The sequence below is a fragment of the Kitasatospora sp. NPDC002040 genome (assembly GCF_040296785.1).
Taxonomy (GTDB): Bacteria; Actinomycetota; Actinomycetes; order Streptomycetales; family Streptomycetaceae; genus Kitasatospora.
In genome coordinates this window covers 1-102,358 of the sequence record NZ_JBEOXV010000019.1, presented here as the reverse complement: position 1 = coordinate 102,358, position 102,358 = coordinate 1, and the positions used below count along the sequence as shown (strand labels likewise).

Annotated in this window: 86 protein-coding genes; 69 read left to right on the top strand and 17 right to left on the bottom strand. The window is 72.4% G+C overall.

Going from position 1 to position 102,358, the window contains the following annotated elements; all coding sequences use genetic code 11:
- The first annotated feature begins 126 nt into the window (after positions 1-126).
- The 5 genes from ABT118_RS28775 to ABT118_RS28755 all read left to right on the top strand — a co-directional run bounded on the left by ABT118_RS28775 (position 127) and on the right by ABT118_RS28755 (position 5,596).
- Entirely contained in the window at positions 127-3,534 is a 3,408-nt protein-coding gene (locus ABT118_RS28775) for a toxin glutamine deamidase domain-containing protein (protein ID WP_350675133.1), read from the top strand.
- An 8-nt stretch (positions 3,535-3,542) separates the two neighbouring features.
- Positions 3,543-3,830 carry a hypothetical protein gene (locus tag ABT118_RS28770; protein WP_350675132.1) on the top strand — a complete coding sequence of 96 codons (288 nt, stop codon included), beginning with the start codon at positions 3,543-3,545 and terminating at the stop codon, positions 3,828-3,830.
- A gap of 26 nt (positions 3,831-3,856) precedes the next feature.
- Positions 3,857-4,447, top strand: a complete 591-nt coding sequence (locus ABT118_RS28765; RefSeq protein WP_350675131.1) for a pentapeptide repeat-containing protein — start codon at positions 3,857-3,859, stop codon at positions 4,445-4,447.
- Positions 4,448-4,598: 151 nt separating this feature from the next.
- Positions 4,599-5,105, top strand: a complete 507-nt coding sequence (locus ABT118_RS28760; protein WP_350675129.1) for a hypothetical protein — start codon at positions 4,599-4,601, stop codon at positions 5,103-5,105.
- A 44-nt stretch (positions 5,106-5,149) separates the two neighbouring features.
- Complete coding sequence (locus ABT118_RS28755; RefSeq protein ID WP_350675128.1) at positions 5,150-5,596, top strand: hypothetical protein; 447 nt, start codon at positions 5,150-5,152, stop codon at positions 5,594-5,596.
- Positions 5,597-5,780: 184 nt separating this feature from the next.
- On the opposite strand, the gene ABT118_RS28750 is transcribed toward ABT118_RS28755, so the two are convergent.
- Together ABT118_RS28750 and ABT118_RS28745 are read right to left on the bottom strand one after the other, a co-directional pair.
- Positions 5,781-6,509 (bottom strand): HAD family hydrolase, encoded by a 729-nt coding sequence (locus ABT118_RS28750; RefSeq protein WP_350675126.1) that lies wholly within the window; start codon positions 6,507-6,509, stop codon positions 5,781-5,783.
- Positions 6,510-6,634: 125 nt separating this feature from the next.
- Positions 6,635-7,654 (bottom strand): DUF2599 domain-containing protein, encoded by a 1,020-nt coding sequence (locus tag ABT118_RS28745; protein ID WP_350675125.1) that lies wholly within the window; start codon positions 7,652-7,654, stop codon positions 6,635-6,637.
- A gap of 347 nt (positions 7,655-8,001) precedes the next feature.
- Here ABT118_RS28745 and ABT118_RS28740 point away from each other — a divergent pair, with 347 nt between their 5' ends.
- Entirely contained in the window at positions 8,002-9,216 is a 1,215-nt protein-coding gene (locus ABT118_RS28740) for a glycoside hydrolase family 64 protein (protein WP_350675124.1), read from the top strand.
- Between the two features lie 68 nt (positions 9,217-9,284).
- On the opposite strand, the gene ABT118_RS28735 is transcribed toward ABT118_RS28740, so the two are convergent.
- Both ABT118_RS28735 and ABT118_RS28730 read right to left on the bottom strand, forming a co-directional pair.
- Entirely contained in the window at positions 9,285-9,641 is a 357-nt protein-coding gene (locus ABT118_RS28735; RefSeq protein WP_350675122.1) for a DUF488 domain-containing protein, read from the bottom strand.
- Positions 9,642-9,703: 62 nt separating this feature from the next.
- Positions 9,704-10,090 carry a VOC family protein gene (locus ABT118_RS28730; protein WP_350675121.1) on the bottom strand — a complete coding sequence of 129 codons (387 nt, stop codon included), beginning with the start codon at positions 10,088-10,090 and terminating at the stop codon, positions 9,704-9,706.
- 141 nt (positions 10,091-10,231) lie between these two features.
- Between ABT118_RS28730 and ABT118_RS28725 the strand changes: the two genes are divergently transcribed.
- From ABT118_RS28725 to ABT118_RS28715, 3 genes are all read left to right on the top strand, one after another.
- On the top strand, positions 10,232-12,961 hold the full coding sequence (locus tag ABT118_RS28725) for an alpha/beta fold hydrolase (RefSeq protein WP_350675119.1): 2,730 nt from the start codon (positions 10,232-10,234) through the stop codon (positions 12,959-12,961).
- Positions 12,958-13,812, top strand: a complete 855-nt coding sequence (locus ABT118_RS28720; protein WP_350675117.1) for an ABC transporter permease — start codon at positions 12,958-12,960, stop codon at positions 13,810-13,812. Before ABT118_RS28725 ends, ABT118_RS28720 begins: the two co-directional genes overlap by 4 nt.
- An 83-nt stretch (positions 13,813-13,895) precedes the next feature.
- Positions 13,896-14,273: a hypothetical protein gene (locus tag ABT118_RS28715; RefSeq protein ID WP_350675116.1), complete on the top strand. Its 378-nt coding sequence runs from the start codon at positions 13,896-13,898 to the stop codon at positions 14,271-14,273.
- A 48-nt stretch (positions 14,274-14,321) separates the two neighbouring features.
- Here ABT118_RS28715 and ABT118_RS28710 read toward each other — a convergent pair whose 3' ends face one another.
- Positions 14,322-15,974 (bottom strand): alkaline phosphatase D family protein, encoded by a 1,653-nt coding sequence (locus ABT118_RS28710; protein WP_350675114.1) that lies wholly within the window; start codon positions 15,972-15,974, stop codon positions 14,322-14,324.
- 163 nt (positions 15,975-16,137) lie between these two features.
- Between ABT118_RS28710 and ABT118_RS28705 the strand changes: the two genes are divergently transcribed.
- From ABT118_RS28705 to ABT118_RS28670, 8 genes are all read left to right on the top strand, one after another.
- A complete protein-coding gene (locus tag ABT118_RS28705) occupies positions 16,138-16,722 on the top strand; it encodes a dienelactone hydrolase family protein (protein WP_350675112.1) in 585 nt (194 codons plus the stop codon).
- Between the two features lie 274 nt (positions 16,723-16,996).
- On the top strand, positions 16,997-17,908 hold the full coding sequence (locus tag ABT118_RS28700) for a transporter substrate-binding domain-containing protein (RefSeq protein WP_350675110.1): 912 nt from the start codon (positions 16,997-16,999) through the stop codon (positions 17,906-17,908).
- 165 nt (positions 17,909-18,073) lie between these two features.
- Positions 18,074-18,976: an esterase/lipase family protein gene (locus tag ABT118_RS28695; protein WP_350675107.1), complete on the top strand. Its 903-nt coding sequence runs from the start codon at positions 18,074-18,076 to the stop codon at positions 18,974-18,976.
- Between the two features lie 86 nt (positions 18,977-19,062).
- Positions 19,063-19,884, top strand: coding sequence for an ABC transporter ATP-binding protein (locus ABT118_RS28690; protein WP_350675105.1), 822 nt, complete (start codon positions 19,063-19,065; stop codon positions 19,882-19,884).
- Positions 19,881-20,672, top strand: a complete 792-nt coding sequence (locus tag ABT118_RS28685) for an ABC transporter ATP-binding protein (RefSeq protein WP_350675103.1) — start codon at positions 19,881-19,883, stop codon at positions 20,670-20,672. Before ABT118_RS28690 ends, ABT118_RS28685 begins: the two co-directional genes overlap by 4 nt.
- Complete coding sequence (locus ABT118_RS28680) at positions 20,669-21,559, top strand: branched-chain amino acid ABC transporter permease (protein WP_350675100.1); 891 nt, start codon at positions 20,669-20,671, stop codon at positions 21,557-21,559. Before ABT118_RS28685 ends, ABT118_RS28680 begins: the two co-directional genes overlap by 4 nt.
- Positions 21,552-22,679 (top strand): branched-chain amino acid ABC transporter permease, encoded by a 1,128-nt coding sequence (locus ABT118_RS28675; protein ID WP_350675098.1) that lies wholly within the window; start codon positions 21,552-21,554, stop codon positions 22,677-22,679. Before ABT118_RS28680 ends, ABT118_RS28675 begins: the two co-directional genes overlap by 8 nt.
- Positions 22,676-23,923, top strand: a complete 1,248-nt coding sequence (locus tag ABT118_RS28670; protein ID WP_350675095.1) for an ABC transporter substrate-binding protein — start codon at positions 22,676-22,678, stop codon at positions 23,921-23,923. Before ABT118_RS28675 ends, ABT118_RS28670 begins: the two co-directional genes overlap by 4 nt.
- Positions 23,924-23,974: 51 nt before the next feature.
- On the opposite strand, the gene ABT118_RS28665 is transcribed toward ABT118_RS28670, so the two are convergent.
- Together ABT118_RS28665 and ABT118_RS28660 are read right to left on the bottom strand one after the other, a co-directional pair.
- The gene (locus ABT118_RS28665; RefSeq protein WP_350675093.1) at positions 23,975-25,315 is read right to left on the bottom strand and encodes a DUF2252 domain-containing protein; all 1,341 of its coding nucleotides are present in this window, start codon (positions 25,313-25,315) and stop codon (positions 23,975-23,977) included.
- A 110-nt stretch (positions 25,316-25,425) separates the two neighbouring features.
- Positions 25,426-26,427 carry an asparaginase gene (locus ABT118_RS28660; RefSeq protein ID WP_350675091.1) on the bottom strand — a complete coding sequence of 334 codons (1,002 nt, stop codon included), beginning with the start codon at positions 26,425-26,427 and terminating at the stop codon, positions 25,426-25,428.
- 172 nt (positions 26,428-26,599) lie between these two features.
- On the opposite strand from ABT118_RS28660, the gene ABT118_RS28655 reads away from it, so the two are divergent.
- Positions 26,600-27,055, top strand: coding sequence for an Lrp/AsnC family transcriptional regulator (locus tag ABT118_RS28655; RefSeq protein ID WP_350675089.1), 456 nt, complete (start codon positions 26,600-26,602; stop codon positions 27,053-27,055).
- A gap of 7 nt (positions 27,056-27,062) precedes the next feature.
- Here the strand turns inward: ABT118_RS28655 and ABT118_RS28650 are convergent, their stop codons facing one another.
- Complete coding sequence (locus tag ABT118_RS28650; protein ID WP_350675087.1) at positions 27,063-27,458, bottom strand: RidA family protein; 396 nt, start codon at positions 27,456-27,458, stop codon at positions 27,063-27,065.
- A 72-nt stretch (positions 27,459-27,530) separates the two neighbouring features.
- Here ABT118_RS28650 and ABT118_RS28645 point away from each other — a divergent pair, with 72 nt between their 5' ends.
- Entirely contained in the window at positions 27,531-28,448 is a 918-nt protein-coding gene (locus ABT118_RS28645; RefSeq protein ID WP_350675085.1) for a LysR family transcriptional regulator, read from the top strand.
- 7 nt (positions 28,449-28,455) lie between these two features.
- On the opposite strand, the gene ABT118_RS28640 is transcribed toward ABT118_RS28645, so the two are convergent.
- A complete protein-coding gene (locus ABT118_RS28640; protein ID WP_350675084.1) occupies positions 28,456-29,748 on the bottom strand; it encodes a DUF2079 domain-containing protein in 1,293 nt (430 codons plus the stop codon).
- A gap of 214 nt (positions 29,749-29,962) precedes the next feature.
- On the opposite strand from ABT118_RS28640, the gene ABT118_RS28635 reads away from it, so the two are divergent.
- From ABT118_RS28635 to ABT118_RS28620, 4 genes are all read left to right on the top strand, one after another.
- The gene (locus ABT118_RS28635; protein ID WP_350675082.1) at positions 29,963-30,640 is read left to right on the top strand and encodes a response regulator transcription factor; all 678 of its coding nucleotides are present in this window, start codon (positions 29,963-29,965) and stop codon (positions 30,638-30,640) included.
- Positions 30,633-32,096: a sensor histidine kinase gene (locus ABT118_RS28630; protein WP_350675081.1), complete on the top strand. Its 1,464-nt coding sequence runs from the start codon at positions 30,633-30,635 to the stop codon at positions 32,094-32,096. Before ABT118_RS28635 ends, ABT118_RS28630 begins: the two co-directional genes overlap by 8 nt.
- 100 nt (positions 32,097-32,196) lie before the next feature.
- On the top strand, positions 32,197-32,931 hold the full coding sequence (locus ABT118_RS28625; protein ID WP_350675080.1) for a peptidase inhibitor family I36 protein: 735 nt from the start codon (positions 32,197-32,199) through the stop codon (positions 32,929-32,931).
- Positions 32,928-34,334, top strand: coding sequence for a phosphodiester glycosidase family protein (locus ABT118_RS28620; RefSeq protein WP_350675078.1), 1,407 nt, complete (start codon positions 32,928-32,930; stop codon positions 34,332-34,334). The genes ABT118_RS28625 and ABT118_RS28620 overlap by 4 nt, the downstream gene beginning before the upstream one ends.
- A gap of 61 nt (positions 34,335-34,395) precedes the next feature.
- Here ABT118_RS28620 and dnaE read toward each other — a convergent pair whose 3' ends face one another.
- A complete protein-coding gene (gene dnaE, locus ABT118_RS28615; protein ID WP_350675077.1) occupies positions 34,396-37,953 on the bottom strand; it encodes a DNA polymerase III subunit alpha in 3,558 nt (1,185 codons plus the stop codon).
- Positions 37,954-38,015: 62 nt separating this feature from the next.
- Entirely contained in the window at positions 38,016-38,894 is an 879-nt protein-coding gene (locus ABT118_RS28610) for a LysR family transcriptional regulator (RefSeq protein WP_350675076.1), read from the bottom strand.
- A gap of 72 nt (positions 38,895-38,966) precedes the next feature.
- Here ABT118_RS28610 and ABT118_RS28605 point away from each other — a divergent pair, with 72 nt between their 5' ends.
- From ABT118_RS28605 to ABT118_RS28570, 8 genes are all read left to right on the top strand, one after another.
- On the top strand, positions 38,967-39,830 hold the full coding sequence (locus ABT118_RS28605) for a dihydrodipicolinate synthase family protein (RefSeq protein ID WP_350675075.1): 864 nt from the start codon (positions 38,967-38,969) through the stop codon (positions 39,828-39,830).
- Positions 39,831-40,051: 221 nt separating this feature from the next.
- Positions 40,052-41,080, top strand: a complete 1,029-nt coding sequence (locus ABT118_RS28600; RefSeq protein WP_350675073.1) for an aspartate-semialdehyde dehydrogenase — start codon at positions 40,052-40,054, stop codon at positions 41,078-41,080.
- 244 nt (positions 41,081-41,324) lie between these two features.
- Positions 41,325-42,356: an NYN domain-containing protein gene (locus ABT118_RS28595; protein WP_350675072.1), complete on the top strand. Its 1,032-nt coding sequence runs from the start codon at positions 41,325-41,327 to the stop codon at positions 42,354-42,356.
- Between the two features lie 157 nt (positions 42,357-42,513).
- A complete protein-coding gene (locus ABT118_RS28590; protein ID WP_350675138.1) occupies positions 42,514-43,440 on the top strand; it encodes an ABC transporter ATP-binding protein in 927 nt (308 codons plus the stop codon).
- Between the two features lie 31 nt (positions 43,441-43,471).
- A complete protein-coding gene (locus ABT118_RS28585; RefSeq protein ID WP_350675071.1) occupies positions 43,472-44,284 on the top strand; it encodes an ABC transporter permease in 813 nt (270 codons plus the stop codon).
- A 64-nt stretch (positions 44,285-44,348) separates the two neighbouring features.
- Entirely contained in the window at positions 44,349-45,014 is a 666-nt protein-coding gene (locus ABT118_RS28580) for a hypothetical protein (protein WP_350675069.1), read from the top strand.
- Between the two features lie 83 nt (positions 45,015-45,097).
- Positions 45,098-45,901: a HEAT repeat domain-containing protein gene (locus ABT118_RS28575; protein WP_350675068.1), complete on the top strand. Its 804-nt coding sequence runs from the start codon at positions 45,098-45,100 to the stop codon at positions 45,899-45,901.
- A gap of 224 nt (positions 45,902-46,125) precedes the next feature.
- Positions 46,126-47,757: a glycoside hydrolase family 18 protein gene (locus ABT118_RS28570; protein ID WP_350675066.1), complete on the top strand. Its 1,632-nt coding sequence runs from the start codon at positions 46,126-46,128 to the stop codon at positions 47,755-47,757.
- 45 nt (positions 47,758-47,802) lie between these two features.
- On the opposite strand, the gene ybaK is transcribed toward ABT118_RS28570, so the two are convergent.
- Genes ybaK through ABT118_RS28555 form a run of 3 tightly spaced genes read right to left on the bottom strand, consistent with a single transcriptional unit; the run spans position 47,803 to position 50,672 of the window.
- A complete protein-coding gene (gene ybaK, locus ABT118_RS28565; RefSeq protein ID WP_350675065.1) occupies positions 47,803-48,294 on the bottom strand; it encodes a Cys-tRNA(Pro) deacylase in 492 nt (163 codons plus the stop codon).
- Between the two features lie 15 nt (positions 48,295-48,309).
- Positions 48,310-49,038: an LON peptidase substrate-binding domain-containing protein gene (locus tag ABT118_RS28560; protein ID WP_350675063.1), complete on the bottom strand. Its 729-nt coding sequence runs from the start codon at positions 49,036-49,038 to the stop codon at positions 48,310-48,312.
- Between the two features lie 59 nt (positions 49,039-49,097).
- A complete protein-coding gene (locus tag ABT118_RS28555) occupies positions 49,098-50,672 on the bottom strand; it encodes an oxidoreductase (protein ID WP_350675062.1) in 1,575 nt (524 codons plus the stop codon).
- A gap of 95 nt (positions 50,673-50,767) precedes the next feature.
- On the opposite strand from ABT118_RS28555, the gene hisD reads away from it, so the two are divergent.
- Genes hisD through ABT118_RS28510 form a run of 9 tightly spaced genes read left to right on the top strand, consistent with a single transcriptional unit; the run spans position 50,768 to position 57,279 of the window.
- Positions 50,768-52,075: a histidinol dehydrogenase gene (hisD, locus tag ABT118_RS28550; RefSeq protein ID WP_350675060.1), complete on the top strand. Its 1,308-nt coding sequence runs from the start codon at positions 50,768-50,770 to the stop codon at positions 52,073-52,075.
- Positions 52,072-53,169 (top strand): histidinol-phosphate transaminase, encoded by a 1,098-nt coding sequence (locus tag ABT118_RS28545; protein WP_350675059.1) that lies wholly within the window; start codon positions 52,072-52,074, stop codon positions 53,167-53,169. The genes hisD and ABT118_RS28545 overlap by 4 nt, the downstream gene beginning before the upstream one ends.
- Positions 53,170-53,174: 5 nt before the next feature.
- The gene (hisB, locus tag ABT118_RS28540; RefSeq protein WP_350675057.1) at positions 53,175-53,768 is read left to right on the top strand and encodes an imidazoleglycerol-phosphate dehydratase HisB; all 594 of its coding nucleotides are present in this window, start codon (positions 53,175-53,177) and stop codon (positions 53,766-53,768) included.
- Positions 53,765-53,917: a CG2302 family histidine operon protein gene (locus ABT118_RS28535; protein ID WP_350675056.1), complete on the top strand. Its 153-nt coding sequence runs from the start codon at positions 53,765-53,767 to the stop codon at positions 53,915-53,917. The genes hisB and ABT118_RS28535 overlap by 4 nt, the downstream gene beginning before the upstream one ends.
- Before the next feature lie 13 nt (positions 53,918-53,930).
- A complete protein-coding gene (gene hisH, locus ABT118_RS28530) occupies positions 53,931-54,566 on the top strand; it encodes an imidazole glycerol phosphate synthase subunit HisH (RefSeq protein ID WP_350675054.1) in 636 nt (211 codons plus the stop codon).
- Between the two features lie 31 nt (positions 54,567-54,597).
- Positions 54,598-55,320 carry a bifunctional 1-(5-phosphoribosyl)-5-((5-phosphoribosylamino)methylideneamino)imidazole-4-carboxamide isomerase/phosphoribosylanthranilate isomerase PriA gene (gene priA, locus ABT118_RS28525; protein WP_350675052.1) on the top strand — a complete coding sequence of 241 codons (723 nt, stop codon included), beginning with the start codon at positions 54,598-54,600 and terminating at the stop codon, positions 55,318-55,320.
- Positions 55,317-55,748 carry a RidA family protein gene (locus ABT118_RS28520; protein ID WP_350675050.1) on the top strand — a complete coding sequence of 144 codons (432 nt, stop codon included), beginning with the start codon at positions 55,317-55,319 and terminating at the stop codon, positions 55,746-55,748. Before priA ends, ABT118_RS28520 begins: the two co-directional genes overlap by 4 nt.
- Positions 55,745-56,515 (top strand): imidazole glycerol phosphate synthase subunit HisF, encoded by a 771-nt coding sequence (gene hisF, locus ABT118_RS28515; protein ID WP_350675048.1) that lies wholly within the window; start codon positions 55,745-55,747, stop codon positions 56,513-56,515. The genes ABT118_RS28520 and hisF overlap by 4 nt, the downstream gene beginning before the upstream one ends.
- Positions 56,516-56,526: 11 nt before the next feature.
- Positions 56,527-57,279, top strand: a complete 753-nt coding sequence (locus tag ABT118_RS28510) for a nucleotidyltransferase domain-containing protein (RefSeq protein WP_350675046.1) — start codon at positions 56,527-56,529, stop codon at positions 57,277-57,279.
- Positions 57,280-57,301: 22 nt separating this feature from the next.
- On the opposite strand, the gene ABT118_RS28505 is transcribed toward ABT118_RS28510, so the two are convergent.
- Together ABT118_RS28505 and ABT118_RS28500 are read right to left on the bottom strand one after the other, a co-directional pair.
- Entirely contained in the window at positions 57,302-57,940 is a 639-nt protein-coding gene (locus tag ABT118_RS28505; protein ID WP_350675044.1) for a TIGR03085 family metal-binding protein, read from the bottom strand.
- 33 nt (positions 57,941-57,973) lie between these two features.
- On the bottom strand, positions 57,974-58,510 hold the full coding sequence (locus ABT118_RS28500; RefSeq protein WP_350675042.1) for a hypothetical protein: 537 nt from the start codon (positions 58,508-58,510) through the stop codon (positions 57,974-57,976).
- Between the two features lie 129 nt (positions 58,511-58,639).
- On the opposite strand from ABT118_RS28500, the gene ABT118_RS28495 reads away from it, so the two are divergent.
- The 27 genes from ABT118_RS28495 to ABT118_RS28370 all read left to right on the top strand — a co-directional run bounded on the left by ABT118_RS28495 (position 58,640) and on the right by ABT118_RS28370 (position 99,374).
- Complete coding sequence (locus ABT118_RS28495) at positions 58,640-59,113, top strand: hypothetical protein (protein WP_350675040.1); 474 nt, start codon at positions 58,640-58,642, stop codon at positions 59,111-59,113.
- A gap of 35 nt (positions 59,114-59,148) precedes the next feature.
- The gene (hisI, locus tag ABT118_RS28490) at positions 59,149-59,523 is read left to right on the top strand and encodes a phosphoribosyl-AMP cyclohydrolase (protein WP_350675038.1); all 375 of its coding nucleotides are present in this window, start codon (positions 59,149-59,151) and stop codon (positions 59,521-59,523) included.
- A gap of 45 nt (positions 59,524-59,568) precedes the next feature.
- Positions 59,569-61,080: an anthranilate synthase component I gene (locus tag ABT118_RS28485; protein ID WP_502884709.1), complete on the top strand. Its 1,512-nt coding sequence runs from the start codon at positions 59,569-59,571 to the stop codon at positions 61,078-61,080.
- A gap of 43 nt (positions 61,081-61,123) precedes the next feature.
- A complete protein-coding gene (locus tag ABT118_RS28480) occupies positions 61,124-61,735 on the top strand; it encodes a TIGR02234 family membrane protein (protein WP_350675034.1) in 612 nt (203 codons plus the stop codon).
- A gap of 111 nt (positions 61,736-61,846) precedes the next feature.
- Complete coding sequence (locus ABT118_RS28475; RefSeq protein WP_350675032.1) at positions 61,847-62,101, top strand: HGxxPAAW family protein; 255 nt, start codon at positions 61,847-61,849, stop codon at positions 62,099-62,101.
- A 129-nt stretch (positions 62,102-62,230) separates the two neighbouring features.
- Positions 62,231-62,680 (top strand): DUF2752 domain-containing protein, encoded by a 450-nt coding sequence (locus tag ABT118_RS28470; RefSeq protein WP_350675030.1) that lies wholly within the window; start codon positions 62,231-62,233, stop codon positions 62,678-62,680.
- A gap of 198 nt (positions 62,681-62,878) precedes the next feature.
- A complete protein-coding gene (gene trpC, locus ABT118_RS28465; RefSeq protein ID WP_350675028.1) occupies positions 62,879-63,691 on the top strand; it encodes an indole-3-glycerol phosphate synthase TrpC in 813 nt (270 codons plus the stop codon).
- A gap of 7 nt (positions 63,692-63,698) precedes the next feature.
- Positions 63,699-63,842, top strand: coding sequence for a tryptophan biosynthesis modulator TrpM (trpM, locus tag ABT118_RS32790; protein WP_369824173.1), 144 nt, complete (start codon positions 63,699-63,701; stop codon positions 63,840-63,842).
- Between the two features lie 55 nt (positions 63,843-63,897).
- On the top strand, positions 63,898-65,133 hold the full coding sequence (trpB, locus tag ABT118_RS28460; RefSeq protein ID WP_350675026.1) for a tryptophan synthase subunit beta: 1,236 nt from the start codon (positions 63,898-63,900) through the stop codon (positions 65,131-65,133).
- Between the two features lie 2 nt (positions 65,134-65,135).
- Positions 65,136-65,942, top strand: coding sequence for a tryptophan synthase subunit alpha (gene trpA, locus ABT118_RS28455; protein ID WP_350675025.1), 807 nt, complete (start codon positions 65,136-65,138; stop codon positions 65,940-65,942).
- Between the two features lie 171 nt (positions 65,943-66,113).
- Entirely contained in the window at positions 66,114-66,365 is a 252-nt protein-coding gene (locus ABT118_RS28450; protein WP_350675023.1) for a hypothetical protein, read from the top strand.
- Between the two features lie 145 nt (positions 66,366-66,510).
- Positions 66,511-67,026, top strand: a complete 516-nt coding sequence (locus ABT118_RS28445) for a MauE/DoxX family redox-associated membrane protein (protein WP_350675022.1) — start codon at positions 66,511-66,513, stop codon at positions 67,024-67,026.
- Positions 67,027-67,080: 54 nt separating this feature from the next.
- Positions 67,081-67,887 (top strand): DsbA family protein, encoded by an 807-nt coding sequence (locus tag ABT118_RS28440; protein WP_350675020.1) that lies wholly within the window; start codon positions 67,081-67,083, stop codon positions 67,885-67,887.
- A gap of 71 nt (positions 67,888-67,958) precedes the next feature.
- Positions 67,959-68,906, top strand: a complete 948-nt coding sequence (gene lgt, locus ABT118_RS28435; RefSeq protein ID WP_350675019.1) for a prolipoprotein diacylglyceryl transferase — start codon at positions 67,959-67,961, stop codon at positions 68,904-68,906.
- 212 nt (positions 68,907-69,118) lie between these two features.
- Complete coding sequence (locus tag ABT118_RS28430; protein WP_350675136.1) at positions 69,119-69,820, top strand: VIT1/CCC1 transporter family protein; 702 nt, start codon at positions 69,119-69,121, stop codon at positions 69,818-69,820.
- Between the two features lie 416 nt (positions 69,821-70,236).
- A complete protein-coding gene (gene gltB, locus ABT118_RS28425; protein WP_502884710.1) occupies positions 70,237-74,820 on the top strand; it encodes a glutamate synthase large subunit in 4,584 nt (1,527 codons plus the stop codon).
- Positions 74,813-76,273, top strand: coding sequence for a glutamate synthase subunit beta (locus tag ABT118_RS28420; RefSeq protein ID WP_350675018.1), 1,461 nt, complete (start codon positions 74,813-74,815; stop codon positions 76,271-76,273). The genes gltB and ABT118_RS28420 overlap by 8 nt, the downstream gene beginning before the upstream one ends.
- Positions 76,274-76,856: 583 nt before the next feature.
- Positions 76,857-77,111 carry an acyl carrier protein gene (locus ABT118_RS28415; RefSeq protein ID WP_350675016.1) on the top strand — a complete coding sequence of 85 codons (255 nt, stop codon included), beginning with the start codon at positions 76,857-76,859 and terminating at the stop codon, positions 77,109-77,111.
- Between the two features lie 55 nt (positions 77,112-77,166).
- Positions 77,167-77,946 (top strand): alpha/beta fold hydrolase, encoded by a 780-nt coding sequence (locus ABT118_RS28410; RefSeq protein ID WP_350675015.1) that lies wholly within the window; start codon positions 77,167-77,169, stop codon positions 77,944-77,946.
- Between the two features lie 89 nt (positions 77,947-78,035).
- Positions 78,036-84,788, top strand: coding sequence for an SDR family NAD(P)-dependent oxidoreductase (locus ABT118_RS28405; RefSeq protein WP_350675014.1), 6,753 nt, complete (start codon positions 78,036-78,038; stop codon positions 84,786-84,788).
- 84 nt (positions 84,789-84,872) lie between these two features.
- Positions 84,873-92,054 (top strand): beta-ketoacyl synthase N-terminal-like domain-containing protein, encoded by a 7,182-nt coding sequence (locus ABT118_RS28400; RefSeq protein WP_350675012.1) that lies wholly within the window; start codon positions 84,873-84,875, stop codon positions 92,052-92,054.
- Positions 92,055-92,088: 34 nt separating this feature from the next.
- A complete protein-coding gene (locus ABT118_RS28395) occupies positions 92,089-93,699 on the top strand; it encodes a PfaD family polyunsaturated fatty acid/polyketide biosynthesis protein (RefSeq protein WP_350675011.1) in 1,611 nt (536 codons plus the stop codon).
- On the top strand, positions 93,696-95,312 hold the full coding sequence (locus ABT118_RS28390; RefSeq protein WP_350675010.1) for an acyl-CoA dehydrogenase family protein: 1,617 nt from the start codon (positions 93,696-93,698) through the stop codon (positions 95,310-95,312). The genes ABT118_RS28395 and ABT118_RS28390 overlap by 4 nt, the downstream gene beginning before the upstream one ends.
- Before the next feature lie 31 nt (positions 95,313-95,343).
- Positions 95,344-97,131 carry an acyl-CoA dehydrogenase family protein gene (locus ABT118_RS28385; protein ID WP_350675009.1) on the top strand — a complete coding sequence of 596 codons (1,788 nt, stop codon included), beginning with the start codon at positions 95,344-95,346 and terminating at the stop codon, positions 97,129-97,131.
- On the top strand, positions 97,118-97,339 hold the full coding sequence (locus ABT118_RS28380) for a hypothetical protein (RefSeq protein ID WP_350675007.1): 222 nt from the start codon (positions 97,118-97,120) through the stop codon (positions 97,337-97,339). Before ABT118_RS28385 ends, ABT118_RS28380 begins: the two co-directional genes overlap by 14 nt.
- Positions 97,336-98,040, top strand: a complete 705-nt coding sequence (locus ABT118_RS28375) for a 4'-phosphopantetheinyl transferase family protein (protein WP_350675006.1) — start codon at positions 97,336-97,338, stop codon at positions 98,038-98,040. Before ABT118_RS28380 ends, ABT118_RS28375 begins: the two co-directional genes overlap by 4 nt.
- Positions 98,041-98,060: 20 nt before the next feature.
- On the top strand, positions 98,061-99,374 hold the full coding sequence (locus tag ABT118_RS28370; RefSeq protein WP_350675005.1) for an NAD(P)/FAD-dependent oxidoreductase: 1,314 nt from the start codon (positions 98,061-98,063) through the stop codon (positions 99,372-99,374).
- A 7-nt stretch (positions 99,375-99,381) separates the two neighbouring features.
- Here the strand turns inward: ABT118_RS28370 and ABT118_RS28365 are convergent, their stop codons facing one another.
- Positions 99,382-100,089, bottom strand: coding sequence for a MerR family transcriptional regulator (locus tag ABT118_RS28365; protein WP_350675003.1), 708 nt, complete (start codon positions 100,087-100,089; stop codon positions 99,382-99,384).
- 127 nt (positions 100,090-100,216) lie between these two features.
- On the opposite strand from ABT118_RS28365, the gene ABT118_RS28360 reads away from it, so the two are divergent.
- Together ABT118_RS28360 and ABT118_RS28355 are read left to right on the top strand one after the other, a co-directional pair.
- Positions 100,217-100,627 (top strand): DUF3291 domain-containing protein, encoded by a 411-nt coding sequence (locus tag ABT118_RS28360; protein WP_350675002.1) that lies wholly within the window; start codon positions 100,217-100,219, stop codon positions 100,625-100,627.
- A 118-nt stretch (positions 100,628-100,745) separates the two neighbouring features.
- Positions 100,746-102,191 carry an MFS transporter gene (locus ABT118_RS28355; protein WP_350674999.1) on the top strand — a complete coding sequence of 482 codons (1,446 nt, stop codon included), beginning with the start codon at positions 100,746-100,748 and terminating at the stop codon, positions 102,189-102,191.
- The last annotated feature ends 167 nt before the right edge of the window (positions 102,192-102,358 follow it).

Sequence of the window (102,358 nt, the reverse complement as noted above, 5' to 3'; positions counted from 1 at the left end):
GTTTCGGCTGTGCAGGCGATGATCAGTGATTTGATCGCGCAGACGGTGAATCAGGGTTTCGGTGCGCAGGACGGGTTCGATCTGGGGCGGACGGGTAAGGCGGGGGGTGATTCGTTCAAGGATGCGGTGAAGAACTCGGGTCAGACGTTCACGGAGGCGTTGCGGGACGGGGTGGGTTCGAAGGCGGGTGGTCACGCGCGCGGTGGGTTGGACAGTGCGGCGGGGCATGGCAACAGCGGTTCGGACTCGCCGGGCAGCAGCGGCGGGAACGACTCCGCCAACACTCCTTCCGGCAACTCGCCCTCGAACACCGGCAACACCCCGTCCGCCAACACCCCCTCCAGCAACACACCCTCCGGCAGTACGCCTTCGGGCAGTACGCCGTCCGGCAGCACGCCGTCGGGTAGTACGCCTTCTGGGAGCAGCCCGTCGGGGCACAGTCCCTCGTCGAGTACGTCGCCGGACAGCGCCCCGAGCCGTGACACGTCCGGTTCGAACGAGACGCCGCGCTCGACGCAGCAGCCGACGCCCAACACCAGCGAGCCGCGCAGCAACGCGCCGCTGGACCCGTTCGGTACCCGGGTCGGTTCCGACGCCAACACCCCGTCTCCGGAGAGTCGTTCGGCCCCGGACTCGCAGCAGTCCTCCCGCACCCCCGACAGCGACACCGGCACCCGGCCCACCGGCACCACCCCGGACAGCGGCCCCTCGCGCACACCGGATGGCGACACCGGCACGCGTCCGAGCGGGCAGACGCCGGACAGCGGCCCGTCACGTACTCCGGATGGCGACACGGGTACGCGTTCGTCCCACACTGCTCCCGAGTCGGGGCCGTCGCGTACGCCGGATGGTGACACGGGCACCCGGCCCACCGGGCAGACGCCGGACAGCGGTCCCGCGCGTACGCCGGATGGCGATTCGGGTACGCGGCCGTCCCACACTGCTCCGGAGTCGGGTCCGACTCGTGCGCCTGACGGTGACTCCGGTGCGCGTCCCAACCCGTCCTCCCCGGACGGTCCGTCGCGGACGCCCGACCACGACCCCGGCACCCGTCCGACGCCAGCCGAGAGCACCCCGCCGCCGCGTGGCGACGACAACCGCCCCGCCTACGGCCCGGTCCGCCCGACCGAACCGACACCCAGCCACACCCCCGCCCAGGCCGACATCCCCGCACCCCGGCACGAGAGCACCCCCGCCCAGACCCGCCCCGACGCCGCCCCCCAACCGGACCGCCCCACCCCGGCAGCGGCAGCACCGGACACGGCGCGGACCCCCGACCACACCCCCACCCCCGCCCCCGAGCCCGCCACCACACGCCCCGACCCGCGAACCGCCTTCGCCGACCCGGCCGGCACCACCACCCCAACCGGCGAAGGCAGTTCACCCAACCGCCCGGCCGGACTCAGCACCGCAGGCCTCGGCGCCACCGCCACCGCACCGGCACCCTCCAGCCCGGACCACCGCCCCACCCCTCAGCCGACCCCGGACACCACCCCCGGCACCCCCGGCCAGCCCGGCGCAACTCCCGGCGGCGTACCGGGCGGCGTACCGCACACGGGCGCGCCGACAGCCGCCAACCCCGGCACCCCGGGAACCAGCCGGCCCACCGCACCCACCACCCCGGCAGCGGGCCCGACCGTCCAGCCCCAGCGCCGCCCCGACCACGACGGGCCCACGCTCACCGCCCGCCCCGCCGCCGACCGAGGCCCCGCGGGCAACCGCCCCGACCCCCGCACCGCCTACGCCAACCCCACACCCCGCCCCGACATCCCCTCCCGCCTCGACCCGAACGCGTCGAACACCCCCCGCCCCACAACACCCCGCCCCGACACCACCCGCCCCGACCTCGGCTCCCGCCTGGACCCCAACGGCACCAACACACCGCGCCCGGACACCACCCGTCCCAACCTCGGCTCCCGCCTGGACCCCAACGGCGCGAACAGCAAGCCCGACGCGACCCGTCCGGACGGCACCCGTCCCGACCTCGGTTCGCGGCTGGACCCGAACGGCACCAACAACCCCCGCCCCGACACCGCCCGCCCGGACGGCACCACCCCCGACATCGGCTCGCGCCTGGACCCGGACGGCACCAACAACGCGCACCCCGACACCGCCCGCCCGGACAGCAACACCCCCGACATCGCCTCCCGCCTCGACCCCGACGGCCCGGACACCACCCACCCCGAGGCCAAGCCGGAGTCCCGCCGGCCTGCCGTCTCCGACCGTCCGCTCGACAGCCCGGGTGGCTACGTCGACCCCACTGATCACCACCAGAAGCGGGTTGACGACGAGTTCCCCCGGAACCCGGACGGCACGCACCAGCGGCATCCGGACCCGAACGAGGGCAACTGGGTCGCCGCAGTCAACGGCGACGACCCCAACGCCCCTGGGCGCAACAACAACTGCCCCGACACCGCACTTGCCATTGTCGACAACCTCAGCGGCAACCCCACCCCCGCTGCCGCGCGCACCCCCGACTACGACGCCGACGGAAACCCGTCCGACCGCGCCGACCGCAACGGCCGGGACCGGATCGAGAACACCCTCGGTGCCAAGTTCGATGACATGGGTGACGGCCCCGAGGCGTTCCGCCGCATCGAGGACACGCTCCGTCAGAACGGCCACGGCTCCCAGGCCGTCATCATCACCACCGACAACGACGGCCGCTCCCACGCCTGGAACGCCGTCAACCACAACGGCACGATCACCTACATCGACGGCCAGACCGGCCAGCGCAGCGACCAGCCCCTCCACAACGGCGACAACGGCGTCTTCGCCATCCCCCTCGACCCCGACCGGAACCCCACGGCACCGACTCATCACGCCGACCCCGACCACAACCCCGCCAACGACCGGCGTGCCCCCGAAGAGCTGGCCGGTGCCGATCCGGACGATGGATCGGACAAGAGCGAGACCGACGAGGACGACGGGAAGACCGACGAGGAGAGGGCGGCCGAGGAGCAGAAAGCGGAAGAAGAAAGAAAGGCTCGCGAGGCCGAGGTCAACCGTCGTGTCGCCGAGTTGGAGAGCCAGGGTCATGCGCCCGGCCGACACGTCAAACCGGATGAGGCGGCGCTACAGCAGCGTCTGGGCTCCACACTCACCAATGCGGACGGTACGCCGAAGACATATACGTCGGCGTCCGCGAACGCCGGGCACGTGAAGTCGACGGACTGGATCGACCCCATGACCGGGACCACCCAGGACGGCGACCACGGTGGGCCCCACAAGTGCGGCCCGTACGCGACCAAGTACAACGATGCCGCTGACCTCGTCGCGGTTGATGACTACTGTCGCGACTACATCACGGCGAACGGTGCTCCGCCTACCGGCCCGATTCCGATCGAGGATGTACTCGGAGCCGAGGGACACGAGAAGTTCGTCGGCTTCTACAAGGATCCGCAAGATCCGAGCAAGTATCTGCCCGTAGACTTCGAGGGTGGGACGATCACTGTCGTGTACCTTGACGACGGCAGCGGTGGATACGACCTGCTCACGTCCTATGCCAATCCGGCGCCAGGAAAGCATCCGTAAGGGGTGGGATGGAAATTTTCAACGGTTTCGCCAAGACCTATTTGAACTCCGAGATGGCTTTCGGCTATCTCCCCAGAGTGAGGTCGACGATTGCTTCTTCTGCCCCCGAATGGGGGGAGTCGATTCGCCGGGAGTTTGCGCAAGTCATTTCGGAGCGGCCGCTTTCCGTGGCACAGTACTGCGACATGACCTGGGTCGAGTTTGAAAGTGATGATGCTCTGTACGAGTACCTTGGGAAGGTCTTCGAATATCTCTTCGTCGGAGGCGATCAGGTCCCGCTGCCGCCCGACGAGTGAGAGCCTCTGAACTGCCGGCTGATCAGGTGGCAGCGCAAGCGATTGCGGAATGGGCGAAATCCGACCGCACGGCGGCATTGAGTGCGCCGGGAGCGGACCTGCGTGGTGCGGACTTCCGAGGAGCGGATTTCTCCGAGTCCTACCTTGCCGGTGCGACGATGTCCCGTGTCGGACTGGCGAACACAGAGTTCTACCGGGCCGAGCTGGAAGGTGCTGATCTGGAAGGCGCGGACCTGACGGATGCCGGCTTGGTGAAGGCCAATCTGGATGATGCCCGCCTGCGATCGGCCCGACTGGACCGGGCGGATCTGGTTGGCGCATCTCTGTACGGAGTGGATGCGACCGGGGCGAGTTTCCGCGATGCCCGGATTCTCGGTGCCTCGCTGCTCGGTACGGATCTCCGAGGAGCGGACCTCTCCGGGGCGGTGCTGCAGAAGAACTCGTTCAAGGTGCACGTGGATGAGAACACCGTGGTCCGTGGGCTGTCGGGATCAGTCTTCGGGCCGGTGACTCTCTGGAGCGGAGCGGAGTCGTCCGAGCTGGGCGGTGCCGCGCTCGAGGCGTGGATCGGCGAGCGTGGCGGCCAGGTAACGGTTCTTCAGCCCAAGCCGCGGTAGCGACGGACCGGGTCCGGGCCCTCGGGCTGTCGGCGGCCTCTCCCGGAGGTGCACCAGCGATGTCGTTGGCGTTGGACGAGGCGTCCTGAGGGATGAATGTACCGACGCTGTTGTTCAGAGGGTTGGAATCGTGACTGATATGAGTCCAGCTGTGAACATGCTGGATCGACTGTCGTCGATCGCCTGGAACGATGCTGTGACGGCCGAGAAGTGCGCCAATTCTCGATCGGCGCTCATGGCGGAATATTTGCGGAGAATGGCTCTTTGGGCTTCGGCCTATGAGATTGGCCGGCCTTGGCCTTTCATCGACCTGGTGGAGCACATTGATCCGTCGGTCCGGATCGGCAAGGATGTGCTGGACCGGATCGATGACCTGATCGAAGACCGTGCGATCGGCCCGAAGGTGGCACGCGTCTGCAGGAATGCAGTCAGGTGGGCAGAGCTTCGAGGTGCAGACACTGCGGCGCTGCCGGATATCGCTGATCCCTTCGAGCCGATCATTGTTCTCCTTGAGCGTGGTGGGCAGTTCTTCACCGAAGGCGGCATCGCTCTGCTCGGCTTTGGCGGAGTCCCTCTTGCAGGGGTGGCGGAGAATATTTCGCGCGGCCCGCTGGAGCGACTTGACTCGGATTGCCTCGACGAATTGGATGCAAGCTGACCATGATCATGGGTATCAGGTTCGCTCGCCGGTAACCTGCGTGTGTGGTTGAGACCTGGGATGAAGCGCAGCTGATCGCGGACGGCTTCGAGCGTATGTACGTCGAGCTGGAGTGGTACGACGGACCTCGCGTCGGGCTCACTGCCATCGACGGGAAACCCCACTACTTCGACGGCTACGGCCAGTACTTCGGTGACGAGGCCGACGAGTACCGAGTCTGGCCCGCGCGCGCGGCTGTCGTGGAGTGGGAACGCGAGCAGTGGGCGCTCTACGTCAGCTGGAACGAGCGCCATGGGGTGGGGACGGCTCAACCGGAGCACCCGGGTCATAGCGGGATCGACGCCCGCTATGACGAACTGGACGCGTTGCTGGCGCCGCACCGTCAGGTACCGGACGATGCTGCTCGGCTTATGGGCGAGCTTCGGCATTGCGGCACTGGCCACCAAGCCGAAGGGACAGGCTACTGGTTCCGGTGGCGTCCGAGGACGTGAAGTCGCCGTTGATCATTAGGACCTGTGCGGACAACCAGTGATCATGCAGCAGCCTCAGGCGACAGCGTAGGGCCGGCAACAGGCGTCCTGGGCGGCACACCGCCTCCGGCGAAGGGCCCTGTCGTCGGCCGGATGCTGAGGCGGTGTCAGAACTCGTGCAGGCCCAGACCCACGATCGAGGGCGTCACACGGCACGTTCTGGTGCGCGGAAGGGTTGAGGATCCGCAGCACGCGATGCCCATGTGGCGTCCCGGTTTCCACCGGGCAGATGCGCGCCGAATACGGAGGTGTCGAGATCCTTGAGGGACTCCAGTACCAGCGTGGCAATCGCAAAGCGGGGATCGTAGCGATCAGCGGCCTCGGGAACGGCGATGACCGTCATCTGGGCTGACGCGCCGGCGAGGACGCCGTTGAGCGAGTCCTCGAGCACGATGCATTCGTCGGGTGACGCGCCGAGGGCGGCGGCTGCGCGGAGATAGGCGCCCGGGTGGGGCTTGCCGTGTTCGTCGTCCTCGGCCGAGAACACGGCGTCGAAAGACTCGTCCAGGCCGGTGCTCGCGAGTGCATGCCGAATCACCGACTCCGGCGAGGACGACACGACAGCCATCGCCCTCGATGCGCGGGCGCAGGCCGCGACGGCGTGTTCGGCGCCGGGTTTCAGTGCCACTCCCGCCAGCCTGCGGCACACGGCGGCCACGATCTGCTGCTCGACCTCGGCGGGGTCGGCTTGAAGGGTGGCCCGATCGAACCAGTAGGTCACCATGTCCCGTTGCCGCAGCCCGCGGGTCGCCGCCTGCATCTCCGTGGTGAGGTGCAGGCCGAGCGGACCGAACACTTCACGCTTTGCCGCGTCCCAGATCGGCTCTGAGTCGATCAGCAGGCCGTCCAGGTCGAACAGGACGATCGGTTGCATCGGTTGGCTCTTTCGTTGGCGATCACGCGAGGACGATGACGATACCCATCAGCCACCGGTCGGCCGGCCGCTTCCACGCATCCCGGAACCGGCTCCGGTCCGGGTACAGCAGCGACAACGGCCGCTCAGGTCCAGTTGCACTGGTGGAAGAGGACGGTCACCGGGTCGAGGGCGTAGTCCCAGGAGACGTCCGGTCGCCAGGTTTCCAGGTCCCAGCTCTCGCCGGTCACGTGGCCTCCGCCGGGCTTGGAGACGGCGTAGCGGGAGTGGCAGGCGAGCTGCTTGTAGAGGGACGAGCCCTGGGATTTGCTGATGCCCTTGGGGTAGGGGACGGCGCTCCAGGCCTGGTCCCAGAGGGAGTTGTAGTCGGTGTCGGCGTCATCGAATCCCTGGTCGGTGGGATAGACGAAGATGTCGATGTCGCCGTTGCCGACGGCCTTCCAGACGTGGGTCTGCTTGACCCAGGGGACGTTGGTGGTGCCCTCGTAGCCCACGCATTCGCCGATGCAGGTGCCGTGGGGTTCGCCCCGGCCGGCGGACCAGAACAGGCTGAGGTGGCGGGCGGAGAAGGTCTGGCGGACGCCGTTGTAGTCGGGGTCGGCGAACTCGTCGCTGGTGGGGTAGCCGAACTCGCCGCCCTCCCAGCCGTACTCGCCCCAGAGGGCGCCGATGCTGCCCCAGACGGGGTGGGCGCCGTTCGAGAGGGTGGGGTGCCAGTAGACGCTGCCACCTTCGAACTGCTGGCGCTTGCCCCGGCCGTCCGGGTTGGTCAGCTCGTCGCCGGTGGGGAAGCCCAGCCCGCCGTTCTCCCAGCCGAGGGCGCCCCACTTGTCGCGGACGGCTCCCCAGACGGGGTGGGCGCCGGTGGCGGCGGTCCAGTAGATGGAGCCGCCGTCGAAGGTGTTGTACCGGCCGCGCCCGTTCGGCGTGCTCAGCTCGTCGGAGGTGGGGCAGCCCAGCGGACCGTTCCGGCCGTCCAGGGACTGGTACTTGGCGAGGATGTCGCCGACCACCCGGTAGTCGTGGTCGCAGGTCCTGTCGTCGGCAGCGGCCGGTCCGGACTGGACGGTCGCCAAGGCGAGGACGGCGGCGCAGGCGAGAGCTGCTGCCTTCGGGTAGCCGGCTGCGGTGGATCGGTTGTTCAACTGAGGTCCCCTGTGGCCTGTTTGGGTACGAAGCTCCGATGGTGCCCGGTCGGGTGCGCAAGCAGGTGGATGCGCGCCGGTGCCGGGGGTGAATGGCTGGAAGATGCTGTTGCCCGGGGCGGCACGGCAGTGGGGTGTCGAGGTCTCGCTGACGGTCGGTCAGGGCCAGTCGATGGTCGCCCTCTTGTCTGGACCATTGACATGTCCGGACGGCCGCAGCATGCTGAGAGCGCTCTCAGAGTGCGGCGTCACCAGCGCCGCCGGGCTGTCGCCCCCTCCTTCCGGCCCCCACGCCGGTCGCCTCGGCAGTCCGGTGGTACCCCCCACCACCTGGAGGAACGACCCCCATGGGCACGAGACGAGCACCCGCGCGCCGCGCGATCGGCACCGTGGCACTGGCCGCCGCCGTGACGGCGGCCGCCGGGATCACCCTGGCGCTCCCTGCGGAGCGGGCCGACGCGGCGGTCCCGACCACCATCCCGCTCACCTTCACCAACAGCTCGGGCCGCAGCGAACCGGTCTACATCTACAACCTCGGCACCCTGCTGAGCACCGGTCAGCAGGGCTGGGCGGACGCCAACGGCACGTTCCACGCCTGGCCGGGCGGCTCGAACCCGCCGGTGCCGGCGCCGGACGCGTCGATCGCCGGGCCCGGCAACGGCGGGACCAGCACCATCCGGATGCCGAAGTTCTCCGGCCGGATCTACTTCTCCTACGGGCAGAAGCTGGTCTTCAAGCTCACCACCGGCGGCCTGGTCCAGCCGGCGGTGCAGAACCCGAGCGACCCGAACCGCAACATCCTCTTCAACTGGTCCGAGTACACGCTCAACGACTCCGGGCTGTGGATCAACAGCACCCAGGTCGACATGTTCTCGGTGCCGTACGCGGTCGGCGTGAAGGCCGCCAACGGCAGTGTCACGAACACCGGCCACCTCAAGTCCGGTGGCTACCAAGGGTTCTACAACTCGCTGAAGGCGCAGCCGGGCGGCTGGGCGAACCTGATCCAGACCCGCTCCGACGGCACCGTGCTGCGGGCGCTCTCGCCGGGGCACGGCATCGAGTCCGGCGCGCTCCCGGCCACCGCGATGAACGACTACGTCAACCGGGTGTGGAGCAAGTACGCCACGTCCACACTGACCGTCACGCCGTTCGCCGACCAGCCCGGCACCAAGTACTTCGGGCGGGTCTCCGGCAACACCATGAACTTCACCAACGGTGCCGGGGCCGTGGTCACCAGCTTCCAGAAGCCCGACTCCGACAGCATTTTCGGCTGCTACAAGCTGCTGGACGCCCCCAACGACCTGGTCCGGGGCCCCATCTCCCGTACCCTGTGCGCCGGTTACAACCGCTCCACCCTGCTCACCAACCCGAACCAGCCCGACACCGGCGCGTCCGGCTTCTACCAGGACGCCGTCACCAACCAGTACGCGCGGAAGATCCACGCGCAGATGGCCGACGGCAACGCGTACGCCTTCGCCTTCGACGACGTGGGCCACCACGAGTCGCTGGTCCACGACGGCAGCCCGCAGCAGGCCTACATGACGCTCGACCCGCTGAACTGACCCGCTGAGCTGACACCCGTCGCCGTTCCCGTCCTGCGCGAGCTGCCGACCTCCGCCCCGGTGCGGGGTCAGTGGCCCAGGAGCTCGCGCAGGACGGCCGCGTGGCTGTGGGCGGGGTCCTTGGCGGCGGTGAGCAGGACGAGCGGGCCGGCGGCTGCGCGGTCGCGCAGGGCGGTGAGTTCGGCCTGGGCGTCTGGGGCCGAGAGCTCGGCCAGGTAGCGGTCGCGGAAGGCGGGGAAGTCGCCGCCCGCGTGGTACCAGCGGCGGAGTTCGGTGGAGGGGGTGAGGGCCTTGGGCCAGCCGTCGAGGGCCGCGAGCTCCTTGCTGAGGCCGCGGGGCCAGAGGCGGTCGACCAGGATGCGGGCGCCGTTCTCGGGGCCGTGCGGGTCGTAGACCCGGCCGAGGTGCACGGGAGGGGTGGGCACCCGCGCAGCGTAGCGGCCGGCCGGTGGCGGGACGGTGCGGCGCGCGGGTGCCCGGCGGTGCGTCAGGAGGCGGTGCGGGCCGCGCGCTCGGCGGCGCTGCGCTCGACGCAGAACTCGTTGCCCTCGATGTCCGCGAGGGTGGCCCAGCCGGAGCCGTCGGGGCGGCGGCGGTCGGCGACCAGGGTGGCGCCGAGCGCGAGCAGGCGCTCGACCTCCTCGTCCCGGGTGCGGTCGGTGGGCTGGAGGTCGAAGTGGATCCGGTTCTTGCCCGCCTTGCCCTCGGGGACGGCGATGAAGAGCAGGTCGAGGCCCTCGGCCTGGACCAGGGCCTCGGGGTCACCGGGCTTGTCGTCGTCGGCGAGCTTGCTGTCGAGGACCTCGGCCCAGAAGGAGCCGAGCCGGTAGGTGTCGGCGCAGTCGATGGTCACGTGATGTACAAGGGAAGCCATGGCGGACACTATGACGTCTCATCAGATGACCGTCCATGGATTTGAGGATCAGCTGATCAGGGTCTCAGCGGCTCGCCCCGCCTGCACGGGGGCGGGGCGCTTACAGGGTTCCTACCTCGGCGGCGGCTAGGGTCGGTGACCATGGGATTCGGTGGGGTGTGGCGCCGTTGGCGGCCGGGCCGGCGGCGGTTGGCGGCGGGGGTCGCGGCGGCCGTGGTGCTGGCGGCGGGCGGCGTGGCGGTCGCGGTCGGGGACGAGCAGGCGGCGGTGCGGCAGGAGGAGCAGCGGCTCTCGATGCCGGAGACGCCCGGGTCCACCGCGCAGGTCGAGATCGACACCTCCTTCTTCACCACGGGCGGCACGCCGCGCCCGGCGGTCCTGCTGGCGCACGGCTTCGGCGGCAGCAAGGACGGCGAGCGGGCCCAGGCGGAGCGGCTGGCCCGGCAGGGGTACGCCGTGCTGACCTGGTCGGCCCGGGGGTTCGGGACGTCCACCGGGAAGATCGGGCTGGATGCGCCGGACCGTGAGATCGCCGACGTGAAGCGGCTGGTGGACTGGCTGGCCGGGCGCCCCGAGGTGCAGCTGGACGCACCGGGCGACCCGCGGGTGGGCATCACCGGTGCCTCGTACGGCGGCGGGGCCGCGCTGCTCGGGGCCGCGTACGACCCCCGGATCGATGCCGTGTCGAGCCAGATCACCTGGTGGAACCTGAACGAGGCGCTGTTCCCCCAGGCGGTCGGTGGCGGGGACGGGGTGTTCAAGAAGCTGTGGGCCGGGATCTTCTTCACCACCGGTTCGGCCGGCGGCCTGACCGGGGGTCAGCCCGCCGAGGCGAAGCACGACGGCAAGCAGGACGGGAAGCAGGACGGCCCGGTCGGCTGCGGCCGGTTCTCGGACGAGCTGTGCGCGATGTACGACCGGGTCGCCACCACCGGGCGGTCGGATGCCGGGGCGGTCGCGCTGCTGGACCGGTCCAGCCCGTCCTCGGTGGCGGAGCGGATCAAGGTGCCGACGCTGGTGGTGCAGGGGCAGCAGGACTCGCTCTTCCCGCTCGACCAGGGGGACCGGATCGCCAAGGCGGTGGCCGCCAACGGCGCGCCGGTCTCGGTGGACTGGTTCGCGGGCGGGCACGACGGCGGGACCGAGGGCAGTGAGCGGGTGGAGGGCCGGATCACCGCCTGGTTCGACCACTACCTGAAGAAGCAGGACACCGACACCGGCCCGGCCTTCCGGGTCACCAGGACCGGCGGGCTGGACTCCACCGGCTTCCAGGCGGTGCTGCGCGGCGCGAGCGCCGACAGCTACCCGGGCCTGGGCGGCACCGGCACCCGGACGGTCGGGCTGACCGGCCGGGAGCAGAGCATCGCCAACCCGCCCGGCGGCGCTCCGCCGAACATCTCGGCCGTGCCGGGCGTCGGCGCGCTCAGCCAGCTCTCCTCGGTGGGGGCGGGACTGGCGATCGACTTCCCGGGCCAGTTCGCGAGCTTCGACTCCGCCCCGCTGGACTCGGTGCTGCACCTCACCGGTGCGCCGACCGTCCAGGTGCGGGTGCAGGCCGACCGGCCGGACGCGGTGCTGTTCGCGAAGCTGTACGACCTCGGTCCGGACGGCAAGCAGTCGCTGCCGCAGCAGCTCGCCGCCCCGCTGCGGGTCACCGGCGCGCAGGAGGGCCGCACGGTCAGTGTCCAACTGCCGGCCGTCGACCACGAGTTCGCGGCCGGGCACCGGCTCCGACTGGTGCTGGCTGCCAGCGACCTCGGGTACGCCTCGCCGGTCGAGCCCGCCACCTACCGGATCGCGGCGGCCGGTCCGCTGACGGTGCCGGTGGTGGACGGGCTGCGCACCGAGGCGGCGCCGCTGCCCGCCCGGGTCTGGGTGCTGCCGCTGATCGCGGTGGCCGCGGCGGTCCTGCTGCTGGTCCGGTTCCGTCGGTCGCGGACCGCCGAGTACGACCCGGAGCTGGCCGAAGTGCCGCTGTGGATCACGGGGTTGAGCAAGCGGTACCGCGGCTCCACCGACCGCTACGCGGTCCGCGAGCTGGGCTTCCGGGTGGAGCGCGGGCAGGTGCTCGGGCTGCTCGGGCCGAACGGGGCGGGCAAGACCACCACGCTGCGGATGCTGATGGGCCTGATCCGGCCCGACCAGGGCGAGATCCGGCTGTTCGGGCACGCGGTGCGCCCCGGCGCGCCGGTGCTGTCGCGGGTCGGGGCGTTCGTGGAGGGTGCGGGCTTCCTCCCGCACCTGACCGGCCGGGCCAACCTGCGGCTGTACTGGCAGGCCACCGGGCGCCCGGCCGAGGACGCGCACTTCGACGAGGCGCTGGCCATCGCCGACCTGGGCGAGGCGCTGGACCGCGCGGTCCGCACCTATTCGCAGGGCATGCGGCAGCGGCTGGCGATCGCCCAGGCGATGCTGGGCATGCCGGAGCTGCTGATCCTGGACGAGCCGACCAACGGGCTGGACCCGCCGCAGATCCGGGAGATGCGCGAGGTGATGATCCGGTACGCCGCGGCCGGCCGCACCGTCATCGTCTCCAGCCACCTGCTCTCCGAGGTCGAGCAGAGCTGCACCCACCTGGTGGTGATGGACCGGGGCCGCCTGGTCACCGCCGGCCCGGTGGCGACCATCATCGGCGCCGGCGAGGTCCTGCTGGTGACGACGCCGGCCACCGGGGTCGCCGAGAAGGTGGCCGAACTGCCGGGCGTGGGCTCGGCGGAGGCGGTCGAGCAGGGACTGCTGGTACGACTGGACGGGATGACGGCGAGTGAACTGGTGGCGGAGCTCGTGAGACTGGACGTTCCGGTGGAGGGCGTCGGGCCGCACCGCCGGCTGGAGGACGCGTTCCTGTCGCTGATCGGGGGTACGGCATGAGCACCGTGGTGGAGCAGGCCGAGGGCTACCGGCCGGGGCGGACACTGCCGCTGCGGGTGGAGGCGGTGCGCCAACTGCGGCGCCGCCGCACGCTGGTGATGGGCGGAGTGCTGGCGGCACTGCCGTTCATCGTGCTGGCGGCGTTCCAGATCGGCGGCAACTCACCGGGGCGGGAGGGCCGGACCAGCTTCATCGAGCTGGCCACCTTCTCCGGGCTCAACTTCTCGGTCACCCTGCTGTTCATGGGGACCGGCTTCCTGCTGGTGATCCCGGTCGCGGTGTTCTGCGGCGACACGGTGGCCTCGGAGGCGGGCTGGTCCTCGCTGCGCTACCTGCTGGCCGCGCCGGTGCCCCGGTCCCGGCTGCTGGCCCGGAAGCTGACGGTCGCGCTGGCCTTCTCGGCGGGCGCGGTGCTGCTGCTGCCACTGGTCGGTCTGGCGGTCGGCACGGCCGCGTACGGCTGGGGCGACCTGCGGCTGCCGACCGGGGTGAGCCTGCCTGCCGCCCAGGCCCTGCCCCGGCTGGGCATCGCGGTGGCCTTCGTCTTCCTGGCCGAACTGGTGGTCGCCGCGCTGGCGTTCTGGCTCTCCACGGTCACCGACGCCCCGCTCGGTGCGGTCGGCGGGGCGGTCTTCCTCTCCATCATCACCGGGGTGCTGGACGCGGTGACCGCGCTCGGCGGGCTGCGCGAGTGGCTGCCCGCGCACTGGCAGTACGCCTGGGCGGACGCGCTGCAGCCCCAACTGGAGTGGGGCGGGATGCTGCAGGGCGTCACGCTCTCGGTCAGCTACGCGCTGGTGCTGGTGGCGCTGGCCTTCCGGGGCTTCGCCCGCAAGGACATCGTCTCCTGACCGCGGGTCACCCCTGCAAGGTCTCTGCAAGGGCATGACAGCAGGATTCCCTCAGCTCGTCCCGCCGGTCGAAAGGGTCTCCTGTGCACAATCCCCGTAAGAAGCGCCTCGCCGCCGTCTCGGTGCTGACCGCCGCCCTCGCTTTCGCCGGCACCGGGCTCTCGGCCACTCCCGCGGCCTCGGCGGCCGCCTGCCAGAGCTACACGATCAGCACCAGCGGCGGCTACGTCTCCTACACCGAGTGCAACCACCTGGAGAGCACGCCGAGTTACACCACCGTCCAGGGCTACGTGAAGGACATGGACGCCGACGGCCAGTGCGCCTACGCCTACACCACGCTCCGCAACGGCGGCACCGTCGACGAGGCGAAGGCCTGCCCGAAGGGCACCAAGAAGAACTTCAGCTGGACCTACCGCGGCTACGCACCGGTGGAGGTGCAGGTCTACCTGCGGGAGGCCTGAGCGAGCGGCCGGCCCGTCCCCGCAGATCAGGGGACGGGCCGGCCCGGGTCAGCGGGGGGACCAGACGCGCTCGACCTGCTGGGTGCCGGACCTGGTCCGGTAGCCGCGGGTCCACTTGCTGGTGGCGTCCCGGCGGGTGCGGTCCGAGAGGACGTAGTAGTCCATCTGCACCTGCTCCGGCGTGACGTCCAGGACGCCGTAGCCGTGCGAGTCCAGGTCGACCCACTTGACGTGCCGGTTGGCGCCCTGGATCGCGGCGGCGGCCAGCAGCGAGACGGTCTGCGGGGCCACCTTGAGGATGTCGTCGATGTTGTCCGAGGTCACCGAGGTGACCACGAACTCGGTCGCCGCGCTGCCCGAGGCCGGGTAGGTGGCGGCCTCCGTGGGCACGTCGGCGGCCCAGGCGGAGTGGATGTCACCGGTCAGGAAGACGGTGTTGCGGATGCCGTGCGAGCTCAGGTGGCCGAGCAGTTCGCGGCGGTCGTGGGTGTAGCCGTCCCACTGGTCCGGGTTCACCGCCAGGCCCTCGCCGGGCAGGCCGAGCAGCTGGGCCAGCGGGCGGAGCAGGTAGCCCGGGAGCGAGAGGAAGGCCACCGGCGAGATCATCACCGAGTTGCCGACCAGCCGCCAGCCGGTGTCCGAGGCGGACAGCCCGGCCTTCAGCCAGTCGAGTTGGGCCCGGCCGGTGATGGTGCGGTCGGCCGAGTCGACCTCGCCGGTGCCCGCCTTCGCCTGCGCGCTCCGGAACGAGCGCAGGTCGAGCAGCGACAGATCGGCCAACTTGCCGTAGCGCAGCCGCCGGTAGGTGGTCCCGGCGATCGACGGCCGGACCGGCATCCACTCGAAGTAGGCCTGCTTGGCCGCCGCGACCCGGTCCGCCCAGGCGCCCTCGGTGCCCGGCGTGTGGTTCTCCGCACCGCCCGACCAGGCGTCGTTGGCCACCTCGTGGTCGTCCCAGATCGCGATCGTCGGCACGGTGGCGTGCAGCGCCTGGAGGTCCGGGTCGGTCTTGTAACGGCCGTGCCGGGTGCGGTAGTCGGCCAGGTTCAGGATCTCGTGCGCGGGCGCGTGCGGACGCACCACGGTGCCCCGGGCGGCGAACTGACCGGTGCCGTACTCGTAGATGTAGTCGCCGAGGAAGAGGAACGCGTCCAGGTCGCCGCGCGCGGCCAGGTGCCGGTACGCGGAGAAGTAGCCCGCCTCCCAGTTGGCGCAGGAGGCCACGCCGAGGCGCAGCCGGCCGAGCGCCGCGTCGGTGGCCGGGGTGGTGGCGGTGCGGCCGACGGGGGAGGAGGCGCCTCCGCTGGTGAAGCGGAACCAGTAGGTGGTGGCCGGGCGCAGGCCGCGGACGTCCACCTTGACCGTGTGGTCGGTGGCGGCGGTGGCGGCCACCGTGCCGGAGACGGCCACGGCGGCGAAGTTCCGGTCGGTCGCCACCTGCCAGGACACCTCGGCGTCGGGGCCCAGGCCGGAGCCGGGGACGGCGTCCGGGGCCGGGGTGAGGCGGGTCCAGATCACCACCCCGTCGGGCAGCGGGTCGCCGGAGGCGACCCCGTGCAGGAACTCCGGCGCGGCCGCGGCGGTGGCCGGTGCGGCAGCGGCGAAGGGGAGGGCGGCGGCACCGGCGGTGAGTGCGGCGGCCTGCAGGACCCGGCGGCGACGCGGCCGGGCGGAGGACAGGGCATCGGTGGGCTCAGTCACGTCCAGCAAGGCTACTGAACGGTAAGTAGTTGTCCAGAGTGCGGACTGACTGTTCGTCGGCTCTTCACCCCGCCGTCGCGGGCGCGCTCCGCACCGGAACGGGTGTCCGGGTGGGTGATGATGGTCGGGTACCCCGAACAGCTGACCCGAAGGAAGCACAGCCGTGGCCCAGATCGTCCTCTTCCACTCCGCGTACGGCCTGCGCCCGGCGGTGCACCAGGCCGCCGACCGACTGCGTGCGGCCGGCCATCAGGTGCACACCCCCGACCTGTACGACGGCCGGGTGTTCGACGACGTCGAGGCCGGGATGGCGTACAAGGAGGAGGTCGGCAGCGAGGAGCTGCTGCGCCGCGCGGTGACCGAGGTCGCCCCGCTGCTCGCCGACGGCGCCCGGCTGGTCTACGCGGGCTTCTCGCTCGGCGGTGCGCTGGCGCAGAACCTCGCGCTGGCGGACGAGAAGGCGCTCGGCCTGCTGCTCCTGCACGGCACCTCCGACATCCGCGAGGACGCCGCCACCGACATCCCGGTCCAGCTGCACGTGGCCGAGCCCGACGCGTTCGAGTCGGAGGATTGGCTGAACGCCTGGTACCTCAACCTGACGAAGGCCGGCGCCGACGTCGAGGTGCACCGCTACCGTGGCGCGGGCCACCTGTACACCGACCCGGAGCTGGCCGACTACGACGCCGAGGCGGCCGAGCGGACCTGGGCGGTCGCGCTGGACTTCCTGGGCGAGCTCTCGGCGGAGTGACGGCCGGGCGATGAGGGCGTACACGACCTGTTGAGTCGTCAGATATCGCTGTGGGAAGGCACAAGCCCCCCGTCCGGTCTGGCGTGAGCATGGTGGTTATAGTCTGATCGGCATTCCCGTACGCGGGAGTAGTCGGGCCCGAACCATCGGGCCCGACCGCTCCGCCGTGCGGAATTGGGATCTCACCGGAGCGGGGCCGGCGGGGTCCCGTCGGTGTGGGCTGCCGTCGTCAGGTCCGAACCCGTGCTGTGCGTCGATCACGGGAGAAGCGAACATGAGCCCCTTCAGCAGTCGCAGTTGCCAAGCCACGGCCGCCGCCGTGGTGGGTGCCCTGGTGCTCAGCGCCTGTGGGTCGGCCGGTGGCGGGGACGACCGGATGTCGCTGCACGACCGGCTGCCCCAGTCGATCCGCACCGCCGGGGTGATCACGGTGGGCGGCTCGTTCACCGCCGCCCCGGTGATCTTCAAGAACGGCCAGGGCCAGCCCGACGGCCTGGACGTCGACCTGGCCGCCGCGATGGAGAAGGAACTCGGCATCCGGCTGGAGTTCGTGGACGCCGGCCCGTTCGCGAACGTACTGCCCGGTGTGCTGGGGAAGAAGTTCGACATCGGGATGTCCGGGATCACCGACACCCGCGAGCGCCAGCTGGGCCTGGACAAGAACGACCAGCAGGTCAACGACGGCGTGGACTTCGTGGACTACTTCATGGCCGGTATCGGCATCGTGGTCCGGGAGGGGAACCCGAAGAAGGTCGCCACCATCGACGACTTCTGCGGCCGCTCCGTCACGGTCAAGAAGGGCACCACCCACTTCGACCTGGTGAGCCGGCAGCAGAAGGCCTGCGAGCACCTCGGCAAGTCGCTCAAGGTGCTGGAGACCGGCGCCGACCAGGAGGCGCTGGACAACGTCCGCAGCGGCGCGGCCGACGTCTACGTGACGGACTACCCGAAGGCCCAGCACAACGCCACCACGATCGACGAGGGGCGGACGTACGACCTGGCCGGCCCGCAGATCCAGTCCCGCCCCTTCGGCATAGCGGTCCGCAAGAGCGACCGCGAGCTGCGGGACGTGCTGGTGAAGGCGATGAACTCGCTGATCCGCAACGGCACCTACGACGAGCTGCTGGCGAAGCGCCAGCTCTCCGCCGGGGCGATCCAGAACTCGGTGGTGAACGGCACGCACTGAGTGCGGCCGGGGCCGCGTTGTGCACCGTGCACAGCGCGGCCCGGGGCGGGTTGGTGGCGGGCAACGGATGACCGCCGGGTACTGGGCGGGTCCGGCGGGCCGGTGCTGTGATGTGCGCCGGTCCGGAGCCGCCGGACCGAATCCCCCACCCCCCTGGAGGACTTCATGTCCATCCGCTCCCTGCTGCGGCGCTCCGGCCGCGCCGCCGCGGTCCTCGCGGCCGGACTGCTGGTCGTCGCGGGCTCCACCGTCCCCGCCGGTGCGGCCGACCAGTCCGCGATCACCGCAGCCCAGCAGCTCGCCGCCACCGCACTGCCCGGCGCCAACGACTTCTCCTGCAAGCCGAGTCCGGCCCACCCCCGGCCGGTCGTGCTGGTGCACGGGACCTTCGTCACCGCCACCCTGAACTGGATCGAACTGGCCCCGCTGCTCAAGGCCAAGGGCTACTGCGTCTTCGCCCCCACGTACGGACGCATGCCCGACGTGCCGCTGCTGGCCGCGATCGCCCCGGCCGCCGAATCGGCCGAGCAGCTGCGGGTGTTCGTCGACGGTGTGCTCGCCGCCACCGGCGCGGCCGAGGTCGACCTGGTCGGCCACTCGCAGGGCGGCCTGATGCCGCGCTACTACCTGAAGCACCTGGGCGGTGCCGCCAAGGTCGGCCGGTTCGTGGCCATTTCGCCGACCAGCCACGGCACCACGCTGTCCGGCATCGCCACCCTGCTCCAGGGCATCGAGGGCGCCCCCGAGGCGCTGCTGGAGAGCTGGTGCCCGGCCTGCCTGGACCAGACCGTCGGCTCGCCGTTCCTGGCCGCCACCAACGCGGGCGGGGACACCGTGCCCGGGGTCGAGTACACGGTGATCGCGACCCGGTACGACTTCGTCGCCACCCCGGTCGACTCCCAGTTCCTGAGCGGTCCGAACGTGCGCAACGTGCTGGTCCAGGACCTCTGCTGGGCCGACATCTCCCAACACGCCACCATGCAGGTCAACCCGGAGACGCTGCACGAGGTGGCCAATGTGCTCGACCCCGCGCACGCCACCCGCACCGGCTGCCGTCTGGTCCCCTGACCCACCCGCTCGCGTACGCCGACCGTCGACCGTACGGCCCGGCCGGTGCGCTGGCACCGGCCGGGCCGGCACCGAGGAGAACCCCTGTGAGTCCCCCGACTTCGAGCCCCCCGACCGATCGGGCCGGAACACTCCGGATCGACCGCCTCCAGGTCGCCTACGGCCGCGCCGTCCAGGCCCTGCGCGGTGTCTCGCTGGAAGTCCCGGCCGGGCGGATCACCGCCGTGCTCGGCTCCAACGGCGCGGGGAAGAGCACCCTGCTGCGGGCCGTCTCCGGCACGCTGGCCCTGCACCGGGGCGCCGTGGACGGCGGTGGCATCGCCCTCGACGGTATCCCGCTGACCGGCGACCCGGCCCGGGCGGTGGCCGCCGGAGTGGTCCAGGTACCGGAAGGAAGACGGGTCTTCGCCGACCTGACGGTGGAGGAGAACCTGCGCGCGGGCAGCCTCGGGCTCGGCCGGCGCAGCGCCGCCGAGCGGCGCGCGGCCCGGGACCGGGTCTACGAGCTGCTGCCGGTGCTGGCCGAACGCCGCCGCCAGGCCGCCGGGTTGATGTCCGGCGGCGAGCAGCAGATGCTCGCGATGGGCCGGGCCCTGATGGCCGAGCCCAGGGTGCTGCTGCTGGACGAGCCCTCGCTCGGGCTGGCCCCGATGATGGTGGAGCGGATCGCCGGGATCGTGCAGCGGATCAACGCCGCCGGCACCTCGGTGCTGCTGGTCGAGCAGAACGCGGCGGTCGCGCTGCGGATCGCCCACCTGGCCTCGGTGCTGGAGCACGGGGTGGTCCGACTGGCGGGCACCGCAGCGGAGTTGGCGGCCAGCGACGAGGTTCGCCGGCTGTACCTGGGCGGGAGCGAATCGGCCGCCGTCGGCACCCACCGGGCGAAGCTCGGCAGGTGGACCGGATGACCGCCGCCGTACCGGAGTTGAGGGTCGAGGGGGTCACCGTCCGGTTCGCCGGACTGACCGCGCTGGACCAGGTCTCGTTCACCGTGGCACCGGGCTCGATCCACGCGCTGATCGGCCCGAACGGGGCCGGCAAGTCCACCTGCTTCAACGTGCTCTCCGGCGTCTACCGGGCCACCGGAGGCGCGGTCCGCTACGACGGCCGGGAGTTGACCGCGCTCGCCCCGCACCGGATCGCCGGGCTCGGTGTGGCGCGGACCTTCCAGAACATCGTGCTCACGACCGGGACGGTGGCCGACAACCTGATGCTGGGGCGGCACGGCCTCGGCCGGGCCGGCTTCGCGAGCACCGCGCTGCGGCTGCCGAAGGCCGTCCGGGAGCAGCGGCGGCACCGCCGACGGGCGCACGAGATCGCCGACTTCCTCGGGATCGCGGAGCACTTCGACCGGCCGGTCGCACCGCTGTCGTACGGCGACCGCAAGCGGGTGGAGCTGGCCCGGGCGCTGTGCATGGAGCCCCGCCTGCTGCTGCTGGACGAGCCGGTGGCCGGGATGAACCCGACCGAGCGGCTGTCGATGGCCGCGATCATCGCCGCCGTCCGGGCCGAGCTGGGCATCTCGATCCTGATCGTCGAGCACGACATGGGGATGGTGATGCGGCTCGCGGACGCCGTGACCGTGCTGGACTTCGGCCGCCGGATCGCCGACGGCCCGCCCGAGCGGGTGCAGCAGGACCCCGAGGTGGTCCGGGCCTACCTCGGCCGGCAGGAAGAGCAGGAGGAGAGCGCATGACCAAGTTCGCCGAAACGGTGCTGAACGGCCTGGCCCTCGGCTCCGTGTACGCGCTGATCGCGCTCGGATTCGTGGTGGTCTTCAAGGCCTCGGGGGTGATGAACTTCGCCCACGGCTCGATCCTGCTGCTCGGCGGCTGGACGGTCGCGACCACCCATCAGGCGGTCGGCTTCCCGCTCGCGGTGCTGCTCGGCGCGCTCGCCGCCGGCGCGGCCGCCGGGCTGCTGCACACGCTGGCCGCCCGCGGACTGCGCGGCGCGGAGGCGCACGCGCTGACCATCCTCACCATCGGGGTCGACCTGCTGCTGGTGACCGCGCTCGACCAGCGGATCGGGGCCGACTTCCTGAGCACAGGCGACCCCTGGGGCGACGCGGTGACCAGGGTCGGGGGAGTGGCCGTCACGCACGCGCGACTGGCCGGGATCGTGGTCTCGGTGGTGCTGATCGGCGGGGTCTTCGCGCTGTTCCGCCGGTCGCGCTGGGGCCTGTCGATGCGGGCGGCCGCCGCTGACCAGGAGGCCGCGGTGCTGATGGGCATCCGGCTGCACCGGGTCAGGCTCGCCGCCTGGTGCCTGGCCGGGGCGCTGGCCGCGGTGGCGGCGGTCTTCCTGGCCGCCTTCCCGGCGCCGGGGCTGGACCGGACCACCGGTCAGATCGCGCTGGCCGCCTTCCCCGCCGCCATCCTCGGCGGCATGGACTCGGCGGTCGGGGCCCTCGCGGGCAGCCTGGTGATCGGCCTGAGCAGTGCGCTGGCCGCCGGGTACCAGGAGCAACTGAGCGGCCTGGGAACGGGGTTGGCGGAGGTCGCGCCGTACCTGGTGATGCTGCTGGTGCTGCTGGTCCGGCCGAACGGGCTGTTCGGATCGAAGGAGCTGTCCCGTGTCTGACCTCCTCAAGCGGGCCGTCGGCGGGCCGGGCGCGCTGCTGCTGCCGGGAGCGCTGGTGCTGCTGGCGCTGCCGTTCTACGCGACCGGGTTCTGGCTGCAGAGTGGACTGTTCGCGATGGCCGCCGTGATCGGCGCGGTCGGGCTGAGCCTGCTGACCGGCACCACCGGTCAACTCTCGCTCGGGCACGCCTTCTTCCTCGCCGTCGGCGCGTACGGCTACGTCTGGTTCTCCGGCCGCCCGGGCGGCACCGGCCCCGCCCGGCTGACCGGGCTGGGGCTGCCGCCGCTGCTCGCCTTCGTGCTGGCCGTCGCGCTGGCCGGGGCGGCGGGCGGGCTGCTGAGCCCGATCGCCGGCCGGCTGCGCGGGATGTACCTCGGGGTGGCGACCCTGGCGCTGGTCTTCATCGGCCAGCACGTGATGCTCAACGCCCATGCGGTGACCGGTGGTTACAACGGCCGCTCGGTGGCGCCGATGGAGCTGTTCGGCTTCGCGCTGGCGGACGGGTCGCCGTCGGGGCTGCTGGTGCTCGGGGTGCCGTTCGGTGGCCTGGAGCGGCTCTGGTACTTCGGCCTCGCCCTGGTGGCGATCGCCCTGCTGACGGCCCGGAACCTGCTCCGCGGCCGCCCCGGCCTGGCCCTCGGCGCGGTCCGGGACAGCGAGGTCGCGGCGGCCGTGATGGGCGTACCGGTGGCCCGCTACCGCTCGGCCGCCTTCGTGGTCTCCTGCCTGTACGCGGGGGCGGGCGGCGCACTGCTCGCGCTGGTGTTCCGGCGGGTGGTCCCGGAGACCTTCGGCCTGGTGCTCTCGATCGACTACCTCGCCATGATCGTGATCGGCGGCCTCGGCTCGGTCGGCGGCGCGGCGGCCGCAGCCGTCCTGGTCACCCTGCTGCCGCAGGTGCTCACCGGCTACGCCGACGACCTGCCGCTGCTCGCCCCGGCCGGCTCCGGATCGGCCGGCCCCACCCCCGGCGAGGCGGCCCGCTACCTGTACGGCGCCGCCATCGTGCTCGTCCTCACCCTCGCCCCGCAGGGGCTCGCCGGGCTGGCCCGGCGACGCCCCCGCCCGGCCCGCACGACGCTCACCACCCTCGACACCCCTCAGGAGCAGACCCCGTGAGAACCACTCGCCTGGCCGCCGCAGTCGCGGTACTCGCCCTCACCGCCACCGCCTGCTCCACCAAGGCTGGCCCGGCCGATGCCACCGTCGGCACGGACGGGGTGCGGACCGGCCCCGGCGTCACCGGCTCCACCATCACGCTGGCCGCCCTCACCGACCTGACCGGCCCGTACGCCTCGCTGGGAAAGAGCATCGTCAACGCCCAGCAGCTCTGGGCCGACCAGACCAACGCCGCCGGCGGCATCTGCGGGCGCAAGGTCAGGATCGTGGTGAAGGACCACGGCTACGACGTGCAGAAGGCCGTCGCCGCCTTCACCGAACTCCAGCCGGACACCGCCGTGCTGACCCAGGTGGTCGGCTCCCCGGTGGTCGCGGCGATCAGGCAGGAGCTGAACGACCGGCACCTGCTCGCGCTGCCGATGGCCTGGCCCTCCACCATGCTCGGCCAGCCGTACATCCAGGTGGTCGGCTCGACCTACGACGTCGACATGATCACCGGGGTCGACTACCTCACCCGGACGGCCGGGCTGGTGCCGGGCGACCGGATCGGGCACGTGTACTTCGAGGGCGAGTACGGCGAGAACGCGCTGGCCGGCTCCAAGTACGCGGCCGCACAGGGGAAGCTGACCCTGGTCGAGCAGCGGATCAAGCCGACCGACCAGGACCTGACCGCACAGGTCTCGGCCCTCAGGCAGGCCGGGGTGAAGGCCGTGCTGATCAGCGCGGGGCCGAAGCAGACCGCCGCGCTGGTCGGGGCGGCGGCCGGGCAGGGGCTGGCCGTGCCGGTGCTCAGCAGCGCCCCCGGCTTCGCCCCGCAGCTGCTCGACACCGCCGTCGGCCCGGCGCTGGAGCGGCAGTTGGCCGTGGTCAGCGCGATCCCGCCGGTGAGCGCGGAGCTGCCCGCGATGCGGGTGCTGGTGCAGGAGTACCAGGCCAAGTACCCCGGCGCCCCCGTCGACAGCGGGGTGGCGAGCGGCTGGTCGGCGATCCAGGTGGCGGCGGAGGCGCTCACCGCCGCGTGCGCGGCCAAGGACCTGACCCGGGAGGGGATCGCGGCGGCGCACCACCGGACCGCGGCCCTCAACATCCTCGGCGTCCCGATGGCCTTCTCCGACCTCGCCGAGGCCCCCACCCGGCAGGCGTACATCCTCAGGCCGGCCAAGGGCGCCACCGGCGGCCTCGCCGTGGCCGAACCGGCCCACCGGGCCCCGGCGGCGGCGGGGTACGCCTACCCGAAGGGCTGACCCGCCCGTCCGTACCGGTGCCGCCCGACCGGGCGGCACCGGTACGGCGGCTCAACCCAGGCCGGGGATACGGCCGTTGCGGAACAGGTCGACGAAGATCTGGTGGTCGCTGCGGGCCCGGTCGCCGTAGCTGTGGGCGAAGGTGACCAGCATCTCGGCGAAGTCGGCGGTGTCGTCGCCGATCGCGCGGTCGATCGCGTGCTCGGTGGAGAACGGCACCAGGCCGTGCCCGCTGGAGGACTCGTCGGCGGCGGCGTGCATCCCGGCGGTGGCCCGGCCGAGGTGGGTGACCACGGCGAGCAGGTCGGCGGGCTCGGTGAGGTCGGTCCAGTCCAGGTCGGCCGCGTAGGGGGAGACCTCGGCCACCAGCATCCCCTGCCCGCGCAGGGTGGTCCAGCCCAGCCACGGGTCGCTGTGCGCCTGGAGCGCGCGCTGGGAGATCACCGTCCGGTGGCCCTCGTGCTGGAAGTAGCCGCGGATCGCCGGATCGGTGACGTGGTGGGAGACCGCCGGGGTCTGACCCTGCTTCAGGTAGATGATGACGTCGTTCTCCAGGGCGTCGGTGTGGCCCTCCAGCAGCACGTTGTAGGAGGGCAGACCGGCGCTGCCGATGCCGATGCCCCGGCGGCCGACCACGTCCTTGACCCGGAGCGCCTCCGGCCGGGCCCGGGAGGTCGGCGGCAGGGTGGCCAGGTACGCCGCGAACGCGGCCAGCACCTCGTCCCGCAGACCCGGCTCCAGCGGGAGCGCCCCGCCGCCGGAGCGGAACCGGCGCTCGTACCCCTCGACCACGGTGTCGTGCTCCAGCAGCGCGACCCGGGTCTGCAGCCGGGCCCGGCGCAGCGTCTCCAGCAGCGGCCCCTCGGCGGTGTCCAGGGTGTACGCCTCGGCCGGCCCGCCCGCCGCGAGGGCGGCGATCCGGTCCCGGTAGGCGGTGGCGAAGGCGCGGACCAGCTCGGTGATGGTGGTGTCGGAGAGCGCCTTGGCGTAGCCGAGCAGCGCCAGACTGGCGGCCAGCCGCTGGACGTCCCAGGTGAAGGCGCCGACGTACGCCTCGTCGAAGTCGTTGACGTTGAAGACCAGCCGGCCCTCGGCGTTCAGGTAGGTGCCGAAGTTCTCCGCGTGCAGATCGCCGTGGATCCACACCCGGCTGGTCCGCTCGTCCAGGTACGGGGCGCCGTAGGCGGCGAACGGAGGGGTCGTCAGGTCGGCGTAGTACAGCCCGGCGGTGCCCCGGTAGAAGGCGAAGGCGGAGGCCGCCATCTTGCGGAACTTCACCCGGAACGCGGCCGGGTCCTCGGCCAGCAGCCGGCCGAAGGCCTGGTCGAAGACCCGCAGGATGGTCTCGGCCCGGTCGGGTTCGCGCTCGGCGGCGTTCTGCTGCTGCGGCATGCGGCTGTCCTCTGTGCTGCGTCATCGGTCCTGGAACGGATGACGCCACAGTATTCGGACGGGTTCCCGGCCCGCGGCCCGGGCAGCCGCTGCCCGGGGCGGACGGGGGCTCAGGCGTGGGTGAGGGCGCTGCTGCGCGCGGCCAGCGCGTGCCGCAGCAGCCCGGTGCGCTCCGCCGGGTCGGTCGCGCCGAGCAGGGCGGCCAGCACCGCGACCCGGGACTGGCCGGCCCGCAGCGTGCCGGTCGGCACCGCGCCGGCGGCGACCAGGTCGACCGCACCGCCGTGGGTGTAGATCTCGGTCACCGGCCCCGACTGGACCCGGGTGGTGAGGGCGACCAGCACGCCCCGGGCGGTGGCGGCGGCAACCGCCCGGACGAACTCCGGGGTGGCGTTGCCCGCGCCGGTGGCGACCAGCACGACGCCCCGGGCCCCGGCGGCGATGGCCGCCTCGAACAGGACCGGGTCGGCGTCGGAGTGGTGCATCACCATGTCGACCCGGGGCGGGACGGCGCCGGCGGCGGGGAGGGCGAGCGGGGTCGGCCGCTCGGGCTGACGCATGATCAGGGCGCGGCCGAAGCCGACGTCGCCGAGCCGGTCACCGGAGGGGTCGGCGAACGCGTTCGCCGCCACGGTCTGGGTCTTCACGGTGCCCCGGGCGGCGTGCACCTCGCCGTCGAAGACGACCAGGACGCCGAGGCCGCGGGCGGTGGCGGCGGTCAGCAGGGCGTCGTGCAGGTTGCCGGGGCCGTCGCCGTCGGCGGCGTCCAGCGGCAGCTGCGCGCCGGTGAGCACCACCGGGCGCTGGTCGCGGTGGTGCAGGTCGAGCAGGAAGGCCGACTCCTCCAGGGTGTCGGTGCCGTGGGTGACCACGATGCCGTCCACGCCCGGGTCCCGGAGCACCCGGTGCACGGTGTGCAGCAGTTCGAGCTGGTGCCGGCTGGTCAGCCGGGGGCTGTTCACGCTGAACAGGTCGACCACCTCGACGCTGACGCCCTCGGGGACGGCGGCGGTGGCCATCACCTCGCTGCCGTCGGCGTCGGCGGCGAAGCCCGAACCCTGCCAGCGGCTGGCTATGGTCCCACCGGTGCTGATCACGACGATCCGGGCCATGGGGCGCCTCCTGAAAGGGGAGCAGCCCGACACCGACTGTTTGCCGGGGCCGGGCTGCCTGTTGGTCTCCGCGGGTGGCGGAACGCTCACCAGCAAGAATAGGTGATTCGGCGAGCAATGCGATCGCGAATTCTTGCCCCCTTCGGCCCTGAACGCGCAATATGATCGGGTGATGGATCAGATCGACAGGGATATCTTGCGCGAGCTCCAGCGCGACGGGCGGCTGAGCAACCAGGAGCTGGCCCAGCGGGTCGGGCTGACGCCCTCGCCCTGCATGCGCCGGGTCCGCCAGCTGGAGCAGGACGGGGTGATCCAGGGGTACCGCGCCGTGATCGACCCCGAGGCGGTCGGCCGGAGCTTCGAGGTGCTGGTCTCGGTCGAGGTGCGCCGGGAGCGGGAGGCGGTCGAGGCGTTCGAGGCCGCCCTGCAGGAGATCCCCGACGTGATCGAGGCGTACCGCCTGTTCGGCAGCCCCGGCTGCCTGCTCCGGATCGCGGTCGAGGACCTGAAGGCGTACGAGCGGCTCTGGATCGAGCGGCTGACCACGCTGGCCGGGGTCACCGAGGTGAACTCGCAGATCATCATGAAGCGGGTGAAGGAGCCGGCCGGCCTGCCGGTCGACGGCTGACCCGCCGTCAGCGCCCGGCGTCGGCGCGCCGGGCGTCCACCTCGATCTCGATCCGCATCCGGGGGTCGGCCAGGCCGCACTCCAGCATGGTGGCCGCCGGGCGGACATCGCCGAAGGCGCGGCCCAGGGCGGGCCAGCACGGCGGGAAGTCCGCCCGGTCGGGCAGCAGGTACCTGACCCGGACCACGTCGGCGAACGAGCAGCCCGCCTCCGCCAGCGCCTCGGCGATGTTGCGCAGGCACTGCTCGGCCTGCTCCACCACGCCCTCGGCGATGGTCATGGTCCGGTAGTCGAAGCCGGTGGTGCCGGAGACGTGCACCCGGTCGCCGTCGACCACCGCCCGGGCGTAGCCGATCTCCTCCTCGAAGGTGGAGCCACTGAGGATCACGCGTCGTTCGGTCATGGGGCCGAAGCTAGGCAGGCTCCGCCGATATGTCCAATAGCCCGGAAGGGCTGCTGTGATACCTCTGGGGATATGGATCGCCCCGAGCTCGGACTCCAGCAACTGCACGCCTTCACCGTCCTGGCGGCGGAACTGCACTTCGGCCGCGCGGCCGAACGGCTCGGCATCGCCCAGCCGCCGCTCAGCCAGCAGATCCGCCGGCTGGAGACCAGGGTCGGGCACCCGCTGTTCACCCGGGGGCCCGGCGGGGTCGGTCTGACGCCGGCGGGCCAGGAGCTGCTGCCCGCCGCCCGGCGGGCGCTGGACGGGATCGCGGACGGGCTGGACGCGGCCCGGCGGACCGGCAGCGGCGAGGTCGGGCGGCTGCGGATCGGCTTCTCCGCCTCGCTCGCGCTGACCGTGCTGCCGGGTCTGCTGCGGGCCCACCGGGAGCAGTACCCCGGGGTGGAGCTGGAGCTCCGCGAGCTGACCACCGCGCCCCAGCTGGTCGCCCTGCGCGAGCAGGCGATCGACGTCGGGCTGCTGCGCGAACCCCCGGCCGGGGCGGACGCGCCGGGTCTGGCGACCGCGACCGTCCTGACCGAGGAGCTGGTCGCGGTGCTGCCCGCCGCGCATCCGCTCGCGGCCCGCCGGGCCGTCCCGGTGGCCGGGTTGGCGGACGACCCGTTCGTCCTGCTGCCCCGCGAGGCCGGGCCGACGGTGCACGAGCGGATCCTGCGGCTCTGCCGCGAGGAGGGCTTCGAACCCCGGCTCGGGCAGCGGGCGGTGGAGTGGCAGACGGTCGCCGCCCTGGTCGGGGCCGGTCTCGGCGTCTCGATCGCCCCGGCCGGCATCCGCCGGATCCGGATCGGCGGCGTCGCCTACCGCCGGCTCGAGGCGGGCCCCGCCCGCGCCGCACCCGGCACCGTGGTCGCGGCCGCCTGGCGGCGGGACGACCCCGGCCCGCTGGTGGCCCGCTTCCTCCGGCTGGCCGGCGTCCGACCGGAGTGACCCGCCGTCAGTTGCCCGTCCACTGGTAGACCGTGACACCGCCGCCGGTGGCCGCCACCCGGTAGCCGGCCCCCGGCAGGGCGGCCAGCAGGGCGAGCTGCTCGGACTGCGGCACCGGGAAGTCGCCGGGCCGGTCCTCGGCCGCCACCCAGCGGGCCTCGGGGCGCCAGCTCGGCCCGGTGGCGCCGGGGAAGGTCAGGTACGGGAAGAGCGAGACGGTGCAGCGGTCGGTGAGCTGCGGCGCCAGCCGGTTGGCGGCGGCCACGGTCGCGCCGTCGGGGATCACGGCGAGGGTCCGCCGGGCGTCCCGTACGGCGGTGCTCGGCCCGGCCGGGTCGGGCAGCGGTGCGAGTGCCAGGGCGAAGGCCAGGGCCAGTGCGGGCACCGCCGCGACCACCCGGCGGCGCCATCGCGGGACGGCGGTACCGGCCCGGAGCCGGTGCAGCCCGTCCACCAGGGCGAGGAAGAGCACCGGCATCAGCACCGCGTTGTAGTGCTGCCCCGCGCTCCAGTAGGTCGGGGCCGGGGTCCAGAACCGGCAGGCCAGCGGCAGCACCAGCAGCAGGGCGAGCGGCGAGCGCAGCGCCACGAACGCGGTCGGCGCCAGCAGCAGCGCCACCGTGCCCCACTTGGGCCAGGGCAGCAGCAGCCGGGTCAGCGGGTCGCCCTGCCAGCCGCCGTTCGAGCCGTAGGTCCAGACCCCGCCCGGGTTGAGCGCGGGCACCACGACCAGGACCGCCAGCAGGGTGCCGGCCACCGCCGCCAGTACGGCCGCGGCGCCCAACCGGCGGCGCCCCCGGCAGAAGACGTACACGCCGATCCCGGCCAGTATCAGCCCCTGGTCCTCCTTGACCAGCAGCAGCGGCAGCGCCCAGCAGACCGCCGCCCGGTACCGCCCGCGGGCCAGCGCCGCCACCGCGCAGGCGATCAACGGCACGGCCAGCGCCACCTCGTGGAAGTCGAACCGGGCCGCCCGGCACAGCCCCCAGGACAGCCCGTACGCCGACCCCACGGCCACCCCGCGCCACCGCCCCAGCCGCTCGACCGCCAGCCCGGTGACCGGTACGCAGGAGAGGGCGAACAGCAGCGCCTGGACCACCAGCAGCGTGGCCGCCGCCGGGACGAGCCGGTAGACCGGCGCCAACAGCACCAGCAGCGGGCTGAAATGATCCCCCAGCAGATTGAACCCGGCCCCCTTCAGGGTGGAGACCGGTGCCGTCAGCCCGGCGTAGGCCCGGACGCCCTGCTCGAAGATGCCCAGGTCGAACCCGCTGGTCTCCATCCGCCACTGCCGGGGCACGGAGAGCAGCAGATGAAATACGAAAACCGGGACGACGGGAATCCAGGAATGCCGGGGCGGTGCTTTGATCCATCGCTCGCTATTCACTTCGGCGACGCTAGGGAAATCGTGCTGAAGGAATTCTGAACGAAGCTGAAGATTTGTTCAGAAAGGACCTTCTTGCCATAACGGGCAGCGTGCTTTACATATCGCCGAACTGCTCTACGCTGGCCTGATGCGCCTGCTGATGGTGGAGGACGAGGAGCGGCTGGCACAGTCGCTCAGCCAGGGACTACGGGCCGAGGGCTATGCCGTCGACGTGGTCGGAGACGGTCTGACCGGGTTGGAAAGGGCCCGGGGCGGTGAGTATTCCGCCGTGGTGCTGGACCTGATGCTGCCCGGTCTGAATGGATTCCGGGTCTGCCAGGAGCTGCGCCGCGAGGAGAATTCGGTGCCGATTCTGATGCTCACCGCGAAGAGCGGCGAGTACGACGAGGCGGAGGCGCTCGACTGCGGCGCCGACGACTTCCTCAGCAAGCCCTTCTCGTACCTGGTGCTGACCGCCCGGCTGCGCGCACTGCTGCGCCGCGAGGCCACCGCCCGGCCGCTGGTGCTGACCCTGGCGGACCTGCGGATCGATCCGGCGGCCCGGCGCTGCACCGTCGGCGGGGTCGAACTGGTGCTGACCGCCAAGGAGTTCGGCGTGCTCCAGTGCCTGGCCCGCCGCCCCGGCCAGGCGGTGCCCAAGACCGACATCCTGGACGCGGTCTGGGACTCCGCCTTCCGGGGGGACGTCAACATCGTCGAGGTGTACGTCGCCGCGCTGCGCCGCAAGCTGGCCGCCGCGGGCGCGCACTGCTCGATCGAGACCCTGCGCGGCATCGGCTACCGACTGGCGGCCGGCGATGAGTGAGCGCCGCAGGTTCGCTTTCGGGGTCCGGGCCCGCGCGGCCCTGGCCTCGCTGGTCGCCGCCGCGATCGCCTTCGGGGTGGCCGCCGTCCTGGTCGGCGGGGCGGTCCAGGACAGCCTGCAACTGCACGCCATGGACCGGGCGTTCACCGCGTACGAGAACGTCTCGGTCAAGATCCCCGGTACCCCGGAGGAGGCGTACCAGAACGACCCCTACGTGGTGCTGGCCGAGGACGGGCGCTGGCTGCGCTCGTTCGGGCTGACGGACCCCCGGAGCAAGGGGCTCTCCTTCGGGCTGGACCCGGTCGGCCCCTACCTTCCACCGCCGGAGGGGGCCGACCCGTTCTTCCGGCCCGTCACCCTCGACTTCCCGTCCGACGCCGGGGCGGCCTTCGGTCTGCCCGAACCGACCGGCAACTCGCTGCAGTTCTACCGCGCCCGGACCGCCGACACCTTCACCAGTGCCCAGCTGCAGCAGTACTCCGGCATCGCCGGCCTGCCCGACCAGCAGCTCTCCGTCTACACCCTGGTCGACACCGCCCAGGCCGAGCGGACCAGCGCCACCGTGACCCGGCTGCTCGCCTGGTACGTCGCCCCCGGCGGCTCGATCTTCGTGGCCCTGATGGCCTGGCTGGTCACCGGCCTGGCGCTGCGCCCGGTGGAGGCGATCCGGCGGCAGATGGCGGTGATCGGCGACGGCGCCTTCGACCGGCGGGTGCCGGTGCCCAGGGCCCGGGACGGGATCGCCCGGCTGGCCGAGACCACCAACGTCACGCTCGGGCGGCTGGAGCGGGCCCTCGGCGAGCAGCGCCGGCTGGTCGCCGACGCCTCGCACGAGCTGCGCAGCCCGCTGGCCGCCCTGCGCAGTTCGCTCGAGGTCCCGCTGACCCACCCTCAGCAGGCCGACTGGCCCGCCGTGGTGGCCGGGGCGCTGACCGACACCGAGCGCCTGCAGCAGCTCGCCGACGACCTGCTGCTGCTGGCCGACACCGAGGAGGGTCGGGAGGCCGGGGGCACCGTCGCGCTGCACGACCTGGTCGCCGAGCAGCTGGCCGAACGGGCGGTCACCGACCCGGGGTTGACCTGCCACGGCGAACTGGCCGAGGCCACCGTCCCCGGCCGCGAGGTCCTGGTCGGCCGGCTGCTGCGCAACCTGCTGGACAACGCGGCCCGGCACGCGGCCGGCACGGTCACCGTGACCCTCCGCACCGCCGACGGCCGGGCCGAGCTCACCGTCGCCGACGACGGCCCCGGCATACCCGCCGCCGACCGCGAGCGCGTCTTCGACCGCTTCGTCCGCCTGGACACCGACCGGGCCCGCTCGGCCGGCGGCGCAGGCCTGGGCCTCGCCCTGGCCCGCACCATCGCCACCTCGCTCGGCGGCACCGTCGCGGCGGTCGAGCCCCCCGGCGGCCGGGGCGCCCACTTGGTGGTCCAGCTCCCGCTGGCGGGCCGGTAGTTCACGGGTCCGCCCCCCGCCAAGGGGGCGGATCTGATGATCGATAAGCTCTCGCAGCGCTCCGCCGGTGAACAGGCGGACGACTCATGGGGGGCTTTACGTGAAGAAACGAACTCTGGCATGGATCGTCGCGGGCATCTCGCTCGTGACGCTCCTGCTCTCCTCGCTGGCCGCCACCGGCGCCAGCGCGGCGGCCGACTGGAGCGGCAGCTGTGCCGCCGACCGCCTCTGCGTCTACATCGAAGCCAACGGCGCGGGGGCGGTCCACACCTCCGGCCCGGAGGCCCCGGTCCAGGTCTACCCGACCGGGTGGGACAACGAGGTCGACTCGGTGCACAACAACACCCAGTACTGGGCCTGCGTCTACGAGAACACCTACTACGGCGGCAAGGTCCAGGCGCTGCGCCCCGGTTACCGGGGCAACCTGGTCGAACTCACCGCCACGGACCTGAACGGCCAGGCCAGCTCGCACAAGCTGGCCAAGTCCAAGGCCGGCTGCTTCACCGGCTTCGAGCGCTGCGCGAACGGCGAGCTCTGCCTGTTCACCGAGCCGGGCGGCCGCGGTGAGATGACCGTCTCGCGGACGGACGACCCGGAGTACGGGGCGGACCGGAACAACCGGGTGGTCTCGGTCGCCAACTACACCGACAGGCACGCCTGCTTCTACCCGGAGAAGGACTACACGGGTACCTGGAACGACGACGGCAGGACCTACGGCAAGTTCGTGGTGCTCAGGTCGGACAGCACCGTGCTCCCGATGCCGTACACCAAGAGTTTCAGCTCGCACCGGCTGGTCCTCGGGACGAGCCTGTGCACCTCGGGGAGCGCGTCGTGAAGCACACCGCCAAGCGGGGCGCCGTCGCGCTCGCCGTCGCCGCCTCCGTCGTCGCCGTCCCGGTCTCCGCCCCGCAGGCGGTCGCCGCGCCGACCGGTCTGACCCTCGCCCTGCTGGAGTCCGGCGCGACCGTGAAGACGGTCGACCTCAGTGCCCCGGGCATCGTCCGCACCGCGTACGCGGGCGGCAGCCAGGGTCCGTGGATCGTCAACGTGGTGGTGATCGACCCGAACGAGGCGCCGCTCGCCCTCAAGGGTGCCTTCGGTACCGGGCTGGCCACCTCCGAGACCACCTCCGCGATGCACGACGGCGTGTCCGTCAACGCGCTCCGCCGGCCCCGGGTGGGGGTCAACGCGTCCTTCTTCGACGGCGCGATGAAGAACCCCGGGACGAACACCTTCGACGGGGACGTCGGCGGTGTCCTGGTCAGCGGCGGCAAGCTGCTCAGCGAGGCGGCCAAGGGCAAGGGCGCCAAGCCGGTCGGCTCCGCACTGGTGCTCCAGCACGGGCGGCTCTACATCACCGAGCTCAGCACCGCGCTGACGGTCAGGCCGAAGAACTCCGCTGTCCCGGCACGGCAGTTGGACGGCATCAACCGGGTGCCCGGACGCAACGCCCACTGCGAGGGCCGGGAGTCGGGCGAGACCATCGTGGACGGTACCTGCTTCGACCTGTCGGAGATCATCTCCTTCACCCCGGAGTACGGCGGGCCGACCCCGACCACGGCGTACACCGTCGAGGCCAACGACCCGGACAAGCCGGGCGGGAAGATCCAGGGGCCGATCAGCGCGGACGAGGGCATCGAGCTCGACCTCGACGCCGACAACGTGGTCACCGCCTGCTACGACTCGGCCCCGGCGGTCGGCAGCACGTGCGAGAAGTCCAACCGGGGCGGGCGCACCGTCCGGGCGGGCCACCGCATCCTCCAGGGCATCGGGGACGCGGCCGGCTGGCTCCGCACCAACGCGCCGAAGGGCACCGGGCTCGAACTCCCCGAGACGGTGACCGACACCCGCTTCGGCGACCAGCTCGCCCTCGACCCCTCGATGTACGTCAGCCCGGGCGGCGACCTGCTGCTGCGCAACGGCGCGGTCAGCTACACCCAGCCGGCCGGGACGCCCGCCGCCGAGCCCCGGACGGCGGTCGGCACCGACGGCTTCGGCCGCACCGTCCTGGTCACCGTCGACGGCAGGGACGCCGTCAGCAAGGGCGCCACCCTGCTCGAACTGGCCGTCCTGATGCAGGACCTGGGCGTCATCGACGCCCTCAACATGGACGGCGGCGGCTCCACCACCCTGGTGTGGCAGGGCCAGGTCGTCAACCACCCGTCCGACGGCGCCGAGGTGGAGCGCAAGGTCGCCGACACCGTCTACGCGGGCGTCGGCGGCTACCCGCTGCCGTAGTCGCAGGGCGCCAGGGCTTCAGGTCCGTGCGGCTGATCCGCCGTCACGGACCTGAAGCCGACTAGGCGTTGCTCCAGGCGGAGGGCCCTAGCAGGGTCTTCACCTCGGAGGCGAAGGCGCCGTTGTCCGGGTTGACCAGGAAGCCCAGCTCGTACAGGACGTTCTTGTCGCGGCCGGTGGTGAGCAGCCGGACCGGGACGTCACCGGGGTGCGAGCGCAGGGTGCCCTTGAACTCGGCGATCATCTCCGGGTTCACCCGGCCGGTCGCGACGGTGATCAGGATCGGCGGCTTGCCGCCGTGCTCGGCGGAGGAGATGTCCAGGCTGGTGATCTCCTGGCCGAAGATGCTGAGCGAGCCGTCGCGCTCGTTCAGCCGGCCGCGCACGGAGATCACGTTGTCCTCGACCATCTGGTCGGACATCAGGTTGTAGGCGGCCGGGAAGAACAGCACCTCGACCGAGCCGTCCCGGTCCGCCAGCGTGATGATGGCCCAGGCGTTGCCGGCCTTGTTGATCCGGCGGTCCACCGCGGTGACCAGGCCGGCCAGCCGGACCTCGCCCTCGGTGCGGCCGGAGCCGAGCAGTTCGGCGATCGAGACGTCGCGGTTGCGGGAGAGGATGTGCTCGGCGCCGTCCAGCGGGTGGCTGGAGACGTACAGGCCGAGCATCTCCCGCTCCAGGGACAGGAGTTGCTTGCGCGGCCACTCCCGGTCGGAGAGTTCGAAGTCCAGCCCGATGGTCGGCACGTCCTCGCCGTTGTCCATCGCGCCGAACAGGTCGTCCTGGCCGATCGCCTGCTGCTTCTTCACCCCGGTGACGGCGTCGATCGCGTTCTCGTGCACGGTGGTGAGCGAGAGCCGGGTGTGGCCGAGCGAGTCGAAGGCGCCGGCCTTGACCAGCGAGTCGACGGTGCGCTTGTTGCAGACCACCAGCTCGACCTTGTCCAGGAAGTCGGCGAAGGAGGAGTACTTCCCCTTCTCCTTCCGGGTCCGTACCAGCGAGTCGATCACGTTGGTGCCGACGTTGCGGACGGCCTTGAGGCCGAACCGGACGTCGGTGCCGACGGCGGTGAAGTCCTCCACCGACTCGTTCACGTCGGGGGAGAGGATCTTGATGCCCATCGACCGGCACTCGGCCAGGTAGACGGCCATCTTGTCCTTGTCGTCCGCGACCGAGGTCAGCAGGGCGGCCATGTACTCGGCGGGGTAGTTCGCCTTCAGGTAGGCGGTCTGGTAAGAGACCAGGCCGTACGCGGCCGAGTGCGATTTGTTGAAGGCGTAGCCGGCGAACGGGACCAGCACGTCCCAGACGGCCTGGATCGCCTCGTCGGAGTAGCCGCGCTCCTTGCAGCCCGCGTGGAAGGGGACGAACTCCTTCTCCAGTACTTCCTTCTTCTTCTTGCCCATCGCGCGGCGGAGCAGGTCGGCCTGTCCGAGGCTGTAGCCGGCCAGCACCTGCGCGGCTCGCTGCACCTGCTCCTGATAGACGATCAGGCCGTAGGTGGGGCCGAGCACCTCGGCGAGCGGGGCCTCCAGCTCGGGGTGGATCGGGATGATCTCCTGCTGGGCGTTCTTGCGCAGCGCGTAGTTGGTGTGCGAGTTCATGCCCATCGGGCCCGGCCGGTACAGCGCCGAGACGGCGGAGATGTCGGCGAACTCGGTCGGCTTCATCAGCTTCAGCAGCGCCCGCATGGGCCCGCCGTCGAGCTGGAACACACCCAGGGTGTCGCCCCGGGCCAGCAGTTGGTAGGTGGTCGGGTCGTCCAGCGCGATCTTCTCGATGTCGACGTCGATGCCGCGGTTGGACTTCACGATCTTGATGCAGTGGTCGATGATGCCCAGGTTGCGCAGACCCAGGAAGTCCATCTTGATCAGGCCCATGGCTTCGCACGACGGGTAGTCGAAGCCGGTGATGATCACGCCGTCCTTGTCCCGCTTGTGCAGCGGGATCAGTTCCAGCAGCGGGGTCGAGGAGAGGATCACCGCCGCCGCGTGCACACCGGTGCCGCGGATCAGGCCCTCGATGCCGAGGCCGGTGTCGATGATCTTCTTGACGTCCGGCTCGTTCGCGTAGAGCGAGCGGATCTCGGTGCCCTCGTTGTAGCGCGGGTGCTTGTCGTTGAACAGGTCGGCCAGCGGCACGCCCTTGCCCATCACGTCCGGCGGCATCGCCTTGGTGATCCGGTCGCCCATCGCGAACGGGTAGCCGAGGATGCGGTTGGCGTCCTTCACGGCCGCCTTGGCCTTGATGGTGCCGAAGGTGTTCACCTGGGCGGTGTACGCCTCGCCGTACTTGTCGGTGACGTAGCGCACCATCTGGTCGCGCTGGCGGTCGTCGAAGTCGATGTCGACGTCCGGGGGGTTGATGCGCTCGGGGTTCAGGAACCGCTCGAACAGCAGGTCGTGCTCCAGCGGGTCCAGCTCGGTGATCCGGGTCAGGTACGACACCATCGACCCGGCCGCAGAACCACGGCCCGGGCCGACCGGGATGCCGTTGTCGCGGGCGTACTGGCAGATGTCGGCGACCACGAGGAAGTACGCGTCGAAGCCCATCGGGGAGATGACGCCCATCTCCAGCTCGATCCGGTCCAGCACCTCCTGGCTCGGGTTGTCGCCGTAGCGGTGCTGCAGGCCGGCCTTGATCTTCTGCCGCAGGAACGACGCCTGGGTCTCACCCTCGGGGACGTCGAACTGCGGCATCCGGTCGGTGTAGTTGAAGACCTCGTCGTACGGCTCGATCCGGTCGGCGATCTCCAGCGTGTTGCGGCACGCCTCCGGCAGCTCGCTGAAGAGCGCCCGCATCTCCTCCGGCGTCTTGATGTAGTAGCCGCTGCCGTTGAACTTGAACCGGTTCGGGTCGTCCTTGTTCTTGCCCACGCCGACGCAGAGCAGGCTGTCGTGGGCGTCGGCCTGATCGGCCGTCACGTAGTGCGAGTCGTTGGTGGCCAGCAGCGGGATGTCCAGCTGCTTGGCCAGGCGCAGCAGCCCGTCCCGGACGTCCCGCTCGATGGACAGGTCGTGGTCCATCAGCTCCAGGAAGTAGTTCTCCCGGCCGAAGATCTGCTGGTACGCGTCGGCGGCCTTGACCGCCTCCTCGTACTGGCCCAGTCGCAGCCGGGTCTGCACCTCGCCGGACGGGCAGCCGGTGGTGGCGATGATCCCGGTGGAGTTCGCGGCGATCAGCTCGCGGTCCATCCGGGGCTTCATGTAGTAGCCCTCCATCGACGCGAGCGAGGAGAGCTTGAAGAGGTTCCGCAGCCCGGTGGCGTTCTGCGCCCACATGGTCATGTGGGTGTACCGGCCGCCGCCCGAGACGTCCTTGCCGCCCTCGCCGTCCGCGCTCACCTGCCGCTGGCCGCCGGGCGCCCAGAACACCGGCTTCTTCTCGAACCGCGAGCCCGGGGCCACGTACGCCTCGATGCCGATGATCGGCTTGACGCTGCCGATCTTCTTCGAGGTCTGGAAGAACTCGTACGCGCCGAACATGTTGCCGTGGTCGCTCATCGCGATCGCGGGCATGCCCTGCCGCTCCGCCTCCGCGAACAGCTTGCCGTTCTTCGCTGCTCCGTCCAGCATCGAGAACTCGGTGTGGACATGCAGGTGAACAAAGCTGTCGGCCACGGTGGGACGGCTCCTCATGGGTCGAAGGAAGGCTCCACCCTAGCCCCTGAACACGGGTCCGTTCAGCACCTCAGGTCACTCGGCAGCGCCGTGTGCAGAGCGGTCACGAAGGCCGCCACGGCCGGATGGCGGGCTGCTCCGGCGCGGTACGCGGTCCGGGTCCGGCGGGCCATCGGGAGCCTGCTGAGGGCCACTCCGGGGGGCGCGTCGGCCACTCCCAGCTGGGGGACGAGAGCCACTCCCTGGCCCGCCGCGACGAGCGCCAGAACGGTGCCGAAATCGTCGATCTGGTGCCGGATCCTGGGGGTGTAACCGGACGCCTGGCAGGCCCGGACGGCCATCGAGTGGCAGAGCGTCCCGTGCGGCGCCACGATCCACGCCGACTCCCGGTGGTCGGCGACCGTCCCGGGCGAGGGGGCGGCCAGGTACATCGCCTCGGTGAACAGCGACTCGGTCGCCAGGCCGGGCGCCGGTTCGGCCGGCACGAAGTCGTACTCGTGCACCAGCGCGACGTCCAGCTCCCCGGCCCGCAGCAGCGCCGACACCTCCGCCGGGTCCACCTCGGTCACCATCGGCTCCAGGCCCGGGTGCTCCCGGGCGAGCGCGGCCAGCGCCGCCGGGATGATCGCCCGGGCCGCCGAGGGGTAGGTGCCGATCCGCAGCGGGCCCGCCAACCCGCTCCGGGCGTCGGCCAGTTCGGCCCCGGCCAGCTCCAGGCGTTCCAGTACGGCCTCGGCGTGCCGGACCAGGTTCCGCCCGGCCGGGGTGAGCGCGACCCGGCGGCCGGTCCGCTCCAGCAGCGGCACCCCGGCCTCCCGCTCCAGCACCGAGAGCTGCTGCGAGACGGCGGACGGGCTGAAGGCGAGCGACTCGGCGACGGCGGCGATGGTGCCGCGGTGGGCGAGTTCACGGAGCAGCCGGAGGCGGCGGACGTCGAGCATCAGTACAGCTTACGAGAGTCGTCGGAAACGTGAACTGGACCTGCACGGTGCACGGGCGGCAGGCTCGGAGGCATGCAACTGGACGGAATCCACGTACCGCTGATCACCCCCTTCGCGGCGGACGGCACCCTCGCCGTCGACGCCCTGGCCGGGCTGGCCCGGCAGGCGCTGGCCGAGGGCGCGGCCGGACTGGTCGCGCTCGGCACCACCGCCGAGGTGGCCACCCTGGACGAGGCCGAGCGGCGCACCGTGGTCGAGGTCTGCGCCAAGGCCGCCGCCGAGTACGGCGCGGTCCTCACCGTCGGCGCGGGCGGCAACGACACCCGGCGCACGGTCGATGCCCTCGGCGGGCTGGCCGGGGTGGCGGACGCAGCGCTGGTCACCGTCCCCGCCTTCACCCGCCCCGGCGAGGCCGGGGCGCTGGCGCACTTCACTGAGCTGGCGGCACACAGCCCGGTGCCGCTGATCGTCTATCACATCCCGTACCGGACCGGTCAGGCGCTGGGCGCCACCGCGCTGCGCGCGATCGGCGCCCTGCCGAACGTCGCCGGGGTCAAGTACGCGGTCGGCGGGATCGACCAGGAGACCGTCGCCCTGATGGCCGACCTGCCGCCGGACTTCGCGGTGCTGGCCGGGGACGACCCCTTCCTCGCCCCGCTGCTCGCGCTCGGCGCGGCCGGCGGCATCCTCGCCTCGGCCCACCTGGCCACCGGCCGGTTCGTCGAGTTCGCCGCGGGCCGGGGCCCGCGCGGACTCGGCCACCAGCTCGCGCGGCTCTCGATCGCCTGCTTCGCCGAACCCAACCCGACCGTGATCAAGGGCGTGCTGCACGCCCAGGGCCGGATCCCCACCCCGGACGTCCGGCTGCCGCTGCTGCCCGCGGACCCCGGATCGGTGGCCGCCGCGGCGGCCGTACTCGCGGAACTGACGGCCTGACACCGCCGGGGCCGGTCGGATTCTTCCCTCCCGACCGGCCCGCCACCGGCGAATCGGGGGCGTCCGGCGGCCACCGCCGCCGGTTTTCCGCCCGGGGCCGCCGTCGGCCGGTCCAGCGGCCGTTCACCCACTGGAATGCCGTACCGCCCGTACCGTCCGACCAGGCATGATGGGCGGAGTGTGCGGAGTCTGATGGAGCACAACACAGGAGGAGTAACCCGATGAAGATCGGCATCGTGGGCGCCACCGGCCAGGTCGGTGGAGTGGTGCGCAGCATTCTGGCGGAGCGCGAGTTCCCCGTGACGGAGCTGCGGCTGTTCGCCTCGGCCCGGTCGGCCGGCAAGACCCTGCCCTGGGGGGACGGTGAGGTCACGGTCGAGGACGCGGAGACCGCCGACTACTCCGGCCTGGACATCGTGATCTTCTCCGCCGGCGGTTCGACCTCCAAGGCGCTGGCCCCCAAGGTCGCCGCCGCCGGTGCGGTCGTGATCGACAACTCCTCGGCCTGGCGCCGCGACCCCGAGGTCCCGCTGGTGGTCTCCGAGGTCAACCCGGAGGCGATCGCGAACCGCCCCAAGGGCATCATCGCCAACCCGAACTGCACCACCATGGCCGCCATGCCGGTGCTCCGTCCGCTGCACGACGAGGCCGGTCTGACCGCCTTGGTCGCCACCACCTACCAGGCCGTCTCCGGCTCCGGCCTGGCCGGCGTCGCCGAGCTGCACCGGCAGGCCTGCGAGCTGGCCGAGCAGTCCGACCAGCTGGCCTTCGACGGCGAGGCCGTCCAGGCCACCGAGCCGGGCGTGTACCAGCGCCCGATCGCCTTCAACGTGGTCCCGCTCGCGGGCAACCTGGTGGACGACGGCTCGTTCGAGACCGACGAGGAGCAGAAGCTCCGCAACGAGTCCCGCAAGATCCTGGACATCCCCGAGCTCAAGGTCTCCGGCACCTGCGTGCGCGTCCCGGTCTACTCCGGCCACTCGCTCCAGGTGAACGCCCGCTTCGCCAACCCGATCAGCGTCGAGCGCGCGTACGAGCTGCTCGCCAAGGCGCCGGGTGTGGAGCTGTCCGAGATCCCCACCCCGCTCCAGGCGGCCGGCAAGGACCCGTCCTTCGTCGGCCGGATCCGGGTGGACGAGACGGTGGAGAACGGCCTCGCGCTGTTCCTCTCCAACGACAACCTGCGCAAGGGCGCGGCGCTGAACGCCGTGCAGATCGCCGAGCTGGTCGCGGTCGAGCTCAAGGGCTGACACCGCACCCCCGCCACCTTCGCACCGGAGCGGTGCCACCAGTACTGACACCCGTCAGGACCGGCGGCACCGCTCCGGCCGTTCTGCCGCAGCCCGCGCCCGGGCGGAACGGTTCACCCGCCGACCGGGGGGTAAAGAGTGCCCACCGGCGGTGCACGCCCCGACCGCCGGGACGTCGGCGGCCGTGCGGGCCCCCACATCGTTTCTCCGCGCGGTGCGGCCCTCCGGAGGGAAGTGGTGTGGAGTGGACCGGTGCGTCGTCCTGGTGGACGCGGGGTACCTGCTGGGTGCGACGGCCAACCTGCTGGCGGGTGACCCCGTCCGGGCCCGGCTGACGGTGGATCACGCCGCGCTGGCCACCGCACTGGCCGAACGGGCCGAGGCGGAGACCGGTCTGCCGCTGCTGCGGATCTACTGGTTCGACGCCGCCCCCGACCGGCGCTCGCTGCCCGAGCACCGCCGGCTGCGCACCCTGCCCCGGGTCACCGTCCGGCTCGGCGCGCTCACCCGGGCCGAGGGGCGCTGGGTGCAGAAGGGCGTGGACGCCGCGATGCACGCCGAGCTCACCGAGCTGGCCCACAACCGGGCCTGCGCCGACCTGGTGCTGCTCAGCGGCGACGGCGACCTGCTGCCCGGCATGGTCTGCGCCAAGGAGCACGGCGTGGTGGTGCACCTGTGGGCGGTCCAGCCGGTGGACGGCGACTTCAACCAGTCCGAGGACCTGGTCGCCGAGGCCGACGAGCGCGGGGTGCTGGACCGGGCCTTCGTCGAGCGCTGGGCGCAGGTGCGCGAGAGCGTCCCGGCGGCCGTACCGCTGCGCGCCCCCGAGCTCCGGGTCGTCCCCACCCCGAGGGACCTGGCCACCCGCCCGGCCCCCACCGTGCCGCCCGCGCTGGTGCTGCGCTGGTCCTCCGCCCGGATCACCCCAGCGCCGCCCACCCTGGCCGAGGTCACCAGCCCCGAACAGCGCTGGGCCGACCGGGAGGAGGACAGCGCCGCCGTCCCCGGCGACGCCCAGCAGATCGGCGCCACCTTCGCCCGGCGCTGGCTGTCCCGGCTGCACGGCGGCACCGAACTGCTCCCGCTCTGGGCCGACCACCCGCGCATCCCGCACCGGCTGGACTCCGAACTGCTGCGCTACGCCGCCCGGTTCGGCCTGCTCGCGGCCAAGGACGACCAGATCGACGAACAGGACAGGTACGCCATCCGGGCCGGCTTCTGGCAGGCCTTCGCCGAGCGCGTCCCCCGCCCCGACCTGGCGGTGGCACAGGAATAGGGAGTCGAAACAACCCCCTTGTCCGGTTCCTCCGGACCAGCGCGTAGAGTCTTCGACCGTGAGCGACACCGACCGGCGGGCACCACGGCCCACGCCGCAGGGCGATCTCGGCGGTCCCGGCCACGACCCGGCCGGGCAGTGCTGCACCGTACGGGACCTGGCCAAGACCTACCGCAGCAAGGACGGCGAGATCCGGGCCAACGACGGCATCGCGCTGGACGTCCGGCGCGGCGAGGTGTTCGGCCTGCTCGGACCCAACGGCGCGGGCAAGTCCACCCTGGTGCGCCAGCTCACCGGCCTGCTCCGGCCGGACCGCGGCTCGATCGACATCCTCGGGCACGACGTCGTCCGGTACCCCGAGCGGGCCGCCCGGCTCCTCGGCTACCTGGGCCAGGAGTCGACCGCGCTGGACGAGCTGACCGTCGCGCTCGCCGCCGAGACCACCGGACGGCTGCGCGGGCTGACCCGCGCGCAGGCCCGGAGCGAGAGCGCCGACGTCCTCACCGAGCTCGGCCTGACCGCGATCGCCGGCCGCCCGCTGGCCAAGCTCTCCGGCGGACAGCGCCGGCTGGCCTGCTTCGCCGCCGTGCTGGTGGGGGAGCGGCCGCTGCTGGTGCTGGACGAGCCCACCAGCGGGATGGACCCGGTGGCCCGCCGCGCGGTCTGGGCCGCGCTGGACCGGCGCCGGGCCGAGCACGGCACCACGGTGCTGCTGGTGACCCACAACGTGATCGAGGCGGAGACCGTGCTGGACCGGGTCGCGGTGGTGGACGAGGGCCGGATCATCGCCTGCGACACGCCCGGCGGGCTCAAGGCCCTGGTCGACGGCGACGTCCGGCTCGACCTGGTCTGGCGCGACCAGGCCCCGCTCGACGTCCCCGCGGTGGCGGAGCTGGCCGCGAGGGCCGTCCGCTCCGGCCGCCGCTGGACCGTCCGCACCACCCCCGAGCAGGCCCGCGAACTGGTCGCCGCCGTCACCACCGGCCCCGCCTTCGCCGCCCTGGACGACTTCACCCTGGCCACCCCGAGCCTGGAGGACGCGTACCTCAAGCTCGGCGGCCGCCACGAGGGGCTGGCCAAGTGAGCCCCTGTCAGACCTCTGGAAGGCCGACCCGGTGACCGTGCTCGACGTGCCCCCGCCGCTCGCCGCAGCCGCCGCACCGGCCCCCGCCGCACTCGCCCCGGCCGCCCGGCTGCTGCCCTCGCTGGCCGCGGTCTACCGGGCCCAGCTGGCCCGGGCCAAGGTGGCCCGGATCCCGCTGCTGTTCGTGGCGACCTTCCAGTCGCTCGGCATCCTGCTGATGATGCGCGGCGTGGTCGACCCCGGCGACGTGTCGGCGGCCCGTTCGGTGGTGGCCGGCTCCAGCGTGCTGGTGGTCGCCTTCGTCGCGCTCAACCTGCTGGCCCAGTACTTCGGCCGGCTGCGGGCCACCGGCGGCCTGGACCACTACGCGACGCTGCCGGTCCGCCCGGCCGCCGTGGTGCTCGGCGCGGCCGCCGCGTACGCCTCCTTCACCGTGCCCGGCGCGCTGGTCACGGCCGGGGTCGGGGCCTGGATGTTCTCGCTCCCGTTCGGGCACCTCTGGGTGCTGCTCGCGGTGGTCCCGCTCGCCGGTGCGGCGCTGGCGGGGGTCGGTGCGGCCTGCGGGCTGCTGGCGCCCCGTCAGGAGATCGCCACCCTGCTCGGGCAGCTCGGCATGTCGGCGGCGCTGCTGCTCGGGGTCCTGCCGGTGGACCAGCTGCCCGGCTTCGTCCTGCTGCTGCGCGGGCTGCTGCCCTCGACCTACGGGGTCGAGGCCTTCGCGGAGAGCTTCGCCGCCGCACCCGACTGGGCGGCGGTTCTCGGCGACCTGGGGGTCTGCGGCGCGGTCGGCCTGGTCTCGCTCGCGATCGCCACCTGGGCCTACCGCCGGGCCGCCACCCGCTGACCCGCCGTCGCCCGGGCACCCCGCCGCCCGACCCTTCGGGGGCGACTCGTGAAACGATGGGCCGGTGACCGTACCGAACACTCCTGCGGATTCCGCCCCCGAGCCGCCCCAGGCCTCCGGCGGGCAGTACCCCGCGCAGCCGGACCCGTACCTGCCGCCGCCGATGCCCGTCCACGAGCGGCGTCCGCTCGCGCCCGAGCTGCGGATCGGGGCGCTGCTGACGCTGGCCGGGGTGGCGGTCGGCGCGGTGGTCGGAGCGCTCTGGCTCTGGCTCGCCCCCCGGGTGATGCTGGTGGCCGGCAGCGACGCGATCCGGTACGTCGACCCCGAGGGGGAGCAGCGGGCCGGTGCCGACGGCACCTTCGCCCTGCTCGGGCTCGGTGCCGGTGCGCTCTGCGCGCTGGCGGCCTTCCTGCTCACCCGCCGCCGGGGCGGCGGCATCGCCGTCGCGGGCGGCCTGGCGCTGGGCGGCCTGGCCGGCTCGCTGCTGGCCTGGAAGCTCGGCACCTGGCTCGGCCCCGGCGCCGACGTGATCGGCAACGCGAAGAAGGCCGGCCAGGGCGTCGAGTTCAGCGCGGCCATCGAACTCGGGGCGCACGGCGCCCTGCTGGTCTGGCCGATGACCGCCATGGTGCTCCTGCTCGCCCTCTCCGCCGCCTTCGGCAAGCGCGAACAGGACCCCCCGCCCTACTGGGCCGGCCCGCAGTGGCACCAGCCGCCGCAGGACTGACGCGGTAGCGCCGGCACTGGTCCGGGCGGGGGCGACGGAAAAGGCCAGGACCCGGACCGGGGCCGGGCGTTAGCATCCGCAGCATGGCAACCTTCGTACACCTCGCCCCGGCCGCCGCCGCCCAGCGGATCCGCCGGGCCGGACTCCGCGCGGACAGCTGGGGGCAGGGCGGGGCGCGCGGGGTGTACTGCTTTCCCGTGCTGCCCTCGTTCACGCTGACCCACCAGTGGCTGCGCGAGCTGGCGCGGCACGGCAACCGGGGCGGCGGGATGGTGGCGGTGCACCTGCGGCTGGACGACCACGAGCCGGTGCTGGCGGGGCACTACCGGGAGCGCGCGCAGCTGGCCCAGCGGAGCGTGACGGCGGCCGAGGCGGTGCGCCTGGTCCGGGAGTTGGACGATCCGCTGGGGTGGGAGGTGTTCGTGCCCCGGGCGGTGCCGGCCCGGGAGGTGCGGCGGGTGCGGACGGTGCCGCAGGGGGTGGGCTGGCGGTACGCCCCCGGTGTGCACGGCACCAAGCCGTGCGTCTGCTTCGGCTGCCGGGTGCGCGGCGGGTACGGCGGGCGGCGGCTGTGGGAGCGGTTGGCGCACCCGGACGACCGGCCGGGGCCGAAGGTGCCGGTGCTGCTGGAGCGGCTGGCGGCGGCCGGGGAGCCCGGCGACCCGGCCGAACTCGGCGAGCTGCTGCACTGGTTCGGCCGACGGCGGCGGGGCCCGGTCGAGGCGCTGGCCCGGCTGGCGGAGCACCCGCAGGCCGAGGTGCGGGAGGACCTGGTGTACGCGGTCGCGCGCTGGCGGACGCCCGGGGCGGCCGAGCTGCTGGAGCGGCTGGCCGGGGACGCGTCGGCGGAGGTGCGCGAGGCGGTGGAGGCGGTCCGCGGGGACTGACGGAGCCGACCGGGGGCCGGCGGGTGCTCAAGGGAGCCTTAAGCCGGCCGTAGCGGCAGGTCAAGCCACTCCTCGGCCAACTCGGCCGACCAGCACGGGAGATGGCAAAGCTTTCCCCTACCGGCGGCTTACCCATTGACGACTCGCATTGGTCTGGACCATCTTGTGGAGGCCGCGCGGCTGCCCATCCCCACACCCCCACCACCACCGAGGAGTACCCGCCCATGAGGCGCGTCGCCTTGCCCCTCGCAGCCGCCACCATCGCGGCTCTCACCGCCGTCCCGCTCTCCGCCGGAGGCGCTCACGCCGAGGCCGGCGTGACCGGCCTGACCGCGGCCTACGCGGTCACCTCCAACTGGCAGACCGGCTTCGAGGCCAGCTACACCGTCACCAACCGCACCAACGCCGCGGTCTCCACCTGGTCGCTCGCCTTCGACCTGCCCGCCGGCGAGACCGTCACCGGCGCCTGGAACGGCACCCTGACCTCCGTCCCCGTCACCGGCGGCCGCCGCTACACCGTCACCCCGCCGAGCTGGGCCGGTCCGCTCGCGCCCGGCGCCACCGCGGCCGTGGTCGGGTTCGGCGTCTCCAACGGCAGCGCGGCCCAGACCGCCCCCGCCAACTGCACCGTCAACGACAAGCCCTGTGCGGGCCTGCCCGCCGACACCGCCGCGCCGAGCGTGCCCGGTGGGCTCAAGGTCTCGGCCACCGGTCCCGGCAGTGTCTCGCTGTCCTGGAACGCCAGCACGGACGACCAGGGGGTGGCCGGCTACCACCTGCGCGAGGGCGGTGCGGTGGTGGCCACCGCCACGGCCACCGGCACCACGGTGACCGGCCTGCTCGCGGGCAGCGTCCACACCTTCGCCGTCTCGGCCTTCGACGCGACCGGGAACGAGTCGGCCGCCTCGGCCACCGTCTCGGGCACCGCCGGCAGCGGCACCGTCCCGGGCGCCTCGGCCCCGTACGTCGACCTGGGCGCGTACCCGACGCCGAGCCTGACCGCGCTGGCGGCGGCGAGCGGGCTCAAGCAGTTCTCGCTGGCCTTCCTGATCAACGGGAGCCAGCCCTGCACCGCGAGCTGGTTCGGCGCCTTCGACCCGGCCACCGGCTGGTACAAGCCGGAGATCGACGCCTTCCGGGCGGCGGGCGGCACCGTCCGGCCCTCCTTCGGCGGGGCCAACGGCACCGAACTCGCGCAGTCCTGCACCACCGTGGCCTCGCTGGCGGCGCAGTACCAGAAGGTGGTCGACGTCTACGGGCTGGACCACATCGACTTCGACATCGAGGGCACGGCCGTGGTCGAGAAGACCTCGGTGGACCGGCGCTCGGCGGCCGTCGCCCAGGTGCAGGCGGCACAGCGGGCCAAGGGCCGCGACCTCAAGGTCAGCCTGACCCTGCCGGTGCTGCCGACCGGTCTGACGGCGGACGGCGTCTACGTGCTGCAGTCCGCGAAGGCCGCGGGCCTGGCGGTCGACGTGGTGAACGCGATGTCGATGGACTTCGGCGACTGGGCCGCACCGAGCCCGAGCGGGAAGATGGGCGCGTACGTGATCCAGTCGGGGCAGGCCACCCAGGCCCAGGTCCGGCAGGTGTGGCCGGAGCTGACGGCGGCCCAGGCCTGGGCGAAGACCGGGCTGACCCCGATGCTGGGGCAGAACGACACCCCCTCGGAGGTGTTCGGGCTGACCGACGCCCAGCAGGTGGTGGCCTTCGCGCAGCAGAACCACCTGGGTGAGCTGGCGTTCTGGGAGATGACCCGGGACGCCAACGCGTGCACGGGTTCGCTGCCGAAGTGCACCAACGTGCCGCAGACGCCGTACCAGTTCTCGAAGCTGTTCGCGGCCTTCACCGGCTAGTACGCCCCTGGGCGCGTGGTCCCGGCGGGTGCGGCTGCGCGCTGCTCAGCGCCCGACCGGGGCCACCGTCGCCCCGGTCAGGGCGACCAGGTCGGCCGGGGCCAGTTCGACCTCCAGGCCGCGCCGGCCGGCCGAGACGTAGACGGTCGGGTGGTCGAGCGCGGTGGCGTCCACCACGGTGGGCAGCGGACGGCGCTGGCCGAGCGGGGAGATCCCGCCGAGCACGTAGCCGCTGCTGCGCTCGGCCGCCGCCGGGTCGGCCATCGCCGCTCGCTTGCCGCCGACCGCCCCGGCCAGCGCCTTGAGGTCGAGCCGGCCGGAGACCGGCACCACCCCGACCGTCAGCCGGCCGTCGACCTCGGCGACCAGGGTCTTGAACACCCGCTCCGCCGCGATCCCGAGCAGCTCCGCCGCCTCGCCGCCGTACGAGGCGGCGCCGGGGTCGTGCTGGTACGCGTGCACGGTGAACGCCACCCCGGCGGCCTCCAGGGCCACCGTCGCGGGGGTGCCGCCCGCCGAGCGCTGCTTCTTCGCCATCGTACTGACCCTCCGTCAGTTCGGGCTGAACGACTGCCGGGTGAGGTCCACCCCGGGCAGCGAGGGCAGGAAGGACAGCACCGCCGTCTCGCGCCGCAGCAGCTCCAGCTCGCTGGTCAGCCGCTGTGCGGTGTCGGGGCAGGCCAGCAGCGACTGCTTCACCGGGGTGGGCAGGATGGCGGCGGCCGCGACCAGGTAGGACAGCACCTGCGGGTCGTCCGGCAGCTCGTGCTGCCCGGCCAGACTGACCTCGCGGGCCCCGGCCAGCCGCTTCTGGTACGCCCGGAAGGCCCGCTCGACCCCGGCCGCCAGGGTGCCCGCGCCGTCGCCGGTCCGCTCCTCGATCGGCTCGGCCTCGCCGACCAGGTAGGGCCCGGTCACGTCGACCGAGCGGAGCCAGAACCGGGTGGTCCCGGTGACCAGCAACTCGTACTGCCCGTCCGGCTTCTCCTGCACCGAGGCGACGTCGGCGACGCAGCCGACGTGGTGCAGCGCCTCCAGCGGGTCGCCGGTCACCGTCCCGAGCCCGGCCAGCGGCCCGGCCGGCTCCTCGCTCTCCCGGACCGGCGCGACCTCGCGCCCGTCCTTGATCGCCAGCACGCCGAACCGGCGCGGCTCGTCCTCCGGCCCGGCCAGCAGGTCGGCCACCAGCCGGCGGTACCTCTCCTCGAAGACGTGCAGGGGCATCACCAGGCCCGGGTAAAGGACCGTGTTCAGAGGGAAGATCGGCAGCCGTTCAGTCACGGCGCACAGCGTAGTTCAGCCGCCGCCGTCCCGGCTCCGAATACCCGTCAGCCCGGCGGCTACCCCCGCTGGAGCATCCGGGTCGCGCCCGCGACCACGGTGGTGGCCAGCACCCAGCCGGAGAGGACCAGGACCGCGACCACGAACTGGCCGGTCCGGTCCGGGTTCCAGCCGTCCGGGCCGAGGTTGACCACCGGGAGGACCTTGCCGAGGGCGTACAGCGGGGCGTTCCAGGTGGGCCGCTCGTCCGCCTTCAGCGGCGGCGGCTCGTGCCCGGAGAAGTAGAGCGCGCCGACCGCCCAGGCCAGCACCAGCCAGAGCGCGGCCCGCCCGGGGCGGTAGCCGTAGCCGACCCCGGCGTCCTGGAGCAGCCCCCACAGCCGGCCGGGCGGGGGCAGGGTGGAGCGGCGGCGCCGGTGCTTGGCGTAGAGCACCTCGCGGGCGTCCTCGTCCCGGCCGTCCCGGCGCAGCGCGGCCGCCAACTGCTCGTACGGCTCCGGCTGGTACTCGCCGAGGGCGCTCTCCAGCCAGGCGACCCGCTGCTGGACGCTGAACGGCCGGTCGGGGCGGAGCGACTCATAGGTGAAGCCGGTCATCCGGACGTGGCCGTCCTTGGGCCAGCTGTCGGCGTTGTCCACCAGGTTGCCGATCCGGGCCCGGGAGAGCGAGACCTTGCCGGTCGGCGGGGTGTGGCAGGTGAAGCGGAGCTCCGGGGTCTGGACCCGGCGCAGCGAGAGCTCCTGGCCGTCCGCCAGGTGGAACTCGGCGTGGGTGATCAGCAGTGCGTTCTCGAACCGCCCGTCCACCAGCCGGACCCCGCCGTACGCGCGGAACGGGGTGCTGGGGGAGCCGGCCGGGATCGGGGCGCCGTAGCCGTCGCCGTAGATGGTGTGCGAGCCGGCCCAGCCGCCGTCCAGCGAGCCGCCGAGGTACATGGTGTTGCCGACCGAGATGTGCGCCAGGTTGAGGCAGTACCGGTCGGGGGCGGCCTTCAGCTGGGCGCCGCGGAGCGAGAACCGGCCACCGATCCGGCCGGAGCGCAGGCTCAGCTCGCCGTGCACGTCGACCCGCTCGGCCTCGAAGTCCTGCTGCACCGTCAGCCCGTCGGCGGCGAACGCCCGGCCGTACCGGTCGCTGCCGAGGGTGGCCTGATTGAGCAGCAGGTCGGTGCCGATCCTGGCGTCGGTGAGCCGGATGCCGAACGGGACGATGCACCGGGCCAGGTGCAGGTCGCCCTCGGTGGCCAGCCGGGAGGCCTCGATCCTGGGTATCCAGCAGCGGATCATCCGGAGCGTCCCGGCCTGGGCCTCGGAGATCAGGATCTTCCGCTCGAACCGGCAGTCGTGCAGCTCGACGTAGTGCGCGATCTGCGCCCCGGCCAGCCGCAGCGCCCCGGTGATGTAGGCACCGCTGAGCTTGAGCGAGGCGACCCGCCCGGGCGCCGGGTCGGGCCCGTTCAGCAGCAGGGTGGCCAGCACCTCGGCCCGGACGGACCGCTCGGCGGGCCACTCGGCCGGCCCGCTGACCCGGTCCACCTCGTCGTCCCAGCTGCGCAGGTCGCACAGCTCGCCCTGCCGGAACGCCTCCCAGAGCCCCTGTTCGACCGGTGTCCATTCCGCCGGCGGCTGTTGCACCGCTGCCTCCCCCAAGATCCCCGACTGTCTCGCCTTTCGTATCACGGACTGAAATGCGGGGCCTCGCGTTCCGGCCACTCCCTACACTGGGCGATGTGATCTCTCGAATTGACCTGCGCGGCTCGGTTGCCGACCTGCGCGACGTGCTGCCCCGTGCCGAGTTCGACGTGGAAGCCGCCCTGGAGAAGGTGCGGCCGATCTGCGAGGACGTACGCCATCGCGGGGTCGCGGCGCTGATCGAGGTCACCGAGCGCTTCGACGGCGTGACGCTGGAGCGCACCAGGGTCTCCGAGCAGGCGATCACCGCCGCGCTGGAGACGCTCGACCCGAAGGTGCGCGCCGCGCTGGAGGAGTCGATCCGCCGCGCCCGGCTGGTCCACCGCGAGCAGCGCCGGACCGACCACACCACCCAGGTGGTGCCCGGCGGCACGGTCGCCGAGCGCTGGGTGCCGGTGGACCGGGTCGGCCTGTACGTGCCCGGCGGCCTGGCGGTCTACCCGTCCTCCGTGGTGATGAACGTGGTGCCCGCGCAGGAGGCCGGCGTCCCCGGTATCGCGGTCAGCTCGCCGCCGCAGAAGGAGTTCGGCGGGTCCGTGCACCCGACGATCCTGGCGGCCTGCGCCCTGCTCGGCGTCACCGAGGTGTACGCCGTCGGCGGTGCCCAGGCGGTGGCGATGTTCGCGTACGGCACCGAGGAGTGCGCCCCGGTCAACCTGGTGACCGGCCCCGGCAACATCTACGTGGCCGCGGCCAAGCGCCTGCTCAAGGGCCGGATCGGCATCGACGCCGAGGCCGGTCCGACCGAGATCGCGGTGCTCGCCGACGACACCGCCTCCGCCCGTGAGGTGGCCGCCGACCTGATCAGCCAGGCCGAGCACGACCCGATGGCCGCCTCCGTGCTGGTCACCGACTCGGTCGCGCTGGCCGAGGCGGTCGAGGCCGAGCTGGTCGAGCAGGTCGCCCGGACCAAGCACCGCGAGCGGGTCACCGAGGCGCTGACCGGCAAGCAGTCCGGCATCGTGCTGGTGGACGACATCGAGCAGGGCCTGGCCGTGGTGAACGCCTACGCCGCCGAGCACCTGGAGATCCAGACCCGGGACGCCCGGGAGGTCGCCGCGAAGGTCCGCAACGCGGGCGCGATCTTCATCGGTGCGTACGCCCCGGTCTCGCTCGGCGACTACGCGGCCGGCTCCAACCACGTGCTGCCGACCGGGGGTTGTGCCTGCCACTCGTCCGGTCTCTCGGTGCAGTCCTTCCTCCGCGGCATCCACGTGGTGGAGTACACCCGGGAGGCGCTGGCCGACGTGGCCGCGCACGTGGTCAACCTGGCCAACGCCGAGGACCTGCCCGGTCACGGCGACGCGGTGAAGGCCCGCTTCGACTGGACGGTCCCCGGCGAATGAACATCGACGACCTGCCGATCCGGGACGAGCTCCGCGGCCAGTCCCCTTACGGCGCACCGCAGTTGGACGTACCCGTCCAGCTGAACACGAACGAGAACCCGTACCCGCTGCCGGAGCCGCTGGTGGCCCGGATCGCCGAGCGGGTGGCCGAGGCGGCGCGCCACCTCAACCGCTACCCGGACCGGGACGCGGTGGAGCTGCGCGAGGGCCTGGCCGCCTACCTGACCCGGACCACCGGCCACGCCGTCACACGGGGCCAGGTCTGGGCGGCGAACGGCTCCAACGAGATCCTCCAGCAGCTGCTGCAGACCTTCGGCGGCCCCGGCCGCAGCGCGATCGGCTTCGAGCCCTCGTACTCGATGCACGCGCTGATCTCCCGGGGCACCGGGACGGAGTGGATCTCCGGCCCGCGCAACGAGGACTACACGGTCGACCTGGACGCGGCCCGCGCCACCATCGCCGAGCGGAAGCCGAACGTGGTCTTCATCTGCTCGCCGAACAACCCGACCGGCACCGCCGTCGAGGCCGACACCGTGCTCGCGCTCTACGATGCCGCCCAGGCCGCCGGGCCCAGCCTGGTGATCGTGGACGAGGCGTACGTCGAGTTCTCGCACCGGCCCTCGCTGCTGCCGATGATCGAGGGCCGCCCCAACCTGGTGGTCTCGCGGACGATGTCCAAGGCCTTCGGCGCGGCCGGGCTGCGGCTCGGCTACCTGGCCGCCGACGCCGCCGTGGTGGACGCGGTCCAGCTGGTCCGGCTGCCGTACCACCTCTCGGCCGTCACCCAGGCGACCGCGCTGGCCTGCCTGGAGCACACCGACACCCTGCTCGGCTACGTCGACCGGCTGAAGGCCGAGCGCGACCGGCTGGTCACCGCACTGCGCGGGCTCGGGCTCGAAGTCACCGACTCCGACGCCAACTTCATCCAGTTCGGCCGGTTCGCCGACACCCACGCGGTGTGGCAGGCGATCCTCGACCAGGGCGTGCTGGTCCGCGACAACGGCGTCCCCGGCCAACTGCGCGTCACCGCCGGGACCCCGGCCGAGAACGACGCCTTCCTCGACGCCGTCCGTACAGTCACCAAGGAGCTTTGACCCTCATGTCCCGCATCGGCCGCGTTGAGCGCACCACCAAGGAGACCTCGGTCCTGGTCGAGATCAACCTCGACGGCACCGGCAAGACCGACATCTCCACGGGCGTCGGGTTCTACGACCACATGCTCGACCAGCTGGGCCGCCACGGTCTCTTCGACCTCACCGTCAAGACCGAGGGCGACCTGCACATCGACACCCACCACACCATCGAGGACACCGCCCTCGCGCTCGGCGCCGCCTTCCGGCAGGCGCTCGGCGACAAGGTCGGCATCTACCGCTTCGGCAACTGCACCGTGCCGCTGGACGAGTCGCTCGCCCAGGTCACCGTCGACCTCTCCGGCCGCCCGTACCTGGTGCACACCGAGCCGGAGAACATGGCGCCGATGATCGGCAGCTACGACACCACGATGACCCGGCACATCCTGGAGTCCTTCGTGGCCCAGGCCGCCGTCGCCCTGCACGTGCACGTACCGTACGGTCGGAACGCCCACCACATCGTGGAGTGCCAGTTCAAGGCGCTGGCCCGGGCACTCCGTTATGCCGCCGAGCGCGACCCGCGCGCGGCCGGCATCCTCCCCTCGACCAAGGGTGCGCTGTGAGCAACACCTCGACGCTGCTGATCATCGCCGGGCTCTTCCTGACCGGCGGCGTGTTCTCGTTCTGGAAGCAGAAGCAGTCCAAGGGCGTGATCGCGGTGCTCGCGATCGGCGCCGTGATGTGCCTCTCCGCCGGCCTGATGCGACTTTAAAGGAACTCCCCTGATGGCCAAGAACGTTGTCGTCCTCGACTACGGCTCGGGCAACCTCCGGTCGGCCCAGCGCGCGGTCGAGCGCACCGGCGCGAACGTCACCGTGTCCTCCGACTTCCAGACCGCGATGGACGCCGACGGCCTGCTGGTGCCGGGCGTCGGCGCCTTCGAGGCCTGCATGCGCGGCCTGAAGGCAGTGCGCGGCGAGCAGATCATCGGCCGCCGGCTGGCCGGCGGCCGCCCGGTGCTGGGCATCTGCGTCGGGATGCAGATCCTGTTCGAGCGGGGCGTCGAGCACGGCGTCGAGACCGCGGGCTGCGACGAGTGGCCCGGCACGGTCGAGCCGCTGGACGCCCCGATCGTGCCGCACATGGGCTGGAACACCGTCGACGTGCCCGAGGGCAGCCGGCTGTTCGCCGGCCTGGACCCGGAGACCCGGTTCTACTTCGTGCACTCCTACGGCGTGCGCCGCTGGGAGCTCGAGGTCACCAACCAGAACATCCGCTCCCCCCTGGTCAGTTGGGCCACCCACGGGCAGCCGTTCGTCGCCGCGGTGGAGAACGGCCCGCTCTGGGCCACCCAGTTCCACCCGGAGAAGTCCGGCGACGCGGGTGCCGCGCTGCTGACCAACTGGGTCAACACTCTCTGACAACTCCCTTCCACACCTGGAAAGTTGCACCATGAGCCGCCTCGAACTCCTGCCCGCCGTCGACATCCGCAACGGCCAGGCCGTCCGCCTGGTCAAGGGCGCCTCCGGCACCGAGACCTCCTTCGGCACCCCGCTCGCCGCCGCGCTGGCCTGGCAGAGCGCGGGCGCCGAGTGGCTGCATCTGGTGGACCTGGACGCCGCGTTCGGCACCGGCGACAACCGGGAGATCATCCGCGAGCTGAGCGAGCAGATGAACATCAAGGTCGAGCTCTCCGGCGGCATCCGGGACGACGCCTCGCTGGCCGCCGCCCTGGCCACCGGCTGCCGCCGGGTCAACCTGGGCACCGCCGCGCTGGAGCAGCCGGAGTGGGTCGCCAAGGTGATCGCCGAGCACGGCGACAAGATCGCGGTCGGCCTGGACGTGGTCGGCACCACCCTGCGCGGCCGGGGCTGGACCAGCGAGGGCGGCGACCTCTACGAGGTGCTGGCCCGGCTCGACTCCGAGGGCTGCGCCCGCTACGTGGTCACCGACGTCAACCGCGACGGCACCCTGACCGGCCCCAACCTGGAACTGCTGCGCAACGTCTGCGCCGCCACCGACAAGCCCGTGGTCGCCTCCGGCGGCGTCTCCTCGCTCGACGACCTGCGCGCCATCGCCACCCTCACGGGTGAAGGTGTCGAGGGGGCGATCGTGGGCAAGGCACTCTACGAGAGCAAGTTCACCCTCGAAGAGGCCCTGGAGGCCGTGTCATGACGGACCGTCGGATCGTACGCGGCAGGATCGCCGGATACTCCCCCTGGGAGGACGAGTTCGGCTACTCGCGCGCCGTGGCGGCCGGGGACCACGTCCACGTGGCCGGCACCACCGCGTGGGTGGACGGGCGGATCGAGCACGAGGGCGACCCGTACCAGCAGACCCTCGCCGCCTTCGGCGTCGGCCTGCAGGCCCTCGCCGCGTACGGTCTGACGGCCGCCGACGTGTACCGCACCAGGATGTACATCACCCACGTCCGGGACGCCGACGAGGTCGGCCGGGCCCACAGCGCGCTCTTCGACGACTCCCGGCCCGCCGCCACCATGGTCGTGGTGGAGGGCCTGATCGACTCCCGGATGATGGTCGAGATCGAGCTGGACGCCTACCGCGCCGGGCTCTCAAGTTCGTTGGAAGGCAAGCAACCGTGACCCTGGCCGTACGAGTCATCCCCTGCCTGGACGTGGACAACGGGCGGGTGGTCAAGGGCGTCAACTTCCAGAACCTGCGGGACGCGGGCGACCCGGTGGAGATGGCCAAGCTCTACGACGCCGAGGGCGCCGACGAGTTGACCTTCCTCGACATCACCGCCTCCTCCGGCGACCGGGAGACCACCTACGACGTGGTCCGCCGTACCGCCGAGCAGGTCTTCATCCCGCTCACCGTCGGCGGCGGCATCCGCGCCGTCGAGGACGTCGACAAGCTGCTCCGGGCCGGCGCCGACAAGGTCGGCGTCAACACCGCCGCGATCGCCCGGCCCGAGCTGATCCGCGAGATCGCGGCCCGCTTCGGCCGGCAGGTGCTGGTGCTCTCGGTCGACGCCCGCCGCTGCCCCGAGGGCACCGAGACCGCCTCCGGCTTCGAGGTCACCACCCACGGCGGCCGCCGGGGCACCGGCCTGGACGCGGTCGAATGGGCGGGCCGGGCCGCCGAGTTGGGCGCGGGCGAGATCCTGCTCAACTCGATGGACGCGGACGGCACCAAGGACGGCTACGACCTCGACCTGATCCGCGCCGTCCGCAGGACCGTCGCCGTCCCGGTGATCGCCTCCGGCGGCGCGGGCAAGCTCGCGGACTTCGCCCCGGCCGTCGACGCCGGTGCCGACGCCGTCCTGGCCGCCAGCGTGTTCCACTTCGGCGACCTCCGGATCGGCCAGGTCAAGGACGCGCTGCGCAGCACCGGCCACCCGGTCCGCTGACGCCCGGCCGGATGTTCACCCCGCAGGAACGGGACCGGGTCCGCGAGCAGCTGCTGCGCGCGGCCGAGGCCGACCCGGCGATCACCGCGGCCGCGATCACGGGCTCGCACGCGGTCGGCGCCGCCGACCGGTGGTCGGACATCGACCTGGCGTTCGCGGTCGACGGCGGGCTCGACGCGGCACTGGAGCGCTGGACGGAGCTGGTCCACCGGGACTTCTCCGCGCTGCACCACTGGGACCTCCGCTCCGGTGCGGCGGTCTACCGGGTGTTCCTGCTGCCGGGCCGGCTCGAAGTCGACCTCGCCTTCGTCCCGGCCGCCGAGTTCGGGCCGCACGGCCCGAGCTGGCGCACGGTCTTCGGCGAGGCGGGCCGTACCGCGCCGGCCGTACCGCCGACTCCGGACCACCTGACCGGTCTGGCCTGGCACCACGCCCTGCACGCGCGGGTCTGCATCGAACGGCAGCGGTGGTGGCAGGCGCACTACTGGATCGGCGCCGTCCGGGACCAGGTGATCGCACTGGCCTGCCTCCGGCTGGGCCACCCCGCCGACTACGCGAAGGGCGCCCACCTGCTGCCGGACGAGGTGACCGCCCCGCTGGCGGCGACGCTGGTCCGGTCGCTGGCGGAGCCCGAACTGCGGCGCGCGCTGACGGCCGTCAGCTCCGCCCTGGCCGCCGAGCTGCAGCTCACCGACCCGGCCCTGGCCGCCCGGCTCCAGCCGGTGCTCGAGCCGCACGGACCCGACCCCCGCTCCGACGGCTGAGCACCCCCGCGGGCGCGGCCGGTCACTCGAACGGCAGGACCACCCGCAGGGCCTCGACCGCGTCGGTCGGCCCGGTCACGGTGACCTCGGCCCGGGCGCCGCGCCCGAACGCGAACAGCACCAGCTCGCCCGGCTCTCCCGTCACCTCGACCGCGGCACCGGTCCGCCGGGAGACGGTGACCGCCCGGCCGTCCGGCCGCCGCAGCACCAGGCGGACCGGGGTCTTCCGGCCGGCCTCCATCCGGGCCAGCATCGGCAGCCGCCGCCAGAGCACCTCGGTCAGCGCGGCCCCGGGGGCCTCCGGCTGCCAGTCCTCCCCGGCCCGCCGGACGTCCTCCGCGTGCACGAAGTGCTCGATCACGTTGGCCGCCTCGTCCGCGCCGGGCAGCGCGAACGGCGACAGCACCGGCGGCCCGGTCCGGAACAGCCGCAGCAACTCCTCGTACGGGCGCGCCCGGTAGCCCTCCTGGACCCGGGCCGTCCACCCGGCCAGCGGCGTCAGCCGGATGCCCGCCGCTGCGTCCATCCGCCGCTCGCGCAGCACCAGGTGGGCGGCCAGGTCCCGGGTCGTCCACCCGGTGCAGAGGGTCGGCGCATCGGGGCCGGCCGCCCGCAGGAGCACGGTCAACCGCTGGCGTTCCGACTGGGCGAAGTTCGACATGCGCCCCACCCTACGGCTGCCGGGCGCGGCGAACTAGGACGGGCCGAGACCTTTCAGATGACCCGTCAGCCGCTTGCCGCCGGGGTGGTCGCTGATCGACATGATGCAGGTCGCGTCCCGCAGCCCGGCCTGGTAGTGCACCAGGCGCGGTCCGAGGTAGCGCGCGAAGTACGGTCCGCCGCCGCCCTGCAGGCGCTCCCAGTCCACCAGGTGCGGCTCGCAGAGCGTGGTCATCGCCTGCTGCAGCCCCAGTTCGTCGGTCAGCGCCTCCGGCAGCACGATGTTGGCGACCACCTCGCCGTCGTGCTCCGCCTCGCACGGCCGGGCCTCGGCGGGCGCGGTGATCCGGCTCAGCGGCTGGTAGTCCACGCAGGTCCCGGGCGGGAAGTACAGGTACGGCAGCACCTTCGGGCTCGGCGAGGGAGAAGGCGAGGGTGACGGCGGGGCACTGGTGGTCGGCGGCGGGGGCGCGGCCCGCCGCTGCTCCGGCTCCGGCCAGAGCAGCACCGCCGCGCCCGCCGCCAACAGAAGCAGGACCACCACCGTGGCCACCACCCGCCGCCGCCTCATCCCCGACCCCCTCGCTCCGAAGGGCCCATTCTGGCCGCCCGGGACCGTTCCGTCAGCCACTCGGCCCAGACCGTCCCCGGTATACCCTGGCGGTGGCACGGCCCTGAGCAGTCACTGGGGTCTTTGGTTATGCGAGTTGGGATCGTCGGGCACGAGGGACTCTCGGATCTGAGCGAGATGCTGGTCCGGGGCGAGCTGTGGCGACTGGTGACCACGTACGGCAGCTACGACCTGGTCGGGGTGACCTGTCTCGGGGCGGGCCCGGAGACCTGGTTCGCGGACTCGGTGCTGGAGCACGGCGGCAAGGTCGAGGTGATCGTGTCGGCGACCGCCGGGCGGGCCGGGGCCTTCGCCGGGCCCGGACGGCAGAGCAGGCAGCGGCTGATGAACGAGGCCAACGCGGTGCACCGGCTGGCCCCCGAGGAGGTCGGCGGCCTGGGCGACGACACCTGCCGGGCCCTGGTCGGGATGGTGGACGAACTGATCGCGGTCTGGGACGGGCGGCCCGAGGGCCACGCGGCCGAGGTGGTGGACGCGGCGCAGCGGGCGGGCCTGTACGTCATGGTGGTCTGGCCGGACGGCTGCGAGAGCCCCGAGGGGTGACCGGCCCGGCCGGTCTGAGCTGCCACAATGGGCCCATGTCGACCACTCCCGCCGCCCCCGGCAGCACCGCTCTCGCCCCCGACGTCGCCGCCCGGCTCAAGCGCACCGAGGACGGACTGCTCCCGGCGATCGCCCAGCAGTACGACACCGGCGAGGTGCTGATGCTCGGGTGGATGGACGACGAGGCGCTGCACCGCACCCTCACCACCGGCCGCTGCACGTACTGGAGCCGCAGCCGCCGCGAGTACTGGGTCAAGGGCGACACCTCCGGCCACTTCCAGCACGTCAAGGAGGTCGCGCTGGACTGCGACGGCGACACCCTGCTGGTCAAGGTGGACCAGGTCGGCGCCGCCTGCCACACCGGTGACCGGACCTGCTTCGACGCCGACGTGCTGCCGACCACCAGCTGACCCCTCCGCCCAGCCCCGCCCCAACTCATGAACGGTGCCCAGCAGATGGACCTCGAGGACTTCCGCAAGCTCGCCGTAGACACCCGGGTCATCCCGGTCACCCGCCGGCTCCTCGCGGACGGCCTCACCCCGATCGGCCTGTACCGCAGCCTGGCCGGCGAGCGCCCCGGCACCTTCCTGCTGGAGTCGGCCGAGCAGGGCAACTGGTCCCGGTACTCCTTCGTCGGCGTCCGCAGCGCGGCCACCCTGACCGCCGACCCGGACGGCAACGCCCACTGGCACGGCACCCCGCCGGTCGGCATCCCCACCACCGGCGACCCGCTGGAGGTGCTGCGCGCGGCGCTGGAGACCCTGCACACGCCCCGGCACACCGACGACGGCCTGCCGCCGCTCACCGGCGGCCTGGTCGGCTACCTCGGCTACGACGTGGTCCGCCGGCTGGAGAAGCTGCCGAACCTCACCCCGGACGACCTGAAGCTCCCCGAGCTGACCATGCTGCTGGCCACCGACCTCGCCGTGCTCGACCACGCCGACGGCTCGGTGGTGCTGATCGCCAACGCGGTCAACCACAACGACCTGGCCAGCGGCGTGGACGAGGCGTACGCGGACGCGGTGGCCCGGCTGGACCGGATGCAGGCCGACCTGGCCCGTCCGGTCGACCCGGGCCTGGCGACCTTCACCCCCACGGCGGTTGACGCCCGCTCACCGTTCGGCGGCGCCCCGTACCGGGCGGCGGTCGAGCAGGTGAAGGAGCGGATCCGGGCCGGCGAGGCGTTCCAGGTGGTGCCCTCGCAGCGGTTCGAGGCGCCCTGCGCGGCCAGCGCGCTGGACGTCTACCGGGTGCTGCGGACCACCAACCCCAGCCCGTACATGTACCTGTTCCGCTTCCCCGGCCCGGACGGCAGCGCCGAGGGCGGCTTCGACGTGGTCGGCTCCAGCCCGGAGGCGCTGGTCAAGGTGACGGACGGTCAGGCGATGCTGCACCCGATCGCCGGCACCCGGCACCGGGGCGCCACCCCGCACGAGGACGCCGAGTTGGCCGCCGAGCTGCTCGCCGACCCCAAGGAGCGGGCCGAGCACCTGATGCTGGTCGACCTGGGCCGGAACGACCTGGGCCGGGTCTGCGAGCCGGGCAGCGTCGAGGTGGTCGACTTCATGTCGATCGAGCGCTACAGCCACGTGATGCACATCGTCTCCACCGTCACCGGCCGGGTGGCGCCCGGCCGTTCGGCCTTCGACGTGCTCACCGCCTGCTTCCCGGCCGGCACCCTCTCGGGCGCCCCCAAGCCGCGCGCGATGCGGATCATCGAGGAGCTCGAGCCCACCCGCCGCGGCCTCTACGGCGGCTGCGTCGGCTACCTCGACTTCGCCGGCGACTCCGACACCGCGATCGCCATCCGCACCGCCCTGCTCCGCGACGGCACCGCCTACGTCCAGGCCGGCGCCGGCGTGGTCGCCGACTCCGACCCGCACTCCGAGGACGCCGAGTGCCGCAACAAGGCCGCCGCCGTCCTGCGCGCGGTCGCCACCGCGAACACGCTGCGCAGCTCGCGGTAGACCCCGACGGCCGCGTTCGCGTCCGGTCAGGGATAGTGGACGGGTGACCACGATTCCCGCACCCCGTACCGCCGAGCCCGAGCCGGGGCAGAGGACCAGCCGCCGCAGCCTCGGGGTGATGCTGCTGCTGACCGTGCTCGGGGCGGTGCTGGTGCTGACCGCGGTGAGCCGGGTGTGGGCCGAGGGGACGGCCGGGGGGCTGGCGGTCGAGGTGACCGGGAGCGCGGTGTCCGGGCTGCCCGGCGGGCTGGCACTGGTCGGGCTGGCCTCGGCGGTGGCGGTGTTCGCGGTGCGCGGGGCGGGCAAGGCGGTGGTCGGCGCACTGGTGGCACTGGCCGGGGCCGGGGCCGCGGTGGCAGCGGTGCTCGGGGCGACCGACCCGGCGGCGCTGAACGGCGAGGCGGCGAAGAAGCTGGCGCTGGTGAGCGCGCAGGCGGAGCAGGTGAGCCACACGGCCTGGCCGTGGGTGGCCGCGCTGGGCGGGCTGCTGCTGGCGCTGGCCGGGCTGCTGACGGTCCGGTACGGCCGCGGCTGGCCCGCGCTGGGCAGCCGGTACGAGGCACCGGCGCGCAAGGCCGCGCCGAAGGCGAAGCGCGGCGGCACCCCGGCCGAGCTGTGGCAGGCGCTGGACCGGGGCGAGGACCCCACCTCCTGAAACGGAGGCCCCCGCTTGGGGTCGGACGTCAGGGCCCGGCACAATGGAACAGTCAACCCACCGAGCGCCCGCTGCCCGGCTGGGCCCCGGAGAACCAAGGAGCACCATCAGATGTCGTCCGCAGCGCACGGCAACACTCCCGCCGCCTGGACCGGCTCGAGCATCGCCTTCATCGGCTTCACGATCAGCGGCGTCGCCATGATCATCGCCTGGATCTGGCTGTTCTGGGTGGGCCTGGCCGTGGTGGTCCTCGGTGGCGTCGTCGGCAAGGCGATGGCGATGGCGGGCATGGGCAAGCAGCCCAGCCCGCACTACTACACCCCCGAGGAGACGGCCGCCCGCCAGGCGGTCACGGCCGGGGTCTGACACCTCGCCGGAGAGCTTCGTCGGTACGGCAGGGAGCGGTGGGGCGCGTGCAGCGCCCGCCGCTCCCTGCTGCATGACACGCGCGCCCGCCTGAAGGGTGAGCCCCGCCGCCGGGGGCACAATCGGTGCGTGAACGCCGCCCCGCAGCCCGCCGTCCCGCCCGCGCGGTCCTCACCGCTGCGCCGCCTGGTCCGCCCGCTGGCCGCACTGGCGGCGGTCGGCCTGCCGACCCTCTACGTCGCCGCGGTGGACCCGAACACGCCCGGCCACTACCCGGTCTGCCCGGTGCTCTCGGCCACCGGCTGGTGGTGCCCCGGCTGCGGCGGCCTGCGGGCCGTGCACGCGCTGACCCACGGCGACCTGTCCGCAGCCGTGCACGACAACCTGCTGGTGGTGCTGCTGGCCGTGGTCGCCGCGGTGCTCTGGACCGGCTGGCTGTGGGCCGCGCTGACCGGGGCGAAGGCCACCGGGATCAGGTTCGGCGCGGCCCGGGCGGTGCTGCTGGTCCTGGTGCTCGGACTGTTCATGGTCCTGCGCAACCTCCCGGTCGGAGCCGGGCTGGCACCCCCCGTGGTCTGACCCTCCGGCGCATTCGCCGGTCCGCTCCGCGAGACGCGCGCCGGGCGGATGCGGTTCGCGCCCCCTGCGCCCGATACCATCGAGAGGCCGACGGAGTCTGATCAGCACCCGACCTGCACAGGTCGGGTCCGGTTCGTGCCCGCGGTGTTTCACCCGACCAGCTGGGCGAACGCCCAGCAGAACGATGGGGGCGCCCGCGTGAGTGTGCTCGACGAGATCATCGACGGGGTCCGCGAGGACCTCGCCGAGCGACAGGCCCGGGTCTCCCTGGACCAGCTCAAGGAGCTGGCCGCCAAGGCTCCCGACGCCAAGGACGGCGTTGCCGCGCTGCGTGGCGACGGCATCCGGGTGATCTGCGAGGTCAAGCGCTCCAGCCCGTCCAAGGGAGCCCTGGCGGCGATCGCCGACCCGGCCGCCCTGGCGCTCGACTACGCGGCCGGCGGTGCCGCCGCGATCAGCGTGCTGACCGAGCAGCGCCGCTTCGGCGGTTCGCTGGCCGACCTGGACGCCGTCCGGGCCGCGGTCGAGACCCCGGTCCTGCGCAAGGACTTCATCGTCACCGCCTACCAGCTCTGGGAGGCCCGCGCCCACGGCGCCGACCTCGCCCTGCTGATCGTGGCGGCCCTGGACCAGCCGGCCCTGGTCTCGCTCATCGAGCGGGCCGAGTCGATCGGGCTCACGCCCCTGGTCGAGGTGCACGACGAGGAGGAGATCGCCCGCGCGGTGGACGCCGGAGCGAAGATCATCGGTGTCAACGCCCGCAACCTCAAGACCCTTGAGGTGGACCGGAACACCTTCGGCAACGTGGTGGACGCCATCCCGGCGCACGTCGTCCGGGTGGCCGAGTCCGGTGTGCGCGGCCCGCACGACCTGATCGCGTACGCCAACCTGGGCGCGGACGCCGTCCTGGTGGGCGAGTCGCTGGTGACCGGCAAGGACCCGAAGGCGGCCGTGGCCGACCTGGTGGCCGCCGGTGCCCACCCGGCGCTGCGCAACAACGGACGGGGCTGACCTACCGATGAGCGCCCGTCTCGCCCCTGGCTGCCGCCCGCGCGGCTGCCGCGCGCCCGCGCGCCGGGTGCTGGGGCGGCGGGTGCGGTACGTGATCGGCTGCGAGCCCGGGCAGGTGCCGGGCCGCCGATGGCGCAGGACGAACGGCTGAGCACAGCCATGTCGTTTTCCTGACCGTCATTCACCGAATCACGAGGACTACAGTCATGTCCGAAAAGGACTACCTGCCAGGCACCCAGGTCCCCGATGCCCGGGGCTACTTCGGCGCGTACGGCGGCCGCTTCATCCCGGAGGCACTGGTCGCCGCGGTCGAGCAGGTCGCCGAGGAGTACGAGAAGGCCAAGGCCGACCCGGCCTTCGCGGCCGAGCTCGACGCGCTGCTCAAGGACTACACCGGGCGGCCGAGCCCGCTCACCGACGTGCACCGGTTCTCGGCCGAGGCCGGCGGGGCGCGGATCCTGCTCAAGCGCGAGGACCTGAACCACACCGGCTCGCACAAGATCAACAACGTGCTGGGCCAGGCGCTGCTGACCCGCCGGATGGGCAAGACCCGGATCATCGCCGAGACCGGCGCCGGCCAGCACGGCGTGGCCACCGCCACCGCCTGCGCGCTGTTCGGCTTCGACTGCACCATCTACATGGGCGAGGTCGACACCGAGCGGCAGGCGCTCAACGTGGCCCGGATGCGGATGCTCGGCGCCGAGGTCATCCCGGTCACCTCCGGCAGCCGCACCCTCAAGGACGCCATCAACGAGGCGTTCCGGGACTGGGTCGCCAACGTCGACTCCACCCACTACCTGTTCGGCACGGTCGCCGGGCCGCACCCGTTCCCGGCGATGGTTCGCGACTTCCACAAGGTGATCGGCATCGAGGCCCGCGAGCAGGTGCTGGAGCGCACCGGGAAGCTCCCGGACGCCGTGGTCGCCTGCGTCGGCGGCGGCTCCAACGCGATGGGCATCTTCCACCGGTTCATCCCGGACGCGGGCGTCCGGCTGATCGGCTGCGAGGCGGCCGGCGAGGGCGTCGAGACGCCGAAGCACGCGGCCACCCTGACCAAGGGCGACCCGGGCGTGCTGCACGGCTCGCGCACCTACGTGCTCCAGGACGAGGACGGCCAGACCATCGAGTCGCACTCGATCTCGGCCGGTCTGGACTACCCGGGCGTCGGCCCGGAGCACGCCTGGCTCAAGGACACCGGCCGGGCCGAGTACCGCCCGGTGACGGACGACGAGGCGATGCAGGCACTGCGGCTGCTGTCCCGTACCGAGGGCATCATCCCGGCGATCGAGAGCGCGCACGCGCTCGCGGGCGCGCTGGTGCTCGGCCGCGAGCTCGGCCCGGAGGCGACCATCCTGGTCTCGCTGTCGGGCCGCGGCGACAAGGACATGCACACCGCCGCGCAGTACTTCGGCCTGTACGACCAGAACAACGGGGGCAAGTGACCATGGCGTCCAAGCTGAGCGCGGCGCTCGCCGCTGCCAAGAACGAGAACCGCGCGGCCCTGATCGGCTACCTGCCGGCCGGCTTCCCGACCATCGACGGCGGCATCGCCGCGGTGCAGGCCCTGATCGAGGGCGGCTGCGACGTGGTCGAGGTCGGCCTGCCGCACTCCGACCCGGTGCTGGACGGTCCGACCATCCAGACCGCGGACGACATCGCGCTGCGCGGCGGGGTCCGGATCAAGGACGTGCTGCGGACCGTCGCCGAGGCGACCGCCGCGCACCCCGGCACCGCGGTGCTGGTGATGACGTACTGGAACCCGGTGGACCGCTACGGCGTCGCCCGGTTCGCCGCCGACCTGGCCGAGGCCGGGGGAGCGGGCGTGATCCTGCCGGACCTCCCGGTCGAGGAGTCCGAGGAGTGGCGCAAGGCGGCGGGCGAGCACGGGCTCGACACCGTCTTCGTGGTCGCCCCCAGCAGCAAGGACCCGCGCCTGGCCGAGGTCACCGCGGCGGGCTCCGGCTTCGTCTACGCGGCCGCCGTGATGGGCGTGACCGGCACCCGCGCCGCCGTCGGCAACATGGCCGAGGACCTGGTGGCCCGCACCCGGGCCACCACCGACCTCCCGGTCTGCGTCGGCCTCGGCGTCTCCAACGCCGACCAGGCCGCGACCGTCGCCGCCTTCGCGGACGGCGTCATCGTCGGCTCGGCCTTCGTCCAGCGGATCCTGGACGCGCCCGACGAGGCCGCCGGCCTGGCGGCGGTCCGCGGGCTCGCCGCCGAACTGGCGGAGGGCGTCCGCCGCCGATAGGGCACACGGCTCACCCGACAGGGGCCCGGGGAACGGCGGGGACGCCGTTCCCCGGGCCCCTGTTCTGCTGCACCGTCCGGGTGAAGTGTCGGGGGTTGACGCATCGGGGGCGTTGACGGGGCGTTGAGTGGGGGACGAGTTCGTGTGCCGCCGATCGAAGGAGTCCCCCAGGTGCCCTGCTTCCAGCGTGCCGTTCTGCTTCGGGCCGCTGCCGCCGCGCTGGTGCTCGGCGCGGCGCTGGGCGCGGAGTCGGGCCTCGGGCCGGTGCTGGCCAAGCGGGGGGTGGAGCGGGCCGAGCGGGACGCGTACGTGTGCAGCCAGGCGGCCCGGGTGGACTCGGTGGTGCGGGCCGGGCGTTCGCAGAGCGACGGGCGGCCGCCGCTCAGCCGGGTGGCGGGCGCGGCCCGCTGCGGGCAGCGCTGACGCAGGGCCAGATCGGACATCTGTCCCTATTTCATCACTCATTCGGCTTAATGCGCGAATGTGGAGTAACCGCCATTCATCCCCTACGGTTCATCAGGAAGCGTGAGTGACACCACGCCAGGGACGTACCGAGGGGGAGGACCCGATGGCCAGTCAGCAGACCGCCGAGCCGCGCACCGGCTCGGCACTGCGCCGCGCGGTGGACGGCTCGGCGGGCGAGTGGTTCGGGCTGGCGGCCCGGATCGGCCTGGCCGTGGTCTGGGCGTGGGCCGGGCTGGCCAAGGTGGGCGATCCCGCCGAGGCGGCGCAGGCCGTCCGGGCGTACGAGATCCTCCCGGAGTCCCTGGTCAAGCCGATCGGCTACGGGCTGCCGTTCCTCGAACTGGCCCTCGCCCTGCTGCTGTTGATCGGCCTCGGGACGCGGATCGTCGCGGTGGTCTCGGCCCTGCTGCTGCTCACCTTCATCGGCGGCATCAGCTCCGCCTGGGCCCGTGGCATCTCGATCGACTGCGGCTGCTTCGGCGGCGGCGGCGCGGTCGACTCCTCGCAGACCGAGTACCTGCAGGAGATCCTGCGCGACAGCGGCTTCCTGCTGCTGGCCGCGTGGCTGGTGTACCGGCCCAGGACCAAGCTCTCGGCCGACGCCTGGCTGAGCGCTTGACGGACCGACAGCTGCCACCGAACCCACCGGCCCCCACCTTGGACGTACCGAGCTATGAGTGAGAAGAACCGAGAAGGCAAGCGCACCGCCCGGGAGCGGATGCTGGAGGAGCGGGCCGCCGAGGAGGCCCGCTCGAAGCGGAACAAGAAGATGATCATCGGCGGCGTGGTGCTCGCGGTGATCGCGGCGGGCGTGATCACCGGCGTGGTGGTGCAGAACCAGCGCTCCAAGCCGGACACCCCGGTGGCCCACCCGGCCGGGACGATCGGCGACAAGAACCTGGTGATCCCGGACGGCCCGGCCAACGGCCCCTCGGTGCTGACCGTCTACGAGGACCCGCGCTGCCCGGCCTGCGGCATCTTCGAGCGTGAATTCGCCGCCACGGTCAACCAGTTGCAGGACCAGGGCAAGCTGTACGGGAACTACCACATCGTCTCGTTCATCGACCGCTCGCTCGGCGGCAAGGGCTCCAAGTACGGTGCGAACGCGCTGGGCTGCGCCCAGGACGCGGGCAAGTTCCGGGCGTACCACGACGTGCTCTACAAGAACCAGCCGGAGGAGACCAGCGACGCCTTCGGCAACAAGAGCACCCTGATCGACCTGGCCAAGCAGGTGCCCGGGCTGGACGGCCCGACCTTCGAGAGCTGCGTCAACGACAACAAGTACGCCGGCTGGGTGTCCGCCGTGCAGCAGGACTTCGACAAGTCCAGCTACAAGTCGACCCCGACCATCCTGCTGAACGGCACGCCGATCTACCCGAAGAACGGCGAGGAGCAGATCACCCCGGAGAACCTGGTGAAGTGGGTGGACGCCGCCAACGCGGGCAAGCCGCTCGGCACCGTCGCGACCCCGGCTCCGTAGCGAACGTTCGAAAGCTGTGACCCCGCGCGGTGCCGGAGTGCCGGGCGGGGTCCGGTAGCGTCGACCCTGCCATGGATCTCGCATACATTCCGAGCCCGTCGCGGGGGGTCCTCTATCTGGGGCCCGTCCCGCTTCGCGCCTACGCCTTCTGCATCATCATCGGTGTCGTCGTAGCCGTCTGGCTCGGCAGCAAGCGTTGGGTCGCCCGAGGTGGCGCCAAGCACACGGTGGGCGACATCGCCGTCTGGGCGGTGCCGTTCGGCCTGGTCGGCGGCCGCCTCTACCACGTGATCACCGATCACCAGCTGTACTTCGGTGCGGGCAGGCACCCGATCGACGCCCTCAAGATCTGGGAGGGCGGCCTCGGCATCTGGGGCGCGATCGCGCTCGGTGCGGTCGGCGCCTGGATCGGCGCCCGCCGCCGGGGCGTCCCGCTCCCCGCCTACGCCGACGCGATCGCCCCCGGCATCGCGCTGGCCCAGGCCTGCGGCCGCTGGGGCAACTGGTTCAACCAGGAGCTGTACGGCCGGGCCACCGACCTCCCCTGGGGCCTGGAGATCCACAAGACCGAGTCGGACGGCACGGTGGTGGACGGGGTCTTCCACCCGACCTTCCTGTACGAGTCGCTCTGGTGCGTCGGTGTCGCGCTGCTGGTGATCTGGGCCGACAAGCGGTTCACCCTCGGCCACGGCCGGGCGTTCGCGCTCTACGTCGCGGCGTACAGCGTGGGCCGGTTCTGGATCGAGGACCTGCGGATCGACGAGGCGCACCACGTGCTCGGGCTGCGCCTGAACGAGTGGACCGCGGTCCTCACCTTCCTGCTCGCGGTGGCCTACCTGGTGATCGTCGGGAAGAAGCGGCCCGGCCGGGAGGACCCGGACTCGATCGACCCGGCCGCCCATGTCGGCGAACTGACGCCGTCCGAGCCGGAGTCCGTCAGCGCGGGGACCGAGTCGTCCTCCGAGCCGTCGCCCGCGCCGTCCGACACCGCCGACAAGGAGCCGGGACAACCGTCCTGAGCTGCCCACTCCCAACTCCTCGGCCGCTTCGCACCCTCCGGTGCGGGGCGGCCGAAGTGCTGTTCGGACAGCCTTACTTTGCTGGAAACGCCCGGATCATCGGACTACCTTTCGAAGCGTCAGGAGTTTCCGCAGCACCGCGAGCGCACACCGAACAGGGGGCCGGCACCGTGACCGTGACCATCGCCGAGCCGATCGCCGAGGAGAACCCGATGCCTCGTATTCCGGCGGAGGGGCACCACCGTGACGTCAACGGCGGCTGGCTCCGGCCGGCGGTCTTCGGTGCGATGGACGGGCTGGTCTCCAACTTCGCGCTGATGACCGGCGTGGTCGGCGGTGCGGCCTCCACCAGTACGGTGATCATCACCGGCCTGGCCGGGCTGGCCGCCGGGGCCTGCTCGATGGCGGCCGGCGAGTACACTTCGGTGGCCTCCCAGCGGGAGCTGGTCGAGGCCGAGATCGAGGCCGAGCGGCTGGAGCTCCGCCGCAACCCGCAGGGCGAGCTGGCCGAGCTGGCCCAGCTGTACATATCCCGGGGGGTCGAGCCGGAGCTGGCGCACGAGGTGGCCAGGCAGCTCTCCACCGACCCGGACCAGACCCTGGAGATCCACACCAGGGAGGAGCTCGGCATCGACCCGCACGACCTGCCGTCGCCGATGGTCGCCGCGGTCTCCTCGTTCGGGTGCTTCGCCCTCGGCGCGCTGCTCCCGCTGCTGCCGTACCTGCTGGGGGCCGCCTCGCTGCTGCCCGCGCTGGTGCTCTCGCTGGCCGGGCTGTTCCTCTGCGGTGCGGTGGTGGCCCGGGTGACCGCACGGACCTGGTGGTACAGCGGGCTGCGGCAGTTGGTGCTGGGGTCGGCCGCGGCCGGAGTGACCTACCTGCTCGGAGCCCTGATCGGCGGCCAGGTCGGCTGACCGGGGGCGCATGGATATGACCTTGCCCACATGGATCACGGACCGGACCTGTACTGATCCCGTCGAACACCCGGCCCGGCCGCAGAATCTCATGTCGGGCTCGATGATCGGAGAAGGATTCGCAGGGCGGTCCTTCTCGCGATGTGGACAGGGCATTACGTCCCTGTTTCGCTCCCTCCGACAGGGGGCACACTGGTGGGAGCGTGCGGACGAGCGTTCGCCTCCCGCCAGCTCTGTTACTTGCCGGTAATAGCCCCTGACCTGGGCGCCTTGTCCGCCATTCGGACGCGATATTCCACTTCTCGGGATGTCCGGCATCATGTAACCTGCACGAAATCGCAGAGGGCCAACGTCGTCCCTATTGCACAAGCACCTTGCCAGAGACGACGACGGGAGAGCCGATGCTGTCTGCATCCATGCACTCCGCCAACGAGCCCGAGCAGGCCGCAGCCCGGCCCTACGCGCTCGTTCCGGATGCGCGACCCACTGCTCAGGGCCTGTACGACCCGCGTAACGAGCACGACGCCTGCGGCGTCGGTTTCGTCGCCACGCTGACCGGCATCGCCGACCACACCATCGTTGACCAGGCCCTCACGGTGCTGCGCAACCTGGAGCACCGGGGCGCCACCGGCGCCGAGCCGGACTCCGGCGACGGCGCGGGCATCCTGACCCAGGTCCCGGACGCCTTCCTGCGCACGAAGGTCTCCTTCGAGCTCCCGGCGGCCGGCTCCTACGCCGTCGGCATCGCCTTCCTGCCGGACGAGGACGCGGCCGACGCCGCGGCCGTCGCGCAGATCGAGGCGATCGCCGCCGAGGAGAACCTCACCGTCCTGGGCTGGCGCGACGTGCCGGTCACCCCGGACCTGCTCGGTGCCACCGCCCGCTCGGTCATGCCGCGCTTCCGCCAGGTCTTCGTGACCGGCGGCGAGCTGGCCGGCATCGCACTGGACCGGGCCGCCTTCGTCCTGCGCAAGCGTGCCGAGCGGGAGGCCGGGGTGTACTTCCCCTCGCTCTCCGCCCGCACCATCGTCTACAAGGGCATGCTGACCACCGGTCAGCTGGAGCCCTTCTTCCCCGACCTCTCGGACCGGCTGTACGCCTCCGCGATCGGTCTGGTGCACTCCCGCTTCTCCACCAACACCTTCCCGAGCTGGCCGCTCGCCCACCCGTACCGCTTCGTCGCGCACAACGGCGAGATCAACACGGTCAAGGGCAATCGGAACTGGATGACGGCGCGCGAGTCCCAGCTCGCCACCGACCTGATCCCGGGCGACCTGAGCCGGATCTTCCCGATCTGTACCCCGGACCACTCCGACTCGGCCTCGTTCGACGAGGTGCTGGAGCTGCTCCACCTGGGTGGCCGCTCGCTGCCGCACTCGGTGCTGATGATGATCCCGGAGGCGTGGGAGAACCACGCCACCATGGACCCGGCCCGCCGCGCGTTCTACCAGTACCACTCCAACCTGATGGAGCCGTGGGACGGCCCGGCCTGCGTGACCTTCACCGACGGCACCCAGATCGGTGCGGTGCTCGACCGCAACGGCCTGCGCCCGGCCCGGTACTGGGTCACCGAGGACGGTCTGGTGGTGCTCTCCTCCGAGGTCGGCGTGCTCGACATCGACCAGGAGAAGGTGGTCAAGAAGGGCCGCCTGCAGCCCGGCAAGATGTTCCTGATCGACACCGCCGAGGGGCGCATCGTCGAGGACGAGGAGCTCAAGGCCCAGCTGGCCGGCGAGCACCCGTACGAGGAGTGGGTCGCCGCCGGTCAGATCGAGCTCAGCGAGCTTCCCGAGCGCGAGCACATCCACCACACCCACGCCTCGGTGACGCGCCGTCAGCAGACCTTCGGCTACACCGAGGAGGAGCTGCGGGTCATCCTGGCCCCGATGGCGAAGTCCGGTGGTGAGGCGCTCGGCTCGATGGGCACCGACAGCCCGATCGCCGCGCTCTCCGAGAAGCCCCGGCTGCTCTTCGACTACTTCATCCAGCTGTTCGCGCAGGTCACCAACCCGCCGCTGGACGCGATCCGCGAGGAGCTCGTCACCTCGCTGCTGAGCAACCTCGGTCCGGAGGGCAACCTGCTCGCCGCCGAGGCCGCGCACTGCCGCTCGGTCGGCATCACCTTCCCGGTGATCGACAACGACGAGCTGGCCAAGCTGATCCACATCAACCAGGACGGCGACCAGCAGGGCCTGAAGGCCGTCACCCTGTCGGGCCTGTACAAGGTCTCCGGCGGCGGCGAGGCGCTGGCCGCCCGGCTGGCCGCGATCGCGGCCGAGACCGACGCGGCGATCGCCGACGGCGCCCGGATCGTCGTGCTGTCGGACCGCCACTCGGACGCCGAGCACGCCCCGATCCCCTCGCTGCTGCTCACCTCCGCGGTGCACCACCACCTGATCCGCACCAAGCAGCGCACCCAGGTGTCGCTGCTGGTCGAGGCCGGTGACGTCCGCGAGGTGCACCACGTCGCGCTGCTGATCGGCTACGGCGCCGGTGCGGTCAACCCGTACCTGGCGATGGAGTCGGTCGAGGACCTGGTCGAGCAGAACACCTTCCTGACCGGGATCGAGGCCGAGAAGGCCATCAAGAACCTGATCAAGGCGCTCGGCAAGGGCGTGCTGAAGGTGATGTCCAAGATGGGCATCTCCACCGTGGCCTCGTACCGCGGTGCCCAGGTGTTCGAGTCGATCGGCCTCTCCCAGGAGCTGGTGGACAGCTACTTCGCCGGCACCACCACCAAGCTCGGCGGCATCGGCCTGGCCGAGATCGCCAAGGAGGTGGCCGCGCGCCACGCCAAGGCGTACCCGGCCTCAGGCATCTCGGCCGCGCACCGCGCGCTGGACATCGGCGGCGAGTACCAGTGGCGCCGCGAGGGCGAGCCGCACCTGTTCGACCCGGACACGGTGTTCCGCCTGCAGCACTCCACCCGGGCGCGCCGCTACGACATCTTCAAGCAGTACACCGGTCGGGTGAACGAGCAGTCCGAGCGGCTGATGACGCTGCGCGGCCTGTTCAAGTTCGACGGCAAGGGCCGGACGCCGATCTCGATCGACGAGGTCGAGTCGGTCTCCGAGATCGTCAAGCGCTTCTCCACCGGCGCCATGTCGTACGGCTCCATCTCGATGGAGGCGCACGAGACGCTGGCCATCGCGATGAACCAGCTCGGCGGCAAGTCCAACACCGGTGAGGGTGGTGAGGACCCGGAGCGCCTGTACGACCCGGCCCGCCGCTCGGCGATCAAGCAGGTCGCCTCCGGCCGGTTCGGCGTCACCTCCGAGTACCTGGTGAACGCGGACGACATCCAGATCAAGATGGCCCAGGGCGCCAAGCCCGGTGAGGGCGGTCAGCTGCCCGGTCACAAGGTCTACCCGTGGGTCGCGAAGACCCGGCACTCCACCCCGGGTGTCGGCCTGATCTCGCCGCCGCCGCACCACGACATCTACTCGATCGAGGACCTGGCCCAGCTGATCCACGACCTCAAGAACGCCAACCCGGCGGCCCGCATCCACGTGAAGCTGGTCTCCGAGGTCGGCGTCGGTACGGTCGCGGCCGGTGTGTCCAAGGCGCACGCGGACGTGGTGCTGGTCTCCGGCCACGACGGCGGTACCGGTGCCTCGCCGCTCACCTCGCTCAAGCACGCGGGCGGTCCCTGGGAGCTCGGCCTGGCCGAGACCCAGCAGACCCTGCTGCTGAACGGCCTGCGGGACCGGATCGTGGTCCAGACGGACGGTCAGCTCAAGACCGGCCGCGACGTGGTCATCGCCGCCCTGCTGGGCGCCGAGGAGTTCGGCTTCGCCACCGCGCCGCTGGTGGTCTCCGGCTGCATCATGATGCGGGTCTGCCACCTGGACACCTGCCCGGTCGGCGTCGCCACCCAGAACCCGCTGCTGCGCGAGCGCTTCTCCGGCAAGCCGGAGTTCGTGGTGAACTTCTTCGAGTTCATCGCGGAGGAGGTCCGGGAGATCCTGGCCGAGCTGGGCTTCCGCACCATCGAGGAGGCGGTCGGCCACGCCGAGCTGATCGACGCCGCCGACGCGATCACGCACTGGAAGGCGGCCGGTCTCGACCTGGCCCCGCTGTTCCACGTGCCCGAGCTGCCCGAGGGCGCCGCGCTGCACAACACCACCACGCAGGACCACGCGCTGGACAAGGCGCTCGACAACCAGCTGATCGAGCTGGCCGAGGACGCGCTGGAGCGCGGCGACGCGGTCCGGATCCAGCTCCCGATCCGCAACGTCAACCGGACGGTCGGCACCATGCTCGGCCACGAGGTGACGAAGCGTTACCGGGGCGAGGGCCTGCCCGAGGGCACCATCGACATCACCTTCAACGGCTCGGCGGGCCAGTCGTTCGGCGCGTTCGTGCCGAAGGGCGTCACGCTGCGGCTGGAGGGCGATGCCAACGACTACGTCGGCAAGGGCCTGTCCGGCGGTGTGGTGATCGTCCGCCCGGCGCGCGACGCGGCCGCCATCGGCGCCGACGCGCAGAACCACGTGATCGCGGGCAACACCATCGGCTACGGCGCCACCTCGGGCCGGATCCACCTCCGGGGCAAGGCCGGCGAGCGTTTCGCGGTCCGCAACTCCGGTGCCACCCTGGTGGTCGAGGGCGTGGGCGACCACGGCCTGGAGTACATGACCGGCGGACGGGTCGTCATCCTCGGCGAGACCGGCCGCAACCTGGCCGCGGGCATGTCCGGCGGTATCGCGTACGTGCTGGACCTGCGTCCGGCCAACGTGAACGACGGCATGGTGGCCATCGAAGCCCCGACCAACGCCGACCGGGACTGGCTGCGCGAGACCGTGCAGCAGCACTACGAGGAGACCGGCTCCACCGTGGCCGCCGAGCTCCTGGCTGACTGGGCCGGCGGGGTCTCCCGCTTCTCCAAGATCATGCCGACCGACTACAAGGCTGTGCTCGCCGCCAAGGACGCCGCTGAGCGCGCCGGGCTCTCCGAGTCCGAGATCACTCGCAAGATGATGGAGGCGGCAAATGGCTGACCCCAAGGGCTTCCTGACCACGCCCAAGCAGCTGGCGGAGCGCCGTCCGGTGGACGTCCGGCTCCGTGACTGGAACGAGGTCTACGTCGAGCGCAGCCTCCTTCCGATCATCACCAAGCAGGCCGGCCGCTGCATGGACTGCGGCATCCCGTTCTGCCACAACGGCTGCCCGCTCGGGAACCTGATCCCCGAGTGGAACGACCTCGCCTTCCGGGACGACTGGACCGGCGCGATCGAGCGGCTGCACGCGACCAACAACTTCCCGGAGTTCACCGGGCGGCTGTGCCCGGCTCCGTGCGAGTCGGCGTGCGTGCTGGGCATCAACCAGGACGCGGTGACCATCAAGAACGTCGAGGTCACCATCATCGACAAGGCGTGGGACAACGGCGGGGTCACCCCGCAGATCCCCGAGCGCCTGTCCGGCAAGACCGTGGCCGTGGTCGGCTCGGGCCCGGCCGGTCTGGCCGTCGCCCAGCAGCTCACCCGGGCGGGTCACACCGTGGTGGTGTACGAGCGCGCGGACCGCATCGGCGGCCTGCTCCGCTACGGCATCCCCGAGTTCAAGATGGAGAAGCGCCACATCAACCGCCGGATCGAGCAGATGCGTGCGGAGGGTACCCGCTTCCGGACCGGCGTCAGCGTCGGCGAGGACATCACCGGGCAGCAGCTGCGCGAGCGCTTCGACGCCGTCGTGGTCGCCGCCGGTGCCACCACCGCGCGTGATCTCCCGGTCCCCGGGCGGGAGTTCAAGGGCATCCACCAGGCGATGGAGTACCTGCCGCTGGCCAACAAGGTCCAGGAGGGCGACTTCGTCGAGCCGCCCATCTCGGCCAAGGGCAAGCACGTGGTGGTGATCGGCGGCGGTGACACCGGCGCCGACTGCCTGGGCACCGCGCTCCGCCAGGGGGCCGCCTCGGTCACCCAGCTGGAGATCATGCCGCGGCCGAGCGACGACCGTCCGACCGGCCAGCCGTGGCCGACCATGCCGATGACCTACAAGGTCACCTCCGCGCACGAGGAGGGTGGCGAGCGCGTCTACGCGGTCAACACCACCCACTTCACCGGTGACGAGGACGGCAACGTCCAGGAACTCCACCTGGTCGAGGTCGAGTTCAAGGACGGCCGGTTCCAGCCGATCGAGGGCACCGAGCGGGCCATCCCGGCCCAGCTGGTCACCCTGGCGATGGGTTTCATCGGGACCGACGTGCGAAACGGTCTGGTGGAGCAGCTCGGGGTCGAGCTGGACGCCCGCGGCAACATCAACCGGGACGGCGCCTTCGCCACCAACGTGGACGGCGTGTACGTCTGCGGTGACGCCGGCCGCGGCCAGTCGCTGATCGTCTGGGCCATCGCGGAGGGCCGTTCGGCCGCCGCCGCGGTGGACAAGTTCCTGGGCGGCAAGACCGCCCTGCCCGCCCCGATCCGCCCGACCGACCGCCCCCTGGTGGTCTGACCGGACGGGTCCGACCGACCCTCACCTGAAACCGCCGGGCGCCCGCCGTCCGGCCGCACCAACCGCTTGCCCGTCAGAGCCGCCGGGCTCATGCGGTACCTACGGCGCCTGCCCCCTCCCCGACCAAGTTGGGGGCAGGTGCCGTTCCGCGTTTTCCGGAGCTTTTCCGGGCGTTCTCCGCACCATTCCCGGCACTCTGCCGAGCCTTTCCGGCCACGGGGTGAACCTGGGCGTTCGCTGTGCGTGTGCGCCGACCTGACATCAACTGCCGTACGGTTCCAGGGTTTCGGCACGACTTGCCGGAGATGTCGCCACGGCATGTCAGTTTGCGGCCGGTCAAGTTAGTTGACGGTTGAATGTCAGGTCACTTTGGGCTCTGATGGAGGCCAGCAGTGATCGGGCCGGGCTCGAAGTCGACGGCCACCGGTGCTGCTTCCCTTCGGTGCTCCATGCCCGACACACACTCTCTCTTCGTACCGCCCACGGACCATCCCGTCAACGGGGCGGTCCGGCGTACCCGAAATGTCGATGCGGCTCCGGCCAGGCTCGGCCGGCGTCAGAGGAAGGACCAACCGTGGCTCAAGTGACGGCAGTTGAGGCCCAACAGTGGCTGGTCGAGAAGATCGCCCACCGGCTCGGGGTGGCGCCGGGGGAGGTCTCGCCCGAGGTGTTCTTCGACGAGCTGGACCTGGACTCCACCGAGGCGCTGATCCTGGCCGGCGAGATGGAGAGCTGGCTCGGTTTCGAACTCGGCACCACCACGCTCTGGTACCACCCCACCATCAAGGACCTGGCCGCCCACATCGCGGAGGAGAGCAGCCAGCGTGCCTCCGCGTAGACCGGGGCCGGTCGCGGTCCTTCCGTTACGCCCTGCCGCCGAAGGCGGCCGTACCGTGCACCTGGTGCACCCCGGGGCGCTCGCCGCCCAGGTGCACCGCACCCTTGCCGAGGCCCTCCCCGAGGGCGTCGGACTGACCGTGCTCGACCTCTCCGCCCTCCCCGAGTACTGGGAGGCCGCCCTCACCGGAGGCCGGGCCGAGACCACCGTCGAAGCCATCGCCGAACGACTGGCCGCAGAGCTGATGGGCCCTCAATTTGCTTTGGTGGGTTGGTCGTTCGGTGGCGTGGTGGCGCAGGCCATGATCGAGCTGCTGCCCGCCGAGCGCCGCCCCGAGCGGCTGGTGCTGCTGGACAGCATCGCGCCGACCGAGGAGTACCAGCAGCCCGACGAAGCCCTCGAACCACCGTTGCTGCTGAACTGGTTCGCCATGTACCTGGGTGCCAAACGCGGCCGCCCGGTACCGCTCGACCCCGGGGCCCTGGCCGGCCTCGGCGTGGACGACGGGTTGCCGCTCGTCCTGGACGCCGCCACCGCGAGCGGCGCCCTGCTCCCCGACACCCCGTTGCCGGGTCTGCGCAAGCTCTACGACACCTATGTCGACGGGCTGTTGCGCAACAACCGGCTCACCGCGCCGTACCGGCCGAAGCCGTCGAGCGTCCCGCTGGTCCTGGTGAAGGCCGAACGCAGCCTGATCCCCGAGGACCCCACGCTCGGCTGGCAGCCGCTCGCCCCGCACGGGCTCAGCCTGGCGGTGGCCCCCGGCGACCACTACACGATGCTCACCCGACCGGACGCGGCCCAGGCCATCGCCCGCCTGGTCCACCCCGCCTAGGTCCGCGCGACCGTCCGGGCAGTGCCCATACCCCTGTTGGACCCTGCTCGGACGGGACGACCCGGCCACCGAGACCAAGAGAGCCCGCCGTGAACTCTTCGCAGCCAGCGCACTCCTCGAACAACTCACCCGGTACAGAACCCGGTTCCGCCGGCAGACCCGGCGAACGCGACCTGGACCGCCGACTCGCCCGCGACCCGATCGCGATCGTCGGCCTCTCCGCCCTCTACCCCAAGTCCCGTGACCTGCGGGAGTTCTGGGGCAACGTGGTGGAGGCCCAGGACTGCATCGAAGGCGTGCCGTCCACCCACTGGGACCTGGACGAGCACTACGACCCGGACCCGAGCGCCCCGGACAAGACGTACTCCCGGCACGGCGGGTTCATCCCCACCGTGGACTTCAACCCGATGGAGTTCGGCCTGCCGCCGACCACCCTGGAGGTCACCGACGTCCTCCAGCTGCTCAGCCTGGTGGTCGCCCGCGACCTGCTCAAGCACGCCGGGGCCGAACAGCCCTGGTACGACGCCTCGCGGACCGGTGTGGTGCTCGGCATCACCGGCGCCAACCAGCTCACCCAGCCGCTCTCGGCCCGGCTGCAGACCCCGGTGCTCAAGGAGGTCGCGCGCAGCGTCGGCCTGTCCGAGCGGGACGCCGAGGAGATCGCCGAGAAGTTCAAGCTGGCGTTCGCGCCGTGGGAGGAGAACTCCTTCCCCGGCATGCTGGGCAACGTGGTGGCCGGGCGGATCGCCAACCGGCTCGACCTCGGTGGCACCAACATGACCATCGACGCCGCCTGTGCCAGCTCGCTCGCCGCCGTGAAGACCGCCGTCAGTGAACTGCTGGAGGGGCGCGCGGACACCATGCTGGCCGGCGGTTGCGACGCCGAGAACACCATCTTCATGTACCTGTGCTTCTCCAAGACCCCGGCGTTCTCCAAGGCCGGCCGGATCCGGCCGTTCGACAAGGAGGCCGACGGCACCCTGATCGGCGAGGGCATCGGCATGCTGGCGCTGCGCCGGCTGGCCGACGCCGAGCGGGACGGCAACGAGATCTACGCCGTGATCCGGGGCATGGGCTCGTCCAGCGACGGCCGGTTCAAGTCGATCTACGCGCCCCGCAAGGAGGGCCAGATCGTGGCCCTGCGCCGGGCCTACGAGGACGCCGACTGCTCGCCGGAGAGCGTCGAGCTGTTCGAGGCGCACGGCACCGGCACCGCCGTCGGCGACGCCACCGAGCTGTCCGCGCTGGCGGCCGTGGTCTCCGAGTCCACCGAGTCCAAGCAGTACGCGGCGGTCGGCAGCGTCAAGTCCCAGATCGGGCACACCAAGGCGGCGGCCGGTGCGGCCGGGCTGATCAAGCTCTCGATGGCGCTGCACCACAAGGTGCTGCCGCCGACCATCAACGTGGACGAGCCCAACCCGGCGATCGACTTCGCCAACAGCCCGTTCTACGTCAACACCGAGAGCCGCCCGTGGATCCGCGACCCCGAGCGGGAGCACCGCCGGGCGGCGATCTCCTCGTTCGGCTTCGGCGGCACCAACTTCCACTTCGTGCTGGAGGAGTACGGCGACGGGGACGACCTCAAGGTGGTCTTCCCGGTCGCCCGGGTGCACCAGTGGCACGCGCCGACCGTGCAGGAGCTCGCCACCGCGCTGACCGGCCCGGCGATGGAGGCGCAGGCCCCGGCCGGCCACCCGCGGGTGGCCCTGGTGGCCAGGAACGAGGCCGAACTGGCCGAGCTGACCGCACTGGCCGCCGCCGAGCTGGCCGCCAAGCCGACCGCCGAGCAGTGGGCCCACCCCAAGGGCGTGTACTTCCGGGCCCGTGCGGGCGAGAGCGGCAAGGTCGGCGCCCTCTTCGCCGGCCAGGGCAGCCAGTACGTCAACCCGGGGCACCGGGCCGTGCTCGCCGTCCCGCCGCTGCGGGCCGCCTTCGACGCCGCCAACCGGCGCTTCGCGGGCGCCGAGCCGCTGTCCCGGGTGGCCTTCCCGGCACCCGTCTTCGACCCGGCGGTCAAGGCCGGGCAGGAGGACGCGCTGCGTCGCACCGAGTACGCGCAGCCCGCGATCGGTGCGCTGGCGGCCGGCCAGTTCCGCTACCTGAGCGAGCTGGGCTTCGCGGCCGAGGGCCACCTCGGCCACAGCTTCGGCGAGTTGACCGCGCTCTGGGCCGCCGGTGCGCTGGACGACGACGCCTTCTTCGAGCTGGCCCGGGCCCGGGGCGCCGCGATGGCGCCGCCGGCCGAGGCCGGGTTCGACCCGGGGGCGATGGCCGCGCTGAGCGCGACGGACCAGCAGATCGCCGAACTGCTGCGTGCACACCCCGGGTTGACGGTCTGCAACCGCAACGCGGCCGACCAGATCGTGGTCGGCGGCGGCACCGAGGAGGTCGAGCGGCTGGTCGCGGCCGCAAAGGCCGCGGGCGTCCGGGCCAGCCGGCTGCCGGTCTCGGCGGCCTTCCACACCCCGTACGTGGCGCACGCGGTGGAGGCCTTCCGGGCGAGTGTCGAGCGGGTCGAGATCCGCGAGCCGCACGGCCCGGTGTACGCCAACACCCCCGGCGCGGTCTACGGCGCCGACCAGGCCGCCAACCGCCGGGTGCTGGCCGAGCAGCTGGTCAACCCGGTGCACTTCGCCGACCGGGTGGAGGAGATGTACGCGGGCGGCTTCCGGACCTTCGTGGAATTCGGGCCCAAGGGGGTGCTGACCCAGCTGGTCCGCCGCATCCTCAGCGACCGGCCGCACGTCGCGGTCCAGCTCGACGCCGGGCCCGGCGCGGACGCCGACATTGCGCTCAAGCGCGCGGTGGCCCAACTCGTGGTGCTCGGGCTGCCGCTGTCGGTGGCCGACCCCTACGTCTCGGTGCCGGAGCCGGTCGCGCCGGTGAAGGGCATGACCGTCCCGCTGAACGGCATCAACCACGTCCCCGAGCACCGGCGGGCCGCGTACCGGGAGGCGATCGACCACGGCTACCGGGTCACCCTGCCGACCGTCGAGGTCCAGGTCCAGGTGCCGGTCACGGTGGAAGTACCCGTCGAAGTACCCGCACCCGTACCCGTACCGGCCTCCGCGGCCGCCGTCGTCCAGGAGACCGAACCCGTGGACCACGATCGTCAGCCCGACCGGCTGTCCGAGCTGATCACCGATCACCTCGCCCTGCACGACGACTACCTGAACGGACAGCTGCAGAGCGCCGAGCGGCTGGCCGGACTGCTGGAGAACGCCGCCGACCAGGGGCGTCTGCCCGAGGTGCTGGGCGGTGTCACGGCGGTCAAGGAGCACGGCCTGGCGATCGGCCGGACCCACCTGCGGGCCAACGAGATCCTCCGGGACCTGGCCGCGCTGGAGCTCGGCGGCACGGCTCCGGCGCCGGTCACCCCGGCCCCGGCAGTGGCTGTCGTTGCGCCGGTAGTCGCCGCCCCCGTGGCCGTCGTGGCCCCGGCGCCGGTTCCCGTGATAGCCCCGGCTCCGGTGGTGGCGGCACTGCCGCCCGCTCCGGTCGCACCGGCCCCCGTTGCACTGGCTCCCGTCGCCGCCCCGGTGGTGGCCCCTGCTCCGGCTGCGCCGGTTGGCCCGTCGGCGGGTGATGTGGCGGCTGCGCTGCTGGCGGTGGTGTCGGCGAAGACCGGTTACCCGGCGGAGATGCTCGAGTTGGGCATGGATGTCGAGGCGGATCTGGGGATCGACTCGATCAAGCGGGTCGAGATTCTGGGTGTGCTGTCGGAGCAGTTCCCGAGTGATGTGCACGTGGGTCCGGAGCAGCTCGGTGAGCTGCGGACGCTGGGTCAGATCGTGGACTTCATGTCCGCTGCGGCGCCTGCTGCTGCCCCGGCGCCGGCTGGTCCGTCGGCGGGTGACGTGGCGGCTGCGCTGCTGGCGGTGGTTGCTGCCAAGACTGGCTACCCGGCGGAGATGCTCGACCTGGGTATGGATGTCGAGGCGGACTTGGGGATCGACTCGATCAAGCGGGTCGAGATTCTGGGTGTGCTGTCGGAGCAGTTCCCGAGTGACGTGCACGTAGGCCCGGAGCAGCTCGGTGAGCTGCGCACCCTCGGCCAGATCGTGGACTTCATGTCCGCTGCGGCGCCTGCTGCTGCCCCGGCGCCGGCTGGTCCGTCGGCGGGTGACGTGGCGGCTGCGCTGCTGGCGGTGGTTGCTGCCAAGACCGGCTACCCGGCGGAGATGCTCGACCTGGGCATGGATGTCGAGGCGGACTTGGGGATCGACTCGATCAAGCGGGTCGAGATTCTGGGTGTGCTGTCGGAGCAGTTCCCGAGTGACGTGCACGTGGGCCCGGAGCAGCTCGGTGAGCTCCGTACGCTGGGTCAGATCGTCGACTTCATGTCCGGTACCACTGCACCTGCGTCGCAGTCGGCACCGGAGCCGGTGGCCGAGGCCGTTGCTCCGGCACCCGCCGCCCCGGTCGCCGCTGCCCCGGTGGCCCCCGGCCGGCTCGGCCGGGCGCAGGCGACGCTGGTCGAACTCCCGCTCCCCGACCGCCTGGTGGCGGCGTACCCGGCCGGTGCCGGTGCGCTGCTGGTGGACGACGGCGGCGAGCTGACCCCGCTGGTGGCCGAGCGGCTGACCGCGACCGGCTGGCAGGTCCAGGTGCTCCGGCTGCCCGGGGTGACCCGGCAGCTCGCGGGCGTCGCCGACTTCGGCCTCTCCGGCTGGGGCGTCACCGAACTGGCCGAGAAGGTGGAGCAGTTGGCTCCGGTCAGCCTGGCGCTGACCTTCTCGACCCGGCAGGACAGCGACTGGGCGGACGGCGTCCGCCGGCTGTCGCACGCGCTGCTCACCGCCAAGCACCTGGTCGAGCCGCTGACTCGCTCCGCCGGGACCGGCCGGGCGGCCTTCGCGACCGTCACCCGGCTGGACGGCGGCTTCGGCCTGCACGGTGTCGACGAGGCGCTCGCGCCCTCCGGCGGCTTCGGCGGCCTGGTGAAGACCCTCGCGGTCGAGGCACCCGAACTGTTCTGCCGCGCGGTCGACCTGGCGCCGGGCCTGTCCGCCGCCACCGCCGCCGCGCTGGTCCTGGACGAGCTCTGGGACGCCGCCACCGAGCCGGTCCAGGTCGGCCACGACGGCACCCGTCGGGTCGCCCTCAGCCTGACCGAGCAGAGCGGCCCGGCCGCCCCGGCCGCCGAGGTCGCCGCGCTCACCACCGAGGACCTGATCGTGGTCACCGGCGGGGCCCGCGGCATCACCGCCCGCTGCGTGGTCGACCTGGCCACCGCACACCGTCCCGGCTTCCTGCTGCTGGGCCGCACCGCGCTCGGCGACGAGCCGGCCTGGGCCCACGGAGTCAGCGGCACGGCCGAGTTGAAGGCCGCCGCGGTCGAGCAGCTGAAGACGGCGGGGGAGAAGCCGACCCCGAAGCGGGTCGAGCAGCTGTTCCAGTCCGTGATCGGCGAGCGGGAGATCCGGCGCACGCTGGCCGAGGTCGCCGCAGCCGGCAGCCGGGTCGAGTACGTCGCGGTGGACATCACCGACGCCGCTGCGACCGCTGCCGCGCTGGCCCCGTACGCCGGGCAGGTCACCGGTGTGGTGCACGGCGCCGGGGTACTGGCGGACCAGCTGATCAGCGCCAAGAAGGCGTCCGAGATCGAGCGGGTGTTCGCGCCGAAGCTGGCCGGGCTGCGCTCGGTGCTGGACGCGCTGCCCGCCGACGGGCTGCGGCACGTGCTGCTGTTCACCTCGGTGGCCGGGTTCTTCGGCAACCGGGGCCAGTCCGACTACGCGATGGCCAACGAGGTGCTGAACGCCTGGGCGGCCGGCTGGAAGCGCAAGCACCCGCAGGCCCGGGTCACCGCCCTCAACTGGGGTGCCTGGGACAGCGGGATGGTCTCGCCGCAGATCAAGGCGGTGTTCCAGGAGCGCGGCATCACGCTGATCCCCGAGTCCACCGGAACCGCCCTGTTCACCGGTCAGTTCGCGCCGGAGCGCGGCAACGACGTGGTGACGGTGCTCGGCCCGACGACCCCGCTCTCGGTCCGGGAGAGCGCCGTCCCGGCCGCGACCGTGCTGGAGCGGCGGCTGGACGTGCTGGCCGCCGACCCGATCGTGGCCGACCACGTGATCGGCGGGGTGCCGGTGCTGCCGGCCGCGCTCGCCCTCGGCTGGGCGGTCGGCGCGGTCGAGCGCCTCAGCGGGGGGACGGTCCGTCAGGTCCGCGACTTCGCGGTCCACAAGGGCCTGCTGTTCGACGGCAGTGAGCAGGGCAGCTTCCAGCTCACCACCGCCCCGGCCGGCGACGGCGCCACCACCGAGGTGACGATCCGTTCGGTCGCCGCCGACGGCACCGTCCGCCCGCACTACGCGGCCGGGGTGGTGCTCGGCGCCGACCCGGCGACCGAGACCAACCGTCCGAGCGTGGCCGGACTCCCGGCGCTCGGCCAGGGCCGGGACGCGGGCGGCTTCTACACCGACGGGACGCTGTTCCACGGCGAGTCGCTGCGCGGTCTGCGCCGGGTGCTCGTGGAGCAGGAGTCGCGGCTGGTGCTGGAGGCCTCGCTGCCCGAACACCGCCCCGGCAACGGCGCGTTCGGCGGCAGCCTGTACGGCCCCGGCACGGCGGACCTGCTGCTGCAGGCCGGTCTGGTCTGGATGAAGCTGTACCGCTCCACCGCCAGCCTGCCGCTGTCGGTGGCCCGCGCCGAGCTGCACCAGGCGCTGCCGGACGGCGAGCCGTTCCTGATCGTGGTGGAGCCGGTCTCCAGCAACGGCAGCACGGCCAGCCTCACCGTCACCGCCTGCGCCCCCGGGGGCAGGGTGCTGGCCCGCCTGAGCGGGGTGAGCCTGGTCTCCACGCCGCAGCTGGCCGCCAAGTTCGTCTCCAACTAGGCGTACTCGCCACCGGCCCGGTCCGGCCGGCCACCTCACGGTGGCCGGCCGGACCCGGCCGACAAGCTCCGGAAGGACCACAACGTGAGCAAGTACGCCATCGTCGGCCTGTCCTGCCTCTTCCCCGGGGCCGGGACGCCCGAGGAGTTCTGGCAGAACCTGAGCGGCGGCGTCGACAGCCGGCGGGAGGGCGGGACCGAGGTCTTCGGCCCGGCCGCCGATCCGCGCGACGAGGACGCGGCGCACCGGATCTACTGCAGCAAGGGCGGTTTCGTCACCGGTTTCGACTTCGACCCCAGCGGCTACCTGCTGGACGCCGACCGGCTGGCCCGGCTGGACCGGGTCTTCCACTGGTCGCTGCACGTGGCCAGGGAGGCGCTGCGGGACAGCGGCTACGCCGACCGCGCCGAGGTGCTGGCCAGGACCGGCCTGATCCTCGGGAACTACTCCTTCCCCACCCCCGGTTCGGCCCGGCTCAGCCTGCCGCTGGTGGACCAGGCGGTGCTGGACGGCCTGCGCCGGGCCGGCCTGGACGGCCTGGCCGCCCCCGCGATGCCGGCCGCCGAGCCGGAGGACGCCCGGGTCAGCGGCGCCCCGGCCCGGGTGGCCGGTGCCGCGCTCGGCCTCGGCGGTCCGCGCTTCGCGCTGGACGCCGCCTGCTCCTCCGCGCTCTACGCGCTCAAGCTGGCCTGTGACCAACTCGCCTCCGGCCAGGCCGACCTGGTGCTGGCGGGCGGGGTCTGTGCACCGGACCCGACCCTGATCCACCTCTCCTTCTCCGACCTGCACGCCTACCCCGAGAACGGCTTCAGCCAGCCCTTCGACGCCGCGTCGGCCGGCATCCTGACCGGTCAGGGCGCGGGCATGGTCGCGGTCAAGCGGCTCGCCGACGCCCAGCGCGACGGCGACCGGATCCACGCCGTGATCGACGGCATCGGCCTCTCCAACGACGGCGCCGGACGGCACCTGCTGGTGCCCAACGCCGCCGGTCAGCACCGCAGTTACCAGCTCGCCTACGCCGAGGCCGGGGTCGCCCCGGGCGAGGTCGATTACCTGGAGTGCCACGCCACCGGCACCCCGATCGGCGACACCACCGAGGCGGACTCGGTGGCCCGCTGGTTCGGTGAGCAGGGCCGGGTGCCACTGCTCGGCTCGGTCAAGGGCAACATCGGCCACCTGCTGACGGTGGCCGGACTGAGCAGCCTGCTGAAGGTCATCCTGGCCATGCAGCACGGCGAACTCCCGCCCACCATCGGTGTCTCCCAGCCGGTGAACGACGCCATCGGCGGCTCGCTGGTGCGCGAGCGCACCGCCTGGCCGGAGCACGCCGGGCCGCGCCGGGCGGCGGTCTCCGCGTTCGGCTTCGGCGGCACCAACGCGCATGTGGTGCTGTCGGGTTCGGCGGACCAGACGGCCGCGACCGCCCCGGTCGAGGCTCCGGTGCTGGACATCGTCGGCCTGGGCGCGCACTTCGGCTCGCTGGAGTCGGTGGACGCGTTCGAGCAGGCCCTGCACAACGGCGGCGACGCCTTCCGTCCGCTGCCCGAACTCCGCTGGCGCGGACTGGAGTCCAGCACTGAAGGCGCCCTGGCCGAGGCCGGGCTCGGCCAGGCGGGGCTGCCGGAGGGCGGCTTCGTCGACCAGGTCGCGATCGACCCGGCCGACTACCGCATCCCGCCCGCCGACCTGCGCAACTACAACCTCCAGCACGCGCTGATGGCCAAGGTCGCCGACGAGGCGCTGACCGACGCCGGGTTCAGCCGCACCGCCCCCGCCGGGCAGTCCGTACCGGACCCGCGCCGGGTCGCGGTGCTGGTCTCGATGGAGATCGAGCCGAGCGCCCATCTGCACCTGGCCCGGCACGGCCTGGCCGGGCGCCTGCGTGAGGCGTACCGGGCGGCCGGCCTCGACCTGACGGAGGACCAGGTCGAGCAGCTGGCGCAGGCGGCCAGGGACGGCGTGCACCAGCCGATCGTGGCCAACGAGGTGCTCAGCTACATCGGCAACATCATGGCCAGCCGGATCTCCTCGCTGTGGAACCTGACCGGCCCCTCCTTCACCGTCTCCTCCGATGGCGCGGGCACCGCCGAGGCACTCGACATCGCCCGGCTGCTGCTGCTCGACCCGGAGATCGAGGCCGTGCTGGTCGGCGCGGTGGACCTGGCCGGTTCGCCGGACGGTCTGCTGCTGCGGGGCACCGCCCCGGTGGCCGGCGCCGGGCTCAGCTTCGGTGCGGGCAGCCAGGGCTGGCGGATCGGCGAGGGCGCGGGAGCGGTGGTGGTCACCCGTCCCGGTGGCGACCGGCCGGTGTACGCGCGACTGGACGCCTCGGTGGTCCGGCACGCCGTACCCGTCGACGGCATCCTGCCGGAGGCGGACCCGGAGCTGCTGGCCGCAACCGCCCGGCAGGCGCTGGAGCTGGCCGGGATCACCCCCGACCAGGTCGGCTACCTGGAGGCGCACGCGGGCGGCACCGCGGTCCTGGACGCGGCCGAACTGACCGCGCTGGCCGCGGTCTACCCCGCCGGGCGGGCCGAGCTCGCGCTCGGCAGCGCCAAGGCGCAGCTCGGCGACACCCAGGGCGCCGCCACCATGGCGGGCCTGCTGCGCGCGGTGCTCGCCCTGCACCACGGCTACCTGCCCGGCGTCCCCGGCTGGCAGCGGCCGGCCGAGGAGCACGCCGAGCGCTTCGCGGCGGGCGGCTTCTACGTGCCGGAGACCTCGCGGCCGTGGCTGCGGGCCGATCGCACGGCCCGCCGGCACGCGGCGGTCAGCTTCCTCGGCGCCGGCGGGGCGCACGGGCACCTGGTGCTCTCCGCCGCCCGGACCCGGGGCGCGGTCACCGAGCGGGACTGGCGGCGGGCCGGCGGCCCGGTGCTGCTCGCGCTGGGCGCCGCCGACCACCGGGGCCTGCTGGCCGAGGTCGACCGGCAGCTCGGCCTGCTCGCGGACGGGGCTGACCCGTACGCCCTCGCGGTCGCCGCAGCCGGGCAGTTGACGGCGGCGCAGACCGCCAGGGCGGTGCTGGTGGCCAACGACGCGACCGGCCTGCGCGGCCAGCTGGAGGCCGCCGCCCGCGACCTGCCGGGTGTGCTGGAGCGCGGCGAGGAGTGGGCCACCCCGGCCGGCAGCTACGCCACGGCGCAGCCGATCGGCCCGGACGGGAAGGTCGCGCTGGTCTACCCGGGCGCCTTCAACTCCTACCCTGGCCTGGGCCGGGACCTGTTCCGGGCCTTCCCCGGACTGCTCACCCGGTTCGAGGCCGAGGCGGAGCAGCCGGACCGGGCGTTCCGCTCGGCCCTGCTCCACCCGCGCGGCCAGAGCGCTTTCGGCAAGCGGGAGTTGATGGCCCTGGAGGAGCGGCTGGGCGGCGACCTGCCGTTCATGCTCGCCACCGGGACCAGCTTCGCGATCCTCTACACCGACCTGGTCCGCGAGCTGCTGGGGGTGCGGGCGCACGGTGCCTTCGGCTACAGCCTGGGGGAGAGCAGCATGCTGTTCGCCACCGGCGGCTGGCAGCGCGAGGCCCGCCGGGACGACCGGATCAGTGCCACCCCGCTGTTCAAGGACCGGCTGGCCGGGGCCCGGCGGACCGTCCGGGAACTCTGGCAACTGCCGGAGGAGACACCGGATTCGGCGGTCTGGGCGAGCTTCGTCCTGCTCGCCGACGCCGACGCGGTGCGGGAGGCGCTGAGCCGGTACGACCGGCTTTTCCTGACCCATGTGAACACCCCGACCGAGGTGGTGATCGCCGGGGCGCCGGACCAGTGCCGGGCCCTGATCGCCGAGTTGGGCTGCCCGTCGGCCCGCTCGCCGGTCAACTCGGTGATGCACTGCGAGGTGGTGGACGGCGAACTCGCCGGACTGGCCGAGCTGAACGACCACCCGGTCGGCTCGCCCGGTGACCTGGAGCTGTTCAGCGCGTACGACTACGGCACGGTGGCCGGGCTGTCCCGGGAGACCGTGGCGGAGCGGATCGCGCACACCCTGCGCAGCACCATCGACTTCCCCCGGCTCACCAGGACCGCCTACGACCAGGGCTTCCGGTACTTCATCGAGGTCGGCCCCAGCTCCACCTGCACCCGCTGGGTGCGCGAGTCGCTCGGCCAGGACGCCCACGTGGCGGTCTCGGTCGACCGGCGCGGCGTACCGGCCGCCAAGTCGGTGGCCCAGCTGGCCGCCCGGCTGCTGGCGCACGGCGTGCCGCTGGACCTGACCGCGCTGCTCGGTGCGCTGCCCGCCCCGGCCCGCAAGCGGCTGCGCTTCCCGGTCGGCGGCGGGCCGGCCATCCCGGCCGCCGTCGCGGCTGCCGCGGCCCCGGTGCTGAGCCGGGCCAAGGTGCCCGCCATGGCCGGTGGCGCACCCGTCCCGGCTCCGCTGCCCGCCGCCGCGCTGCCCGCGGTCCCGGTCCCGGCCGCCCCGGTGCGGGTGCCGTCCGGCCCCGCCCCGTCTTCCCCGTCCGGACCAGTCGGTCCCGTCCCGCTGGAGGGCCACGCCCCGATGCCTGTCGACCCGTCAGTCGCCGATCCCGAGGTCATCGCCTTCGACGGCGAGCCGATCTCCTTCCTGCCCTGGGCCGAGCCGGAGCCCGCGGCCGCGCTCCGTCCCGCGGTCGTCACCCCGGAGCGTCCGGCCCCGTCGGGCGGCTCCGCCGCCACCGAGCTGGTCCGCGAGCTGCGCGAGCAACTGCTGGCCACCCACTCGGTGGTGATGGAGACCCAGCGGGTGCTGCAGGAGTCCACCCTGTCCCGGACCGAGGCGCTGCTCGCCGAGGCGGCCGCCCCGGCCGACCCCGGCCTGCCGCAGCTCCCGGCGCCCGAGCCGATCAGCTTCTCGGTCCAGGCGGCCGTCCCCGAGCTGCCCGCGGCGCCCCGCCCCGACGGGGTGATCTGGGACCAGGCCGATCTGCTGGAGTTCGCCACCGGCAGCCTGGCCAAGGTCTTCGGCGCCGAGTTCGCCGAGATCGACGGCTACGGCAAGCGGGTCCGCCTGCCCGCCCCGCCGTACCACTTCGTCACCCGGGTCACCGACCTGAAGGCGGAGACCGGCGTCTACCAGCCGTCCTTCATCCGGACCGAGTACGACGTGCCCGAGGACGCCTGGTACACCGTCGACGGCGGGGTGCCGCCGGCCGTGGCGATCGAGGCCGGCCAGTGCGACCTGCTGCTGATCAGCTACCTGGGCATCGACTTCCGGAACAAGGGCCAGCGGGTCTACCGCCTGCTGGACTCCACCCTGGTCTTCCACGGCGACCTGCCGAAGGCCGGGCAGACCCTGCGGTACGACATCTCGATCAACCGCTTCGTCACCCAGGGCGAGACCACGCTGTTCTTCTTCTCCTACCTCTGCTACGCCGACGGCGAGCTGATCCTCGAACTCAAGGACGCCTCGGCCGGCTTCTTCAGCCAGGCCGAGCTGGACACCCCGCTCGGCGTGGTGACCACCGAGAAGCAGAAGGCGGCCCGGGCGGCGCTCACCAAGGGCTGGTTCAAGCCGCTCGCCGACACTGACCGCAACCACCTGACCGCCGCCGACCTGGAGCTGCTGGCCCAGGGCCGTCCCGGTGACGTCTTCGGCCCGCACCACGCCCAGGACGCCGGGCTGAACCCGGCGCTGCGGCTGCCGGTGGCGAAGCTCCGCATGATCGACGAGCTGACCATCGACCGCACCGGCGGCCCGCGCGGCCTCGGCCTGATCACCGCCCGCAAGCAACTGGAGCCCAACGCCTGGTACTTCGAGTGCCACTTCCCGGACGACCCGGTGCTGGCGGGCTCGATGGTGGCCGAGGGTGCGGTGCAGGCGCTGCAGTCGTACCTGCTCCACCAGGGCATGCACCTGGTGCTGCCGGACGCGCGCTTCCAGACCATCATCGGCCTCCAGACCGAGGTCCAGGTGCGCGGCCAGATCACGCCGCAGCACTCGGAGATCCGGTACGAGATCGAGGTGATGGAGCTGACCCTGCTCCCGCGCCCCTCGGTGATCGCCGACGTGCTGGTCTACCTCGGTGACAAGCCGGTGATCCGGATGCACAACTTCGGCATCCAGATCCGGGAGAAGGAGGGCACCCCGTACCGTCCCGGCGTGGGCGGCGTGCCGGAGTTCCTGGGCCGCCGCAACCGCGACGGCGAGCCCGCGATGATCAACGAGCTGCACCTGGCGCACGCCGCCAAGGGCGACCTGGGCACCGCGATGGGCCCCGAGTTCGACGTCTACGCCGACAGCCGGGCGCCCTACATCCCCAACGGGGACTTCCAGTTCGTCGACCGGATCATGTCGCTCAAGGGCACCCGGGGCGATCTCAACCCGGGCTCCGAGATGGTGACCGAGTACGACTCGCCGGCCGACGCCTGGTACTACACCCACAACTCGCACCCGCACATGCCCAACGCGGTGTACATGGAGAGCTCGCTGCAGGCCGCCATCCTGCTCGGCTACTACCTGGGCGCCACCCTGAAGCGGCCCGAGGAGCAGTACGCGATCCGCAACCTGGACGGGCGGGCCACCCTGGTCAAGGACCTGGACCTGCGCGGCAAGACCATCAGGCACCACTCCAAGCTGCTGATGACCAGCGCCATGTCGGGCGCGGTGCTGCAGAACTTCAGCTACGAACTCTCCGCCGACGGCGAGGTGTTCTACACCGGCGAGTCGCTGTTCGGCTACTTCAGCGACGCGGCGCTGGCCAACCAGGCCGGACTGGACTCGGGCACCTTCGTCGCGCCCTGGATCGAGCAGGAGAAGCCCGCCGCCGAGCGGGTACGGAGGATCGAACTCCCGGCGGACGCACCGGCGTTCACCGACCCCAACGGCGGCAGCCTGCGCCTGCCCGGGCAGCACTTCGCCCTGGTGGACCGGGTCGACCTGGTCGCCGACGGCGGCCGGCACGGGGCGGGCTACCTGCACGGGTACCGCGAGGTGCGGCCCGACGAGTGGTACTTCGACTGCCACTTCCACCGCGACCCGGTGATGCCGGGCTCGCTGGGGGTGGAGGCGGTGCTCCAGGCACTGCGGCTGTTCGCGCTGGAGCAGGGCCTGGCCGAGGGGATCGAGCAGCCGAGGTTCGGACTCGCCACCGAGGTCGAGACCAGCTGGAAGTACCGGGGCCAGATCCTGCGGCACGACCGTGAGTTGAGCTTCGACGTGCATGTGAAGGAGATCCGCCGTGAGCCCGGACGGGTGGTGGTGATCGCCGACGCGGACCTGTGGAAGCCGGGCCTGCGCATCTACGAACTGACCGACGTGGCCATCGAGATCCGCACCCAAGCCTGATCCCCGCACCCGCCCGAGGAGAGACACCCCACCCATGGACACCTTGGAATCCACCCCACTGCGCTGGTACGGGGAGAGCTACCCCGCCACCGACGCGCCGGGCATCTACCAGGCGCTCGCCGAACTGGACCGCCCCTGCTTCATCGTCCGCACCCCCGAGGGCATCGGCGCCGTCGCCGAGGGCCGGGCCGCCGCCGGCGGCACCCGCTCCGGCGGCGGGGCCGGGCTGCCGCTGCTGGCCGCCGTCGCGGCGCTGCCCACCCAGCGGCTCGGCTCGGCCGAGTTCCGGGCCGCCCACGGCGTCCGGCACCCCTACCTGGCCGGCGCGATGGCGGGCGGCATCGCCTCCGCCGACCTGGTGATCGCGCTGGCCAAGGAGGGCTTCCTGGCCTCCTTCGGCGCGGCCGGGCTGCTGCCCGAGACGATCGAGGCCGCGCTCACCCGCTTCGCCACCGAGATCCCCGGCCTGCCCTACGCCGTCAACCTGATCCACAGCCCGAGCGAGGAGCGGCTGGAGCGCGAGGCGGTCGAGCTGTTCCTGCGCTACGGGGTGCGCTGCGTGGAGGCGTCCGCCTTCATGGCGCTCACCCCGCACGTGGTCCGCTGGCGCCTGGCCGGGCTGCGGCCCGGCCCGGACGGGCGGGTGCTCGCCGAGCACCGCCTGATCGCCAAGATCTCCCGGACCGAGACCGCCGAGCGCTTCATGCGCCCGGCCCCGGCCGCGATGGTCAGCTCGCTGCTGGCGCAGCGTCTGATCACCTCGGAGCAGGCCGAGTTGGCCAAGTACGTCCCGATGGCCGACGACATCACCGTGGAGGCCGACTCCGGCGGCCACACCGACCGCCGGCCGCTGCCCGCGCTGCTGCCCAGCATCCTGCGGCTGCGCGACACCGTGCAGCGCGAGCACCGCTACCCGGCCCAGATCCGGGTCGGCGCGGCGGGCGGCCTGGGCACCCCGGTCGCGGTCGCGGCGGCCTTCGCGATGGGCGCCGCGTACGTGGTGACCGGCTCGGTCAACCAGTCCTGCGTGGAGTCCGGCGCCTCCAAGGCGGCCAAGTCGCTGCTGGCCGAGGCCGGGATCGCGGACTGCGAGATGGCACCGGCCGCCGACATGTTCGAGATGGGGGTCGAGCTCCAGGTGCTCAAGAAGGGCACCCTCTTCCCGATGCGGGCCAAGCGGCTGTACGAGCTCTACCAGGCGTACGACGGCCTGGAGTCGCTGCCCACCGAGGAGCGGGTCCGGCTGGAGACGCAGATCTTCCGGCGGCCGCTGGACCAGGTCTGGCAGGACTGCGTCGGCTACTTCAGCCGCCGCGACCCCGAGCAGCTGGCCCGGGCCGAGGGCAACCCGAAGCGGCGGATGGCGCTGGTCTTCCGCTGGTACCTGGGGATGTCCTCGCGCTGGTCCACCGTCGGCGACCCGGACCGCACGCTGGACTACCAGATCTGGTGCGGCCCGGCGATGGGCAGCTTCAACGACTGGGTGACGGCCAGTTACCTGAAGACCCCCGGCAACCGGCGGGTCGCGGACGTCGCGCACCACCTGATGCGCGGCGCCGCGTTCCACACCCGGGTGGCCCAGCTGCGCACCTCGGGCGTCCGGATCCCCGCCTCGGCGGCCGACTACCGGCCGGTGCCGCTGTGAACACCGCCGCAGAAGAGCTCGACCGCGAGCTCGGCGACCCGACGGACGCCGCGAACCCCTTCGGGTACGCGGCGGCCGTCGGCCGGGACGAACGCGACGAGTTCCCCGAGGAGTTGTGCGCCGTCCTGCGCAAGCGGGACTTCCACCTCAACTACCTGCCGGCCGAACTCGGCGGCACCTTCAGCTCCTTCGACCACAGCCTGACCCTGGTGCGGACCGCCGCCCGGCGCGACCTGAACGTCATGCCCGGCACGATGTTCAGCATCACCGCCGCGACCTGCGTCCAGCTGCACGGCTCGGCCGCCCAGCAGGAGCGGGTGGCCGCGATCCTGCGCCGGGGCGGCTCGGTCGCGTTCGCGATGTCGGAGGCCGAGCACGGCAGCGACCTGCTCGCCAACACCGCCCGGCTCACCCCGGCGGAGCACGGCTGGGAGCTGGACGGCACCAAGTGGATGGTCGGCCTCGGCCACCGCAGCGAGGCCGCCTACCTGGTGGCCAGGACGGGGGAGCGCGGCCCCGCCGCGTTCTCCGCCGTGCTGGTCGACCTGGACGACCGGGTGGACCGCGGCGCCCAGGTGCCGACCGGCGGGATGCGCGGGATCGACTTCGCGCACCTGCGCTTCGACCGGCACCCGGTGCCGGCGGCGGCCCTGGTCGGCCGGGAGGGGGAGGCGCTGGAGACGGCCGTGAAGGCGCAGCAGGTGGTCCGCCTGATGAGCACCGCGGGCAGCCTGGGCTGCGCCGACACCGCCCTCCGGCTGACCCTGGACTTCGCCGCCGAGCGCCGGATCGGCCGCGCCGCCCTGCTCGACTCGCCTTACCCGCAGCGGGAGTTGGCGGTCGCCTCGGCGGCCCTGCTGGCCGCCGACGCGGTCGCCCTGGCGGCGGCCCGGGGCATCCACGCCGCCCCCGAGGCGTTCAGCGTCTGGGGCTGCGCGGCCAAGCACGTGGTGGCCGAGGCGGTGGAGGACCTGATGCTGCGCTGCGGCACCGTGCTCGCCACCCGCTCGGTGCTGCGCACCGAGGGCCCGGGCGGCGGCCTGTTCCAGAAGCTCCAGCGCGATGCCGCCCTGGTCCGGGTGGTGGACACCAGCACGGTCGCCAACCTGCGCTCGTTCGCCGGCCAACTCCCGGCACTGGTCCGGGCGGTGGCCGACCCGGCGGCGGCCAGGACGGTGTTCGACCTGACCGCCGAGCTGCCGCCGTACGACCCGGCCCGGCTGGACCTGAACGCCCGCGGCCGGGACCTGGTGACCGCGGGCGTGCCCGCCACCGCCTCGGCCGGCGCCGACCGGCTCCGGGCCGCACTGGCCGTACTGCCGGCGCAGGTGGCGGCGGCCGACCCGAAGGGCAACGACCTGGTCGACCTGGCCGAACGGTTCGCCTGGCTGCACGCCGCGGCGGCCTGCCTGCACCTGCACGCCGCCAACCCGGACGACGAACTGCTCGGCCGCAGCGACTGGCTGGAGGCGGTGCTCGGCTACCTGCTGGCCCGCGCCGACGGCAGCTCGCCCCGCCGGGCGGCCGCCCCGTTGCTGCCCGCACTGGCGATCACCCGCGAACTGCACGCGGCCAAGCGCCTGTTCTCCGCCGTCCCCGTCCGACTGGCGTGACCCCGCAAGCCTCACAGGAGAGAGAACCACCGTGCCGAAGGCAGACCTGACCGAGCTCGCCGCGCGGCTCGAAGCGCATCTCGGCGACCCGCACGACCCGACCAGCCTGATGCCCTTCGACCAGATCCTCGACCACGACGAACGGGAGGAGTTCCCCTACGCCTTCGTCAACCTGCTCCAACGCTGGGGCGTGCACGAGTACGTGATCCCCAGAGCCCAGGGCGGCAAGGCCGGTGACGTGGAGGTCGGCTTCAACCTGCTGCGCCTGATCGCGCGGCGCGACCCCACCTCGGCCACCGCCCTGATGCTCACCAGCCTCAGCTTCATGCCGGCCTGGATCGCGGGCACGGACGAGCAGAAGCAGTACGTGGTGGACCGGATGAAGCAGGGCAGCAAGCTGGCCTGGGGCCTGTCCGAGCGGCACCACGGCAGCGATGTGCTCGGCAACGAGATGCGGGCCGAGAAGGTGGACGGCGGCTACCTGCTGACCGGCGAGAAGTGGCTGATCGGCAACGCCACCGTGGCCGACGGGGTGAGCGTCTTCGCCCGCACCGACCCCAAGGGCGGCCCGGCCGGGTACTCCATCTTCCTGGTGGAGAAGCGCAACACCCCGGCCGGCGCGGTCGAGGAGCTGCCCAACGAGCGGCTGCACGGCCTGCGCGCACTGGACATGAGCGGCATCCGGCTGGACGGCGTCTTCGTCCCGGACGAGGCCCGGCTTGGCCACCAGGGCCAGGGCCTGGAGATCGCGCTGAAGAGCGCCCAGGTGGCCCGCACCACGATCGGCTCGATGGCGCTGGCAGCGGTGGACACCGCGCTGCGGGTGACCCTGGACTTCACCGAGCAGCGCGAGATCTTCGGCAAGAAGGTCAGCGACATCCCCTACTCCCGGCGGCAGTTGACCGAGGTGTTCGCCGATCTGATGATCGCCGACGCGGTCAGCCTGGGCGCGGTGCGCAGCCTCCAGCTGGTGCCCGAGCAGACCAGCGTCTGGTCCTCGGTGGCGAAGTACTTCGTGCCGACCCTGCTGGAGCGCTCGATGGCCCAGCTGAACATCGTCCTCGGGGCCAGGCTCTACCTCCGGGCCCACCCGCACTACGGCATCTACCAGAAGATGCTCCGCGACCTGCTGGTGGCGATCTTCGCCGACGGCAACACCGTGGTGAACCTGAAGAACATCGCGCTCCAGCTGGACGGCCTGCTCGGCACCGCCGCCCAGGACGCCGGCGCCCGGGCCGCCGCCGAGCAGCGGGTGCCGCAGCTGTACGGCATCGACCGGGAGCTGCCGCTCTACCGCCCGTGGGACCAGGAGCTGTTCAGCCGGGGCAAGGACGACGCCGTGCTGGCGGCACCCGCCACGCTGGACCGGCTGCGCGAGCTGGCCGCCGAGGCCAAGGGCGAGGAGCAGGGCTGGCTGAACCGGGCGGTCGGGGCGGCGGAGGGCCTGTTCGCCCGGGCCGGGGAGATCCACCGGCAGGCCGCCGAGCTGCGGGCCGGCCTGGGCCGGGAGTACGGCCAGTCGGCCGAACTCTTCGACCTGGCCAAGCAGTACAGCACCCTGCACGCGGCCGCCGCCTGTCTGCACACCTTCGTGCACTCGCACGCCGCGCTGGACGACCCGCTGCCCAGCGGCGCCCTGCTGCTGCTCCAACTGGAGCGGCTGGCCCGGCTGTTCAGCCCGCACGAGGCGCTCACCGACGCGGCGGTGGTGGACGAGGTGATGCGGGTGCTGCGGCACCTGCACCGGGAGAACCGGCTGTTCTCCTACTGGCAGTTCCCGCTCGCCGAACGGACCGGAGCCGTCCATGTCCAGAGCTGACACCCCGTCCGGGACCGCCGTCTGCCACGGCTGCCAGCGGCGGGTCGCCAAGGACAGGCTGGACCACACCCTGAAGGTCTGCCAGGCCTGCCGGAACGGGTTCCGGCAGTCGATGGACGAGTGGCTCAAGCACCTGCTCGGCCTGGACGCCCTGAACGCCGCCCCGCCGGAGCAGCGCCCGGCCGTCCCCTACCGGGCCAGGCCGTGACCGGGGCCGCGCCGGACGCCCACCTGTACCTGCTGCCGGAGCCGACCGTGGACCGGTTCGCCGAGCGGTACGGCGGGGACGCGCTGCTGACCCGGGCCGAACGGGACCGGATGGCCCGTCAGCGCACCGAGGGGGCCCGGCGCCGGTTCCTCGGGGCCCGGCTGCTCTCCCGGTACGCGCTGAGCGACCGGGACGGGCGGGCGCCGGGGGAGTGGCGGTTCCGCACCGGCACGGCCGGCCGCCCGGAGCCCGAACCGGACGGCCACAGCCTGCGGTTCAACCTCTCGCACACCGACGGCCTGGTCGCCTGCCTGGTCACCGAGGGCCGGTCCTGCGGCGTGGACGTCGAGCGCACCCCGGCCCGGCCGGACGCGGTGACCCACCTGCCGCGCTGGTTCGCCCCGGCGGAGCGGACCGAACTCGGCACCCTGACTGGCGGGTTGGCGGCCGGAGTGGCCGCGTACTGGGTGGTGAAGGAGGCCTACCTCAAGGCCCTCGGCACCGGCCTGCGGCGGGAGCTGGACGGCTTCGCGCTGTCCGCCCCGTGGCGCTCGCCGATCCGGCTCACCGATCCGACCCTGCCGACCGGCACCGCATCGCACTGGCGCTTCGAACTGCTCAACCCCGCACCGGGTTTCGTCCTCGCCACCGCGGTCGAGGACGGCTCGGCGGGCCGCCTGCACCGCACCTGGGTCAACTAGCCCTTTCGAAAGGAAGCCCCATGTCCAGCAGCACCTCTCCCGCCCGCAAGCCCAGGGTCGCCGTGATCGGCGCCGGTGTGGCCGGCCTCTCCGCCGCCTACCGGCTGCGGGACCGGGCCGAGCTCACCCTGTTCGAGCAGGACAACCGGCCGGGCGGCCACGCCAACACCATCGAGGTGGAGGAGAACGGCCGCACCCTCGGCATCGACACCGCGTTCGTGGTCTTCAACCAGCCCAGCTACCCGAACCTGACCAAGTTCTTCGCCGAGCTGGGGGTGGAGACCAAGCAGCACCTCGGCGGCTTCAACTTCTTCGACCTGGACAGCGGCCTGCAGTACGGCACCGCCGAGATGGCGCTGCCGGAGGAGGAGGTCAACAGCCGCTACTCGGAGGAGTTCCGCACCATCTGGCGCGAGGCCCGCCGGTTCCACGAGGAGGGCCGCAAGGACTTCTTCCGCAAGCGCACCGACCTGCCGCTGGGCGAGTACCTGGACCGGGGCGGCTACAGCCAGGAGTTCCGGTACGGCTACGTGATCCTGCTCTGCACCGCGGTCTGGTCGGTGCCGGCCGAGCTGATCTGGGAGATGCCCGCCACCACCGTGATCGCCTTCTTCATGGCCCACGACGAGGGCGGCCTGGGCGGCAAGCGGGTGGACTGGCAGACCGTCAGCGGCGGTTCGATCAACTACGTCCGGAAGGCGATCGCCGCGATCGATCCCAAGCTGCGGCTGGCCGAGCCGGTCACCGGGGTGCGCCAGGAGCCGGACGGCGTCACGGTGGCCACCGCCAACGGGGCCGAGCGGTTCGACTACGCGATCCTGGCCACCCACGGCGACCAGGCCAGGGAACTGCTGGCCAACCCGGACGACGTGCAGCAGCACACCCTGGCGAAGATCCGCTACAACTCCTCGACCGCGGTGCTGCACACCGACGCCAGCGCGATGCCCGCCGACCGCGAGCGCTGGGACAACTGGAACTACGGCAAGGTGACGGTGGCCGGGGCCACCCGCCCGTACGTGGCGTACTACATGAACCGGCTGCACGGCTTCGAGGCCGAGCAGGACTACTTCGTCACGCTGGACTACCCGCGGGCGCTGCGCGAGGAGTTGGTGATCCGGGAGCTGAGCTACTCGCACCCGGTGATCGACCTGGACCTGCGCCGGCTGCAGCAGACCATCTACCAGGTGAACGAGGGGACCCGGGTGAAGCTGGCCGGTTCCTACTTCCACTCCAAGCAGCTCTACCACGACCAGATCGGCTCGCACGAGGCCGCGTTCTCCTCCGGCGCGGAGGCGGCCGCCCAGCTCCTGCGGGAGCTGGACGGCGAGGGCTGAGCGGCCGTCAGTCCTGCTCGGCGGCCCCGTCGGCAGTCCCGCCGGCAGCCTGCTCGACGGGCTGGTCGGCGGGCTGGTCGGCGGGCTCCTCGGGCCGGGGGTAGCGCTTGGCGGAGGCGTTCTCCTGGGCCATCCGGCGCAGCGCCATCAGGACCGGCTCCAGCAGGATGGTGAGCAGGACGGCGCGTTCGACCCGCTCCAACGGATCGGCTGCGTCCTCCAGTTGGGCCAGGTCGAGTTCGGCGGTCCGCTCGGCCAGCCGGCCGTACGGGAGCAGGGTCCGCCAGTCGGCCGGCAGGCCCAGGTCCCGCAGCGTGGCGAGGGTGTCGGTGACGGTGGCGCGGGTAGGAGCCTTCTCGCTGATCTCCCAGCCCAGAGCGGAGATCAACTGGTCCGCGGGGGAGGGTTCCTGGGGCTGGTCCGACGGGCAGTCCGGCTCCTCGGTGGGGACGGCGCCGAGGGCCAGGCCGAACAGCAGGTGGGTGTCGGTGGAGTGTTCGTCCAGGGCCCGGAGCACCTCGCGGGTGGTGGAGACCGACAGTCCGCGCACGGTGATCAGCGCCCGGGCCAGCCGGAGCCGGCGCAGGTGGTGCTCGTCGTACTCGGCCTGAGTGGCGGAGGTGGCCACCCCGGCGGGCAGCAACTCCTCCCGCAGGTAGTACTTGATGGTCGCCACGGGGACACCACTGCTCCGGCTCAGCTCCGAGATCCGCATCCTTCTCCGCTCTCCACTGGAAAATTGGGTAGCTCTACTGTCTAATATAGATAGTGCCACACTCCAACGGGGTGTGAGGCATCGCTGTGCCGACTTCCCGCACCGGTACCACCGAAAGGCCGAGACCATGCCCACCCTGCCCTGGACCACCCCGAACGCCCCCCAGCCCGGCACCCAGGTCCTGGTGATGGCCTCCCGGCTGGAGGTCGGCTCGCTCAAGGACGTGCCGAAGTTCTTCCTCAAGTCGCTCGCCGCCTGGCGCCAGGTGAAGACCGCCCCCGGCGCGGTGGGCGCCACGCTGATCGCCCAGCCGCTCAAGCGCACCTTCTGGACCCTCTCGGCCTGGGAGGACCGCAAGACCCTCTACACCTACGCCAAGACCGAGCCGCACCACACGATCATGACCTCGCTGCGCTCGGTGATGAAGGTGTCGACCTTCGTCTTCTGGGAGGTCCCGGCCGAGCAGCTGCCGATCGACTGGGCCGACGCCAAGAACCGGATCGCCGAGCAGCAGCGCCTGGACGCCGCGGCGAAGTAGCCCGCACCCCGGGGCCGCCACCCCGGGCCGGCCGCACCTGTCGTACCCGAACCCACCGTACCCGTACCGCATCGCAGTCCCGACCCCAGCTGACCTCTCGATAGGGAGAACCCCTGCCATGTCCGCCTCCGCACCCACCGGGCGCAAGTTCCCGCTCTGGCTGACGATCGTCGTGTGCAGCCTGCCGATGTTCATGGTGGCCCTGGACAACCTGGTGGTCTCGACCGCGCTGCACACCCTCGCGGTCGACCTCAAGGCCACCACCCAGGACCTGCAATGGTTCGTCAACGCCTACGTGCTGAGCTTCGCCTGCCTGCTGCTGACCGGGGCCGCGCTCGGTGACCGGTTCGGCCACCGCAAGGTCTTCACGCTCGGCATCGTGCTCTTCACCCTCTCCTCGATCGGCTGCGGACTCGCCGACACCAGTGGCCAGTTGATCGCCGCCCGGGCGATCCAGGGCTTCGGTGCGGCGGCCGTCATGCCGCTCTCGCTCACCCTGCTCTCGAACGCCGTGCCGGAGAAGATGCGCAGCCTGGCGCTCGGCCTCTGGTCCGCCGTCAGCGGCCTGGCGATCGCGCTCGGCCCGGTGATCGGCGGCGCCGTGGTGGAGGGCCTGGACTGGCGCTGGATCTTCTGGATCAACATCCCGGTCGGCATCGTGGCCGTCCCGCTGGTGCTGTTCGTGGTCAAGGAGAGCCGGGGCGAGCGGGCCAGGCTCGACCTGCTCGGCATGGTGCTGGCCACCGCCGGGCTGCTCGCCCTGGTCTGGGGCATCGTCAACGGCAGCGAGGACGGCTGGACCGACGGCCGGATCGTCGGCGCCTTCGCCGCCGCCGTGGTGCTGCTCGCCGCCTTCGTGCTCTGGGAGCGCTGGGCCGCCAGCCCGCTGCTGCCGCTCGGCTTCTACCGGATCCGCGCCTTCACGCTGACCAACATCGTCTCCGCCACCATGTACTTCGGGGTCTTCGGCTCGATCTTCTTCCTGACCCAGTATCTGCAGATCGCCCCGGCCCGCACCCCGCTGCACGCCGGTGTGCTGACGCTGTCCTGGACCATGATGCCGATGGTGATCGCCCCGATCGCCGGTGCCCTCACCGACAAGGTGGGCGGCGGCCGGCTGATGGCGCTCGGCCTCTTCCTGCAGGCGGCCGGCCTGGCCTGGATCGACCTGGTGGCCTCCGCCGACACCCCGTACTCGCAGCTGGTCGGCGGGATGCTGGTGGCCGGTGCCGGCATGGGCTTCGCGATCGCCCCGACCGCCGCCGTGGTCCTCGGCGCGGTCGGCGCCCAGCACCGGGGCAAGGCCTCCGGCGCCAACACTACCGTCCGCGAGATCGGCGGTGCGCTCGGCATCGCGGTGCTCAGCAGCGTCTTCACCGCCCACGGCAACATGGCCAGCCCGGCCGGGTTCGTGGACGGCCTGCGCCCGGCGGTCTGGGTCGGCGTGGCAGTGGTCGTCCTGGGCGGCCTGTGCGCCCTGGCCATCCCGCGCAACCCCCGCCCCGCCGCCGAGCCCGACCCGGCCCCGGCCGACGCCGACGCCCCCGCGCCGGCCCTGGTCTGAGCCACCGCACCACCCCCGCCGAGCGGGCCCGGAGGAGCCAGGTGATCAGCGGCGGCCGGTCCGCCGGGGTCTCAGTGCCACCCCTCCCGGTACGCCGCCGTCCGGGGTGCCCGACTCTCGCTCGACCGCGAGGCGCCCGGGCGGCAGGCCTTCGGCCTGGCGCTGTA

Bases quoted from the DNA above. Each gene is read 5' to 3' on its own strand.
- ABT118_RS28725 (WP_350675119.1), top strand. From the start codon at position 10,232: ATGGGATTCGGTGGGGTGTGGCGCCGTTGGCGGCCGGGCCGGCGGCGG.
- ABT118_RS28505 (WP_350675044.1), bottom strand. From the start codon at position 57,940: ATGTCGAACTTCGCCCAGTCGGAACGCCAGCGGTTGACCGTGCTCCTG.
- ABT118_RS28370 (WP_350675005.1), top strand. From the start codon at position 98,061: ATGTCCAGCAGCACCTCTCCCGCCCGCAAGCCCAGGGTCGCCGTGATC.
- ABT118_RS28430 (WP_350675136.1), top strand. From the start codon at position 69,119: ATGCCTCGTATTCCGGCGGAGGGGCACCACCGTGACGTCAACGGCGGC.
- trpM (WP_369824173.1), top strand. From the start codon at position 63,699: ATGAGCGCCCGTCTCGCCCCTGGCTGCCGCCCGCGCGGCTGCCGCGCG.
- ABT118_RS28360 (WP_350675002.1), top strand. From the start codon at position 100,217: ATGCCCACCCTGCCCTGGACCACCCCGAACGCCCCCCAGCCCGGCACC.
- ABT118_RS28650 (WP_350675087.1), bottom strand. From the start codon at position 27,458: ATGACCGAACGACGCGTGATCCTCAGTGGCTCCACCTTCGAGGAGGAG.
- trpA (WP_350675025.1), top strand. From the start codon at position 65,136: ATGGCGTCCAAGCTGAGCGCGGCGCTCGCCGCTGCCAAGAACGAGAAC.
- ABT118_RS28475 (WP_350675032.1), top strand. From the start codon at position 61,847: ATGTCGTCCGCAGCGCACGGCAACACTCCCGCCGCCTGGACCGGCTCG.
- ABT118_RS28770 (WP_350675132.1), top strand. From the start codon at position 3,543: ATGGAAATTTTCAACGGTTTCGCCAAGACCTATTTGAACTCCGAGATG.
- ABT118_RS28500 (WP_350675042.1), bottom strand. From the start codon at position 58,510: ATGAGGCGGCGGCGGGTGGTGGCCACGGTGGTGGTCCTGCTTCTGTTG.
- ABT118_RS28520 (WP_350675050.1), top strand. From the start codon at position 55,317: ATGACGGACCGTCGGATCGTACGCGGCAGGATCGCCGGATACTCCCCC.
- ABT118_RS28605 (WP_350675075.1), top strand. From the start codon at position 38,967: ATGCAACTGGACGGAATCCACGTACCGCTGATCACCCCCTTCGCGGCG.
- ABT118_RS28700 (WP_350675110.1), top strand. From the start codon at position 16,997: ATGAGCCCCTTCAGCAGTCGCAGTTGCCAAGCCACGGCCGCCGCCGTG.
- hisB (WP_350675057.1), top strand. From the start codon at position 53,175: ATGTCCCGCATCGGCCGCGTTGAGCGCACCACCAAGGAGACCTCGGTC.
- ABT118_RS28570 (WP_350675066.1), top strand. From the start codon at position 46,126: ATGAGGCGCGTCGCCTTGCCCCTCGCAGCCGCCACCATCGCGGCTCTC.
- ABT118_RS28630 (WP_350675081.1), top strand. From the start codon at position 30,633: ATGAGTGAGCGCCGCAGGTTCGCTTTCGGGGTCCGGGCCCGCGCGGCC.
- ABT118_RS28420 (WP_350675018.1), top strand. From the start codon at position 74,813: ATGGCTGACCCCAAGGGCTTCCTGACCACGCCCAAGCAGCTGGCGGAG.
- ABT118_RS28355 (WP_350674999.1), top strand. From the start codon at position 100,746: ATGTCCGCCTCCGCACCCACCGGGCGCAAGTTCCCGCTCTGGCTGACG.
- ABT118_RS28380 (WP_350675007.1), top strand. From the start codon at position 97,118: ATGTCCAGAGCTGACACCCCGTCCGGGACCGCCGTCTGCCACGGCTGC.
- ABT118_RS28545 (WP_350675059.1), top strand. From the start codon at position 52,072: ATGAACATCGACGACCTGCCGATCCGGGACGAGCTCCGCGGCCAGTCC.
- ABT118_RS28750 (WP_350675126.1), bottom strand. From the start codon at position 6,509: ATGCAACCGATCGTCCTGTTCGACCTGGACGGCCTGCTGATCGACTCA.
- ABT118_RS28445 (WP_350675022.1), top strand. From the start codon at position 66,511: ATGGCCAGTCAGCAGACCGCCGAGCCGCGCACCGGCTCGGCACTGCGC.
- ABT118_RS28440 (WP_350675020.1), top strand. From the start codon at position 67,081: ATGAGTGAGAAGAACCGAGAAGGCAAGCGCACCGCCCGGGAGCGGATG.
- ybaK (WP_350675065.1), bottom strand. From the start codon at position 48,294: ATGGCGAAGAAGCAGCGCTCGGCGGGCGGCACCCCCGCGACGGTGGCC.
- hisI (WP_350675038.1), top strand. From the start codon at position 59,149: ATGTCGACCACTCCCGCCGCCCCCGGCAGCACCGCTCTCGCCCCCGAC.
- ABT118_RS28665 (WP_350675093.1), bottom strand. From the start codon at position 25,315: ATGCCGCAGCAGCAGAACGCCGCCGAGCGCGAACCCGACCGGGCCGAG.
- ABT118_RS28645 (WP_350675085.1), top strand. From the start codon at position 27,531: ATGGATCGCCCCGAGCTCGGACTCCAGCAACTGCACGCCTTCACCGTC.
- ABT118_RS28660 (WP_350675091.1), bottom strand. From the start codon at position 26,427: ATGGCCCGGATCGTCGTGATCAGCACCGGTGGGACCATAGCCAGCCGC.
- ABT118_RS28655 (WP_350675089.1), top strand. From the start codon at position 26,600: ATGGATCAGATCGACAGGGATATCTTGCGCGAGCTCCAGCGCGACGGG.
- hisH (WP_350675054.1), top strand. From the start codon at position 53,931: ATGGCCAAGAACGTTGTCGTCCTCGACTACGGCTCGGGCAACCTCCGG.
- trpB (WP_350675026.1), top strand. From the start codon at position 63,898: ATGTCCGAAAAGGACTACCTGCCAGGCACCCAGGTCCCCGATGCCCGG.
- ABT118_RS28600 (WP_350675073.1), top strand. From the start codon at position 40,052: ATGAAGATCGGCATCGTGGGCGCCACCGGCCAGGTCGGTGGAGTGGTG.
- ABT118_RS28720 (WP_350675117.1), top strand. From the start codon at position 12,958: ATGAGCACCGTGGTGGAGCAGGCCGAGGGCTACCGGCCGGGGCGGACA.
- ABT118_RS28575 (WP_350675068.1), top strand. From the start codon at position 45,098: ATGGCAACCTTCGTACACCTCGCCCCGGCCGCCGCCGCCCAGCGGATC.
- ABT118_RS28485 (WP_502884709.1), top strand. From the start codon at position 59,569: ATGGACCTCGAGGACTTCCGCAAGCTCGCCGTAGACACCCGGGTCATC.
- ABT118_RS28510 (WP_350675046.1), top strand. From the start codon at position 56,527: ATGTTCACCCCGCAGGAACGGGACCGGGTCCGCGAGCAGCTGCTGCGC.
- ABT118_RS28395 (WP_350675011.1), top strand. From the start codon at position 92,089: ATGGACACCTTGGAATCCACCCCACTGCGCTGGTACGGGGAGAGCTAC.
- ABT118_RS28610 (WP_350675076.1), bottom strand. From the start codon at position 38,894: ATGCTCGACGTCCGCCGCCTCCGGCTGCTCCGTGAACTCGCCCACCGC.
- gltB (WP_502884710.1), top strand. From the start codon at position 70,237: ATGCACTCCGCCAACGAGCCCGAGCAGGCCGCAGCCCGGCCCTACGCG.
- ABT118_RS28365 (WP_350675003.1), bottom strand. From the start codon at position 100,089: ATGCGGATCTCGGAGCTGAGCCGGAGCAGTGGTGTCCCCGTGGCGACC.
- ABT118_RS28740 (WP_350675124.1), top strand. From the start codon at position 8,002: ATGGGCACGAGACGAGCACCCGCGCGCCGCGCGATCGGCACCGTGGCA.
- ABT118_RS28495 (WP_350675040.1), top strand. From the start codon at position 58,640: ATGCGAGTTGGGATCGTCGGGCACGAGGGACTCTCGGATCTGAGCGAG.
- ABT118_RS28730 (WP_350675121.1), bottom strand. From the start codon at position 10,090: ATGGCTTCCCTTGTACATCACGTGACCATCGACTGCGCCGACACCTAC.
- ABT118_RS28635 (WP_350675082.1), top strand. From the start codon at position 29,963: ATGCGCCTGCTGATGGTGGAGGACGAGGAGCGGCTGGCACAGTCGCTC.
- priA (WP_350675052.1), top strand. From the start codon at position 54,598: ATGAGCCGCCTCGAACTCCTGCCCGCCGTCGACATCCGCAACGGCCAG.
- ABT118_RS28685 (WP_350675103.1), top strand. From the start codon at position 19,881: ATGACCGCCGCCGTACCGGAGTTGAGGGTCGAGGGGGTCACCGTCCGG.
- ABT118_RS28695 (WP_350675107.1), top strand. From the start codon at position 18,074: ATGTCCATCCGCTCCCTGCTGCGGCGCTCCGGCCGCGCCGCCGCGGTC.
- ABT118_RS28680 (WP_350675100.1), top strand. From the start codon at position 20,669: ATGACCAAGTTCGCCGAAACGGTGCTGAACGGCCTGGCCCTCGGCTCC.
- lgt (WP_350675019.1), top strand. From the start codon at position 67,959: ATGGATCTCGCATACATTCCGAGCCCGTCGCGGGGGGTCCTCTATCTG.